Annotated in this window: 81 protein-coding genes and 2 tRNA genes; 43 read left to right on the top strand and 40 right to left on the bottom strand. The window is 41.2% G+C overall.

Going from position 1 to position 86,111, the window contains the following annotated elements; translation table 11 throughout:
* Positions 1-378 precede the first annotated feature (378 nt).
* The gene (locus FKV42_RS04075; RefSeq protein ID WP_154808966.1) at positions 379-1,812 is read left to right on the top strand and encodes a dihydrolipoyl dehydrogenase; all 1,434 of its coding nucleotides are present in this window, start codon (positions 379-381) and stop codon (positions 1,810-1,812) included.
* 29 nt (positions 1,813-1,841) lie between these two features.
* On the opposite strand, the gene FKV42_RS04070 is transcribed toward FKV42_RS04075, so the two are convergent.
* From FKV42_RS04070 to FKV42_RS04020, 11 genes are all read right to left on the bottom strand, one after another.
* A complete protein-coding gene (locus FKV42_RS04070) occupies positions 1,842-2,450 on the bottom strand; it encodes a hypothetical protein (protein ID WP_154808965.1) in 609 nt (202 codons plus the stop codon).
* Positions 2,451-2,927: 477 nt separating this feature from the next.
* Positions 2,928-3,710 carry a coenzyme F420-0:L-glutamate ligase gene (cofE, locus tag FKV42_RS04065; RefSeq protein WP_154808964.1) on the bottom strand — a complete coding sequence of 261 codons (783 nt, stop codon included), beginning with the start codon at positions 3,708-3,710 and terminating at the stop codon, positions 2,928-2,930.
* A complete protein-coding gene (gene thiC / locus FKV42_RS04060) occupies positions 3,710-4,957 on the bottom strand; it encodes a phosphomethylpyrimidine synthase ThiC (protein ID WP_154808963.1) in 1,248 nt (415 codons plus the stop codon). The genes cofE and thiC overlap by 1 nt, the downstream gene beginning before the upstream one ends.
* Positions 4,957-5,838: a methylenetetrahydrofolate reductase gene (locus FKV42_RS04055; protein WP_154808962.1), complete on the bottom strand. Its 882-nt coding sequence runs from the start codon at positions 5,836-5,838 to the stop codon at positions 4,957-4,959. Before FKV42_RS04055 ends, thiC begins: the two co-directional genes overlap by 1 nt.
* 32 nt (positions 5,839-5,870) lie before the next feature.
* A complete protein-coding gene (locus tag FKV42_RS04050; RefSeq protein WP_154808961.1) occupies positions 5,871-6,476 on the bottom strand; it encodes a hypothetical protein in 606 nt (201 codons plus the stop codon).
* 1 nt (position 6,477) lies between these two features.
* Positions 6,478-7,071, bottom strand: a complete 594-nt coding sequence (locus FKV42_RS04045; RefSeq protein ID WP_154808960.1) for a hypothetical protein — start codon at positions 7,069-7,071, stop codon at positions 6,478-6,480.
* A gap of 1 nt (position 7,072) precedes the next feature.
* Positions 7,073-7,702, bottom strand: a complete 630-nt coding sequence (locus FKV42_RS04040; protein WP_154808959.1) for a hypothetical protein — start codon at positions 7,700-7,702, stop codon at positions 7,073-7,075.
* A gap of 441 nt (positions 7,703-8,143) precedes the next feature.
* Entirely contained in the window at positions 8,144-8,503 is a 360-nt protein-coding gene (locus FKV42_RS04035; protein ID WP_154808958.1) for a hypothetical protein, read from the bottom strand.
* Between the two features lie 15 nt (positions 8,504-8,518).
* Positions 8,519-9,160: a hypothetical protein gene (locus tag FKV42_RS04030; protein ID WP_154808957.1), complete on the bottom strand. Its 642-nt coding sequence runs from the start codon at positions 9,158-9,160 to the stop codon at positions 8,519-8,521.
* A 94-nt stretch (positions 9,161-9,254) separates the two neighbouring features.
* Positions 9,255-9,731 (bottom strand): hypothetical protein, encoded by a 477-nt coding sequence (locus FKV42_RS04025; RefSeq protein ID WP_154808956.1) that lies wholly within the window; start codon positions 9,729-9,731, stop codon positions 9,255-9,257.
* A gap of 433 nt (positions 9,732-10,164) precedes the next feature.
* Positions 10,165-10,554, bottom strand: coding sequence for a hypothetical protein (locus FKV42_RS04020; RefSeq protein ID WP_154808955.1), 390 nt, complete (start codon positions 10,552-10,554; stop codon positions 10,165-10,167).
* A gap of 486 nt (positions 10,555-11,040) precedes the next feature.
* On the opposite strand from FKV42_RS04020, the gene FKV42_RS04015 reads away from it, so the two are divergent.
* Complete coding sequence (locus FKV42_RS04015) at positions 11,041-11,715, top strand: winged helix-turn-helix transcriptional regulator (RefSeq protein ID WP_154808954.1); 675 nt, start codon at positions 11,041-11,043, stop codon at positions 11,713-11,715.
* Here the strand turns inward: FKV42_RS04015 and FKV42_RS04010 are convergent.
* The 6 genes from FKV42_RS04010 to FKV42_RS03985 form a co-directional block, all read right to left on the bottom strand.
* Entirely contained in the window at positions 11,707-12,327 is a 621-nt protein-coding gene (locus tag FKV42_RS04010; protein ID WP_154808953.1) for a methylenetetrahydrofolate reductase C-terminal domain-containing protein, read from the bottom strand. The two genes, FKV42_RS04015 and FKV42_RS04010, sit on opposite strands and share 9 nt — an antisense overlap.
* The gene (gene folP, locus FKV42_RS04005) at positions 12,324-13,559 is read right to left on the bottom strand and encodes a dihydropteroate synthase (protein WP_154808952.1); all 1,236 of its coding nucleotides are present in this window, start codon (positions 13,557-13,559) and stop codon (positions 12,324-12,326) included. The genes FKV42_RS04010 and folP overlap by 4 nt, the downstream gene beginning before the upstream one ends.
* Positions 13,560-13,647: 88 nt before the next feature.
* Positions 13,648-14,508, bottom strand: coding sequence for a bifunctional methylenetetrahydrofolate dehydrogenase/methenyltetrahydrofolate cyclohydrolase FolD (gene folD, locus FKV42_RS04000; protein WP_154808951.1), 861 nt, complete (start codon positions 14,506-14,508; stop codon positions 13,648-13,650).
* A 44-nt stretch (positions 14,509-14,552) separates the two neighbouring features.
* The gene (glyA, locus tag FKV42_RS03995) at positions 14,553-15,788 is read right to left on the bottom strand and encodes a serine hydroxymethyltransferase (RefSeq protein ID WP_154808950.1); all 1,236 of its coding nucleotides are present in this window, start codon (positions 15,786-15,788) and stop codon (positions 14,553-14,555) included.
* 76 nt (positions 15,789-15,864) lie between these two features.
* Positions 15,865-16,473, bottom strand: a complete 609-nt coding sequence (purN, locus tag FKV42_RS03990) for a phosphoribosylglycinamide formyltransferase (RefSeq protein WP_154808949.1) — start codon at positions 16,471-16,473, stop codon at positions 15,865-15,867.
* A gap of 103 nt (positions 16,474-16,576) precedes the next feature.
* Positions 16,577-17,554, bottom strand: a complete 978-nt coding sequence (locus FKV42_RS03985; RefSeq protein WP_154808948.1) for a transcriptional regulator — start codon at positions 17,552-17,554, stop codon at positions 16,577-16,579.
* Positions 17,555-17,714: 160 nt separating this feature from the next.
* Here FKV42_RS03985 and FKV42_RS03980 point away from each other — a divergent pair, with 160 nt between their 5' ends.
* Entirely contained in the window at positions 17,715-19,019 is a 1,305-nt protein-coding gene (locus tag FKV42_RS03980) for a tRNA(Ile)(2)-agmatinylcytidine synthase (protein ID WP_230375488.1), read from the top strand.
* A gap of 4 nt (positions 19,020-19,023) precedes the next feature.
* Here FKV42_RS03980 and FKV42_RS03975 read toward each other — a convergent pair whose 3' ends face one another.
* A complete protein-coding gene (locus FKV42_RS03975) occupies positions 19,024-19,803 on the bottom strand; it encodes an NAD+ synthase (protein ID WP_154808947.1) in 780 nt (259 codons plus the stop codon).
* Positions 19,804-19,843: 40 nt separating this feature from the next.
* Complete coding sequence (locus FKV42_RS03970) at positions 19,844-20,569, bottom strand: RAD55 family ATPase (protein ID WP_154808946.1); 726 nt, start codon at positions 20,567-20,569, stop codon at positions 19,844-19,846.
* A gap of 300 nt (positions 20,570-20,869) precedes the next feature.
* On the opposite strand from FKV42_RS03970, the gene FKV42_RS03965 reads away from it, so the two are divergent.
* Positions 20,870-21,349 (top strand): NOB1 family endonuclease, encoded by a 480-nt coding sequence (locus FKV42_RS03965; protein WP_154808945.1) that lies wholly within the window; start codon positions 20,870-20,872, stop codon positions 21,347-21,349.
* Between the two features lie 52 nt (positions 21,350-21,401).
* Positions 21,402-22,013 (top strand): orotate phosphoribosyltransferase-like protein, encoded by a 612-nt coding sequence (locus FKV42_RS03960; protein WP_154808944.1) that lies wholly within the window; start codon positions 21,402-21,404, stop codon positions 22,011-22,013.
* A gap of 46 nt (positions 22,014-22,059) precedes the next feature.
* On the opposite strand, the gene FKV42_RS03955 is transcribed toward FKV42_RS03960, so the two are convergent.
* Entirely contained in the window at positions 22,060-24,183 is a 2,124-nt protein-coding gene (locus tag FKV42_RS03955; protein ID WP_154808943.1) for a DHH family phosphoesterase, read from the bottom strand.
* A gap of 411 nt (positions 24,184-24,594) precedes the next feature.
* Between FKV42_RS03955 and FKV42_RS03950 the strand changes: the two genes are divergently transcribed.
* On the top strand, positions 24,595-25,359 hold the full coding sequence (locus tag FKV42_RS03950) for a slipin family protein (RefSeq protein ID WP_023845080.1): 765 nt from the start codon (positions 24,595-24,597) through the stop codon (positions 25,357-25,359).
* A 10-nt stretch (positions 25,360-25,369) separates the two neighbouring features.
* On the top strand, positions 25,370-26,713 hold the full coding sequence (locus FKV42_RS03945) for an NfeD family protein (RefSeq protein WP_154808942.1): 1,344 nt from the start codon (positions 25,370-25,372) through the stop codon (positions 26,711-26,713).
* 52 nt (positions 26,714-26,765) lie between these two features.
* Here FKV42_RS03945 and FKV42_RS03940 read toward each other — a convergent pair whose 3' ends face one another.
* Both FKV42_RS03940 and hisH read right to left on the bottom strand, forming a co-directional pair.
* Entirely contained in the window at positions 26,766-28,085 is a 1,320-nt protein-coding gene (locus FKV42_RS03940; protein WP_154808941.1) for an AIR synthase-related protein, read from the bottom strand.
* A 12-nt stretch (positions 28,086-28,097) separates the two neighbouring features.
* Positions 28,098-28,706, bottom strand: coding sequence for an imidazole glycerol phosphate synthase subunit HisH (gene hisH, locus FKV42_RS03935; protein WP_154808975.1), 609 nt, complete (start codon positions 28,704-28,706; stop codon positions 28,098-28,100).
* A 162-nt stretch (positions 28,707-28,868) separates the two neighbouring features.
* Here hisH and FKV42_RS03930 point away from each other — a divergent pair, with 162 nt between their 5' ends.
* Both FKV42_RS03930 and FKV42_RS03925 read left to right on the top strand, forming a co-directional pair.
* On the top strand, positions 28,869-29,360 hold the full coding sequence (locus tag FKV42_RS03930) for a peptidase associated/transthyretin-like domain-containing protein (protein ID WP_154808940.1): 492 nt from the start codon (positions 28,869-28,871) through the stop codon (positions 29,358-29,360).
* Positions 29,361-29,390: 30 nt separating this feature from the next.
* Entirely contained in the window at positions 29,391-29,822 is a 432-nt protein-coding gene (locus FKV42_RS03925; RefSeq protein WP_154808939.1) for a hypothetical protein, read from the top strand.
* 340 nt (positions 29,823-30,162) lie between these two features.
* Here the strand turns inward: FKV42_RS03925 and FKV42_RS03920 are convergent, their stop codons facing one another.
* Both FKV42_RS03920 and FKV42_RS03915 read right to left on the bottom strand, forming a co-directional pair.
* On the bottom strand, positions 30,163-30,843 hold the full coding sequence (locus FKV42_RS03920; RefSeq protein WP_154808938.1) for a hypothetical protein: 681 nt from the start codon (positions 30,841-30,843) through the stop codon (positions 30,163-30,165).
* 180 nt (positions 30,844-31,023) lie between these two features.
* Complete coding sequence (locus FKV42_RS03915; RefSeq protein WP_154808937.1) at positions 31,024-32,319, bottom strand: UDP-glucose dehydrogenase family protein; 1,296 nt, start codon at positions 32,317-32,319, stop codon at positions 31,024-31,026.
* A 147-nt stretch (positions 32,320-32,466) separates the two neighbouring features.
* Here FKV42_RS03915 and FKV42_RS03910 point away from each other — a divergent pair, with 147 nt between their 5' ends.
* The 3 genes from FKV42_RS03910 (at position 32,467) to mntA (ending at position 37,001) form a co-directional block, all read left to right on the top strand.
* The gene (locus FKV42_RS03910; RefSeq protein ID WP_154808936.1) at positions 32,467-35,586 is read left to right on the top strand and encodes a DEAD/DEAH box helicase; all 3,120 of its coding nucleotides are present in this window, start codon (positions 32,467-32,469) and stop codon (positions 35,584-35,586) included.
* An 81-nt stretch (positions 35,587-35,667) separates the two neighbouring features.
* Positions 35,668-36,225, top strand: coding sequence for a class I SAM-dependent methyltransferase (locus FKV42_RS03905; RefSeq protein WP_154808935.1), 558 nt, complete (start codon positions 35,668-35,670; stop codon positions 36,223-36,225).
* Positions 36,226-36,554: 329 nt separating this feature from the next.
* Positions 36,555-37,001 (top strand): type VII toxin-antitoxin system MntA family adenylyltransferase antitoxin, encoded by a 447-nt coding sequence (gene mntA, locus FKV42_RS03900; protein ID WP_154808934.1) that lies wholly within the window; start codon positions 36,555-36,557, stop codon positions 36,999-37,001.
* 36 nt (positions 37,002-37,037) lie between these two features.
* Here mntA and FKV42_RS03895 read toward each other — a convergent pair whose 3' ends face one another.
* The 3 genes from FKV42_RS03895 to hisI form a co-directional block, all read right to left on the bottom strand.
* On the bottom strand, positions 37,038-38,624 hold the full coding sequence (locus FKV42_RS03895; protein WP_154808933.1) for a hypothetical protein: 1,587 nt from the start codon (positions 38,622-38,624) through the stop codon (positions 37,038-37,040).
* A 126-nt stretch (positions 38,625-38,750) separates the two neighbouring features.
* Entirely contained in the window at positions 38,751-40,592 is a 1,842-nt protein-coding gene (locus tag FKV42_RS03890; protein ID WP_154808932.1) for a PINc/VapC family ATPase, read from the bottom strand.
* 106 nt (positions 40,593-40,698) lie between these two features.
* Entirely contained in the window at positions 40,699-41,061 is a 363-nt protein-coding gene (gene hisI / locus FKV42_RS03885) for a phosphoribosyl-AMP cyclohydrolase (protein ID WP_154808931.1), read from the bottom strand.
* A gap of 104 nt (positions 41,062-41,165) precedes the next feature.
* Between hisI and FKV42_RS03880 the strand changes: the two genes are divergently transcribed.
* From FKV42_RS03880 to FKV42_RS03835, 10 genes are all read left to right on the top strand, one after another.
* Positions 41,166-41,930: an RAD55 family ATPase gene (locus FKV42_RS03880; RefSeq protein WP_154808930.1), complete on the top strand. Its 765-nt coding sequence runs from the start codon at positions 41,166-41,168 to the stop codon at positions 41,928-41,930.
* A 145-nt stretch (positions 41,931-42,075) separates the two neighbouring features.
* The gene (locus FKV42_RS03875) at positions 42,076-43,254 is read left to right on the top strand and encodes a hypothetical protein (protein ID WP_196214044.1); all 1,179 of its coding nucleotides are present in this window, start codon (positions 42,076-42,078) and stop codon (positions 43,252-43,254) included.
* Between the two features lie 140 nt (positions 43,255-43,394).
* Positions 43,395-43,724: a HesB/IscA family protein gene (locus tag FKV42_RS03870; protein WP_154808928.1), complete on the top strand. Its 330-nt coding sequence runs from the start codon at positions 43,395-43,397 to the stop codon at positions 43,722-43,724.
* A 45-nt stretch (positions 43,725-43,769) separates the two neighbouring features.
* A complete protein-coding gene (locus tag FKV42_RS03865) occupies positions 43,770-44,120 on the top strand; it encodes a nascent polypeptide-associated complex protein (protein WP_154808927.1) in 351 nt (116 codons plus the stop codon).
* Positions 44,121-44,514: 394 nt separating this feature from the next.
* On the top strand, positions 44,515-46,404 hold the full coding sequence (gene acs / locus FKV42_RS03860) for an acetate--CoA ligase (RefSeq protein ID WP_154808926.1): 1,890 nt from the start codon (positions 44,515-44,517) through the stop codon (positions 46,402-46,404).
* A gap of 84 nt (positions 46,405-46,488) precedes the next feature.
* A complete protein-coding gene (locus FKV42_RS03855) occupies positions 46,489-47,286 on the top strand; it encodes a beta/alpha barrel domain-containing protein (protein WP_154808925.1) in 798 nt (265 codons plus the stop codon).
* A 193-nt stretch (positions 47,287-47,479) separates the two neighbouring features.
* Positions 47,480-47,749 (top strand): thioredoxin family protein, encoded by a 270-nt coding sequence (locus FKV42_RS03850; RefSeq protein WP_154808924.1) that lies wholly within the window; start codon positions 47,480-47,482, stop codon positions 47,747-47,749.
* Positions 47,750-47,866: 117 nt separating this feature from the next.
* Positions 47,867-48,880 (top strand): MBL fold metallo-hydrolase, encoded by a 1,014-nt coding sequence (locus FKV42_RS03845; protein ID WP_394348040.1) that lies wholly within the window; start codon positions 47,867-47,869, stop codon positions 48,878-48,880.
* A gap of 88 nt (positions 48,881-48,968) precedes the next feature.
* Positions 48,969-49,385: an EMC6-like membrane protein gene (locus FKV42_RS03840; protein ID WP_154808923.1), complete on the top strand. Its 417-nt coding sequence runs from the start codon at positions 48,969-48,971 to the stop codon at positions 49,383-49,385.
* Positions 49,386-49,435: 50 nt separating this feature from the next.
* Positions 49,436-51,208, top strand: a complete 1,773-nt coding sequence (locus FKV42_RS03835) for a ribosome biogenesis/translation initiation ATPase RLI (RefSeq protein WP_154808922.1) — start codon at positions 49,436-49,438, stop codon at positions 51,206-51,208.
* A gap of 352 nt (positions 51,209-51,560) precedes the next feature.
* Here FKV42_RS03835 and FKV42_RS03830 read toward each other — a convergent pair whose 3' ends face one another.
* A complete protein-coding gene (locus tag FKV42_RS03830) occupies positions 51,561-52,355 on the bottom strand; it encodes an alpha/beta fold hydrolase (protein WP_154808921.1) in 795 nt (264 codons plus the stop codon).
* A gap of 261 nt (positions 52,356-52,616) precedes the next feature.
* On the opposite strand from FKV42_RS03830, the gene FKV42_RS03825 reads away from it, so the two are divergent.
* Positions 52,617-53,300 carry an AIM24 family protein gene (locus tag FKV42_RS03825; RefSeq protein ID WP_230375487.1) on the top strand — a complete coding sequence of 228 codons (684 nt, stop codon included), beginning with the start codon at positions 52,617-52,619 and terminating at the stop codon, positions 53,298-53,300.
* A gap of 53 nt (positions 53,301-53,353) precedes the next feature.
* Here the strand turns inward: FKV42_RS03825 and FKV42_RS03820 are convergent, their stop codons facing one another.
* From FKV42_RS03820 to FKV42_RS03800, 5 genes are read right to left on the bottom strand one after another with little or no spacing between them, the layout of a single operon-like run.
* Positions 53,354-53,668, bottom strand: a complete 315-nt coding sequence (locus FKV42_RS03820) for a hypothetical protein (protein WP_230375485.1) — start codon at positions 53,666-53,668, stop codon at positions 53,354-53,356.
* 56 nt (positions 53,669-53,724) lie between these two features.
* Positions 53,725-54,138, bottom strand: coding sequence for a hypothetical protein (locus tag FKV42_RS03815; RefSeq protein WP_196214043.1), 414 nt, complete (start codon positions 54,136-54,138; stop codon positions 53,725-53,727).
* Between the two features lie 28 nt (positions 54,139-54,166).
* Positions 54,167-55,987: a COG1361 family protein gene (locus FKV42_RS03810; RefSeq protein WP_154808919.1), complete on the bottom strand. Its 1,821-nt coding sequence runs from the start codon at positions 55,985-55,987 to the stop codon at positions 54,167-54,169.
* Positions 55,988-56,011: 24 nt separating this feature from the next.
* Entirely contained in the window at positions 56,012-57,082 is a 1,071-nt protein-coding gene (locus FKV42_RS03805; RefSeq protein ID WP_154808918.1) for an ABC transporter permease, read from the bottom strand.
* A 26-nt stretch (positions 57,083-57,108) separates the two neighbouring features.
* Positions 57,109-58,881, bottom strand: coding sequence for an ABC transporter permease family protein (locus FKV42_RS03800; RefSeq protein ID WP_230375483.1), 1,773 nt, complete (start codon positions 58,879-58,881; stop codon positions 57,109-57,111).
* A 171-nt stretch (positions 58,882-59,052) separates the two neighbouring features.
* Here FKV42_RS03800 and FKV42_RS03795 point away from each other — a divergent pair, with 171 nt between their 5' ends.
* The 10 genes from FKV42_RS03795 to FKV42_RS03750 all read left to right on the top strand — a co-directional run bounded on the left by FKV42_RS03795 (position 59,053) and on the right by FKV42_RS03750 (position 70,290).
* On the top strand, positions 59,053-59,862 hold the full coding sequence (locus FKV42_RS03795) for a mechanosensitive ion channel family protein (RefSeq protein WP_154808916.1): 810 nt from the start codon (positions 59,053-59,055) through the stop codon (positions 59,860-59,862).
* A gap of 84 nt (positions 59,863-59,946) precedes the next feature.
* Positions 59,947-60,864, top strand: a complete 918-nt coding sequence (locus FKV42_RS03790; protein ID WP_230375480.1) for an ABC transporter ATP-binding protein — start codon at positions 59,947-59,949, stop codon at positions 60,862-60,864.
* A 101-nt stretch (positions 60,865-60,965) separates the two neighbouring features.
* Complete coding sequence (locus FKV42_RS03785; protein ID WP_196214042.1) at positions 60,966-61,469, top strand: MarR family winged helix-turn-helix transcriptional regulator; 504 nt, start codon at positions 60,966-60,968, stop codon at positions 61,467-61,469.
* A complete protein-coding gene (locus FKV42_RS03780; RefSeq protein WP_154808914.1) occupies positions 61,462-62,916 on the top strand; it encodes an MATE family efflux transporter in 1,455 nt (484 codons plus the stop codon). Before FKV42_RS03785 ends, FKV42_RS03780 begins: the two co-directional genes overlap by 8 nt.
* A gap of 214 nt (positions 62,917-63,130) precedes the next feature.
* The gene (locus FKV42_RS03775) at positions 63,131-64,330 is read left to right on the top strand and encodes an adenosylcobinamide amidohydrolase (protein ID WP_230375477.1); all 1,200 of its coding nucleotides are present in this window, start codon (positions 63,131-63,133) and stop codon (positions 64,328-64,330) included.
* Positions 64,306-65,325, top strand: a complete 1,020-nt coding sequence (locus FKV42_RS03770) for an apurinic/apyrimidinic endonuclease family protein (protein ID WP_230375476.1) — start codon at positions 64,306-64,308, stop codon at positions 65,323-65,325. The genes FKV42_RS03775 and FKV42_RS03770 overlap by 25 nt, the downstream gene beginning before the upstream one ends.
* Positions 65,326-65,459: 134 nt before the next feature.
* On the top strand, positions 65,460-66,014 hold the full coding sequence (locus tag FKV42_RS03765; protein ID WP_154808913.1) for a helix-turn-helix domain-containing protein: 555 nt from the start codon (positions 65,460-65,462) through the stop codon (positions 66,012-66,014).
* Between the two features lie 171 nt (positions 66,015-66,185).
* Complete coding sequence (locus FKV42_RS03760; protein ID WP_230375475.1) at positions 66,186-67,328, top strand: helix-hairpin-helix domain-containing protein; 1,143 nt, start codon at positions 66,186-66,188, stop codon at positions 67,326-67,328.
* Complete coding sequence (locus tag FKV42_RS03755) at positions 67,325-68,170, top strand: DUF4130 domain-containing protein (RefSeq protein ID WP_230375474.1); 846 nt, start codon at positions 67,325-67,327, stop codon at positions 68,168-68,170. Before FKV42_RS03760 ends, FKV42_RS03755 begins: the two co-directional genes overlap by 4 nt.
* A gap of 5 nt (positions 68,171-68,175) precedes the next feature.
* Positions 68,176-70,290, top strand: a complete 2,115-nt coding sequence (locus tag FKV42_RS03750) for a MutS-related protein (protein WP_154808967.1) — start codon at positions 68,176-68,178, stop codon at positions 70,288-70,290.
* Positions 70,291-70,340: 50 nt separating this feature from the next.
* Here FKV42_RS03750 and hisB read toward each other — a convergent pair whose 3' ends face one another.
* The 3 genes from hisB to hisG are packed head-to-tail and all read right to left on the bottom strand — an operon-like array spanning position 70,341 to position 72,561.
* Positions 70,341-70,916 carry an imidazoleglycerol-phosphate dehydratase HisB gene (gene hisB / locus FKV42_RS03745; RefSeq protein ID WP_154808912.1) on the bottom strand — a complete coding sequence of 192 codons (576 nt, stop codon included), beginning with the start codon at positions 70,914-70,916 and terminating at the stop codon, positions 70,341-70,343.
* A gap of 39 nt (positions 70,917-70,955) precedes the next feature.
* Complete coding sequence (hisA, locus tag FKV42_RS03740) at positions 70,956-71,696, bottom strand: 1-(5-phosphoribosyl)-5-[(5-phosphoribosylamino)methylideneamino]imidazole-4-carboxamide isomerase (RefSeq protein WP_154808911.1); 741 nt, start codon at positions 71,694-71,696, stop codon at positions 70,956-70,958.
* 10 nt (positions 71,697-71,706) lie between these two features.
* Positions 71,707-72,561 (bottom strand): ATP phosphoribosyltransferase, encoded by an 855-nt coding sequence (hisG, locus tag FKV42_RS03735; RefSeq protein WP_154808910.1) that lies wholly within the window; start codon positions 72,559-72,561, stop codon positions 71,707-71,709.
* A 250-nt stretch (positions 72,562-72,811) separates the two neighbouring features.
* Between hisG and FKV42_RS03730 the strand changes: the two genes are divergently transcribed.
* The 3 genes from FKV42_RS03730 to FKV42_RS03720 all read left to right on the top strand — a co-directional run bounded on the left by FKV42_RS03730 (position 72,812) and on the right by FKV42_RS03720 (position 74,498).
* Positions 72,812-74,008 (top strand): methionine adenosyltransferase, encoded by a 1,197-nt coding sequence (locus FKV42_RS03730; RefSeq protein WP_154808909.1) that lies wholly within the window; start codon positions 72,812-72,814, stop codon positions 74,006-74,008.
* 224 nt (positions 74,009-74,232) lie between these two features.
* A tRNA-Tyr gene (locus FKV42_RS03725) sits at positions 74,233-74,340 on the top strand.
* 85 nt (positions 74,341-74,425) lie between these two features.
* Positions 74,426-74,498: transfer RNA gene (locus tag FKV42_RS03720), tRNA-Asp, on the top strand.
* 1,269 nt (positions 74,499-75,767) lie between these two features.
* Here the strand turns inward: FKV42_RS03720 and FKV42_RS03715 are convergent.
* Positions 75,768-76,157, bottom strand: coding sequence for a hypothetical protein (locus FKV42_RS03715; protein WP_154808908.1), 390 nt, complete (start codon positions 76,155-76,157; stop codon positions 75,768-75,770).
* Between the two features lie 213 nt (positions 76,158-76,370).
* On the opposite strand from FKV42_RS03715, the gene FKV42_RS03710 reads away from it, so the two are divergent.
* The 5 genes from FKV42_RS03710 (at position 76,371) to FKV42_RS03690 (ending at position 80,729) form a co-directional block, all read left to right on the top strand.
* A complete protein-coding gene (locus FKV42_RS03710; protein ID WP_154808907.1) occupies positions 76,371-77,546 on the top strand; it encodes a M24 family metallopeptidase in 1,176 nt (391 codons plus the stop codon).
* Between the two features lie 31 nt (positions 77,547-77,577).
* Positions 77,578-78,474 carry a type II methionyl aminopeptidase gene (gene map, locus FKV42_RS03705; RefSeq protein WP_154808906.1) on the top strand — a complete coding sequence of 299 codons (897 nt, stop codon included), beginning with the start codon at positions 77,578-77,580 and terminating at the stop codon, positions 78,472-78,474.
* A gap of 20 nt (positions 78,475-78,494) precedes the next feature.
* On the top strand, positions 78,495-79,295 hold the full coding sequence (locus FKV42_RS03700; protein ID WP_154808905.1) for a hypothetical protein: 801 nt from the start codon (positions 78,495-78,497) through the stop codon (positions 79,293-79,295).
* Between the two features lie 19 nt (positions 79,296-79,314).
* Positions 79,315-79,602: a YunC family protein gene (locus tag FKV42_RS03695; protein WP_154808904.1), complete on the top strand. Its 288-nt coding sequence runs from the start codon at positions 79,315-79,317 to the stop codon at positions 79,600-79,602.
* 95 nt (positions 79,603-79,697) lie between these two features.
* Entirely contained in the window at positions 79,698-80,729 is a 1,032-nt protein-coding gene (locus FKV42_RS03690) for a TRM11 family SAM-dependent methyltransferase (protein ID WP_154808903.1), read from the top strand.
* On the opposite strand, the gene FKV42_RS03685 is transcribed toward FKV42_RS03690, so the two are convergent.
* From FKV42_RS03685 to FKV42_RS03675, 3 genes are read right to left on the bottom strand one after another with little or no spacing between them, the layout of a single operon-like run.
* The gene (locus FKV42_RS03685) at positions 80,726-81,295 is read right to left on the bottom strand and encodes a M48 family metallopeptidase (protein ID WP_154808902.1); all 570 of its coding nucleotides are present in this window, start codon (positions 81,293-81,295) and stop codon (positions 80,726-80,728) included. The two genes, FKV42_RS03690 and FKV42_RS03685, sit on opposite strands and share 4 nt — an antisense overlap.
* A gap of 27 nt (positions 81,296-81,322) precedes the next feature.
* The gene (gene truA / locus FKV42_RS03680) at positions 81,323-82,132 is read right to left on the bottom strand and encodes a tRNA pseudouridine(38-40) synthase TruA (RefSeq protein ID WP_154808901.1); all 810 of its coding nucleotides are present in this window, start codon (positions 82,130-82,132) and stop codon (positions 81,323-81,325) included.
* A 16-nt stretch (positions 82,133-82,148) separates the two neighbouring features.
* Entirely contained in the window at positions 82,149-83,171 is a 1,023-nt protein-coding gene (locus FKV42_RS03675; protein WP_154808900.1) for an ArsR/SmtB family transcription factor, read from the bottom strand.
* Positions 83,172-83,311: 140 nt separating this feature from the next.
* Here FKV42_RS03675 and FKV42_RS03670 point away from each other — a divergent pair, with 140 nt between their 5' ends.
* Together FKV42_RS03670 and FKV42_RS03665 are read left to right on the top strand one after the other, a co-directional pair.
* Complete coding sequence (locus FKV42_RS03670) at positions 83,312-84,379, top strand: formate--phosphoribosylaminoimidazolecarboxamide ligase (protein WP_154808899.1); 1,068 nt, start codon at positions 83,312-83,314, stop codon at positions 84,377-84,379.
* Positions 84,380-84,411: 32 nt separating this feature from the next.
* The gene (locus FKV42_RS03665) at positions 84,412-85,851 is read left to right on the top strand and encodes an NAD(P)/FAD-dependent oxidoreductase (protein ID WP_154808898.1); all 1,440 of its coding nucleotides are present in this window, start codon (positions 84,412-84,414) and stop codon (positions 85,849-85,851) included.
* Positions 85,852-86,111 lie beyond the last annotated feature (260 nt).

Below are 86,111 nucleotides of genomic sequence, written 5' to 3'. Positions count from 1 at the left end.
AATTCAATTCTTTTTGCAAACAGTGATTTCTTTGGATTTTTATTTCTTCTCTTGAAAATTTGATAAGATTCTTCTTATTATTGAATTGATATACAATTGGCATCGTACATGCCAAATCTCTGTTACTTTTAAATATTGAATATAAAATGCTACGATTGTATTTTATTCGGACCCATTATATTATATGGACTAATATACTCAAAAGCACCTTTATAGCATAAAGTCCGTAAAATGATTGTTTCTCTCTTGTTCAAAAAATGAGGCTCAATAGTCCTCATTTTCTTTTTTGGGAAACTGTGCCTATCTGAGCAGATTCATCCAGAAATAATTATACGTGTAAAGGCTAATATTTAAAGAATATCGCATGTGGGGAATCTGATGAAAGAATATGATCTGATAGTAATAGGCTCCGGCTCTGGTATGAATTACGTAAATGCAATGCTTGATGCAAATCCTGAAATGAAAGTTGCTCTTATTGATAAAGATGAGCCAGGAGGAATTTGTCTCACAAGAGGATGCATTCCTTCAAAGATGCTCCTATATCCTGCAGAACTTGTAAGGAATATAGAAAAAGCAGGAAATTTTGGAATCAAAGTTTCAATTGAGAATATCGATTTTAAAGCTGTAATGGACAGAATGCGTTCTACAATATCAGCAGATATTGATGGCATAAAACAAGGTTACACATATATGCCGCGTCTGGATTTCTATAACGAGGCTGCAGAGTTCATTTCCCCCTACACTATGAAGGTGGGTGAAGAAACCATCACTACACAAATGATATTCCTGTGTACCGGTTCAAAACCAGCAATTCCTCCGGTAAAAGGTCTTGATAATATAGAATATCTCACCAGTGATGATGTACTGAAACTAACAGAGCTCCCGGAAAGTCTTGCCATAATCGGAGGTGGATATATTGCAGCAGAATACGGTCATTTCTTTTCATCAATGGGTTCAAAGGTCACCATAATAGGCAGAAATGCCCGCATAATCCCGGAAGAGGAACCCGAAATATCAATTCTGGCAAAGAAAATGATGTCAGGATATATGGATATTCTAACCAACTGCGAGGTTGTTGAAGTTAAGAATTCATCTGAAGGAAAGGTTGTAGTTGCAAAAGACCGCGGAACCGGTGAAGAAAAAGAGGTTGTTGCTTCTGCAATACTTGTTGCAACAGGCAGGAGTCCCAATACAGATATCCTTAAGCCTGAACTTGGAGGCATCGAGACAGACAAACGTGGGTGGATAAAGGTAAATGAACATCTGGAAACCACGCAGCAAAATGTCTGGGCTTTTGGAGATGCAAACGGAAAGTATCTCTTCAAGCACGTTGCAAACCATGAATCCAGTGTTGTTTACTACAATGCGGTTTTGAAAAAGAAAATAAAGGCAGATTACCACGCAGTTCCATATGCAGTTTTTTCATATCCTGAGATTGCCGGAGTTGGAATGACAGAAAGGCAGGCAGTTGAGGAGTATGGGGAAGACAATATCATGATTGGTTTTTATCGTTTCCAGGAAACTGCGAAAGGTATTGCCATGTCCCTTGGGGATGAGTTTGTGAAAGTTATTTTTGAAGGACAGACTCAGAAAATTCTTGGTGCTCATATAATAGGTCCGGAAGCTTCGGTGCTTATCCACCAGATAATTCCACTTATGTACACTGAAGGTCAGGATGCCAGTCCGATAATGTATGCAATGGATATTCATCCTTCACTGAGCGAGGTTGTAAAAAGAGCTTTCTATTCAAGGATTCCTCCTCTTGAGTATCACATGATTATGCAGGCTTACGGACTGGAAGAGGCGAAATAAAATATGATTTCTTTTAATCAGATGATAGTTCACTTTCGAAATTGAGTCAATATCAATATACATAATACAAGCATGCCTGAGGTAAAACCGGATGTGGTTTGTGCGATGCCATTTTCATCGTGTGCATTTTTATTATCAACGCTTTCGATATATTCATTATTATCAATATAATCTTCATCTTCATGAACCTCTGCTTGTGCCCTTTCACCCCACATGAAAACGACGGGAATGTCACTTACCCCTTCTTCTTCAGCTGCTTCATCTATTGTTTGATATATCTCATTGATAACCGAATCATTTACTTTTTCCAGACTGGCTGAATCAAGCTCTACAGACAAATAACCATAGATGTTTGTTCCAAAACTAAGTACCGGGCCACCAGATGCTCCATAATAATTGATAATTTTATCATTTGCACGAATACATTGGACTAGCAAATCCAGCCATTCTGTTTTCTCGCTTTCATCTGTAATTACAGGCATAGTGCCTTTAACAACTACAAATCCTGAAAGGTTTGCAGCTTTTTCAAAAGTCTCCGGGCCATAATCTGGCAACGAAAAGTTTTCTGCATGCTCTTCAGATACATTGGTTTCAGCGTTTGCATAGATGGAAAACAATAAACTAACTAAGAATATCAATCCGGTGAATTTCCATATTATGTTCTTTTTAATTATTTTATCACAAACCCTTTGAAGTGCTGATATTTTCACATCTGATCTGATACATAGTATCCAATTCACTTATATATAATTCGCTTAAAGTCGCATATGGTTGTAAAATTTCCAGCAGGGAATAAGAATCTAAAACAAGGTTGAAATAACTTCAGCGTCAAAGCCTGTGACGTTATAAAAATATATGTGGATTATTTTGACAAAACGTAAAACAAGGTTTTAATTGTAAATATAGGGAAATATAAGGAAAAAGAGAAAACTAAGTTTTCTCCTATCTATTCGTTTATTTTGGCAGAAAACGCTCTAATTGGATGTTTTTCTTTATTGATACAATAAGCAAGCAAGGCACATCTAAACTATTTTTTAGTTTAAATCGTTTTTTATAAAAAATAGATTGCGATGTGGGATTAAGACCAAAATAAAATAAAAAAATAATGTGAAAAGCTAAGCTTTTCTTATATTGCTATAATACATGCATTCATCCCTGCTGAAAAGTGGCATGTCGATATCATCATCAACTACCTGTGCAGGTGAGCCTCTTACAAGCACAGCAGGTACACTTTCCCCTGCTTCTCCCATAAGAAGCTGTGCAGCAGAAACAAGATTATCAGCAACTGCTTTGCGTGTGATCATCATCTCTTTTCCAAAAAGATCACGGCTTCCTCTGGCATCTTCAACAGGAATCATTCCGGAAGTTCCAAGTGCAATTCCAACACATCCAAGTCTAAGTGGTTGTGTACGGCTGTCACCTACAATAACTCCTATATTGCATTTGCAATGTTCTTTGATTTCTTTCCTTATCCTGCAAGCACTTTTCTGCGCATTTTCAGGGAGAAGTACAACATATCCTTCTGGTGCGTTGGAAGCATCAATACCAGCATTCGGAGCAAGTGTCCCTTTGGTGATGGTAAGTGCAGCTCCCGGAACACCTCCGAATATCTCATCGCATTCCTGAACAATGAGTTCCATTTCCCTTACGTCAATATTGTATTTTTCAGCAAGTTCTTTTGCTTTCTCGCTGGGTGTAATATCATCAAGACGTACAAGGCGTCCTTCAGATGTTGCAAGCGGTGATTCGGCAATAATCAGAATGTCATTATCCTGGAATTTAAGTCCTTGTTTTTCAAGTGAATTAATGATTACATCTGCAATGCTGTCTCCAGGTCTGAGAAGTGGAGTTTTAATCCCAAACATCTGGAGGGATGGGAAAGATGGCTCTTGCGGCATTAGTTCTCTCCTGTTAGATAACTTTTCATTATTTTAATGGCACAGTAATCGCCACACATTGAGCATGGTCCATCATCAGGACACATCTGTGCAGGTCTGTCAGGATCAATAGCAAGTTCTGCCTGTCCTCTCCAGTCAAAGTTTGCTCTTTTTTCAGCAAGCATAAGATCTGCATCATTTAATCCATACTTCATGGAATCTCCAATGTGAGCTGCAATCCTGAATGCAATAAGTCCTTCTTTAACCTGTTGCGGGTTTGGAAGCGAAAGGTGTTCTGCCGGTGTGATATAGCAAAGATAATCTGCTCCGGCACCACTGGCCATGCTTGCACCCACTGCACCTGCAATGTGGTCATAACCAACTGCAATATCAGTTGGAAGCGGCCCTGCAACAAAGAGTGGAAAATCAGCTTTATCCTTGTATAATTTCACAGAATCCGGTATGTCTGATGCCTGTATGTGTCCTCCCATACCATTGATTATAACCTGCACGCCTTTTTCATTTGCTCTTTTTGCAAGTGCTGCATTCGTTTCAATTTCCATTAACTGGGCACTGTCTTTCAGGTCATGGATGCATCCACTTCTCATGGTGTTTCCAAGGGATAGCACAACATCATTTTCTCTTAGAATCTTCATTATCTCATCAAAATGCTCTATGAAAGGATTCTCACAGTCATTAAGAAGCATGAAACTGCTGGTAAAGGAACCACCTTTTGAGACCATTCCCATTACCCTGCCTGTACCTTTAAGCTGTTCAAGCATCTCTTTTTTCACGCAATGAAGCAGCACTGAACTTACCCCCTCATCAACATGTTTTTTCAGGTAGGAAAGGATGCCATTGATAGTTACATTCTCCATTCCACATTCAACGATTGTCTGGTAAATAGGAACTGTTGTAACAGGAAGGTCTGTGTTCTCAAACACCATTTCCCTGATGGCAGAGATGTCTCCTCCCATTGAAAGATCAGTTATCGTAGCTGCTCCGTATTCCTGTGCTACCTTTACTTTTTCGATTTCTGCTTCCGGGTCAATTGCAGCAGATGATGTTCCAAGATTTACATTAATCTTGGTGCTGGCACCTTTTCCGATAGCAACAGGCGGACACCCTTTACGTGTCATTATAACAAGGCTGCCATTTGCAACCCTTTCAAGAATAAGTTCTTCTTCAATTCTCTCTGTTTTTGCAACTTCCAGCATCTCAGGTGTGAGGATGCCTTCTTTTGCATGGTCGATCTGCGTTTTTGTCATTATTGTTTCTTCCTTATATCGGCCATTTCAAGTATAGTTGGTGTATTGTTATGTTTGCCAATTGGCATCAGATGGATTCCACGACAGAGCTTTTTCAGTTCTTTTATAGTCTCTGCACAAATATCCATGCCTTCATCCTTTGGTTTTTCAGCGGATTCCATTCTCTCTATTATCTCATCAGGCACGTTTATTCCAGGGATATTCCCATTCATAAATCTGGCCATGTTTGCAGACCTGAGTGGAATTACTCCGGCAATAATCGGAACTTCAATGTCTCCGATGGATTCCATAAATGATTCAAACATGGAAATGTCGTAAACAGCCTGAGTCTGCATAAAATTAATTCCTGTTTTTACCTTCTTTCGCAGTTTCATCATCTGTGCCTTTTTGGAAGGATCGGTATTTGTCACAGCACCCACAACAAACTGAGGTGGATTCTCGATGACATTGCCTGCAAGGTCAAAACCTTCCTGCATTTTCCTGACAATTTTGAGGAGCTGCACAGAGTCCAGATCATAAACAGGTCTTGCTTTAGGATGATCTCCTTTCGTTGTGTGGTCGCCTGTCATTATACAGATGTTCCTGATGCCCATGGAGTATGCTCCAAGAAGGTCGGATTGCAGTGCAAGCCTGTTCCTGTCCCTGCATGTAAGCTGCATGATAACTTCGTGACCGCTGTCAAGTAGAGATTTACTCACTGCCAGTGGGCTCATACGCATGATTGCTTTCTGGTTGTCAGTTACATTGAGAGCGTCAACCCATCCTCTTATGAGTTCCGCATCAGAAAGCACATCGATAAGGTCTGTTCCCTTTGGAGGGCTGACCTCTGCTGTTATAAGAAAATCGTTTGATGAGAGTTTATCTTTGAAGGTCCGGGACATCGGGGAATTATATGTATGTCAGGGTTTTAAAATCATCGCAGGAGGGAATCGAGTTTATCCTTCAGGAGTAGGTATTTCTCCTCGTTTTCCGGGTAAAGGTCAATAAACCCGGGATCCGCCTTTACTTTGATTGCTTTTGGATAATGCGACATCCGATATGAGGCATAAAGTATGATAAGAAACATTAGGGGAATAAAGAATACTGCTGGGACATTTGTGGCTTCGTAAAACCCGTATTTTTCGATTGATTCTAAACCATCCCTCACGTTCATAACTGCAACTATCAATACCATAAGTCCTAAAATTAAAAAGTATGGTTTTCGGTATTTGTGCAAGGTATTGTTAAAATCGGAAATCCCCTCTATTTTATCTACAGGTATTTTCAGGTCTTTGAATAATGCTTTTTTCACAATTATTTCGTTGTTGTTGATTATAATCTCATAATATGAGCGAAGGTGAACAACTATCAGGATCATAGACATTATTAAAACAACACTAAGGTAAGTCCAGATACTTCGGTATAAATGGTCAATCAAAGTTAAGGGTATGAATGCTAATAAACCCAGGGCAATTACCACTGGTATGTATTCATAATCAGGAATATGCAACGGGACTTTCATTTTGATTTCATCATTCATTTTATTCATTTAGTATCAAATCTCTGAATTCTATAGGTTTGTGCGTGTAAAACCTGAATTTGTCTTTATTGGTTATTACTTCTAGAAATGCAGGATACCTGATTCTTTTTTCTGCATTGAAGTAAATGATTAAGTAAAATATTATAAGCATTGAGCTGGAAAGAAGTGAGAGTATCCCTTCTTCTAACGATATGTTTCCAGTGAACATTCTTTGCATGTTGCTGTATACAAAATATGATGTGCTTGCTATCAAAACCAGCATAATGAATGTAAATAAAATATGGTATTTCCGAGATATATTGTTTCTACCTTTTATTGTTTTGATATCATCCATGTTTATTGTAGTCGGACCCAAAATAAATCTGTGAACAATTATTTTGTTGCTTTCTATTTCAACAGTAGTGATGTCCTGCAATACAATTATTGCGAGGCACAGATGCCATATTAAAAAATAAACAATATTAAAGACAGGGGTATCCAGTCCCATTATCATTATTAGAAGCAAAAGTACCATTGGAAAGGTTAGAATAATAGGCAATCTGAAATCACCTATTTTATCCACGCTCATTTTCTCTTTAAAACCAACCGGAGTCATATCAAGTTTCCTGTGTTTCGATTATCCTTTTCAGTTCTTCAGGTTGCTTGGAATAGAATATGAAATTAGATTTTTCTGTATTCACTATTACTAAATTCTGATATGGAATTCTTTTACTTATATTCAGAATGATAATTATTAACATGAATATTATCCATGATTCATGCAGAATGAGTATTAAGCTACTTGCCATTGTTACTGTTAATTTTATTCCATTTAACAAGTCATAGAATGAATTGTAGGCCAGAGCTACTATCAATGCTATCAGGAAAATAAATTGTATCCTGTGGAAAGAAAAATTTGTGTTTTTGTTGATTTGAATTTTAGTTATATCTTTCTTATTTATTATGATAGGATTAAAGATCGGTCTATGAATAATTATCATATGAGAATCGATTTCCACTTGTGTACGGTCTTTGATGTATAGTATTGTGAATCCCAGATAAAGGATAAGATAGAATAATATCTTACATTCTGGAGTTTGAAGGCACAGAGTATAGATTATCAAGATTGCTGCCACCATAAAAGCAAGAACTTTTAACATACTTTTGTCAAAAGTCATGTCCAGGTGCATCTTTTGTTTAAATTGACCGTAGGTATTCATCTTGGCAATCTCTTCTCTGCTTAACATCTGGTATTTCCATAGATAATTTGTATCATCTAAAAGTTGGGGGAGCAAGGTCACATGTACGTGAGTCTAATCCGATAACATTGTGACCTTGCAGTTGGTACATTGGGTTCCCACGGACTTTCTGTATTTGTGGGGGCAATACTAAAAAAACATTAATTTATTTAGATGTTATGGCCAAAGATTCAAACTGTAGATAACTCTGATCTTAAAAAAGTTCGAAGACTTATTTAATGGATTTTTTATCTTCTTATGATGCCTGGTATACAGAAGGCTCATAACAGGAATCAATATGAAGATTCCTATTTTGTTTATGTCCGAGACTATCTCTAACAAGGAAAAAGGAGTGACAGGAATGTCGTTGTCAATGTACTGGCCAGCACAGATCCTAAACTCATAGCACTTTTATCCGTGTATTACCATAAACTAGTGGTTCTGAAAGGTTTATTGGGGCTGAACATTTTTTCTAGTTCTCGTAATCAAAGAGCCTATGGTTGCGTATAAAAGAGCTACTATAAACACAGTTCCACTGAAAATAGTCACCATGCCCATTCCATATTCCAGGACAATTCTTCCATCATGCGTGAATATTAATATTAGTATCCATCCAAGCATGTTGTAGATCATAATCGATGTGAATACATATCTTTTCAAGTGATTTTCTATCCTTTTACTCAGCCATCTGCCTATAATGAAAGCAGTGATGACTTCAGCGGTAAAATGACTCATGCTACTATGTTCAAAAAGTGACAATAAAATAACTCCGATTGATATTGAAATAATCAAATCCTTTTTATGTATCATATTTTGTTCCTCCATTCAATCTCTTGCATAAGCAAACAATAACATTTCACCTGAATGGGCATCTATCCACGCTTCTGCAGGATAATCATCATATGCAAATGTGGAGTCTCTGAATTTTATACCCCATGCAAGATGAACAGTTTCATTATTATCTTCTTTCCAGTAGAGTTCGGAAGAAATGATTTTCACGGTGTCTGCCTTATCTTTTCCAATTGTAGGTTCATTGGTCATGTAATCCGTAATTATCTTTGCAGCTTCACTGGAAGATATGGAAGGTTTAGTGTCAATAAGGGCTATTTCATCTTCATCTATTGACCAACTTTTACGATAAGTGGACACATCTCCTGTATCAGCATCAACTCGCAGTTGTACCCCGTTCAGGGATTGTATTCCCCTGATCATTCTTTTGTAATTGATTTTGTATACTTTAGGCAGCCCCTGATCGGAGCGATCATAGTAATATATCTCTTCAAATTCCAGTGCTTTGATCTCATCAGGAGATAGCCTGGACTGCACGTATTGGTCTGCGATTTCCATAGCCATTTTTTCACTGATGTTATTTCTGCTGAGGATTGTTCCATGGGAAAAACTGAGCATAGCTGCAACAATTAAAAATAGCAATATACCAGCAACAATCATTACTTTGTTTCTATTCATCTTCCTTTTTCCCTCAAATACCCTTTAAGTTGCATCTACGTTGCATCTACGTTGATATTTATCAAACAATTAGAATGGAAACCAGAATCACATGTCAGGCCAACAGTTCCCATATATTTTGCTGAAACACCAGCCTGTTAGCTTCCTGTACTGGTAAAAGATAACCATCAACTGAATCAAGTTTTGGATTTTCCGGGTCAACTCCGTATTTTTCAATATAGTCTGATTTTGCATTTTCGATGATGTCAAACATTTCCTTCTCACTGATGATTATATCATAGTCTACTCCCTGTATCATATTTTCATCAGGAATTCCATCTTCGTTTGCTACTACTATTTTTGAACTGTTATAGAGGATTGTTCCCTCCAGATAGTTTGGCAGCTCCCCTTTTGCAAATTTAATGTCATTTTCCGTAATATTATATTTTTCATAAAGGGTTTGGAGTTCTTTGTCTGTATAGTACAGTTCATCATTTCCTGTTTTGCAATTGATTGCAGCAATAAAAGCAATTGATATTATCAATATTATAATTGCAGTTGTAATGACAATGTGTTTGCTTTTTGCTTTCATTTACTCACCACAGCAGCAGAGGATATTTAGAAGGCATTCATTTCCATAGGGCTGCACCAGAGAATTGTTATTCTTATTGGCATCCTCTGTACTTGAAGTTGTTACAAAAGAAAGACTTAGCAGTAAGATACATACAGGTAAAACATTTGTTTTAAATCCACAACTAAGTGTCAAATGATCAGGCCTCTAAAACATTATTCCTATGGAAAAGCAAGGTCATGTAAGAGTTTAATACAGAACTCAATCGGCTGGATAATGACCTTGCTTCCAGGTATTTTTGTCTGAATGACTGGATAATAACAGACAAATACCTTTGATTTATGCTGAAGTAATATTTTATATTACGGGCAATTTATTAAGATATTATGGCCAAAGATTCCAACTGTTTGGCATACGTCAGTTGTAAAAATAACATGTCATCTCTGATTAATTATTATTCTGCAGTTTCAACCATAAAAGGCTCATCAGAAACGCCTGTAATGTGTATGTAATCATGATACTCTGAATAAAGGTCTCCAATGTATGTTTTATTAGTATTATCCAAAGCCACTTCAATTCTATATGCACCCTCTTCCTTTTTGAGTGGATTAGGATATATTTCATCTCCAGGAGCCACTATATATGTTTCTTTGAATACGGACGTGTTGGTTGAATCAAAGATTTCTACTAACACCTCATGGTCGATCTCGTCGTCGTTATGTAAAGAAAAACTGATAAGATTTTCTAATTTATGTTCATGATCGGAGGAAATAGCATAAATGATTGTTCCCGCCACAATCAGCAGGATAAATCCAATTAGAAGTTTTTTATTACCAGATTTCATGCTTTTCTCCATTGCTGGCTTGAAAAGAAAGCGAAGTTATTTTGGGGTTCAAGTTGACTATGTAAGTTTAGTTTATATTACACACTACATTATTCCAATGTGTCATTGCATAATTATTTATGGTTTTATTTATCTATTATGGCCAACATCAAACTGAGTATGCAGAAAAGATAATTTATAATTATAAATTTAATATTTGCATCGATTATTTTTTCATAATTCAGCTAGCATCTTGCGTTTTCTACTTGGTATCATCTACGTAAAATAATAATACGTGTTTGGAATCGTAGTATTTTGAAATTAGTTGGAATGATTGGCCATAATCTATATATCACATATTTGTTAACTTCAAACCGAAGTTTGTTCAAACGTATGACGTATCTACAAATGATGTAATGGCGAGGGATACATTACTTGTTATTTCAGTTAAGAAAATATTTGAAAATACTATGTATCGTTTTTTTAATCGCATGTAGTTGCTTTATTGTGAGTGCTGAGTGTACTGTGGTTCCTTATAATGAGCGCTCGGATGATATTCCACCTGAGCTGGTTGTTTCAACAGGTTGTGATGGTAATCTTACTTTCTGGGATCTTCCTCTTAAACTCAAATTCATTTGGATTGGCTGTACCATCTGGTTCATCATTGTTTCAATTGGAAAATTCATTCCTTTACTGCTGGGAAAAGTAGCATGCAAAAAAGGTGATAAGAATAGGACAAAGATACTTTCGTATGTGTCTGAAAATCCGGGATGCTCGGAAAGTGATATTCTTTCCGACCTGAAGATGAAAAGAGGAACATTCAGGTATCATGCTGATAAGCTTCAGTTTTCAAATCTCCTTGTAGCTCTCAGGCAGGGTCGATTTATTAATTATTTCCGCAAGGATAATTCAAGTAAAAAATCTCTGCAAGCTGCTGGTTCTAATATACAAAGCGATACTCGAAAATGTGTTCTGGATTCGATTTGTGAAGAACCTGGTGTTACTGGTAAGCAATTATCAGAAAAGCTTGGGGTTGACAAAAGTACGATTCACTGGCACATTACCCGACTAAAAAATCAGAACGTAATTCGGGATGAAAAAGATGGCAGGTACAGAAAATATTATCCTGCAAATAACTTTTCAGCTATTCAGGACAACAAGTTGCCAGTAATGTCAGACTGAGTCTTCTGTAGTTTCTTCAGCATCCCATGTAATGTCAAGAAGATCAAGTCTACCTATTTTTTCAAGCCTGTTACAGATGAGTTCCCATGCACAGTCTTTTTCAGGGTCAATTTCGCATTTTCCATTAACAGAACCTCCACAGGGTCCGTTCAATAAATGCTTGGGACATAAACTCTTCGGGCAAACGCTGCCAAAATAATGGATCTTACATTCGCCACACATGGCGCAGAGTTCAGGGACAACTTCTCCCTGAGTTCTTCCACCAAGGGACACAGTGTCGTTTGAAGGATAAACCGGTACATCCACAACACCTGCTACAATGGAAACTCCGCTTCCGCAGGCCATTACAAGAATAGTTTTAGCATCTTTAATAGCAGGATTCTTTTCAACAAGTGAATCAAATGAAGCCACACTACACGCTGCACTGGGGATTACCCAGCCAACAACATGTTTTCCTGCATCTTCAAGACGCTTGCACATCTCCAGAACTTCAGGCTCACCGCCAACGTGTATCTTTGCTGCACATGCATTGCAGCCAACAACGAAGATATCATCCTCGTTTTTTAGCATTTCAAGTATCTCTTCAAAGGGCTTTGCAGATGAGATTATCATATTTCCCTCAGGTAACCATGCTCTACATCCATGTCGTTTTCAAGTACTTCCGCAATCATCTCTGCGATCAGAGGAAGGTTGCGTGCCTGGAATGAGAGCTTATGGACCAGTTTCTCAAATTGTAATATGGTTCCTATTATGAGCACATCTGTTTTTTCAGTTTCGTGTGATACTGCATTGCGTTCAAGGGCAGCATCTCCACCTCTTGCAAGGATCTCCTGCTTGATTATCAGTGCCTCAGTGGTTGTGATGTTATTCACGCGAACCACCTTGCTTACGGTCTTGTTCTTCATGACCTTTGCACCGGAACCTGTGACCTTCATACTTCTCATGAGATATTCCGCATCATCCGGGTGAGTTATATCTGAAATAGTAACTTCAAAATCGCCTTCTTTCACAAACGGCTGTCTTTTTCTCATTGCAGCCGCCACTTCAACTACATCCTTAGTTTCAGCAACATCGTGGGTTCTTACAATGTGAGCACCCTTGTGAATAACAATTGCAGTTGCAGCAAGGCTTCCATAAAGCCTTTCGTTTGCTGGTTTGTGTAACACCGCATCGATGCAGGATTTTCTGGATACTGCTGCAAGCAGCGGTCTGCCAAATACCCTGAGACTCTCGAACTGGTCTATGGTTTCAAAATCAAATATCGGGTCTTTTTCAGGTATCCATTTACCTACAGCAGGGTCAAGAATAAGCTTGCTGGTGTCAATTCCCTTTGCATCTGCTTTGCTGATTATGTCAGCAAGTGACTGCATGATTGCATCCATTCCAATCGGGTCACCGGGAACCTTTTCAGATGCCATAACAACAGCAGGACAATCGTACTCAGCAACAACATCCATCATCTCAGGATTTGTTGTGAATCCGGAAACGTCATTGATTATGTCTGCACCATGTTTCAGGGATTCTTTTGCAACGCTTGCATAAACAGTATCAACAGAAATGATTGCATCCACATTATCGTTCAGTAGATCCAGTGCAGGAATCATGCGATTGAGTTCTTCTTCCTCGCTGATTACCGGATTTGCCATGGGCCATGTAGAACGGGCACCAATATCAAGTATAGTCGCACCGTCATCAATCATTTTTTGTGCAACATCAAGAAGAGAATCGTTACTAACAACAGAACCCTTGTAAAAGGATTCCTTGCTCAGGTTGATGATACCCATAAGTCTTACAGGATGCTCATCACCAACTTTCAAGCCGCATATATCTACATCAACAACCATTATTCAACCTGGTAGTTTTAATCAAAGGTAAATGGGCAAAACAGTTTTGCCAAAATAGTATTCAATTAATAAAATATAAGTGTGCTTATCAGCAGTTTGAAGCTGCCATAAGCACGTGTTCCATGAGGATTGCAATGGTCATCGGACCAACACCACCCGGAACAGGGGTTATCAGTGAAGCTTTCTTCACGACATTATCGAAATCAACATCACCGTAAACCTTGCCTTCTTTCTCGGTGATTCCAACGTCAAATATTACTGCACCTTCTTTCACCATATCCGCTTTAATGAGGTGCATCACACCGGTTCCGACTACAAGGATGTCTGCATCAAGAGTAAATTTCTTGAGATTATCGGTGAAAACGTGACATACAGAAACGGTTGCATTTCTGTTTATGAGCATTGCAGCCATGGGTTTTCCAACAACATTGCTGTGTCCCACAATTACTGCATGTTTTCCCTGTATAGCTACATCATACTCCTCAAGTGCTCTGATAACACCTTTTGGAGTGCATGGTACAAGTCCCTCATCACCAATGAGAAGTTTACCCATATTGTATGGGTGGAATCCGTCGGCATCCTTTGCAGGGTCGATTGCAAGCATTGCGGATTTGTCATCAAGGTGTTTTGGAAGAGGTAACTGGAGGAGAATTCCGTGGATATCCTCTCTGTCATTCAATTCCTGGATTTTTTGCATGAGTTCCTCCTGTGTGGTGGACTCAGGCATATTCTGGTCCTCTGCGTGTATGCCGACCCTTTCACATGCCTTGTGTTTAAGACGGACATACATCTTGGATGCAGGATCATCGCCAACAAGTATGGTTGCAAGTCCGGGTGTAACTCCCTTCTCCGCTTTGAGCTTGTCAACTCCCTGCTTTACCTGTTCTTCCACTTTCTTTGAAAGGCTCCTGCCATCTATCTTCCTGGAATCGTAGTTCTCTTCTGCCATTATGCAAACACCTGATGTAGTTTCTATACAGCCTGCGTTTTTATTTATTTGTATACCGGGAATCTGCTGCAAAGCTGCTCAACATCGGAGTTGACACCGTGGAGGACTGAATCATTATCGAGGTTGTTAATAACCTCTGCAATAAATCCTGCAATATCCTTCATCTGCTCTTCTTTCATTCCTCTTGTTGTTGCTGCAGGTGCACCGATTCTTATTCCGCTTGTGATGAACGGGCTTCTGGTTTCGAATGGGATTGTATTCTTGTTAAGGACAATTCCTGCCTTGCTCATTCCTGCTTCAGCATCCTTTCCTGTGATGTCGAACTTGTTGAGGTTAAGAAGCATTACATGGTTGTCAGTTCCACCGGAAACAATGTCGAATTCTCTTGCCTGAAGTTCCTTTGCAAGAGTATCTGCATTTTTCACTGTCTGGAACTGGTCTGCCTTGAATTTCTCTCCAAGTGCTTCTTTGAATGCAACAGCCTTAGCTGCGATGATGTGCATGAGAGGTCCACCCTGAATTCCAGGGAACACAGCCTTGTTCAGGTTCTTTGCGTACTCTTCCTTGCACATAACCATTCCACCTCTTGGACCTCTGAGGGTCTTGTGGGTTGTGGTTGTGACAAAGTCAGCGTAAGGTACAGGGCTTGGATGTGCACCAGCAGCTACAAGACCTGCAATGTGGGCGATATCTGCAAGGAGGTATGCTCCTACTTCATCAGCGATGTCCCTGAATGCCTTAAAGTCAAGGGTCCTTGAATATGCTGAAGCACCACATACGATCATCTGTGGCTTGTTCTCCTTTGCCATTGTCATGAGTGCATCGTAGTCAAGGGATTCAGTCTCCTTGTCAACACCGTATGGTACTATATTATAGAGCTGTCCTGCAAAGTTTACAGGGCTTCCGTGTGAAAGGTGTCCTCCGTGGGAGAGGTCCATTGACATAATGGTATCTCCTGGTTTGAGGACCGAGAAATAACATGCCATGTTAGAACCGGAACCTGAATGTGGCTGCACGTTTACGTGTTCAGCACCGAAGATCTCCTTTGCTCTCTCAATTGCAAGGTCTTCTGCAATATCTACAAATTCGCAACCGCCATAGTAGCGTTTTCCTGAGTATCCTTCTGCGTATTTGTTTGTCATGACAGAGCCCTGTGCTTCCATTACAGCACGGCTTGCATAGTTCTCTGATGCGATCAAGTTCAGCTTGTAATCCTGACGGTTTGCTTCAAGCCTTAAGGCTTCTGCAATATCCGGGTCAATTTCTGAGATGTAAGACATTGTTACCACGTTAAATATTGTATATGTTTTTGGAATCCTGGCTTGCCAGGACAGTATTTGGTTAATATGAGTTTATTTATGTGTGTACTACAATTCGACCTTCCACTTTAAGTTTACCCTCTACAAAGAGTTTCACAGCTTCCGGGAATATTTTGTGTTCCTGTTCAAGTATGCGGGCTGCAAGGTCATCGGCAGTATCTGTGTCAAGTACAGGAACGCATTTCTGTATAATTATAGGTCCAGTGTCCATTCCTTCATCAACAAAGTGAACAGTACATCCACTGACCTTCACACCATATTCAAAAGCCTGCTGTTGTGCATGAAGGCCTTTAAAAGAAGGAAGCAGGGCAGGATGGATATTTATCATTCTGTTATGGTATGCTGCTATCAGGTCTTTACCAACAAGACGCATGTATCCAGCAAGGAGCACCAGGCCGACATCATTGTCTTTCAGTACTTCCATTACTTCTTTTTCGTATTCCTGTTTTCCTGAATAATCTGAAGGGTCGACAAACACATCAGTAATTCCATGATTGCGTGCACGCTCAAGTGCATACGCGTCACCAACATCGCTTATAACAACGGATATCTTTGCATTCTTAATGTATCCGTTCTCGATATTATCTATAATAGACTGTAGATTCGATCCTCTTCCTGAAACAAGTACTGCAATGTTGGTAGTCATTGTTAGTTCTAAAAGGGATTTCTGTATATTAGGGTTTTGGATTTGGTAAAAAAATGGAAATATACAGGGGAATGTCTGGAATTTTTTAGTACTTTTAATGAGATCAGGAAATATCAATATTGATGTTATGCTTCTTTGTCCTTTCATCAATAAGTTCTGCGAGTTCCTCTGTGCCGGAGAGTTTATCAAGCTCAGTCTTTTCGATAAGCACTGTATTCTCCACAGTCTCTGATTTTATCTGTCCGTTTATGATAAAGACTGATTTTGTCATCGTAACACAGGAAATACTGCTCATAAGGTCTGCACGCTTTATCATTGCACTGCTGTAAGTGCTAACTCCCGTAAGCAGCGTGTCAGAAGTATCCTTTGATATCGCCTTAAAGGGTGCCTGGCTTGTGGACATAACCTGATATCCCAGGGCATTAAGCATACCGAGAATGCCATCGTCCGGTTGTGCTTCAGTGTTAGTTTCCTGTGGCTTTTCCAGACTGACACGTTTCTCAAAACATTGAAGTATATCTATGGATTTTGCAAGAGCCACGTCCAGCAACTCTTCAAGCTGAAGGACAATATCAATTGAGGCATCCATACCACCTTCTTCATATTTGCTTATGGTTCTCCTTGATACCCCGAGTTCAGTGGCAAGCGCTCCTAGCGACATTGCGGTTCTCTTACGTGCTTCTTTCAGCACATCCCCGTCAATTGACACATAGAGTCCTCCCGGAGCTGCCGATACAAGTGGTGGTACATCCTCCACAAAATAGTCATAAAGGGTCTGGACATTCACAGCAGGAATGTCGTAGCGCATATAGACCACGCTGTCTTCCAGCATCTGGTCTCTGGTCTTGGCACCTATGAGAACAGCAGTTCCTCCCAGATACCGTGCAAGGCTTTTCATTTCCCTTGCAGTTTCCTCATTCAAACCGTCTATATTATACAATACCTTACAAAAGATGAGAACATCGCCTTTTCTGGCTGCAAGGTCAAAGCTCCGTGGACGAATGTTGCATCGCTTTGAGACCATAAAGCCGGCTTGTTGTAATACATCAATAATCTGATGTATGAGAATCTCTTTTGTCATAGGTAAATAGCCATTGTTTGCACATCTATATATAGTTGTCTGGGTTTTGTCTTTAAAAGTACCCAGTCCTGATCTTCAAAGGAAATCCATAATAACGTTTGTTCGTATTTTATCCAGAGGAATCATTTAACACTAATCAATTATATCTGCAACTGGTCAAATGAGCAGTGAAAACACTAAAATGATCATTGGGATCGATGATACCGATTCCAGGAAAGGCATGTGCACCACATATCTGTGCGCTTTATTGAGGGAGGAGCTTTCTTCATTTGCAAAGCTCATATCTGAACCAATACTGGTGCGCCTTAATCCTACAATTCCCTACAAGACTCGTGGAAATGCGTCTGTGGCACTGCTTATTGAATGTGACGATAAAGAAAGAGTTTTCAGGCACGTAACTGAAAAAATAAGCTCCATGGCATGTCTGGACAATGAGAATACAAATCCTGGAGTTGTTTTTGTTTTAGAGGATCAGTTCGATTCTGTCAGGGATAAACTAAGTTCCTTTTTCAAATGTGCTGTCAAAGATGTGATTACAATTGATGAAGCAAAGGAACTTGCTTCTGAATTAAATCTTGAGTATAAGGCTTTTAAGAATGGTCGCGGTCTTATTGGTGCTCTTTCTGCATGTGGGGCCATGCTTGACCTCGAATGGGACTATACTTATGAGTATCTTGCTTACAGGGAAAAAGAAGTATGGGGTACCAGACGCACAGTTGATGAAAAATCTCTTTTTGAAGCCGACAGGGTTACATATCCTGATACATGGGATACAGTGGATCTAGTAAACAATATGGTGGTGTGTGTTCCACATTCCGGTGATCCGGTTCTTTATGGAATAAGAGGAAAGGATGCTTCTTCTGTGAAAAAAGCGGCTTCCTTTGTAGTTTCAGAACCTGTTGAAAGAGTCTGTATCTACCGCACCAATCAGGGAACCGATATGCATCTGATGCATGTTTCATTAATTAGTGAAATTGAGGAAATGCATTCTTATATTCTTGAAGGCGAAGTGAGTTCAGAACCAATAACCATCAGGGGCGGACACACCATATTCACTCTGAAGGATGAAGCAGGTGATGTTATCGATTGTGCTGCTTTTGAACCTACAAAGAACTTCAGGGAATTGGTACGCAAATTGATTCCAGGTGACAGAGTGGTTGTTTATGGCAGTGTTACTGAGAATACTTTCAACATTGAAAAGATAAAGATTACCGAGCTGGCAACATCTTATGAAATTCATAACCCTCAATGTCCTTCCTGTGGAAAAAGAATGAAATCTGCAGGTTCGGGTCAGGGATACAGATGTAAGAAATGTGGTACCAGTTCAGATATTTCTGATAAAAAGGAAATAGAAAGAGATGTCATGCCAGGGTTCTATGAAGTTCCGCCATGCGCAAGACGTCATCTCGCCAAACAGCTTCTGCGGTTTGAAAATGAGGTTCTGCCAGTTTTTCCTGGCAGATAATGTATTATCTTAGTGATTTTAGCTCTGCTATTGGAGCAGCTTTCTGTTTGTGCAGGTTCGTATTAATCCTTTTCAGGACAGAATCTCTTTGATTTACGCTCATCCCAAGAGTATTCTGGGCTACCTGAGGTGTTTCACCTTCAAGTAAAAGTGCAAGGAACCTGTCAACCAGTTCATAAGTTATTCCAAGCTCGTCCTCATCTGTCTGGTCAGCCCAGAGTCTTGCAGACGGTGCTTTGGTGATTATCTCTTCAGGAACTCCCATGAGTTTTGACATTTCCCTTACCTCTGTTTTGTAAAGGTCGCCTATGGGTTCAAGGTCAACTCCGCCGTCACCATATTTAGTGAAATATCCTAGAAGAATCTCAGTCTTGTTTCCGGTTCCCATAACCATTCTGGACATAATATTAGCATAATAATAAAGAACTGACATTCGTATCCTGGCTTTGAGATTACCGTTTGCCTGAGAGTTAGATTCAGAACCTTCAGGAATTGAGTTAAGGTATCCTGCAAGTATTCCTGATATGTCAACGGTCTTGAATTCGATTCCAAGCCTCTCTGCAACTTCAGTGGCATCCAGAACATCCTCGGCAGGTGTTAGAGTGAGTTCAGGCATGTGTATGCCAAGAACATTTTCCTTTCCAAGGGCTTCAACTGTCAGGTATGCAGTAAGTGCAGAATCAATCCCTCCGCTAAGACCTACAACAGCACCTTTAACGCCTGCTTCAGTTGTTTTTTCCTTGATAAACTCAACTATGATGTCTTTAGCTTTTGAAATGTCCATTATATCAATCCTGCTTCTTTTTAATGGAGAATGTTCCCAATTATATTAATCTATTTGTCTTTGAAGCAGCCTTCGAAGCAGACAGCTTGATTCCCTGTCCTGTTATGTTATAGTTCATGATTTCAAGTGATATATCCGTGTCTCTCATTTTAGGAATGTAAATGAACCGTTCCATTTTACCTGTATATGGATTTTCCTTTGTCATCAAACGGATGGTTCCACTACTTGAATATTCAGCTATCCTGTGAGTGAGCTCATGTGCGGTTGCATCCATTATTATAAGAGAGGTCCATTTTGATTCCGCGAACAGGTAAATAAGAGTATCAAGTTTATCCCTGAATACGTTTAATTCCTCTCCTATTGAAAAAGTACCCATATTATCAATGACAACTACTTCCACGTCTTCAGGAATGATGTATTTGATATTGCGTGGATCAGTTGTATTTGTGATAATGTTCGCGTATTTGTCTTCAAGGCCCTCTATTCTCTTTTCAAGCACGCGTATCATTGTAAGTTGTTTGTTTTCTACAAAGGGCTCAATGTCTAAACCAATACTTTTCCCATGTCGTATTATCTTTTCCGGAGTCTCTTCAGTTGCCAGTATTGCACATTTTTTACCTTCCATGCATGCATTGTAGGTCAGGTGCAATCCAAATATTGTTTTACCTGTTCCAGGTTCCCCTGTTACTAAATAAGCTTCCCCCGCAGGAAAACCTCCCTGTATCTTTTTATCGATTTCAGGGATTCCGGTAGATATTCTTTCCATAATTTACACCATACTTTCTTTGTATACGCCTGATACTAATAACATAATTGTAGTTTCATTAGCACAGAACTTTCCTTATTTGTTAGTATTCGGAGAGAATACCCTGATTCCTTCTTCTGTAATATTGTATCCAATAAGTTCCATGATTCAGGTTGATAATCTATCCATAGTTTATCTTCTCATTTTCGTATATACATATTAGTATCATGTTCATCTTATTATATATTAATATCGAATATATCTCATGTACACTTTTAGTAACAAAGAATTAATCTATATTCAGAAAGTATCTGGCATTATATGGAATACTACATCGCAGATTCTGCGGTCTTCATCATGGGCAGTGGAATAGAGCCTTATCGTATCATAACCATCCCTTCGGTAGTAAATGAACTGAAAAGCAGTGAAGCAGCAATGCGCTTTGACCTCGCCCGGGAAAGTGGTGCCAGGGTAGAGGTGCCGGAAGATGCTTTCCGTGAAAAGGTCATGGAGATTGCCAACAAGACAAAAGACTGCGAGGAATTATCCTCAACTGACATTGATATTCTGGCCAAGGCACTTGAATACAAAGGAAATTCAGTACTTCTGACCGATGACTATGCAGTCCAGAATGTCGCAAAGGTGTTGGGACTTGAAGTAAAGCCTGTAGCACAGAAACATATAAAGGATGTTCTTGTATGGCAAAAACAGTGTACCGGATGTCGGAGAAAATTTGATAGCGGTGATGTATGTCCTGTTTGTGGTTCTCCCTTGAAGAAAAGGCGTAAAAGAAAAATATAACATCTCGATTGATATATTACATATAAGTTAAAGATGAAAATACGGGGTACATATGAAGAATATTGATAAATTAATCCAAAAAGCCCTTGAATTACAGGCAAATGGTCTTGTTACAAGGCAAATTGCAGATGAGCTTAACGTTTCCCGGGAAACAGTCACATGGCTTCTGACACGCGCAAAGAAGGAAGAAGTTTCCTCTGCACCAAAAGACATATCGGTTAACTGGAGCAGTATAGGAATGAGTGCATTCAGGATGCGCCATGTAGGAATTGCCATGTGTGACATGGTCCTTGACACTGTAGAAGCAACAGGCAATGAAATCGATCTGGTGGTAGGAATTGGTCTGAGCGGAGTTCCTCTTGCAAGCCTTATGGCAGAAGAGCTCAGTACAGAACTTTCAGTTTACCACTCTTACAATGAGCAGGGTGATGACACAAAACTCAATGGTGCCTTCAGCAGGAATTTTGCAGGTATCAAAGGAAAGAAATGCATCATAGTGGATGATGTTATTACAACAGGTAACACAATGGCAGATGTTGTAACCCATCTGCGCAGTTCCGGTGCAAAACCTGTGGCAATTGCCGTACTTGTGGACAAGAGCGGTTCAGAAACCCTTTCTGAAGTTCCTGTACATTCACTTGTACGCATCACACGTGTAGACTGATCAAATCAAAAAAGAAATGATTATTTTTTTTGTTTTTCAGTAGGAGTTATTCAACTCCTACGGAACCTATTTTCTCTACAAGTTTGGAAAGCACTTCTGTACGCATACCCTGTACGAATTTGATACTTCCAACGACAAGGTGTCCTCCGCCGTTAACTCCGCCACCTTGTACTTCTTCGTAGAGTTCTCTTACCATCTGTGGTATGTTCATAAGAACTCCCTTTGAGCGGATTACAGCGAAGTCCGGTCCATATCCTATGGTTACTACAGGTTTGCCTTCGTATTTCTTGCACAATTTGTCGTGGACTTCACCTGATGTCTTTCCGGGTGGTGGGAATGTGAATGTGTGGGCATGATTCTCCACATCAAGAACATTGAGGATCGCACCATTTGGCAGGTCCTGAGATTTCACGTGGGCCATACAGACATCCATCTGTTCGGCTATCATCCCATTAGCCTGTTCACAAAGCACAGTGACAAGGTTCTTGTGTATAGTATGGTCACCGAAATCCAGGATATCGTCAAGCATGCCTTTTCCGGTGTTGAACTTAAGCCAGTATGCTGCAAAGTCAAGGGCAAGTGCCATGTCCCTCAAGTTTTGCTCGGTATACCTGTCAGATACCAGTTCTATGTATCTCCTTGCTTCTTCGGCTTCTGAGCGGTCACCAAGGGCAGCTACTGCAGGGAGGTGTTTTATTTCGTTTTCAACGTTGACATTTATCATACGTGCGACCTCGGTACAGAGCATACCTGCTGTCATACCGAAATCACCTCCGACATGTGCCGGGTTAACATGAGTTAACAGGAATTCATCGACCACATCGTCAGGCTGGTGGTGGTCCATGACTATCATCTGGATGCCGTACACCTGTGCCTGCTTCATTGCAGCCACGTTCTCGTTGGATGATCCGTTGTCCACACTTATAATTAGTGGCATCTTTTGTCCATGTCTGACTACATCTTCCAGTGCAAAGTTAATGTCACGGACAACATCGGTCACTTCATAGAACGGTGCCTTTGAAGGTGCACGCTTGTAGAAGTAATATTCTCCGTCTGCCCCGTTTACTTCTTTTATGAGCGGAATGATTGCCTTCTCAATAGCCAGTGCTGCAGTCATACCATCAGCATCGGCATGGTGGCGCAATAGAATAGGTGTGGATTTGATGATTGCCTTTCTAATTTCCTTTGCAGCCTTCTTCATGATAGGTCTGAGATTTTCAAGAACCTCACTCTCAACCATATATTCGATCTCATAAGGCTCCGCTCGTTTATCAATAGCGGCTTCTATGCGGTTAAGGATCTCAGCTTCCTGTGATCCGCTCAGTCTTTTAAGACTCTGTATCTCAAGCTGGAAACTGCCAGCACGGGCAGTAATCTCACCGGTAGCTGCAACAATCATATCTGCTTCAATTTCCGGATATGCTCTCTCACCTGCGCTCTCAAAGGCGGCACCGGAAACCTGTCCGGTTTCATCTGCAATTGTAAATATCGTAGGTCCTGCTGTCTGCTTGACCTGAATGACCTCACCCTGCACTTTTACCTTCTTGCCTACCATTTGTGGCATTTCGCTGGCAAGTATGATCGGGAGCTTCTTTTCAAGTTCAATGGTCTGGTATTCTTTCAACTTCCGTGGAACCAGATCCATTTTTCCTCTTGGTTTTATCTCCTTTAAGCTGACAATGACAGCTTCACCAACTTCCAGGGTTCCATTCATGTTGCTGGAATGAATAAGGCCTCTAAGATTAGAATTAAGATCAACGAATACCCCGAAATCAGCAATGTTCCTTACTGTTGAATGGTACATCTTACCGACTTCAAGTTCATCAAGGGTGCATGAGTTGTCAAGTTTGTAGACGATTTGCTTCTTTGCGCATGACTGGCATACCTCATCTCCATTATAAAGACGGTCCATTTCTGTTCCACAGACCTTGCACTTATAAAATACACCTTTGCCGGAGCATGCCACGCATTTCTCCCTCTCTTCAATTTCCCCTGTCCCGCTACAGTTGCTACAGGAAGAACCATTTTTCAGGAAATTTGCCATATCCTTTTCAGAAAGCTTCATAAAGTCTACTGACTTTGATTTTCCCGTTCCTTTGCACTCGGGGCATTTGGAAGTGCCTGTAACACTATAGCCTTTCCCGTTGCATTCTTTACATTTCTCGCTCATTGTATCTAGTCTTAGATAGTATATATTGGATTTATGTGTTTGCTTGTTATCCAGAGTGATTGAAAAAAGCGACATATTTATAATAGGTATTTATATGATCTTTGCAGCATTGCGTTTTTGACAAAGTTGTTTGAAATTATTAACGTCAAAATCAATCACATTAATAAACAATAAATGAGTTCTATTATTTGTTGGGTCTGAAATGTTATTTCAATAATAACAATGCTTTCATGCTTTCGTGTACATCCCCTCAAACAAGTACTCAGACCCAGCCTTCTATATCTTTTCTATTGTTTTTAATGTCCTGGAGAGATGGGCTTTTATTAGTTTCCACCGGTATATTTTTAAAAAGTAGGCTCCTTATATCTATTTAACAAGTTCTCTATTTCTTCTTCAGGAGAGTGGCAAAATATGGTTTTGACTGATATTCTTTTTCCGTTAGCTATAGTGGCAGTTATCATATTGTCCAAAGCTATTAAGATCGTTAATGAATATGAACGTGTAGTTATCTTCCGTCTGGGAAGGTTAAGTGGAGTTAAAGGTCCGGGTCTGTTTCTTATCATCCCGATAATCGATACGGTTGTAAAGATAGACCTTCGTGTGGTCGCAATTGACGTTCCAAAACAGGCAGTAATCACAAAAGACAATGTAACTGTAGCTGTGGATGCTGTCGTTTATTATCAGGTTATTGATCCTACAAAGGCAGTTAATGAGGTTGAGAATTTCAAGTATGCAACTGCAATGCTTTCTCAAACAACACTCAGGGATGTTATCGGCCAGCTTGAACTTGATGACGTGCTTTCAAACAGGGAAGATGTCAACAGGAACATCCAGGAGCAGCTTGATATTTCCACTGATCCATGGGGTATCAAGGTTACCGGTGTAACTCTGCGAGATGTAAGCATTGATGACACGATGCTGCGTGCGATCGCAAAACAGGCAGAGGCAGAACGTGAGAAGCGTTCACGTATCATACTTGCAGACGGTGAGTTCATTGCTGCTACAAAGATGAAAGATGCTGCACGCCTTTATGAGGAAGTACCTGTTTCAATCAAACTCAGGGAATTGCAGACATATGCCGAAATAGCAAGGGAAAAGAACATGATTGTTGTGGCTAATTCCACAGATGTTGCGGAAGTTGCAGCCTTTTCAAAGGCATTTACCAAAAAAGAGTGATGGAGGAATTATGCTACATAAGTGCCGGTCATACCTGAGCACTTTTCTTTTTTTTATATTGCTCTTTTCACTGCTTTCAGGTAATGCATGTGCTGCAGGACAACAGAAGGTTCTGGTTGTTGATATCTCGGATTCGATCACCCCTGTTACTGATGATATTGTAGCTGATGCTATAGCCTTTGCAGAAAGCGATGACTACGAAGCTCTTGTTATCACTCTTAACACACCTGGCGGCAATCTTGATGAAACACTTTCAATTATGGAGCAGATTGCTTCAACTGATGTTCCGGTAATAGGATATGTCTACCCGGAAGGAACAAAAGCATGGTCCGCTGGTACTTTAATTCTTATCAGTACTGACGTTGCTGCAATGGCACCTTATACTATAATTGGTTCCGCGCAGCCAGTCACAGTGACTGCCACCGGAAGCGAGCCTGTAGAAGAGGACAAGATAATCAATGCCATTGTCAAGAGAGCTACCGAGAATGCAAAAATGCACAGTCGTAACGAGACAGCAGCAGAACAGTTCATTACAGAAAACCTGAACCTTGATGCTGAAACAGCTCTTGAGTATGGGGTTATTGAGTATGTTGCATCTGATATCGATGACCTGCTCTCCCAGGTAGATGGTACCGAAGTAAAGGACAAGGTTCTTGAAACGGATGGTGCGGATATCACTTACTATGAGCCTTCTCTCAGGCTGGCTTTCATGGGCATAATCTCCAATCCACTGGTTTCCTCGATGCTTCTGCTTCTTGGTGTTTATGCCATTATACTTGGAATTTCACATCCGGGTTTTGGTGCTGAACTCTTTGGTGTGATCGCTATTGCACTCGGGCTTATAGGAACTGGCTTTGATGTGAATATCGGTGCATTGTTCCTGGTTGTTGCCGGTGTAGCGTTGCTGGTACTTGAATTCCAGGCTCCGGGATTCGGGGTTTTCGGGATTGCGGGTCTGGTATGCATAATTGCAGGCAGTATATTGCTGGTTCCAACTGATTTCCCAAATAACTATACTCCGGCAGAATTCCAGCGTACGCTGATAGTATCTGTGGCGACGCCAACAATATTGATCGGACTTTTCTTTGTGTTCATCATTTACAAGGTATTTGAGGTCAGGAGAAAGAAACCGCTCTTTGGTGAACTAATCGGTGACATGGCTGTTGCACTTGAACCTATTGGAAACGGAGAAACAGGATATGTTCTTCACAGGGGGCAACACTGGAAGGCACGTTCATCTGACATGATCGAGAAAGATGACAAGGTAAGTATTCTTGAAAAAGACGGTGTTGTGCTTGTGGTTGAGAAACTGAAAAGCGAATCAGAGTCTGAAAACAAGACTAATAATACGTAAGATTAAAAATTGAATGTGGAATTTTAAGTTTTAGGTAGAAAGGATGTCCTTTCTACTTTCTCCTGACCATTTCCACAACGCGGCGTTTCTTTTCAATAGCATTTAACGCTGCCCTGTCAATGGCTTTTTTCATTTCTTCAAAGTCACGCGGATTCTCGTCACCTATCATCTTCTTGATAGGTGTGTATGCTGATTCCCTGAAGCGTGGTGTGAAGTCTCTTGCTTCTCCGTCAATTATGACTTCTGCTCCGGTTCCTTCTACGACTTTTCCAATAACAGAAATATCCACATCTGCGCTTCTGACTGTTTTCATGATGTCTTCCGCATACTCTTCAGGTGCGATGATAAGCAGAGCATCAAGGGATACTCCAAGATAGTCGATCTCAAGTGATTCAAGCATCTCAAGGACTCTTGGGTTGACAAGTTTTCTCATTTCCTTTTCTTCAAAAATGAGCTTGACACCTGCTGTTCTGGATATTTCTTTAGCATCTCCGCGAATGCCACCGTTTGTGACATCTGTCATTGCGTGGATGTATTTCACAAGACCGGAATCCAGAAGTTTCTCGCATGCTTCGAGGAATTTGATATTGATGGTCTCGTCAACGATATCATGCATCTCATAGTAGAGAGCGGTTGTAGATATTGTTCCGCCGCCTGCTCCTTCTGTCATGAGGATGACATCTCCTACCTGTGTCTGCTCACGTGATGTCAGGTCGGTTGATACTCCAACAGCACCGACTCCTCCGGTCATGCGTTCACCGATTACCATGTCACCGCCGATTCTGAGGGTGCTTCCGGTTATGAGTGGGATGCCTGAAAGATCTGCCACTGCTGTGATACCTGCAATGTGATCAAAGACCTTGCCGACATCTCCGTCATCTGCTACGTGTATGTCAGAAAGCATTGCTACAGGTCTTGCACCCATAACATATACATCACGAAGTGCCGCCCTTGCAACGTGGAATCCTGCAAGGAATGAATAATCGCTAAGTCTGGAGTGCATGCCGTCGACGGTGAGAATGACATATTCTCCTCCATCGGATTTTACAACTCCTGAGTCATCAAGGTGTGTTGTGTCTACTACCGCTTTTGTCTTGCCGATGACTTCTGCGATCTTCTCATGTGTGTAGAAATCTCCAAGACCTCTGGAACCGACGCCGAATTCTCCCATTGTAACACCGGATACGGTGGGTTCGAGCACGTCACCTTTCAGAACAAGGGTTGCCTTTGCTTCGGTAATGGTTGCCTGTGCAAGCTTGCGTGCATGTTCGGGATTTGTGTTCTTGACTTCAAGAATTCTGGCGGTAAGTTTGTCTTCGAGGTCGGAATCGTTTTTCCTGATCCCTCGTTTTGCGTAGCCTTCAATATCCATATTTTCATTCCTTCAGCACATAGCAACAAAGTTCTTCAGTATTTTAAGGCCGGTATCACCGCTTTTTTCAGGGTGGAACTGAGTTCCGACCACATTGCCTGCATCATTGACAATGGCGGCTGCAAATTCTGTTCCGTATTCGCATGAAATCAGCGTGTTCTTATCTGTAGTGTCCACATAGTATGAGTGTACAAAATAGACAAATGAACCATCATTTATTCCATTAAATATTGGATGTTGCTGTGTAATTTTGATTGAGTTCCATCCCATGTGAGGGACTTTGAGATCGGAGTGTGGGAATCTGAGTACCTGTCCTTTTACAAGGTTAAGTCCTTCAGTGAGTCCTCCTTCTTCTGATGTGCTTAGCATCATCTGCTGGCCAAGGCATATCCCAAGCATTGGCTTTCCTGATGCCACATACTCATCGATGGTACTTCTGAGAGATTCCACGTTCTTCATTGCATCCCTGAAAGCACCGACTCCCGGAAGGATAACTCCATCTGCACTTTTTATCTCTTCAGGGTCACTTGAAATGATTACGTTGGCACCTGCGTGTTCCAGCCCCTTGCGAACACTTCTGAGGTTACCAAGTCCGTAATCGATGATAACGATCTTCTTCATGTGAGAATTAAAGAATGGTTTTGGTACATGAATGTAACGATGTGGGATTTTGTTTGGGTATTTCATTAATTATGACATTAATTATTCTGCACACTATATAAAAATCAGGAGCAAATCAATAAATTTATATTCAATGTTTATTTGTTAGCATTCGGTGATTTTTTGCAAAAGACTGAAAAACTATTTGATGATGATAGGGCCATTGAGCTTCCTATCAATATAGTCGTCATGTTGGTGGTTGGTATGGTTGCCCTTGCGGCACTTGTAGCTATTATCCCTCCCCCAACTAAGAATATGTCTGTTAATATAGTAGAGTCAGGTGAACAAAGTGCAGGCCCTACTGCCGGAAACACTGTCATTGTAGATTCAACAACAGCAAACTCCCCATTCACAGTAGATGTTTTGGTTTCAGTGGTTGATCCTGATGGTTATCCCGTGCGGGCTGCCAATGTAGTACTCAGGGGCCTTGGTGGTGTGGCAACAGGTACAACCGATGATTACGGAAATTGTACTCTTACCACAGCTTCCCCGGCTGGTTCCCAGGTAAGCCTTGGTCCTAACCAGAACGAAGGAAGCATGGACCTTACCATATCTGCAGATGGATTCTACGACTTTGAAAAAGCAGGCGCTGTAATGATAGTCAGGACTTCATGATCCTGCTATCTTTTTATTTTTTTGATTTTTATGTTTAATAATGAATCTGCATCCGTGGGCCTTCCCATAAGAATCGTTATTCTCACTATCATCGGAATGATAGGTATCTATACTATTCTCTCGGCTGTTACAAGTACGCCGTTTGTTCCTGATACTATGTTTGCATCTTCCAATTGCAGCAGTTTCAATCTTACAAACGGGACGGGAGATTCCCCGTATCTCACGGTAAACGTTTTTGATAATGACGGAAGGCTGATAGGTGATGCAAATATCATTGTATGGGGACCTTCAAGAGAAAAAGTTGCAGGCGGGATTACAGATGCTGACGGTGAGTTTCAGTACAGGTTGCTGAACATCTCTCTCCCGCAGGGTAAGACCGAAGGATACCTTTCTGTCAAGGTTATGCAGGAAGGCTATCTTGATTATAGTAACGATTATTTCCTGAAAGTAAAGAAAGTGTGAGAAAATCTATCTGGTTTTCTCAGTCTTCTTTCTAATTTTGTAACCATTTAGTCATTCTTCTATTATACAAAAATTGGTTATGTCGATATGAGTGATACAAACATTGCTCTTTTTCATTTACCCAAAAACAACCGGCAAGCTAAAAACAAAGTAACCATCCGCCGAAGGCGGCATATTCCTATGCTTCTGTACAGAAGATTGTTCCAATGATTATTTTATTTATAATGACAATTCTACAGAAGTCCTGCGAAGAAAGTATTTCTGGGCATTGTTAAGACCTTTTTGTTTCGTCTTGTGGGAAAACGCCGGCTTCGCCGTACCCTTCGAGATAATTCAAGTTTCATGTTGTCCTTCTGTTGACCAGATAGAACTTCATGAGCACTGCAACAGCAAACACAAGGGCAATGCCGAATGAGAAATAAGCTGACTTTATGACATTCCATTGTCCATTCATGATGAGGAATCCGGTAAGTGCCAGGATGACAGCTCCCACGATGCCTGAGAGTTCCACAGGTACTTTTACAGAACCGATATTGATACGGTTGTGATTTTCGGCTTTTTCCAGGCGCATGTTCAGTTTTGATATCTCATTCCTGATTTCTACAGAGAGATTCTGCATTTCTTCTGTTTCCGAGTAGTCTTTTATCATGAACTGCTCTGTTAGTTTGCTATTCTCTTCCCGCAGTTCCATGATCTGTGAATTAAGGTTACTTATCTCAGAGTTGAGTTCCTGAAGTCTGGTTTCATATTCGTGGTTATGGGAACTGTTTAGTATCAGGTTGTTCATCTCGGTACGTATTGAGACAATTTCAGTCATTGTGCTCTCAAGTGCTTCCTCAAAATTTATCTCGTACTCCGGGATGGTATCTTCCACGGGCACGTCAACAGATAGCCTGCGTTCCACTGCACGCAGTCGTTTTTCCACACTTCTTACGGTCTGGTCAAGAGAGTGTAACCTGCCGTTGATATCGTCTTTTACCTGTTTGTCGTTTTTCATGGTCTGCACCAACAGACCTGTCATTTTTACTCAGAGTATTAAAAATCTTCGATTTTAGTCGGATAATTGAAGAGTTATATTTTCAGAATTAACATCAACGACATAGTATTTTTGTTTGTTCAGGGTGATAGGTGCGATTTTTTAGGGAAATAAAGGTTCAGTGCATGTCCCTGATAACCTTTTGAAAAAAGAGATAATATCTGCTTACCAGCAGATGCCCACGTAGTCGATCTCGGTGCTAAGTTTATCCGGATTGATAAGCTTCCTGCCGTCGATGACAACACGGTTTCCCATGAGGTCGAATTCTTTGTCAAGGTTCCTGAATTCGTTCCATTCGGTCATGATGAGACAACCATCAGCTTCTGTCAGGGCTTCGGATGCGCTCTTACAATATGCAACATCGTGGAAGAGTTTTTTCATGCCCTCTTCAGCCATCGGGTCGTATGCAGCGATATCAGCCCCAAGTTCCAGCAGTTTATCGATAACCGGAATAGATCTGGATTCCCTTATATCATCGGTGTCGTTCTTGAAGGCCAGACCAAGTACGGCTATTCTCTTGTTCTTGAGCTCACCGATCTTTTCCTGAAGCAGTTCGATCATCTTCAGGGGCTGTCTGTTATTTACATCAACAACGGACTGGAGAAGATCCGGGGCGTATCCGATCTGGTTCGCTTTGCCGATGAGTGCCTTTACGTCCTTAGGGAAGCATGAGCCGCCGAATCCCGCTCCGCAGTTAAGGAACTGGCGCTCAATCCTGAAGTCTGTTCCCACGGCATCCATGACCTCGTATGTATCGATTCCAAGCTGCTTGCAGATGTTCCCTACCTCGTTGGCAAAGGATATCTTGGTTGCCAAAAAGGAGTTGTTGACGTATTTGATCATTTCTGCTGTCCTTGGATTGGTGTGAGTGATCTCACATTCCAGCTTGCGATAGAGTTCTGATACAACAAAATAGGACCTCTCATCGATAGCACCAACCACGATCTTGTCAGGGTGCATGAAGTCATAGACAGCCTTGCCTTCCCTGAGGAACTCCGGGTTCATCACAACGCCAAAGTCCTTTCCTGCTTTTTTGCCGGAGTATTCTTCTACTATCGGAAGTACGACCTTCTCGGTTGTTTCAGGCACGACCGTGCTCTTTACAACCACTACATGATAGTGATCTTTCTTTGCAATAGCTTTCCCAAGGCTGGCACTTGCAGCTTTGACTATTGAGAGGTCAATGCTTCCATCTTCCCCTGATGGAGTTCCCACGCAGATAAATGATGCATCGGAGTTCTCAACAGCATAATCATAATCCGATGTGGCAATGAGTGTCTTCTGGCTGTACTTTGCCAGCAGTTCATCCAATCCCTCTTCCCAGATAGGTGCGGTTCCAGCATTGATTTGTTTTACTTTTTCCTCATCAATGTCGATGCAGATAACTTCATGCCCGAGTTCTGCAAAACAAGCGGCTGAGACGGAACCCACGTAGCCTGAACCAATAATGGATACTTTCATGATAAGATTCTCCTGAGGTGTAAATTGTTTGGGAGTGTATATTAGGATTTGGGATATGATTTTTGTAAACTTATCTTTCAAAAGCAATTTATTAATATATTCTTAACATAAGTCTCTTAACAAATATTGATTGTGAATGTGGATGCTATGAAATCAGGATTGTATGAACATATTGTAAATGAATTTCTTTCTGAAAACTTGTTCAACATTGATGACAAACATAAACATTTATCACGGCTAAATGATGCTGACAGCAACGATTATTTAGCACAATATCTGTATCGAGTCCTTTCTCATGCTTTATCTGAGATTAAAGGCGATAAGGATGGAAAATCAAAAATCGATAAACAGATAGAACTATGCAATGAAATAGTAGATATTTTAAATCGGTATGGTATCGAAACTCAAGGTTTAGATGTCTCTGAAACTGCTGAAAAACTCATGGCAGTTTTAGATGAAAACCTGAGTGTTGATTTCTCACGTCCCGATACTCCACTTTCTTTAGGTGCATTACTCACAGGCACAAGGCAGGATCCTTCGTTAGTTTCTCAACTTAAAAAAGAGATTTTGTCGTCTGATCGAGTGGATATCCTCTGTTCATTCATTAAATGGAGTGGCATCAGAATACTCCAAGAAGAGCTAAAGGAGTTCACTTCAAGAAAAGGAAGTGAATTAAGAGTTATAACAACCAGTTATATGGGTGCAACGGATTCAAAGGCAATTGAATTTTTAGAAAATTTGCCAAATACAACTTTAAAAGTAAGTTATGATACTAGAAGGACAAGATTACACGCAAAAGCCTATCTGTTTGAAAGGCAAACTGGTTTTTCTTCTGCATATATTGGTTCTTCTAACATCTCTAATGCAGCACTTACTGATGGATTGGAATGGAACATCAAAATTAGTCAGTATGAGCAGCCTTTTCAGTGGGTTAAAATAAAAGCTACTTTTGATACTTATTGGAATGATAGGGAATTTGAAACCTATAATAAAGATGACAAGTCTAGATTGATAAAGGCGTTACAAGCAGAAAAATACGATAGCAACACTGAATTTGTGATGCCAAATTTTGATTTAACGCCATATCCATTCCAAAAAGAAATTCTTGAATCAATATGGGCAGAACGTCAGCTACATAGAAACAAACACTTAATTGTAGCTGCAACAGGCACTGGAAAAACTATGATTGCAGCTTTTGATTTCAAGAAATTCAGGAAGGAGTTTTTTGAAACCCACAAAAGAGAGCCACGCTTATTGTTCATAGCACATAGAGAAGAGATATTAAAGCAATCTCTGTACACATTTAGAATGGTTCTAAGAGATCACAATTTTGGGGATATGATGGTTGGTGGAAATATTCCCGCAAATACGGAACAGATATTTTCATCAATTCAAACATATAACTCAAAAGAAATTCATGATCTTTTAGATTCAGAATATTTTGATTATATTATAGTAGATGAGTTCCATCATGCAGCAGCGCCGAGTTATAAATCCCTTTTAGATCATGTAAATCCAAGCTGTCTGTTAGGTTTAACTGCAACTCCAGAACGTGCTGATAATTTAGATGTTAAAACGTTTTTTGATAACCACATAACTGCAGAAATTCGTTTACCAGATGCGATAGATAGGAAGTTGTTGTGTCCTTTCCAATATTTTGGTATTACTGATAGTGTTGATTATTCCAAGTTGAAGTGGCAACGTGGTGGTTATGTTCAAAGTGAACTCAGCAAACTTTACACTGCAGATAATCATCGTGCAGAAATGATTTGTGAGAAAACTGTACAGACGGTATTGGATATCAGAAACACTAAAGGTTTAGGTTTCTGTGTTTCAAAAGCACATGCAGAATACATGTCTGGAATCTTCAATAAATATGGTATTCCAAGCGAGCATCTAACTTCTGATTCTACCAAAGATGTAAGAAGCTCTGTTCAAAAGAAGCTGTTAAACAAAGAGATTAACTTTATTTTTGTTGTAGATTTGTACAATGAAGGAGTTGACATTCCAGAAATCGACACCGTTCTCTTTTTACGTCCCACTGAAAGTTTAACAATATTCTTGCAACAATTAGGACGTGGACTTAGATTAAGCGATGACAAAGACTGCTTAACAGTACTAGATTTTGTGGGTCAAGCGAACAAAAACTATAGATTTGATTTGAAGTTCAAAACATTGATTGAAAATATAGGTCAAGACATTGCTTTAGAAATCGAGCAAGGATTCCCACATTTACCTGCTGGTTGTAGTATCGAATTAGAAAGGAAATCTAAGGAATACATATTAGATAACATTAGTCAAGCTCTTAATCTAAGGCGACAAACAATTGTGAATAGAATTTCTAGTTTTGTTGCTGACACGGGAATGGAATTATCTTTTGAGAATTTCATAAATTACTATAATTTAGACCTTGATGACATCTACAAAAAGATGTGCTGGTCAAGAGCACTAGCAGAAGCTCAAATCATAGATGATTTCAATGAACCCGATGAAGATAAATTAACTAGTGGCTTGAGAAGAATTCAACATATAGATGATATCTCTTACATCGATTGTGTTCTTAGGTATCTATCTGGCAAAAATATAGATGAAGCAGCTGTCTCTGAAAAAGAAAGATACTATTTGACAATGTTTGTTCTAACGATCTGGAACAAGGAAAAGTTTGCTTTATTAAAAGATGCGTTTTCTAAGTTGCTAGATAATTCTACAATCTATGATGAAATTATCATGCTGTTAGAATTCAAAAAGAGTATCATAAGAAATGTTTCTCCTGAAATAACATTGCCATATGTTTCATCTCTAAGTTTGCATTCTAAATACACACAAGCAGAAGCTCTTGCTGGACTTGGGTATTTTGATTTGCAAAATAATCATACCGTACAGGCTGGTGTACTGCCAATCAAAGATAAAAAGACAGATGTGTTTTTCATCACATTAAACAAGAATGAAAAGGATTATTCTCCAACTACGATGTACAATGATTATGCAATTAATGAAAATCTCTTCCATTGGCAAAGTCAAGCATCAACTAAGGTTGATTCTAAAACTGGACAGAGATATATTAATCACAAAGATATGGGTCAAACAATTCTTCTTTTTGTGAGAGTAAACAAAAGTATCAATTCTTTATCTCAACCTTATTATTTCTTGGGGCCGGTGGAATACGTAAGTCATGAAGGTGAAAAACCTATCAATTTTGTATGGTCGCTAAAGTATCCAATGCCTGCACACTTATTAAGAGAAACAGCAAGGCTCATAGTTGGATGATATTTTTTATTTCTCTATAGAAAGCTTATTTATCCCCACAAACCCAACTTCCTAATAATCCCTCCAAAAGAGCACCCTCACATGTCCCACGACAAAACCAACGTATGCCCTGTAGAAAAGTCCGGCAGCCTCGATAACAGGATTCGCAGATGGCTGCAGAATCCGCAGAAGATACTCGGTCCCTATGTCAGGGAAGGGATGGAAGTTCTGGAAATTGGCTGCGGTCCGGGATTTTTCACAATGGACATGGGTCGGATGGTCGGAAAAAGCGGTCGTGTGGTGGCAGTTGATCTTCAGGAAGGCATGCTTCAGAAGGTAAAAGAGAAGATCAAGCTGTCTGGGGAAGAACTGAATATAGAGCTTCACAAATGCGAAAGTGACAGAATAGGAGTATCCGGGGAGTTTGACTTTGTTTTTCTTTTCTACGTTGTTCACGAACTGCCGGATAAGGAGAGTTTCTTCAGGGAACTGTCTTCCTTGATTAGAAAAGATGGCAGTATTCTCATAGTTGAGCCACCGATGCATGTTTCAAAACAGGCATTTGGTGAGATGCTTGATATTGCCGGTAAGGTCGGGTTTGTGGTAGTGGACAGGCCGAAGATGTTTCCTAATAAGGTTGTGTTGTTGGGAAAAGCTTGAGTTATGATGCTGGAATATTTTGATTGAAAGTTCCCACAAAGTTTACGATTCTTCTTCATAAGGTGAGTTATCGTTAACTTTACGATTTAACGATAGCAAAATTCAGGACAAAAATACTTGTCAATAGGCCTAATTCACGGCAAATTCTATCGTTAACCCCAGTTAACGATTTTGCTTAACGATAAACCCTGAAAATGCTCTATTGTAAACTTATACGCAGGTGACTACAAAACCCCACATAAAATGTGGTCACCCATAAACTCAACATCACTCAATCTTTATTACTTAAAAACACATAGAAAAATTTAGAAATCCTTGTCGTTTTTATCATGATAGAAAGAGCTCCGTGTCTTAACAAAGAAGAACTTCTTCCTCTTCTGAGAGAATTCTTTCGTAAAGAAGAATCTGTTGAGCTTGCCTACCTTTTTGGTTCGGTTGCAGAGGACACGGCAGGTCCGTTGAGTGATGTGGACATCGGTGTTTATCTTTCTGAGACACTAACGGAAAAAGAAAGGATCTACAAACGGATTGACCTGATAAATGAGCTTTCCGACCTGCTGAAAAGTGATAAACTGGACCTTATCGTGATCAATGACACAGGTTATGTTCTAAATTTTGAGATAATAAGGCCAAATGTCCTGATATTTTCACGGCATGAAGGTATGCGTGTGGATGTAGAGTGCTACATCATGTCAATGTATCTTGACTGGAAATACTATGAGGACAGGTATAACAAGCATTTTCTTGAAAGAATTACAGAAAAGGGAACAATTTGATGCGTTTTGATATGATTGCAATTAAAAGATAATCATTCATTCTTGCTCATCTTCACCAGTTTCATTTTCACCTGCACCAGTTCCATAAGGCTGGTCGAATGCTATTCCTGTAATAACCCAGCTCGAATCGCTTTTTTGCAACTGGAAATATACGGAAATGACAATCGGATCATTCTCATTTCCCACGGTGTCAAAGGTGACTGCGGTACAATTACTTTCAATAAACGCAAGGTCATCTGCAACAGTTGTTGACACTATATTGAACTCTTTGATTCCACCTGCTTCTATTCCATTGTTGGCTAAAATCATCTTGATACTTGCAGGCACAAGGAAATCCTGTCCCTCGCATAGATTGAAAGCAGTGGTAAAATCACCTTCATTTGTAGCATTGAAAAAGGTTATAACAACATTCTCCGCAGAAGCGGATGACGATGAAGCGTATTCTCCTGCGATTCTTTCTTTTAATCCTGTATTTTGTATCAGAAGCACAGCACTTAACAAAACAAAAGCAATGACCAATGCCTGTCTTAGCATTTTTTTCTTTGATCTTTCAGGTCTCTTTTCAGTCGCTTTTTCTTTTCTGGTAGGGCTGGTGCTGCGGACGTTTCTTAGCTCTCTTTCAGAAGTAAAAAGTTCCTGGGGATATGAAGAATCTGAAATGTCTGAATCCGTGCTGGCAGCTATTTTGGTATCAGGCTTATTTTTAACCTCTTTCAAATAAGAATCATACATTCTGGCAACATCGACATCTTCAGGTTTCAGGTAATTTTGCTTATCCCCTTTAAGGTCATTTGACCTGCTTTTTTGCATTAGATCTCTTTTAGTATTTACCGAAAATCCATTGTTTCCAGTCGATAAATTGCTTCTCGGAACTACTGTATCTATAATATTGGTTATCAGCTTTTTTTTGATGAACCCTATATCATTTGCAGAATTGACTGTACTGACAAGATTTTTGAGCCCGGACACGATCTCATTGAGAAAACCATCTAACCCTGACTTCCTGTCAGAAGCTGCCCTGAACATAATCTGGGTCAGTCCTGCATTTTCTTTTATCAGGGATGTCAGCAGGTAATGAGTATTACTGTCTGTTGCTTCACTTGAAAAATGGAGTACGCTACCTTCTTTGATTGCATATCCATCTACAGCATAGAGATTTCTTGCACAGGTCTGCATCAGGAAAGATATTATCTGTTCTGCACTAATATCTTCAAAATTAATTCCAAGGTCAACAGTGTTCCATGTGCCGGATAATTGAAGAAAGTCCTCTCTTGTAAATGGCTTTGCGTTCAGGAAAGGGACAATACAATGAACTTCTTTTGCCTGCATGGCAACCATATGCTTTTCGCGGTTAGTATCACGATATATTATACTCGCTTCTATCTTTTCGTTATGGATACATGTCGTGGGCTTCAGGACAAATTTTGCAGTTTTTGCAATGGTTGGCGGGATGTTTCCCAGTTTCAGTATTCTATCTTCCTGTAACTCGAAAACAGATTCATTATAATCAAGAATAACCTGCACATCAGAAATAGCAATATCTGTATTATTGGTAATCCTGATCCCGAAGATTATAGTGTTGTTCGGGAGGATCTCATAGCCACGTTTTATATCAACATCCATTCTAATTAAAAATTAATTATTTTTGCATATAAATAGGTTTTGAACTCTTCAATGGCTGTTTGTAAAATTCGTTAATGTATGATAAAAAGTCTGTAAAAATAGAAAAGATGCATGATGACGGCGTCATCAGATCTCTTTAACCCAGATAACTTCTCCTTCCTGCAAGGCATACATAATATCGTGTGCAACCTCTGAATCAGATCGCACCTTGATATCTCCATGTCTGCCAACAGTTGCTGAGAACAGGAATCCTTCACCTGCATAGACTTCAACATCTCTTGCTGCAGCCTCAGGGACATTGAGTATAACATGCTTTTTGCTGCGTTCAATGATAGGGTGATATTCCTTCTTTTCACGGGGCCTGCGCTCTTCCCCCTCCTCAAACTTGCGCACATCTATATGAATTCCCAGTGACCTTTCAATCTCATCAATGGTCTTTCCACCCTTACCGATCACTCTTGGAAGTTCTTTATCTCCTACACGTACAAAAGCACGGTTATCTGAGACCATTTCCACTTCTATCGGACCGCTGGCATAGTTACTGATATAATCCTTTAGTTCCCCTTCTGCAAGTTTCCATGAAGGGCTTCTCTGTTGTTCACCACCAAGTGGCATTACAACAACCTGCTCACCGTAGGTGTATATCTCAAACTCGTTCTTTCCAGTCTCAAGATCAGAAACAAGAATCACCGGTCTTGCAAGGTCAGCCTCCATCATTCCGGCAGGCACCTTCACCGTGAACTCAAGTACCTGTACCTTTGCGATCTCTCCCTTGTCGATGAAAATAACCGTATCAACAACCTGGGGAATAACACCAAGTTCCACCCTTCCGATAAGTCTCTGGATTGCGTCTACTGCGCGGTTTGCATGGACCACTCCTATCATACCCACACCGGCAAGTCTCATGTCTCCAAAAGTCTCAAAGTCTCTGGTTTTGCGCACCTCGTCATATATAGTATAATCAGGACGCACAAGCAGCAGCACATCGGCTGTATTCTCCAGACTTCCGTCAAGAGGTGCGTACTGGGTGATCTCTCCCGGAACCTGCAGGTCACGAGGAGATTCCATGGTCTTGACAACGAATCCCCTGTCTTTCAGGTAGATTGCAACTCCTGCTGCAAAAGTGGATTTACCTGCACCAGGAGGTCCTGCGAAGAGGATTCCTCTCTGGGTCATTATTCTTTCCTTAAGCACATCGCTAAGACGATACTCTTCAAGTGAAACAGATGCAATAGGCCTTACAATTGTAATTTCAACATCATCAGAGAACGGTGGTGTGGAAATAGCTATCCTCATGTTCCTTATCTGGAGTACCGTTGCACCACTGAATGACATTTCTGTGAATGATTCCTGATCAGAGCGTGCCCTGTCAAGTAACTCCCGTGAAATCATTTTCAGTTCATAGTACGTGCAGGGCTCATCCCTGATCTTCATGTACTGCACATTTCCTATGGAACCTCTCTTTGCCATAGGGCAGACCTTGTGTTTCAGGTGCACTGACATTGTGTCTGGTGTGAAAAACTCATCAATGAGAAGCGGTCCGAATTCCTCTATTGGAGGCTTAACAAAATCCACATCAAGTCCCTTTGCTTTTGCAACAAGTGACTGGACTTTGTCTCCTGTGACAAATTTAGCTTTAAGCTCAACTGCTGTCTCTCTAATAAGGGCATCTATCTCCCCGCCCTTTGCAAGTTTAACCTGGTCAGAATTAGGTCTGATACCTGTGAAAAATAATCTGATATCGCCGCTTTCAGCGAACTTCTGGAGTTCCTGAACCTCTTCAAGACCCTTGTATCCGATCTCAAGCCCGCGGTTTGCCTGGGCTTCCAGTTCAGCCATAACTGCTTCAGGTACATATATATCTACATCCCTGAGTCCCTCATCGCGTATCCTTCCTGAAAGGATACCGTCTATTACCGCACTGGTATCAGGAACTATTATTTGCCTGTTTTGTGAACTCTCTTCCATAATTACGAATAAGCTGTTGATTCTATAATATTATATTGCCACCCTGCTTCAGGCAGCGCAAAAAAAGTAACTGCTGTTTGTGTTAGCAGTCAATTACGTATGTTTTTCAGTAAACATCTTCCGGGTTGAAAACTTTCTCTCCGACTTCTTTTCCGTCTATTGTTCTGTAAAAACATGAACGGAATCCTGTATGACATGCTCCTCCTGTTTGCTCGACCAGCATAAGTATGGCATCCATGTCACAATCAACGCGTATTTCAACGATTTTCTGGGTATGACCTGAACTTTCTCCTTTCTTCCAGAGATTTTGCCTGCTGCGGCTCCAGTAGTGAGCAATACCGGTCTCAATTGTTTTCTCAAGTGCTTCCCTGTTCATGAAGGCGCACATAAGCACTTCTTTGGTATTACTGTCCTGTGCAATGGCTTGGATAAGACCATTGTCATATTTGAGGTCATCGAGATTTATCATGTGCACCACTAATTGCTATATACTATAAAATACTATTATCTATCTGTATTAATATAATTAATCGCAAATTATATCTAAATATTTTTATTATCAGGGGTCAAACTATGGATTACAGTTTTGATGGTACAGGTGGATTCAAAATCCCTACAGGTATAGGCGGACTTGATGTACAGCTTGGAGGAGGGGTTCCTCCGGGAACAACTATTCTTATTCTTGCAGAACCGGGAGCAAACTCTGAGATGTTTGCCCAGCAGTTTGTTTACGGTGGTCTTCTGAACAATGAAGATGTCTTTTATTTCACATCAGAGCATCCGGCTCAGGAGATAGTCCATGAGATGGAGGATATGAAATGGGATGTAGAGAAATTTATGGAGGATGGGCAGCTACAATTTGTGGACGCATATCTCCCAAGATTCTACAGTGTTCTCCCTAAAGAGTTCACCAGCGATATCTCGGCTAAGGATTTCCTTAAAAAGGGAATAGATTCTATGGGTCTTCTTAAAGCAACAGTGAAACAGCCGAGGACTGAAAAATATCGTGGTGTTATAGATTCAATATCATATTTCCTGCGTGCTTATAACCTGGCTAGTGTGGTTGATGCTATTGAAATGATCTCTTCGATTGGAAAAGCCACAGGAGCAATTCACTTAATACTGATGACAAGCGGCATGCATGATTCTATTACCGAGAACACCTTACGCCACATATGTGACGGGGTTGTCGAATTCAGGATAAAAGAACGTGGAAGTGAGATAGAGAGAACGATCATGATACGGAAGATGCGTGGAATGCTGGTTCCTAACAGGACAATTTCTTACATGGTTACACATAAAGGAATTGAGCTTGAAACAACTACTCGTGTCCTCTGATACGGCCCATTTCAGGGTCATTTTTACCTTTACTTTTTTATTCACAGAAAGCTATTTTAATTAACCGGCAAAATGGATAATGATCATAATGAAACAGGAACTAGTGCGAATTTTGAGGGATATTTTCATATCAGCGGGCTATGACATGTCCGAATCATTCAGGTTTGATCTGATAGCCGAAAAGGACGGCTTAAAGACATTTATCAGACTTTCATACAATCCTGACCTTGAGGATATAAGGGACTTTAAAAGTCAGGTTACAGAAGGACAAGGTCTTTACATACTGGCAAGTGACGTAAGCGAGTCATTCTTACTAAATGCACATGACGTCGGCCTGACTGTGTGGACACGTGACGATATGGCTGTAAGGATTGGAAGGGCAATACTTGCAGATATGGAAGGAAGTACCAAAGACCTTCAACTTCTTGATGTGCTGAGTACTAAGAAACCTGCTTCCAGCAGTGTTGATGAAGTCGCAAAAGAAGCTATCAATGCGATATTTGGTACCGGTTCTTCCTCACATGTGGAAGAAAAAGTTCTTGAAGCATCTCTGGCATCACGTCCGCCAAGAGCTCCGGTGATTCCTGACAATAAACCCATGGAGGTTCAGTATTATCGCCCTCGTGGCGCTGCCCCGTCTGTAGAGCCTGCTCCCGAGGAATCTTATGTACCCGAAACATTCGAGGAGCCGGAAACAATTTCAGAGGAAGAATCATTTGTGGAAGCTCCTTCAGCTCCGGTAAACCTTGCATCTGAAGAACCAATTGTTATGAGCCTTCACTCCCCACCTGTAAATGTATCCGAGGACCGTGCATATTCAATAGCGGCTCCTCATATCCGTGGAGCTAATGCGGCTGTTCTGAAATTCGTTCCTTTCTGGAGGTACAATTACTCCCTGAATGTGGAGCATCACTATCGTTCTAAGATAATAGATATCTCCGGTGATGGTTCCGGTTATGTTAATGCCCTGAATGGGAATCCTGAAGAAGTGAACCTTCAGAATGTACAGAATACAGTTTCTGTTCCAAATGTGGAATATGATGTCAAAATGCCTGCGACATCTGAGCAAGAGGCCACAACGAAATTGCTTGATGATATTATTGATGAATATACCCGTGATCTGCGTTTTGATGCTACACAGGGAGAAACAATAATTTCCGAACACAAAAAGTTTAAGCCAGATGCATCAGACATCAATCTTGATGTAGAACTTGTCTATGTGCCTGTATGGGAAGTCAAAGGTCAGAGAAATTCAGTAGAAATCAATGCTTCAAGCGGTGAAGTTCTGCGAAATCCAGTTGATAATGACGTAGAATTTGTCTGAACTTTGCCTGAACTTTTATATTTAACAGCTGCACGAAAAGTTCGTATCAATGCGAATAAACTTATATATCAAAAACACATATAAGGGATTACCCGGTAGTCACCTTGTATCAATTTTAAACAAATAATGAGGAATCAACAATGGTAGAAGTAACTGACAATGCAGCAGTCGAATTAAAAGCACTGCTTGAGGAACAGGATAAACAGGGTCTCGCTCTTAGGGTTTTCGTTGCAGGCATGAGCTGCTGCGGTGTGCAGTATGGAATGTCACTTGAGGACGAGATCAGCGAAGAACATGACCTCGTAGTTGAGGACAAAGGACTTAAGATCGTCATGAACAAGGATGATGCAGATGGTCTTTTAGAAGCAAAGATCGATTATGTAGATGGTCCTTCCGGCAAGGGCTTTGTAATCGACAACAAGAACGGCGGTGGCTGCAACAGCTCATCCTGTGGTGGCGGTTGCTGTTAAGTAACATTTATCTGGATAATTAACAATTTCATATAAGGTGATTACATGTTTCCGGGAATAGGTGGCAGGGGAATGAACCCTGCAAAAGTAAAACAGATGATGAAACAGATGGGTATAAACATCACTGAGATCGACGACGTTGAACAGGTTATTATTAGGACGCCTGCAAAGGATATCGTTTTTAATGATGCCAATGTCTCCATTATGAATGCTCAGGGTGTGGATACTTATCAGATAGTCGGTACTCCGGAAGAGGTCGCCAGGGAAGTCCAGATACCTGATGATGATGTGAGGCTCGTTGCAGAGCAGACCGGAGTTTCTGAGGATCAGGCACGTGAAGCATTGAAAGGTGCTAACGGTGACCTGGCAGAAGCGATTCTGGCACTTTCATCATAATCCTTTTTCCATTTTTTAGATATTGGTTTTATCCGGAGACGGATCTCTCTGGATTCTATTTTTCAGATTCGATTGTATATGTATTTTGTAGGATAAATACTTCAGATTTCCTTATTAATTCATACTTTTGTTTATTATTTTATGATATGGTATCTTTATGGAGACCAAAATAGGTATATAGTAATATCATGATTATACATGATGGTTGAGGTGTGACCACCCAAGGTCACTCTTTCAATGCGGTCCCTTTCATGTCCCGGGGTTCCACATGGAATCTTTGTTTGTTCTTCAAAATGACATGAGACGGTTGCTCTGCAGATATTGGTTTAAGACCTTGAGATAGTTCAGGGTCACTAAAGAAACATAATGATTATTACTTATATATGGAGTGAACATGTCTGAAAATTTTGATGTCAAATTGGATGGGAAAAGCTATCTTCCTGATCCTTCCGTAAAAGAAAATTCATGGATCGGCGATTACGAAACTGCTTACAATGAATTCCTCAAAGACCCTGAAAAACACTGGGAAAACGTTGCTGAAGAACTTGAGTGGTTTGAGAAGTGGGATAAGGTAAGAGAATGGAACCACCCATACGTAAAGTGGTTTACCAATGCTAAAATGAATATCACTCACAATTGTCTTGACAGGCATGTGATGAACGGTAAGAGGAACAAGGTAGCTATCATCTGGGTAGGAGACGATGGTGAGGAAGTTGTTCTCACATATCGTCAGCTTTACCGTGAGGTTATGAGATTTGCCAATGGTCTGAAGTCTCTTGGAGTTGAGAAAGGCGATCGTGTCTGTATTTACATGCCTTTTGTCCCTGAGCAGATCATAGCAATGCTTGCATGTGCACGTATAGGTGCTGTACACAGTGTTGTTTTTGGTGGATTCGGTGCTATTGCACTTCACTCAAGAATCAAGGATGCACAGGCAAAGGTAGTCATTACTGCTGATGCAAGTCTGCGACGTGGAAAGAGGATCGACCTTAAGACTCTTGTAGATGAGGCTGTAGTTAACGCTTCCAGTGTAGAGAAAATCGTTGTTCTCAGGAGAATGACGCCGCAGATGGAGCTTTTCTCTGAGATAGAGGTTGATTTCTACGAGATCATGGAAGATGTTGACAAGGAATGTGAACCAGAGGTAATGGATTCCGAGGATCCGCTGTTCATTCTTTACACCAGTGGTACAACAGGCCCCGCAAAGGGAATTGTACATGCCTGTGGCGGTTACATGGTCGGTACATATTACACTACAAAGAACATGTTCGACCTTCAGGAGAGCGATGTTATGTGGTGTACGGCAGATCCCGGATGGATCACTGGTCACAGTTACATTGTTTATGGTCCGCTTTCCATGGGTGCAACTATCCTGATATCCGAGACAACTCCTGATTATCCTGACCCCGGTGTCTGGTGGAGTATGATAGAGGAGTTCGACGTCACAATATTCTACACAGCACCTACAGCTATCAGAATGTTCATGAGAATGGGCGAGGAGTGGCCTGAAAAGTACAACCTCAGTTCATTGAGAATACTGGGTTCTGTCGGTGAACCTCTAAATCCAGAGGCGTTCGAATGGTACTATCGTGTAATTGGTAAGGAGAAGTGTCCGATCCTTGATACATGGTGGCAGACTGAAACCGGAATGCACATGCTCACAACTGCTGTTGGTGAGCCGATGAAGCCAGGTTTTGCCGGTCGTCCGGTTCCGGGCATCGTTGCAGATGTAGTTGATGAGAATGGAGAACCGGTTCCTGCCGGTACAGGTGGTATCCTTGTTATTAAGGAACCATGGCCTTCTATGATGAGAACGGTTTACAACAACGATGAGAGGTATCGCCAGTACTGGAGCACCGTCGGGAACTACTATGCAGCAGGTGACCTTGCTGTAAAGGATGAGGATGGATACATCATGATCCTTGGACGTTCTGATGATGTACTGATCGTTGCCGGTCACAACATCGGCAGTGCAGAAGTTGAAAGTGCTCTTGTTTCCCACGAAGCTGTTGCAGAAGCAGCAGTAATCGGAAAACCAGATCCACTCAAGGGAGATTCAATCAAGGCTTTCATCATACTGCGTATGGGTTACACAGCCAGTGATAAACTTAAACTGGAGCTTGTCTATCACGTAAGAATGAACCTCGGTCCGATAGCCATTCCTTCTGAAATCGAATTCGTTGAATCCCTGCCAAAGACCCGAAGCGGAAAAATAATGAGACGTCTTCTCAAGGCACAGGAACTTGGCCAGGACCCCGGAGACATTTCTTCACTGGAGGACTAATTCCTCCTTTTATTTTCTTTTTTATTCCTTTAAAATAGCAATAGTTATGAATAATCGGCTACAATTAGTCACGCAGGTGACAAAATGATAGACTTTTTTGACCTTTACCTTACAGAAGATTGCCCATACGGAGATGAGACTACTGAGTTTCTTGAGATAGAAGGCAATGGCCGGATTCGTATAAAATCAAGGGAACATGGGGTTGCTGCTTGCATGGATGATCTTGCAGCTTTCTACAGGAAAAATGGTCTTGAAGTCGTGAACATGGTTCCAAATGGGGATGAGTTCAATTCCAACGATGTTATTTTTGAAGCTCAGGGTGATCTACCTACTATTTTCAAGCTCTGGAGAATATCACAGACATTCCTTTCAATGGTCTGTGCCATTGCATCAAAAACACGTTTTACTGTTGAACTTGCAAGAAAATTAAATCCTGACATAATGGTGGCAACAAGCCGCAAGACCCATCCGGGATTCAGGAAATATGAGCTCAAGGCGGTAAAGATCGGTGGAGGAGACCATCATCGCAACTCTCTCAGTGATTCCATTCTTGTCACACAGAATCATCTTGATGTCATGGAAAAGCGTGTAAAGCTCAGAGCCATGCGCAAGATTGAGATTGAACCAAGAACCAGGGAAGAAGCTCTGGAAGCTGCTCCGGTTGCAGATGTTCTTTTGCTTGATCATTACAGTCCGCAGGAGCTTGAAACATTTATACCTGAACTGAAAGCTTTGAATCCACATCTTGAGATTGCAGTCGGTGGAATTGATCTTAACATGGTTTCTGATTATGCAAAACATGTGGACTTTATTGTGACTACTGCTCCTTATTATGCCAAACCGTTGGATCTGACTTCCAGGATTAGAAGGATTTCTATATAATTCCGAAGCGAAACGCTTATATATGAGTGACAACATGGTTGTGTATATGTCTTGCATTACCGATGCATGACGACTTCTATGTTTTGGATTTTTTAACAACAAGAAGGCATTTTCCGCTTAATTGTGATGGATGCAAATAAATATCATTGTTCCTTCATATTAAGCAATATTACAAATTATTAGAGGTATTCATATGAGCAAAGTAGAACTTTTGGATTTCAGTGCAACATGGTGCGGACCTTGTAAGATGCAGAAGCCTCATCTTGAAAAGGTTGAAGCTGAACTTGCAGGTCAGATCGATGTAAAGGTTGTTGATGTAGACCAGAACCAGAGCCTTGCAGCGCAATATGGTATTCAGGCAGTGCCAACACTTATCATTCTCAAGGACGGGGAAATGGTAAAGCGCTTCACAGGTCTTACTACTTCAGGCATACTCCTTGAAGAGCTTAAAAAGGTGCTTTAAGCACCTGATTCATGTTTTTTATTCTTGTTTTTAGTCCATTCATAACATTCTGTTTTTACCTTTTTTCAAAAAAGCGTAAATACCTTAAGGTCATTCCAGTTTCGAGGGTTACAGGAATTGAAAGAACTGGTTGATCTTGGTGTAATGGTTTTCAGGGAAAAGAATTCCCGCGGTTCGTTCAAACCGCATCTTTCCATAAAATTCAGATCAACCGAAGGAAAACTTGTAACTTTTTCTATCGATACAACACGTACTCCTGCAAAATACCAGCAACCTGATGCTTATCTTATCACCCACGCTCATTCAGATCATAACGGCAAATCTGCAATGCTTTCAGATCGTTCAGTCTGTTCTGAAAAGACTGCTATTGCACTTGAGATACGTCATGACCGCAAATATGCAGGCAGGACGTTCAAGGTAGGAGAAACCATTGATGTCAGTGGCGTAAAAGTTCACACATTCCCGAATTTCCATACTGTAGGTTCAACATCCTTTCTATGGGAGAATGAAGTAGGAACACGCATACTTGTCACAGGTGATGTGAAAGATGCTTCCATGCTTCCGAAATGTGATCTGTTGATAACCGAAGCCAACTATGGTGACCCCGGTGATACAACCTGCTTCTTTGATGATGATCTGGAAGGCTTTGAGAATGCTGTCAGGGATAATCCTTCAATTGCTTTTGGAGCCTATGCATTCGGCAAAGCACAAAGAGCCGTGGAACTTTTAAGGGGTTTTGGCTATGATGGCGTCATCGAAATGGATGAGAAATCACTTTCCCTTACGCGTACTCTTCTTGAGGATGCCGGGGAACTGGAATATCTCGGAAATTGCTGCGGTGACAGTATATGTATAGTACCTCCCTGGGATCTGGACAAACTACCGTCCAATATTTCTAAATTCGTAATGACAGGACGCAGCGATTATCGCTACCCTGCAATCCAGATAAGTGACCATCTTGACGCACGCGGGCTTGTTGATATGGTAAAGAACATCGATCCAGAGTTCACGGTTGTCTATCATCCCAACGGTCATCGTCCCGGAAGATTTGCAAAACACCTCGATTCTATTGGTTTTAATTCACTTTCCATTGATCAGATAGAAAATGTCCTGAGCAATGAATTTGTATGAAGTTTATTCTGGCAGGATAAACATTTATATAAGTACTTGATTTTATAGTACCCACACTATCCAAGTTGTACCAGGAGATCAGATCAATTTGTCAAAATCATCCAAGAAAAAGCCGTCAGTGGCCAAAAACGAAGTAAAACCCGCTGATGAGGCGCAACCAGCTCCTACTCAATCCCATGGTAGATCACAGTTTAAGATGAAAAGCCCGGAGGAAAAGAAGGAGGCTCATAAGGAGGGAATCATCAAAACGGCAGTTGCTGCTATTATAGGAATGGTAGCAGGCATAATTGCTTATATGCAGCTTGGTGAAGGTATTCCCGGTGAAACTGGTTATGAGTGGTATGTTATACTAATGTTCATAGTCGGTATCTCCTTCTATGTCATGAAATTCTCATTCCCGATATTCAAGATAAAGCCCAAAGAGTTTGGTTTCAAGGACTGGTTCTACGTTGAGTTCATAGTTGTTGACTTCTGTCTTGTAACATGGACATTGCTTCTGAATTGATCTTCTATTTTTATCCTTTATTCACTTTATTTTATTGACAGGGATCTTACATGCGAATTGCCATATTGAACAAAGACAGGTGTCAACCAAGACGCTGCAGTCATGAATGTGAAAAATATTGTCCCCGTGTGAGAACGGGTGACGAGACCATCATCTTTGGAGAGGACGGAAAGCCAATAATCTCCGAAGAGATGTGCGTAGGTTGTGGTATATGTGTCCACAAATGTCCTTTTGAAGCTATAATGATCATCGGTCTTCCTGAGGCACTTACCGAACCAACCCACAGGTATGGTCCCAATGGCTTTGCACTGTATGGCCTGCCGGTTCCACAGGTTGGGAAAGTAACCGGTATCCTGGGTCCTAATGGTATTGGTAAAAGTACCGCAGTACAGATCCTGTCAGGAACTCTTGTTCCTAACTTCTCAGAGGATAACAGCAACTGGGAAAAGGTTCTTGAACACTATGCAGGTACAGCTCTTTATGATTATTTCAGTGACGTAGTTGACGGTGACATAAAAGTCTCACAGAAGCCCCAGTATGTGGATATGATCCCCAAGGCTTTCAAGGGCAAGACCAGTGAACTCCTTGACAAGACCGACGAAAGAGGCGTGCTCCCAGAGCTTGTTGAACGTCTCAACCTTTCACATGTAATGGATCGCAAGATAACAGAGCTTAGTGGTGGTGAACTCCAGAGAGTTGCCATTGCAGCCTGTGCAGCCAAAGATGCAGATTTCTACTTCTTTGATGAAATAAGTCCATATCTTGATATTTACCAGCGTATCAACTCCGCACAACTCATTCAGGAGATTGCCGAGGACAAGGCGGTTCTTGTTGTAGAACACGACCTTGCGATACTTGACATGCTTGCTGATGCAGTGCATGTGGCATACGGTGAGCCAGGTGGATACGGTGTGATCACACATCCAAAGGGTGTGCGTGTTGCCATTAACCAGTATCTTAAAGGATTCCTGCCTGAAGAGAACGTGCGTATAAGACCTGAAGCTATCAAGTTCGAGGTTCACCCTCCAAGAGTTGAAACAGATATCAACACACTTCTTGACTATGATGCTTTCTCCAAGAAATATGGTGAAGGCTTCTCACTTTCAACCGATGGCGGTTCACTGAAAGAGGGTGAGGTTCTGGGAATTGTCGGTCCTAACGGTATCGGTAAGTCCACATTTGTCAAGATACTCGCAGGCGAGATAGAGCCTGATGAAGGAAAACTTGACCACGATATCAAGATCGCATACAAGCCACAGTACATCAAAGCTGACAGTCCGATGCAGGTTCGCTATTTCCTGGGCGGTCTTTCCAACAAGTTCAATAGCAGTTATTTCCAGACTGAGATTGCAAAGCCACTGAACATTGAGAGGCTCTATGACCGCATGCTCACAGAGCTCAGTGGTGGTGAACTCCAGAGAGTTGCTATTGCCGCATGTCTCTGCCAGGATGCTGATATGTATATTCTTGACGAACCAAGCGCCCACCTTGACGTAGAACAGCGTTCAATGGCAACAAAGGTCATCAAAAGATTCGCCGAGAACAACAGTAAGACTGCAATGGTGGTTGATCACGATATTTACATGATAGACATGCTCAGTGAGCGTCTCATAGTCTTTGAAGGTGAGCCGGCAGTCTATGGTAAAGCACATGAGCCTTCCAGTATGCAGGATGGTATGAACAAGTTCCTTGCAAATCTGGATATCACATTCAGGCGTGATGAAGATACTTCCCGTCCAAGGGTCAACAAAAAAGATTCAAGACTTGACAGGGAACAGAAATCCAAGGGCGAATATTACTACCACGACATTGCTGATGAATGATTATTCATCAGTCTTTTTTTCTAATTTTGGCTCTGTAGAATTCCTGTTTAAATGAGTGACACAAACTTTGTTTTTTTCATATCACAAAAACAATCTGCAAGCTAAAAACAAAGTAACCATCCGCCGAAGGCGGCACATTTCGATGTTGCTATACAGAAGATAATCCCTAAGATTATGCAGTCGTACTGATTATTTTGTTTCTTCTTGTGGGAAAACGCCAGTTTCACCGGGCCTTCCAGACTATTGACCTGCAAAAACCGATTTACTTATCTTAAAGTTTAAATGGCAGGATTTCCACAGAGTCCTAATTCTACTTATTCTTAGTTTCCAGGGTATTCTCTTTCTTTTTAAATCATTCAAGCTCTTTTTCAAGTACCTGATAGAACTCTCTGGATGCATGCCTTTCAAGCCACGGATAATGCCCGCAGTTCTCAAGCAGGATTGACCTGAAGTTATCCAGTATTTGTGAGAGGGGTTCCTTCACTCCTTCGTATGGATGCGGGTCATAATTTCCATGTATGGCAACCACAGGACAATGGATATCTTTTCCCATGTTCAGGAGTTTTTTTGACCTTCTGAGGTAATCAGCTTCTTCCCATACTCTTTTATTGAGGTCATAGCAATCATGACCGAATACCGGATTAATCTCCCACATTGATTCAAGTTCAAAGGAATCCGCATCGGAAATAAGCTTTCCAAATTTTGCAAAAGCAGCGTTCTTATTGCGTACAGCAGGATTATTCATGCTTGTACTCAGGTGCAGGTATTCCTGCCTTCCGTCTTCTCCGAGTCTTTCAAGTCTGGTGGCCATGATAGATCTGGCATAGTTCTCCTCAAATGGTCCGCTGGACACAAGAATCAGCTTACTGACATATGCCGGATAACGCGCAGTGAACATAAAAGCCAGCCATGCACCCCAGGAATGACCTATCAGTGTCACTGGTAGTTTTGCATGCTTTTTTAACATAGCCCTGAGTTCACGGATCTGCCCGTCAACACTCATAGCAGTCTGTAAAGGTTCCAGAACACTGAATTTGTCTGAAAGTTGTTCGGCCATGTCAGTTACAGTTCCGGGTGCACCGGGACCACCGTGTATGACTGCAATCTGGTAAGGTTCATGTCCGTGTTTTATCGGGTTTGAGTACATTTTGTCATCCGACAGTTTAGGTATATTTATATGTCAATATTAGTATATTATTCAATTGCAAAAAGCAAAGTTAATCTACCTTAATGTGATTTTTCACCTGGATGTGGTATCATAGCGGAAAGTAAATTCTATAACAACATTAACGTTCTTGACAGTGTCGATAAAGGAAATTTCAAAGCAGAGATCATAGAGTACAAATCTCTAACAGGAAGCAAGAATCCTTCCCTTGCAAGGCACCTGTACTATATACAGCAGGCAGGTATGACCTTAAAGCAGGTAAAGGTCACATTGAACAATAGCGGTGTAATCGTAGAACCTGGAGCTCTTTATTTCCAGAAAGGTAACATCACATGTGATGCAAACATAGGCGGTGTCGGTGGTCTTGCAAAGAAGATGATCAAGAACAAGCTCACAAATGAATCTACTTTCAATCCACTTTACAAAGGCTCCGGTGAGATATTCCTTGAACCAAGTTTCAGTCATTTCATCGTTGTAAGCCTTGACAATGGTTCTATAATCGTGGACAAGGGTATTTTCTACTGCGCAGAATCAAGCCTTGAAGTTGGAGTCGCCTCCCAGAAGAACATCTCTGCAGGTCTTTTTGGTGGAGAAGGATGGTTCCAGACAAAGATAAGCGGAACAGGTACATGCATACTTGAAAGCCCGGTACCCATGTCTGAAATTCTGAAATATAACCTTGACAACGAACGTCTTCAGGTCGATGGTAACTTTGCTCTTCTAAGATCCGATTCCGTGAAATTCAGTGTCGAAAGATCTGGAAAAGGAATTGCAGGAAAGCTTACATCAGGAGAAGGCCTTCTTCAGACATTTGAGGGAACAGGTGCTGTATGGCTTGCACCAACACAGCCGGTTTACGGTTCTATCGGAGCAAGCGGTGTTTCATCACTTGCAGCAGCACCATATAACAGGAATAATCCTGCATAAGAGGAGTGATTTACTCCCCTCTTTTTTTCAGATAATTTTAAGCATATTACATTTCAGTCTTCACATTCCTGCTCATTGTTGTTGAAATCTTTTCCGAAATTTCTGGCGTAGCTGTAAGCCTGGTATATGTTATACATCCAGAATACAATGAAAATGAAGAACGGTACTACGAGATAAAATGTGATTATCAGTATGAAAGCCAGTACAAAATAAAAAGACCCTCTGCCAAAGTCTCCATTATACATCTGGCCAAGTCCTGGAAATATTGCAGAATATAGTCCGGCTCTCCATGCCTGTGGTTTGAATTCATGGACGGCGGTTGCTATCTCATCATTGCTTTCTATTATCTCTTCGGTGTTCAGACACACACCCCTTATTAGTCTATGTTAAAAGATGTGCTGTATGCATAACACCTTTACGCCAATCATTTTTTGCGATTAAGGAGATCCCTGGCTTTTCCTATCGCATCGTACACACTCTTATCCAGGGTTGCAGAAACTCCGACTTTCATTGTACCATCCGGATTATTCTTCATTCTCTTACCCTTTCCAAGATACCAGGTAAGGAATTCCGTATACAGGATAACACCTATGAGTGTGGACCAGATCATAAGCAATATATGGAAATTATTCACCGGTACAAGTCCGTTTGCCAGTGACATCTGCTCAATGGAAAGAAAAGCTATTGAGATATCCGGGATTACTAAAATAAATGCAATAGGGATTACCAGCAAAATAATAAGTGCAAGCCTTGATGACATATTGATCAGGACAAAGAGCACTACAATAGCAAACAAGGCAAAAAGCATTGAAGATCCGATAAACGCTGCAAAATTCATACTCTGGTCCCATCTTAATTTTTTAACATTACTTATATACTCTGGATATAAATAAATATGCAAAGGTTGGTACGATTGCTATTATTACGAAAAGGCTTGCAAAGGATGAAACCATGAATCCAATTGCCTCTGTTCTTGTAATATCAGGGTCTGCAACGGATGTATCACCAGAGTACGTTGCTGAGGCATCAATCTGGTTGTAAGTATCTTCGTAGTTTTCTTCTATCTCTGTAGCTTCATCGTCAATGTAAAGGAAAAGCTCATCCGAAACCACATTATCCTTTCTACCATCCTCATCGGTAAGACTTAGTTCTGTTTCAGGCAGGTAATATTCTCCTGCTCTTTCAGCCTTCACCGTATATGTGAATTCTTTTGTTGTTCCTGCTTTCAGGGTCCCTTTCCATTCACTATCTCCGCTTACATAACTGAGCTCATCAGAGATGTCTTCTCTGAAAGAGATATCAATATCCCTATCTCCGTCATTTGTAACTTTGAGTATTACGTCAATAGTTTCACCGACAACCATGTAGCTGGAACTTATTTCTTTCTGGAGTATAACCCTGGAACCGCTTACGTGGAATATTCCTTCTATCTGGTTGGATTGCATTGTGTAAGTTTCACCGCTATCTTTCCATACTACAGTGGCAGGCTCAAAAGTGAAATCTCCCGGTTCAGTTGAGGATGCAAAATAATTGATGGTCTTTGTTTCTCCTGCTGCGAGTGCCATTGTCCACTCAGTACTATCAATGTCGTCTGGTATGAATTCTGGAGGCAGGACATCGGTGACTGTAACTACTGTCTGGAAATCTGCTTTATTTCCAACTGTAATGCTAATCTGGAAATACTGCTCGGTTCCAAATTCTGGGTCTGAAGATGCCTTTTCTCTGGATATAACATTCTTTTCAATGGAAATATATGAATTGATAGTTGCTTCGGTGTCTTTCTCATTATTGTATTCATTTCCTCTGTAATCGTAACCTTCTACGCTTGCAGTGATCGTAATATCCCTTGTAACAGGTTCAGCATCAGGTTTTACCTGTATCTGGAACTTTTTCTTCTTTCCCGGTTCCAGTATGGAATGCTGCTGTGTTACAAGTTCCGCTTCTCCCTCGTCACATTCAGTTGTAAGTATGATGCCATGCAATGGTATTGACCCATTATTAGTTACCACGAGTTCATATTCCACATACTCATTTTGCTCATAGCTTTCCTGAAGACTGCCAATATCTATCTGGATCTGAGGTTCACCAGGTTTAAGTGTTTCAATGAAAACTTCCTGCGTGTTCTTATTGATATATACAATATTGATCATGAAATCCTCTGTGAATTTTTCATAATCTCCGCTATTGTATGTTCTTTCGTATTCTTCTCCGTCCAGTTCGACAACTACATTTGCTACTCTTTCATCAATCCCTTTCAGGGTAATGCGGTAATCATTTCCGCTCAGGGAATCTCCTGTTTTAAATGCTGTTTTTGGGATATCAGTGACCCATACAAGTTCGGATTTATGTTTGTATATCTCCATGGAAATTTTACTGTTCTCTATAGATTCAACACAAATCTTCAACTCACCATCATAGATATATTCGTTGTTGACTCCGGAGTCGACTTCAAAAGACTTCATAAATACTGAATTAGTATATATCAGCAGGGTTGCAGTTGGTACGTTTGCGTTGTCGATCTCATCCACTTTGACCGTGTAACCTTCAAGGTAGGCTCTTTCTCCTGTCCCAAGTTCAAAAGAACCCTGGTATATCCATATGTCCTCATCTTTTACCGCAGTAGAATTTACAGGATTTATGAATACAGTTATGATTATGGTCAGTAAAAGCAGCTTGATCAGTCGCATTATTCTCATCCGTTTATTTTTCTGTTAAATGTTATGTGGGTCTTTTTTGATCACAAGCATTGTTGCCATATAAAGGAAAAGTGCCAGAAACAGGTAAATACCGGTCCATGTCCAGCTTTCAACAGCAGTGATACTATTGATGGAAAGTCTTGTTACAAGGTTAAGCGGGGAGTTCGTAAAGAGGTATGATGACATGAAAAGGAAGATCAGTACAAGCGAGTACAGTAGCTGTGCTACGCCCCTGTCTTTGAAAAACACTGCTATAATGGTACTTGAAAAAACCAGCACACCAGCTATCAGTGTGACTATAAGCAATATCTGAAGTGAATGACTTATGGATATCCGGTTCATTGACAAAAGCAGCATCCATACAAACGATTGCAGAGGTACTATCAGGATGGCAAGTATGGCTTTACCACTTATGATCTCAAGCAGGGATGCCGGAGATGCCAGAAGCAGGTCCATTGTCTTGCGTTCATATTCTTCAGTTATGAAATCTATGACAAGACCGCCTGAAATGAAAGCAGGTGTGAATACAAGTAATGGCAGAAGTGCCACATAAACGAATTCAAAGAATGTAGAGGACGCTCGAACTCCTCTCTCAATGATATTGAAATCTATAGGTGAATAACCGGGAAGTCTTTGTGTTCTGACATCCCTGACACGCTGTTCATATTCTTCCAGTGACTCCTTCAGCTGGAGCGATATGACAGTTGCCTTTATCTCCGATTTTGGCAGGTATATGTCAACGTTGAGCAGGTCTGTGCCTTCGGCTGTTCCAAGTGGCGTAACTATGATGGCATCTATCTTTCTGTCATAAAAATCTCCATAAGCCGGAATGAAGTCATCGTAAAGATACGTATGCACGTTGTTTTCAATAAGTATCTGATATAGCTCATCGTTCTCAGTTCCGACAACTCCGATATTTATGCCTTCGAAGTCAACATCTCCAAGTGCAGTAGGGTCATAGAAAGATGTCAGCCCTATTACAAGGAAGGTTGAGAATGATGCTATGAAAAGCTGGATTATAATGGCAAGTATGAAAGTTTTTTCTGTAAGGAGGTCTTTGAACTCCTTTTTTGCAACAGTTTTCATTTTCCTGCATGAAATTCCCTTACTGCTCAGAATAACAGCCCCCTGAGAATTGTCATGTTATACAGGCTGTGGAAGATAGTTGCCAGTATCACTGCATATTTGTAAGCATCAGGTCCTTTCCAGTACATCACCAGTGAACTGATTGCTACGGTTGTTACATGCAGTAGCAGTGGTATCAGCAGCATTGCACCCATGGTCATTACCGTTCCAAAGGCTGAACTTGCAATAGGTGCAAGTGTAAGGACTGCAACAGCTTTTTCTCCAACAAAGAATCCTGCACCGGATAGTATTGACAGTCTGACGGCATTTTTGAATGTTATTTCTTTTAGCTTTCTCTTGAAAAGTGTATAAATGCCAATGGATTTGACTATCTCTTCAGCCAGTGCCGACAGTACGATCATTGCAAGTATTGAATATGGCACCGGGAGGTTGAAAAGCATGACAATGAGCATAAGCTGTGTCATATATACTACCGGGATGAAGATGATGCTCAGGAAAAAGACTGATCCGTAGCGGTATGAAAGGAACATCTCAAAGCAATCTATTATCTTTGAGCCGATTGATTTCTGAGTGAACAGATCCTCTTCCCTGAAAATGGAAGTTCCAAATACATACACTGCACCTGCTACAAGATAGAACGGCAGTGTGGAGAACAGGTATGTGCTCATTGGTACGGATTCTCCCTCTATGAGCCTGACTATAAGTGTAATTGGGGAAATGGAACTTATGGCATGGATGTTTGCAAACATTGCCGGGAAGAACAGGTATCCTGATATCACTACTGAAAGGAAGACACTTGCAAACGTGAGTTCCTTGAAACTTCTTGAAAGAATAGCGCTGTAAAATGAAAGTGCAAAGAAGAGTAGTATTACCGGAAATATAGCAGCCAGAACCAGGATTATTCTTTCCACATCAGCAAGTGTAGATGGCATCTTGAGTATGTACAGGGTTATAGCTGCCTGTATTGCCATTGTTATAACAAGGTATGGTACAGTCTTGCCAATCACAACGTCTCTGCTTCTCAGTGGAGCTATAAGTATGAGTTCTCCTTTCCTGTTAGTTCGTTCATCCATGAGGCTGGTGGAGTAGAACTGAGATACGAAATATATAGGGAATATGAACAGGAATGCGTAAAGTATTGCTGTAAAAGGAACAGGTGGGTTGAAGTTCGATGGGGTTGAAAGGGTCTGCTTTTCAAAGAATGTCTTTCCTTCTATGGCATCAAGAGCCTCAATATCTTCGGGAGATATTGTTGATGAACCGGTTCTAACACTGCCGTCACCGCTTGCTCCTTCGCTTCCCCCGGGTACACTCTCAAGTGCTGCTGTACTGTTGTATCCTCTGCTGATCTCATCTATTGTGCTTTCGGTTCCTGCAAGCTGGAAGTCCTGGGGTCTTTCAAGGTCATGAACAGTGACCCATACAGGGTGACTGTTGTTCACGTCATTGTAAGACGTGAGTACGATCTCCCTGTATTCTATGAATGTGTTCTCCAGTGCATCGGCTGCAGAGGCAGCTTTTCTTGTATCACTCAGGTAGACATTGTTGCCGATAATAGCCATGTCAGCGCCATATTCATAGTACACAGTAGTCTTGTATCTGTCTACCAGCATGTAGTCAAAGCGCTGGTCAGTCTGGATAATTGGTTGCACGTCTGGCTGGGAAAAAGCTACCATGTATATCTTCTGGTTCATGCTCATTCCTGTTTGTGATGCTGCGTAGGATGCCGCTATTACCAGTATTAGCGATATTATGAGCATGATTATTGAGCGTGCGTCAAATTTGAGTTTTGATCGCATTAGTTCCCATTTAGCGATAGTTAACCAGCCAGGCATATACATTTTATTAGGGATCTATTATATTAATATCTATTTCATAAAAATACAGTGTATATTAATTGAAAAGAGTTATATGCATCAAAGTACCCACTACTTAATGGTACATCTCTACTATTTTCTGGAGTGATTCAAATGGCAGATATTTTATCTCAGGCTATTCCTTACACAGATATCACAGTGGCAAATATTTTATTTGCTTTGGTGGTTCTTGTTGCCGGAATTATTATTGCGGGAATACTTTCCGGTATGTTCCGCAACGGATTGAAAAAGACAAAACTTCCTGCGTTAGTTATTGAATTCCTTGTGCGTTTCCTGCGCGCCTTATTATACGTGGCTGTACTTCTGGCAGTTGTCAGTGCACTTGGAATTGACATCAGTTCCGTGGTTGTAGGACTTTCTGCAGTGATAGGTTTGGTTCTTGGATTCGGTATGCAGGATTCCCTGAACAATCTGGCTGCAGGTGTGTGGATAGCATCCCTCAGGCCACTTGACAAAGGAGAATTTGTAACAGTCAATGGAATGTCAGGTAATGTACATGCAGTGGGTATTATGGCTACGGAACTTCTCACACCTGACAACCAGTTCATAACCATTCCAAACAAACTTGTGTGGGGCAGTCCAATTATCAATGTGACCCGCATGCCAACCAGAAGAGTTGCTGTTGACGTAGGTGTAAGTTATTCTACTGATATTCCTAAAGCTGTGGCAATTGCAATGGATGTGATCAAAAAGGATTCACGTGTGCTTGCTGATCCGGCACCTGCAGTTGTAACAACAGAACTTGCAGACTCCTCTGTAAATCTGCAGCTTCGTGCATGGGTGAATACCGGAGATTTCTGGGCTGTTAAGAACGATCTTACAATAGCTATTCATGCAGAATTCGGTGCACAGGATATTGAGATTCCATTCCCACAGATGGACGTGCACATGTACAAGAACTAAAGTCTTGCTGGCATAGTTGTATTCAACTATGCTCTGTTTTATTTTATAATTGAATTTATATATAGTCAGGTTCATAGTCTATGTGTGGAACCCGGCATAATTGAAGTAAAAGGACTTCGCAAGGAATATGGCGACTTTGTAGCCGTTGACAACCTTTCATTCTCTGTAGAAAAGGGACAGATATTTGGTATAGTTGGGCCAAACGGTGCAGGTAAAACCACCACCTTAAAAATGCTCAGCAGTCTGATCAGGCCAACAGCCGGTTCGATTCACATGCAAGGTCTGGATATAGCCACCGACGCAGTTGAAATTAAGTCATTTCTTGGTTTTCTTCCTGAAGAGTCCCCACTTTATGAGGGCATGGAAGTAGACGATTACCTTCTGTACTTTGCTGAGTTATACAGTGTTCCTAAAGACCGGGCAAAGAAAAGGATACGTGAGCTTCTTTTTGATCTTGCGCTCAACCCTGACGGCAAGAAGATAGGTGACCTTTCAAAAGGTATGAAGCGTAAGGTCGCTATTGCTCGTTCACTTATCAATGACCCTGATATTCTTATCTACGATGAACCTGCATCGGGTCTGGACCCTATGACTTCCAGGTACATTACGGATTATGTGCGCTCCCTGAAGCAATCCGGTAAAACCATCATCTTCAGTGCCCACAACCTGTACCAGGTGGAAAGTCTTTGTGACAGGATACTTATCTTAAAAGGCGGAAAAGTTGTGACACTTGGCACGGCCGAAGAGATCAGGAAAGAGTATGGTAAGATTCAGTATCGCCTTGAGTTCAAGGTTGATGACATTACAGGCTATACTATCTCTGAAGTGGTCAGGGAAGTTGATGAGAGTTTTGTTGTCATTACAAATGATATTGATGTGGTTAACCAGACAACTAAATGGGTAGCTTCCAAAGGCGGGGACATTGTTGAAATGCGTACCATAGTCCCGTCACTTGAAGAGATTTTCCTTGAGCTTATGGGCGTTGAACTTTTTGTTGATTGATCTTCTTTCTCTTTTTCATACAGCATACGCTTTTATAGATTACTTGCATACGCAACAATTGTCTATGCAATAATTGCAATCACAACATTATGGTGACCTTAATGAATCCTGATCTCAAATCCGCTGCTCCTGATGATAATTCCTGCAAATGTATTGGAAAAAACGAATGTATAGGTCGGGATATATCGCATCTTTTCAGGTCTATCAATATCTATCTTTCAAATGAGCTGGAAGCATACGGTCTGGGAAGTGGCCAGTTCCCATTTTTCATGCGCCTGCTTCATCAGGACGGTGTCAGTCAGGAATCACTTGCGAATATGCTGAGATACGACAGGGCAACTATTACCCGTTCGCTGAACAAGCTTGAGGATCAGGGTTACGTGATCAGGAAACGCGACCCTAAAGACAAACGTGCCTATTGCGTCTACCTTACTGAAGAAGGGCAGAAGATGGGTCCCATTCTGATGGAAATAGGTGCAAATCTCAACAATGTACTGCTTCAGGGTTTTAGTGATGAGGATAAGGTTATGTTCATCTCTCTTGTGGAAAAGGCTGCAATGAACATTGCTACTGAAAACGAAATAAAGAAGGCTTCAAATGACTGATAATAACTTTGACGATAGCAGCGAGCCAAAAGCAGGTCTTGGCAAAACGACTTCCGGCATGAAGGCCATGCTTGGCGATCCTAAAAAGGCAATGCTCAAACTGGCTTTGCCAATGATGCTTGGGATGTCTATCCAGACACTTTACAATCTGGTAGATACCTTCTGGGTTTCCGGCTTGGGTGCAGATGCTCTTGCAGCCGTGGGTTTTGTGTTCCCGTTCTTCTTTATGATAATTGCATTGTCCAACGGTCTTGGTGTAGGTGCAGGTTCTGCAATATCCCGCAGACTTGGGTCAAGGGACAAAAAAGGAGCGGATAACGTTGCAGTTCATACTATTATATTAATGCTGATTCTTTCAGCTCTTTTTACGATCCCTCTATACATTTTTGCTGAACCAATATTTGTTCTCATAGGTGCAGGAAAAACGGCTGCAATGGCAAGTGCATATGGAAAGATTATCTTTGGCGGAAGTATTCTTCTATTCTTCACCAACGTTGCAAACGCTATCCTGCGCAGCGAGGGTGACACTAAAAGAGCTATGGAAGCCATGATATTCGGTTCAGTGCTGAACATTATTCTTGACCCGATATTCATCTATAAACTGGATTTCGGCGTTTCCGGTGCTGCCTGGGCAACTGTAATTTCAATGGGAGTTACTGCAGTTATGATGGTTAACTGGCTGTTCTTCAGGAAAGATACCTACATTACATTTGTTTTCAGGGGTTTCCATTTTGAAAAAGAAATTCTCAGGGATATTTTCCGTGTTGGAGTTCCTGCATCAGTACAGCAGTCGTCAATGGCCCTTATGATGCTTATAATGAATGTCATTATAATCGCTGTCAGCAATACTGATGGTGTTGCTGTTTACACTGTAGGGTGGCGTGTTGTTACTATTGCCATTGCTCCCCTGATAGGAATTGCCACAGCAGTCGTCACACTTGCCGGTTTTTCATATGGTGAAGGTTCTTATGATAAAGTGTCTTTCACACACATATATGCCATGAAAGTAGGTCTGGTAGTGGAAGCATTGATAGCCATTTTCACTTTTGTTCTGGCACCTCAGATTGCATGGATATTCACACAATCAGAAAGCGCGTCACACATCACAAATGATCTTACTGTATTCCTGAGGATTATCTGCATATTCTATCCGACAGTATCCCTCGGTTTGCTTTCTTCCTCTCTGTTCCAGGGAGTTGGTAAAGGTATGAATGCGCTTTTTGCAAGCATATTGCGTGCTTTGATATTCGTTCCGCTGTTTGCTGTGATCTTTGCCTTCAACCTGAATATGGGGCTCATAGGAGTATGGTGGGGAATGGTAACAGGAAATATACTGGGTTCCTTGTTTATCTTCGGATGGGCAAGGTTTTATGTTTCAAGGCTCCTGAAGTATGGAAACCGAAACAGGACTTCTGCTCCACACGAGCACGAGGAATTCAGGGCATGATTTTCCTTGTTTTGTTGTATTTGAAAAGGTATTTAAAACACTCAGTGATATATTCATTAATGTCCTGTGCAACCAAATCCTCCGTGTAATCGGATTTAGTCGCAGGACAGATCATGTGTATCACATATACTGACACGGCACTCTGCAATCGTTGTTTGCTGCGTGTCATGTGTTTCATTTATTGTTGATTCTATACTATCCCGGGGAATATTCCATGACTTCCAGAAACACAAACGGGGCTGATATGGATGCCGATCCTGCAAAGGCTGGCAGCGGTGCAGATAGGAAAAGCACCCTCCTTTTTGAGACCACAGGCAAGGAGAAGGTTTACCGATTCAGCGATTCTATTCTTGTTAGTTTGCCGCAGGGACGCAAAACCCTCACAACTTCATGGTTAAACGGTGGATACCGTGAAGATATCAGGGCAGTTTTCAATCATATGATCCCTAAAGGCAAACATGCACCAAAAGAACTTGAAGGTGGCAGTGTTCCTGCTTATCTTCGCATAATTGCAGAAAGAATTGGAGCAGACCCTGATACTTCTTCCGGGCTTATAACAGCTGCCAACATGGACAACGTTGCTATAGTTACGAAATCTTTCCGCGGGGTTGAGGTTACTGCTATCATGACCGCTGGTATAGAAGTTAATGGAGGACGAGCCGGTGATCCTGCCTCATATTATCAGGAGGATGGTTCTTCCCAGTTCATCCAGGGTACTATAAATATGATTCTTGTTATTGGTGCTGATCTTCCAGAATATGCAATGGCAAAAGCAATTATAACTGCAAGCGAGGCGAAGACTGCTGCTTTACAACAACTGATGGCACCGAGTCGCTATTCATATGGAATTGCCACCGGGTCTGGAACTGATATGATCGCAGTGGCCTGTGATGGGACAAGCTCTCTTTTTTTAACTGATGCGGGACAGCATTCCAAGCTGGGAGAACTTATTGGCAATGCTGTTATTGAGTGTACTCAGAAAGCACTTGAGCTGCAATCCGATCTTACTGCTTTTTCACAGCGGGATATGCTTGTAAGACTTGAGCGTTTCGGGATATCCGAAGCAGATTACTGGAAGGTTGCCTCAGGACTTAATGGAGCTAATCGTAAAGCAGCTTTCCTGAAAGTCTTAAGAGAAATGTCCAAGAATCCTGTACTTGTGGGCGCAACAGCCACGGTATTACATATCGTTGATGAGATCTCATGGGGTCTTATTCCTGAAACCGCAGGGAGGAAAGTTGCGGTTTCTGTGATGAAAGGTCTTCCTGCTATGCTTGGAATGGATGATTTCTTACCGTTTGATGAACTGACGGATGAAAAGGACCTGATTGTGGATAACTGGGTCCGTGTTACTGCATGGATGGCAAAAAACTGTGACCATAAGGGTTTATGTTCTCAACTACCTCAGGAGTAGAAGGTGAAGCTATGAAAGAGATGGTGAACCTCTCTTTGTATGAAGATGATATGAAGCTTTTCGACTCCGACTGGGGAATGATAAGAAATTTCCTTGTGCGTCATGACCTTGATGGGCTGGAGCTTTTTGTAGATTCCTCTCCTCTCCCGGATGATGTTCCAAAGGACCTGATTGTAGGGGTTCATTTGCCTTACTGGATGGGAAGGCACAGGGCATGGGTTGATCCATCTGTATTCACACAGGACATGGAGGAGTTTGAAAGGATCTATGTTTTTGGTGGTGGAAGCCGGGATGAGGTAATCGGGACTTTCAGAAAGGCTCTGGATAATGCTCATACTCTGGAGGCTGAATATGCGGTTTTCCATGTGTCCTATGCCGAACTTGAACAGGTTTACACTCGCTGTTTTGATTGCACGGATTATGATGTGCTTGAAACGACTGCAGATTTTTTGAACGAAGCAGTTTCTGTTTATCCCGGTGGTGAGCCTCCGGTTCGTTTGTTCTTTGAGAACCTGTGGTGGCCGGGACTTACGTTTCTTGATCCTATGAATGTCGAATATTTTGCTTCACTGCTTGATTTTGAAAACTGGGCTTTTGTTCTTGATACAGGTCACCTGATGAACGCCACCATGAAGTGCGAGGATGAAAATTGTTCTATCAATGTGGTGCTTGATGTGCTTTCAAGGCATTCTGAGGATTTTATTAAAAGAATTGAAGGTATGCATTTTCATTGCAGTCTGTCAGGGGAGTTCATGCGCAGATCAATGGATCTGCAAACTCCGGAAGGTTTTGATGATCTGTCTTTTCACGAGCGTCTGATGTCTGTAATGGGAATACTGAACCAGATGGATCAGCATATGCCATTTTCCAGCGAGAGTTGTTCTCATATTGTCGATATTGTGTCACCTAAGTATCTGACGCACGAGTTTGTTGCAACTGACTTGCGCTCTCTTGACGAGAAATTGTGTCTGCAGACACGTGCATTACGCAGATAAGTTGTATTTTTTATTACTTTTTTTATAATTATTGATATTTTTAGTTTTGTTTTTTTATTTTTACGATTTATGGACTGTTTAATGAGCCATTATTGCAGAAAACTATATATGGTACTCTGGTTCTACTTCTAATTATGAGCACTCTCGATAACAACGATCCCGAGAATCCAGAGAACATTGACCGTCTGAAACTGTTTAGCGCTCTTGGAAGTGAAACCCGACTCAGGATGCTTCAAAGGCTGACTGAGGGTGAAATGCACATATCAGAACTTGCAAGGGAACTCAGCATCTCTGTACCGGTTGCTGCAAAGCATGCAAACATACTGGAAGACGCAGAACTTATACACCGCAAGGTTTATGGAAAGACCCATGTCCTGCAGCTTAACAATAAGAATATTTTCAATGCACTCGACATATTTGCACCTTCCAGGACCGTTGAGGTTGAAAAGGGGGCTACATTGCTGCAAGCACTTAAGAAGGCAGCAGTTGTTGAAGTAAAGGATGTCCACGGCCAGGACAATATTGTTTCTACTAACGGTGAGGAAGGTTTCTTTGTCTACGAAGTTGATGGCGTCTTCTCTGATAAGAATGTCAACGAATTCGTTTTTGACAAGAGTTCCACAGTTATGTGGAAAAAGCTTGAACCTATCAGCATTTTGAAAGTTAAGGTAAAGGTCCAGGAAGAATAATCTTATCCCCGAAGAACGATAAATTGTTCTTCTCTCTTGTATTTTATTTTTGTTTCCTCTCCTCTTTCGCTTCTGTTTTTAAGTTTTTATTCAAGCATGTCAGCTTATTTATATAATACTTTCACCTTGCTTGCCGGCAGCTTATATTCATAACTGTCGTATCCTTCACTGATGACCCACAGAAGTCCTGCTAATGAGCACCATATGACGCTTATGGAAAGGATGAGAGTATTGTCCGAAGGCACGAAATATGATAGTTGCAACCAGAGCGCAGTCTGTCATGCTTTCGGACCGGACGGCCGTTGCATACAGCTCTACAAAACTCTGATGACAAATGCCTGCTCCGGGGAGTGCACATATTGTCCGAACAGGTGCGGCAGGGATTCTGTGAAGGCATCATTAAGTCCGGAAGAGATTACGAAAATCACGTGGTCATTCTATCGCAGAAATGCTATAGAGGGATTGTTCCTGTCATCAGGTGTTATGGGTGATGCTGAAAGGACTGCTGAGAAGCAACTGGAGGTAGCAAGACTTCTGAGAAGTCAGGGATTCACAGGCTACATACACATTCGTGTGATGCCGGGAACACCTAAGTATCTGCTGGAGGAGATTGCTGAATGTGCAAACAAGTTCGGAGTAAATGCAGAGACTACAAGTACAATTAATTACTCGGAGATCTGCCCGAATTTTGATTATAAGAACGACGTACTTCAGCGGTTGCAATGGACCCGCGATCTCATCAACAACAAAAGAAAAAAAGAAGGGTTTAGAGGCCGTATTATCGGTGCAAACGATACGCAATTCGTGGTGGGTGCAGTTCAGGAATCAGACCGAGAGATAATCGGGACCGTTGAGAAATTCATGAACCGATATGAGCTAAGAAGACCATATTTCATGAGTTTTGATCCGGTTCCATTTACCCCTCTTGAAAATAATGATCCTTCCCCGATGTGGAGGGAGATAAGACTGTACCAGACTTCTTATCTGCTGAAGGATTATAGCATGACTGCCAATGATCTGGATTCTGTTCTTGATGACAATGGTTTTCTTCTGGATATGGATCCGAAGATGCTTCTTGCATCCTGCAATCCTGATATGTTCCCGATCAATGTGAACACAGCAAGCAGGGAAGACCTGCTCAAAGTGCCGGGAATCGGACCGGTGGGTGCAAACAGGATCATTCAGTCAAGGCCAGTAAGTTCTGAAAAGGAACTTTCACGTATGGGTGTGGTTATCAGCCGCGCCAGGCCTTTTATTGAGCTTAATGGAAAAAGACAGACAAACCTTTTCTCTTTTACAGGTGTGGGAGCATGATACTAGCATTCAGGGAAAATGTGGAAGGTGTTCTGCTTGCATGTGCAGAACTTATGCAGAATAAAGACTGCGAACTTGTCAGTGCAAAGGACAGGGATGCGCTGAAGAAGAAAATGGATTTTACAGGTATCAGTGATGTTAAGCAACTGGGTTTCAGGGCTACGGTTGATACTTCAAAGCTGGTTCGTCATATATTTGGCTCACAGCGTCCCCGAATGTTCCAGCGGGATCCTGATGTAGAGGGTTATATCTCGCTGGTTCTAAGACATCACAGTTGCAGACCAATTGAACTTGTTCATTTTATGGCTTCATGTGAAGGAAATGTTGGGTTGCTATATTCCGGTAAGACCAGAATCGGAAAGAAATACTATAACTACATGCGTGATGTGAGCCGTTCATATCATCGTTTGTGCATGTTTGCACGTCCATATTCTGTAAATGGGGTGCTTTCTGTAAAAGTTGATTCTCCGCACCATATTGGAGATATGTTCTGTCGCTGGCTTGCCAGAAAGAATCCTGATCTTCCGGTTGCAGTGATCGAAAGGGATGTTGCATGGATAGGCAATGGAAGATATGTGGGACTGGAGCATTATACAAATGTTCCTGCTTCACTTGCAGGGAGCCTGAAATTCACATCCGCAACGGATGAGATCGATGACCTGTGGGATATGTATTATGATTCACAGGCAATCCACAAGAGGAGAAACAAGATTCATGCAAAGCAATTACAACCAAAGGCATCAGCTTCAATGAGCAAAATGTCTGAAAGGGACAGGTACAAAGTTGAAAGGGGAATCGCAAATTGTACTCTTGACAATTTTGCACCCGGGTCGGAGGTATGACTCTAATGCTGGCAGAAGTAAGAACATTACAGGACATTCCCGGTATAGGGGATAAGATGTCAAAACGTTTTGTGGAACATTTTGGTAGTGAGGTTCAGGCGCTTGATGCAATACTGGCAGGAGATATTGCCAGCATTTCAGAAGTTGAAGGAATAGGGCAACGTTATGCCATATCATTGATCCAGGATGTTGCATCCAGGGTAGAAGGTGTCACTGTAGATGATTTTCTGAGAACAAGGGAAGCAATGGATGTCTACGAGAAATTGCTTGACCTTGTGTGTGAGTTTGCACATACCCGGTATTCCAGGGATAAATTACACGTGTTTTTTCCTTACCCTTCCACAAAAGCAGAAAAGATCATGCAGGTGAGAGACTCTGTTTCATATTATATGCATACTGCAAGTCTGCTGGAGGACGATGAAAGCATTGCTGATCTTCTGTCAACAGTCTCCCAGCTCAACTTCAGGCACCAATGTCCAAAAATACGAGACCGTGTGATTATCACGTCCGATCAGGAATGCTATGAATCAGCAAGAAAACGCTTTTCCAGATTAGTTGATGTTCATTTTGCCAGGTCTCTTTCAGAGGTAATAGATATTTCCAGGGGTTTTTCTCAGGTAATAGTAGTGGGTGACAAATTCCTGGCTTTTGACTTTCCCGAAGATGTTGAGCCGGAATTTGTATCTGATCTCGATGATCTCGGTGATGATAAGATCATACCGGAAAAAGAGATATTCTTATTTTCCCGTAATCTCAGATCCCTTGAATCCTCTGTTAATTTTGTGAGGTTGCTGCGCTCAAAAGGAGTGAGCTTTTTTGAGAAAATTGATGATGATGCCATTGAAATGTTGTCATCAACCCTGGCACTCATAGATGAGGATGGCGACATTGTTCATGGAATGGATTCTGAACTTGACAGGATATCCGATGCAATTTCCAGTCTCAACTCTGTTGTTGCTGAAACAGTCAGTTCTGTAAACAAAGAACTGAATTCATCCCTTGAAAATAGCCAGATGACATTGAGTGGCCAGGATATGCTCAAGGTCATGAATGGTTCAATGGAATTGAAAGAGATACTGGGCAAGAAACTGCACAAGAATTACAGTTCAATTGTGAAAGATGCTATTGAAAGGATATGCAATGAACTTCACCTGGAGAAAAAGGAAAGGTTACTTGTGGATTCTCTTTTCCCGGAGGAAATAGTTCATCCAATTGAAGCTGATGTTGATAGTCTTAATAACCTCAGGCAGCACCTGGATAAAAAGTCACAGAAAAGAAAGTTCAATCATAAACGTGAAGTTTCCCGTATATTATCTGCTTACAGGGAACTCTCCCGGGAAATGGTGCGCTCGGTTCTAGATTTCGATGTAGGTTTTGCTATTGGCCTGTTCTCAAGATCATATGGTCTTACAATGCCTGATATCATAGATGATGCAGGTATTGGCTTTGAAGGTGGAAGGAACCTTTTCCTTGTTTCAAGGCATGGGGATGTAATTCCAGTGGATTATTCTATAGGTACAAATTCATTCGGGCCTGAAAATGATGATAATCGCGTTGTACTTTTAAGTGGAGTAAATTCAGGAGGTAAGACCTCTTTGCTTGAATTGCTGGCACAAAGTATTATTCTTGCTCACATGGGCTTCCCAGTTCCTGCAGAAAATATGGAAATCTCTCTCACAGAATCCATGTATTACTTTGCCAAATCAAAAGGTACATTGGATGCAGGTGCTTTTGAAACTACTCTTACAGAGTTCTCAGTGGTGGCAGATGAATCTGCTAAGTTCGTTCTGGCTGACGAGTTGGAATCTATCACAGAACCGGGTGCATCAGCAAAGATCATGGCAGGGATACTTGAAGTGCTAATGGAGAATGATAATACAATGTCAATATTCGTTTCACATCTTTCCGAGCAGATATTGGAAAATACTGTATGCAATATCCGGGTTGATGGAATTGAAGCCAGTGGCCTGGATTCAGAATTGAATCTTGTGGTTGACAGAACTCCCCGGTATAATTATGTTGCAAAAAGCACTCCTGAATTGATAGTAGAGAGACTTTCAAAGAAAACTTGTGGTAAAGAACAGGACTTTTACGAAAAATTGAGGAATAAATTCCAATAATATGAAATTGGAATTGCAAAACAGATTAGGTTCTGAGTCTTAGTAAAGGATCAAAGCACTCCTTTGGTGCTTTTGATCTCATTTCCTTCGACGACCACTGCTCTTCTGAGAGCATAGGCGAAGGCTTTGAAGAGTGCTTCTATCTTGTGGTGGTCGTTGTCACCATAAACATGAGCGTGCATGTTCATTTTTGCATTCTGGGCAACAGCTTCAAAGAAATGATCTACCATCTGGGTGCTGAACTCACCAACTTTAGGAGCTTTGAACTCTGCATCTATTACAAGATAACTGCGTCCTCCAAGGTCCAGTGCAACGGTTGCAAGTGCTTCATCCATGGGGATGCGTGCTTCTCCAAATCTTGCAATGCCTGCCTTGTTTCCAAGCGCTTCAGCCAGAACCTGTCCAAGTACTATGCCAGTATCTTCAACCAGGTGATGGTCATCTACAATGAGATCTCCGCTAGCTTTTACAGTGAGGTCGAAGTTCCCATGTTTTGTAAAAGCAGTCAGCATATGGTCAAAAAACCCTACTCCAGTACTTATGTCTGCAACACCTTTTCCGTCAAGGTTAAGCTCAATGGAGATGTCAGTTTCGCTGGTTTTCCGTGAAATTTCTGCTTTTCTCATGGGTGCACCTGTTGATTATCTTCTCTATAATTGACTGCTTTATAAATCTTCATTGATAATATTTATTGCTTCTGGAAGTGTGAATTTTCCTGTGTATAATGCACTTCCAACAACTACTGCCTTTGCTCCGGTATTCTTCAGTGCAATAAGGTCTTCAAGTTTGGTTACTCCACCTGATGCAATTACAGGAATATTTACGGATTTGACCAGATCTTCGGTAGGAGCAGTATTCACTCCCTGAAGCAGTCCTTCGGTGTCTATGTTAGTAAATAGTATACTTCCTGCGCCAAGTTCCTCAAATTTGATTCCCATTTCAACGGCTGTAAATTCGGATTCTTTTTTCCATCCATCAATGGCCACTTTGCCATTCTTGGAATCCAGAGCCACGTTAATGTGTTCACTTCCAAACTCATCAGCAAGCTCTTTTACAAGCTGTGGGTTGTTGATGGCAGCAGTACTAAGTATTACTCTATCAACACCAATATTCAGAAGTTCAGCAGCATTTTCAAAAGAACGGATTCCGCCACCTACCTGGATTTTCATTCCAAGGGGTTTGCATTCCTTCACGATGTTCTCGATAATTGGCGCATTCTTGCGTTTTCCGTCAATAGCACCATCAAGGTCAATGAGGTGAAGGGTCTTTGCACCCTGGGAAACCCAGTCCTTTGCTACAGCAACCGGATCGTCGATGGAAACCATTTCACTTCCGGGGACACCCTGTACGAGTTGTACGCATTTGCCGTTTCTCATATCAACAGCAGGAATCACTTCGAATGACATATTACCTCAGTTATGGCATCATTCTTTCAATTGGCACTACAAGAATATCTTTTGCGCCTGCTTTTTTAAGCTCGCCAACGGTTGCAAAAATACTGGATGCATCGACAACAGCATGTACTGCAAGTATGGAATCATCAGACTCAACTTTCATTACAGTTGGTCCTGCCATTCCAGGAAGTACCTTCTTTACAGTTTCAAGCTCGGTTTCAGGAACGTTCATCATAAGGTAACGTTTGCCCTTTGCCCTGAGTACACTTTCAACAGCTGTCTGAATCTGTTCGATCTTCTCATTATCAGCTTTTGTCTTTTTGTTTGCGATGAGGTAAACTGATGAAGTGAATACTTTCTCTATCATTTTGAGATGATTGGTCACAAGAGTTGTCCCTGAACTTGAAATATCGACGATTGCATCGGCAATTCCTACGTGTGGTGTCATCTCGCATGCACCGCTGACTTTTATTACTTCGATATCAACACCAAGGTTTTTAAAATATTTTGCAGTGATATTTGGGAATTCTGTTGCAACACGCATTCCCTGAAGTTCTGCTGAGGAGCTGATTTTGGAATCTTCAGGCACTGCAAGTACCAGACTTGCACCACCGAATTTAAGGTCAAGCAAAACCTCTACATCAGATTCGGTTTCATTGATGAGGTCAAGGCCGGTGATACCTACATCTGCAGCGCCGTCCTGTACATACTCCGGAATATCTGCTGCTCTTGCAAAAAGGTATGTAATTTCAGGGTCTGTTGTTTTGGCAAAAAGTTTTCTTGTCCCTCCTTCAAGTACAGGAAGACCTGCCTCTTTGAGGAGGTTAACGGTAGGGTCATGTAAGCGCCCTTTATTGGGTATTGCAATACGTATCATGAGGATCCTTCTGTGAAATTATAATCAGTATCAATTGAACGTTCTTTGAAAGACTTTTATAGCATATAGAGTTCACGCTGAGCTTAGATTATTCATAATTAATTTAAAAAACTGCAAATTATTACTTCTAGTCATATTTGCAGATGGTAAATATTATATACTTATTACGTTCTTGATATAGCGAAGAATACATAATCAATTTGATTTATCTTCTTTTATTTGTCTTTTAATTAATTTCTAGAGGATTAATATGATGCGAAACATCAAAGTTGAACACCTGATCGAAACGCCGGTGGAAAAACAGCAGATCGAGCTTGTAGAGAGGAAGGGAGTAGGTCACCCTGACAGTATCTCAGACGGTCTGGCAGAGGCAATGAGCCGTGCACTATGCAAGGAATATATCGAAAAATGCGGTGCAGTTCTTCACCACAATACCGATGAGACTCAGATTGTGGCAGGAAGGTCAAACCCTCAGTTTGGAGGTGGAGAGGTAATTCAGCCAATTTATACTCTGCTTGTAGGAAGGGCAACCAAGGAATTCAATGGTGTTGAGATTCCTGCAGAGGCTGTTGCATTGAAGGCAGCTAAGAACTATCTCAGGAACACTATTGTTGACCTTGACCTTGAAGGCGACATAATTCTTGACTGCAAGCTTGGTACAGGTTCATCAGACCTGAGAGATGTTTTCCAGAGAGACAGGGTTCCTGTGGCAAACGATACTTCCTTTGGTGTAGGTCATGCTCCCTTCTCAGAACTTGAACAGATAGTTTATGATTCAGAGAGGATGCTGATCACCGATCTCAAGAAGAAGATTCCTGGAATTGGTACGGATATCAAGGTAATGGGTCTGAGAGACAATGATGATATTCAGCTTACCATCTGTTGTGGAATGGTTGGAAGCTACGTTGATGATATGGACCACTACCTGAATATCAAGGAAGAGATGGTTGATTATGTTACAGATCTTGCTCTTAAGCGTACAGACCGCAAAGTAACAACATACATCAATGCAGCAGATAACATTGAGGCAAACTCTGTGTTCCTTACAGTTACCGGTACTTCTGCAGAAATGGGTGATGATGGTTCAGTAGGCCGTGGAAACCGTTGTAACGGACTTATCACTCCTAACAGGCCAATGAGTATGGAAGCAACCAGTGGTAAGAACCCGATTAACCATATCGGTAAGATATACAACCTGCTGTCAACCCAGATGGCAAAGGATATTGTGAAGGCTGTTCCTGATGTAGAGGACGTTTACATTAAGCTTCTTTCCCAGATTGGCCAGCCAATAGACCAGCCGTTTGTAGCCAGTGCACAGATTATCCCTGGCGATGGTGCGAATTTCAACTCTATTAAGTCAGAAGTAGAGGTCATTATGGATGACTGGCTCGCCGATATTACAAAGATCACAAAGATGGTCGTCAACGGCGAACTGGATACTTTCTAATCCTGAAGTGTGCCTGTCAGTTACTGATAGGCACTTCTTTTTTGTTTTTCAGATTATTACGATTTTATTCAAATTTCCAGATTTTTACTCTGCCAGATTTAGATGCTTCTCTTTATATACTCTGTATGTGCAAACGTATTTTACGGCGAAAGAGCTAAGTATGATTGTGCGTATTGGAGTGTTGCATCGCACGGCACTGTCGTGCTGAAGCATGATTTGTAAGACCCGCTTTAACTCAGTTGGTAGAGTGCGCGGCTGTAGTTTGATTCATGTGCATGGTCACATTACGCGCAGGCACCGCGATGTCCCCGGTTCGAGTCTGGGAGGCGGGACTTTCAAAATCATGAATAAATCACAAAAAGCTTTATATACAAGAGCCTCCTTTTAGGGGTGCTCACAAGCGAAATCAACTTGAATGTCCGAATAGTGTAGAGGCCTATCATGGAGCCCTGTCGAGGCTCCGACCCGGGTTCGAATCCCGGTTCGGGCGTTAAATAACAAATCCCGGAATTTCCGGGTAACTTTTCTCATTTGTTTTGATTTATTACTTATCTGCGACTTTATCAAATGTCATTTATTATACAGTTTTAATAAATTTCATATTTTAACTACATATAAATAGCTGTACATTTAATGCTAGAATGTGGTACATATGAATAATTCCGGCAATATAATTGCTGCTAAAGCACTGGTGCTTGCAATCCTGTATATCGCTCTTCTTTTTGGAATTGTGATTTTTGCAGGCGTTACAAGCATATGATTTGTATTATCTCAAAAATGCTCTTTTTGTGTAACAATGTTGTTCACGTATTATTGAGTAGCAACACTAAACCTAAATCCAAATGCCAGGTCTATCCAGATTCACTTCCGAGTCCGCATGAATACCGTATGGCAAGTCTAAAGACCGTTTACCGTGTTTAGCTTAATTTGCCAATTACTTTTATGCTTTTCAAACCACATCGTTTTAAAATTCAATACAAATTCGTAAATGTAGGTTTTTTACTTTTATGTTGGTATAGTATCCGGGATTGTTTAGTAATAATTATGACAAATTATGCAAAACGCATACAAAATATTACTATTTTTTATATTCGTAACATTGATATATAATAGACTCTATCTAGGGGTCAGACAGGTCGGATGGACGCCTTCGATTATTCTAGTGTTCTCCAAATGCTACTTCAAAAACGACTTCCTGTAATTATAAGTGTTCACTGGCGCCTCTGTCCTGTCCTGCTTTCTTTTTATCGTATGTAATTTACATATTCTTTAAAAATAGGAAGTTTGATCTAATCAGGAATCTATTTATATCATATCTGTCTTTTTATTGACTGTTATGTTTTCCAAGGCCAGCAAATCCACTGCAACAAGGTTAATTCTACTGGCATCCCTTTATTTTCTTCTGATGTTATCAGTGGGTGTTTTCTCGGCTATAATCCACTAGTTTCATCAATTTTCAGGTAACAACAATCTTTCACCATTGTTATCAGCTAAATTTTAAAGACCTGGATAAACGTCAGTAAAAGTATACGGTACGAATGAACTCAATAGACGTTCTTTTCACTATCTAAATGCCATATAGATGTTGCCTTTTAATCGTGCTATCTATTGGTCTGCTGGCAGGATTATGCCAACATAAAAACATAATAATAAATCCGGTTTCAGAAAAGTAATAAAATTGGTGGCTCCCCGTTTTTAATCGTTTTTGGAACGTTTTTCCGTTTTGCGTCGTTTTTGGGACGTTTTCCCGTTTTTACCATCATAATGCCACAGTATGGAGTATCTGCACAAGGCTGCATTCCATGAATATGACCATCAGGTTGTTCACCACCAGAAACAGACCTACGAATGCAATAACTTTCCTTGACAATCCCCACAAAAGATCTGTCCACTTTGAATCTGCCTCTTTGAGCATACTGTAATTCCAGTACACGATTCCAATGAACAGGACTTTAAGTATAAGGAGAGAGCCCACACCATAGTTCTGCATAACTGCCGCCAGGAAGTTATTCTCTTCGAATCCATAGTTAAGCGCATGAGCTGTTGTCAGGAAATCCCCGAGTACGTAAAACAGTATTATATATTTGCTATCCCTGAGGAAATCAGAGACATTTGTGGACTGTGAAACGTACTGGTTTGCGTTGTGCATAATACTTGCTATTCATGGAGCTGTATATAACCAGAATGTAGATATATCAGTATTCTATGTTCATAGAACTCTGAATCATGTATGGCAAAATAGCAAATTATGCACTCGGAGCAATGGTCAAAAAATAACAATTTCTGTCAGGATATAATGCTATCAGCTTCCAATCAGACATTTGATAACAATTTTGTACTAGTAGCTACTAGATATAATATTATGACCTCAACAACCGTTCCTATTGATATTTCCACTACACTGGAAAGCCACAAGTCTGATGCATATCTGATGGTAGGAAACTCGAACAATGCCGATATCTATTATGCAACCCGTTTTTCCGCATCAGACGAATTTACATACATTCAGATAAAGAACGGAAAAGAAATCCTTCTGATATCTGACATGGAAAAAGGCAGAGCTGAGCTGGAATCCAGGATTTCTGACATTCGTACATTGCAGGGATGTGATTACAGGTCAAAGGTAAAGACAAGACAGGATCCCGGTCTTGCTTATTGTGACTGTATTGCTGAAATATTGCAAAAAGAAGGAGCAAGGCACATTGCCGTACCCAGAGATTTCCCATACCATATTGCCCAGACCCTTAAGGAAGAGGGCTTTAGTATACAGGCTCTTAAAAGTCCGTTTTTGCAGCTTCGGGCAAAGAAAGACGAATCAGAGATAGAAATAGTTCGAAAGGTACAGGATGCATGCAACACTGCAATGAAAGCAGCTGCGGAAATGATAAGAAAATCTGAAAATGTGGAAGGCATACTCAATTACTGCGGGTTTGCCCTGACATCAGAAATGATCCGCAAGGAAATCGATATCACTCTTCTGGAACATGGTTGCGAGGCGGACAGCACCATCGTTGCAGGCGGCAAAGGTTCAGCTAATCCTCACTGGGAAGGTGAAGGCCCGATTAAGGCAGACGAGCCAGTGGTCATAGATATTTTCCCTCGCAGTAAAAGGGAAAGATACTATGCTGACATGACCCGCACTGTTCTCAACGGGAATCCGTCTGATAAGCTCAAGGACATGTACGATGCAGTGCTTGAAGCTCAGAAAGCTGGAATTGAAATGGTCAAACCAAGTGTTAAATGCAGCGACATACACAACAAGGTATGTGATGTTTTCAAGGAAAGAGGTTATGACACAGTAAGGGAAGGCTCAACAGTTGGTTTTATTCATTCAACTGGGCATGGAGTCGGTCTTGAGATCCATGAACTTCCCTTTGTTGGCAACAGTGATGTGGAACTGGAGGAAGGAAATATCATCACCATTGAGCCAGGACTCTATTATCCGGATGTAGGCGGCATTCGTCTTGAAGACCTTATCCTTGTAACTGCAGATGGGCATGAGAACCTGACTGAAATGGAAAAGAAATTTGTATATTAGTGCCAACTAATGTGCTAAAAGGAGAATTTACATGGCTGACAAAGAAAAGGAGATCGAAGAGATCATTGACAAATATCTCAAAGCAGGAAAGATACTCTCACAGGTAAGAAGTGAGGCAAAGGACAGGATCAAAGTAGGTGTCAGCCTGCTGGAGATTGCTGAGTTTGTGGAGAACCGTGCAGTAGAACTCGGTGCGGATGGCTCGGCATTCCCATGTAATATTTCCCGCAACGATGAAGCGGCACATGCGACACCACGCGCAGGTGAGGAAACCGTCTTTGGTGAAGACGTTATCAAACTTGACCTCGGTGTTCATGTTGATGGTTACATTGCGGATTCTGCAATTACAATTGACCTTTCCGGAAAATACACTGAACTTGTAAATGCTTCCAGTGATGCGCTTGATGCTGCAATTGATACTGTGAAAAATGGTGTGACTACTGCGGATATCGCTGCAGCCATTGAAGATGCAATTCTTGCACATGACCTGAAACCTGTAGGTAATCTCACAGGACACGGGCTTGCACAATACATTCCACACGCTCCTCCAAGTGTACCTAACAGGAGAGTTAGCAGTGGAGTTGTACTCCATACCGGAGATATTATTGCAATAGAACCTTTTGCAACAGACGGTGCAGGAAAAGTTGTTGACGGAACACTAACTGAGATATTCCAGGTAGTAAACAAAAAACCTGTACGTTTACCAGCCGCAAGGGCTCTTCTTAAGGAACTTGCTCCACACAGGACTCTTCCGTTTGCAAAGAGATGGCTGAAGACCCCGCAACTTGACTTTGCTCTCATGCAGCTTGAAAAAGCAGGAATCATTCATTCATACCCGGTTCTTAAAGAAGTTGCAGGTGGAATGGTTTCACAGAAAGAGCATACGGTTATAGTAACAGAAGACGGATGCCAGGTTACAACTAAATAACGTGCCAGGAAGAGATTTGAGTGAGAATCGGGAGTTTCTTATCTTTAACCTTTATTCTTTTTTCATTCCTGGTTATTCCGGCAAGTGCGGCTTATGACTGGGATAACAGTATAACTTTACAGAAAGACAGTATGACCTGGGGTTACACGGAGGAGTACTCTGGTGACAGGTCTATTATTTTCAAAAAATACGTTGACATGGAATTCGGCAACGATGACGGTTTTGTAAGTGCCTGGGAATTGCTGAAAGCTGATGTGGCACTGAGTAAATCATTCAAACAGTCTATTGAAGATAATATGGACGTGAAAATTGATAAATCCTCTAAAAATGTCATTTTAGTGGATGTTGAAACAGACATGTCCTCAGAACTCCTTGGTCTCACCGACGAAGAGAGTGATATTGTCAACGAATATGAGGTATCATACGATTTCAAGGTTCCACTAGATGAATCTGGTTCTGTGCTGTGGTTCCAGGGTGAACCGGAAACCGATGTTACGATAAAATTGCCCGAAGAGATGGAGCTTACATCTGTCGATGGTATTGATGACAAGTCTGTAAAAGAAACATCAAAAGGAACTGTAATTGATGGCAAATTTGGTTTCACAGGTGAAGTGGTCATTGAATATTCTATTGCCGAGGAAAAAACCGTAATTGAAGAAAATAAGGCGACAAATGTAACTGCCAATACCACAAAAACTTCTTCTGAATCTTCGAAGAAGACACGTTTAGAGACTTTTCTTGACAGGCTGTTTTCTGGCAACATGGATGATATACTTGATAAATTGAAATTAGATGGTATTAACAATCCTGACAAATACTGAAAAAGATCGAGGTGATATTATGCTGATAGAAAATATCGAACTTGAAAACGGAACATGCATGGGTTTGAGTTTTGCTATGCAGAATGCATCATTACTCGTAATTCGTGCAGATAGGGGTTTTGTGATGTGCGGTTATCTTGACATGGAAACCGCATCTGCTCTTGGGGACGTGGCTGTAAAGGTCAAAGGTGTTAACAGCTTTGAAGATGTGCTTGTAGCACCTGTTGTTGGAGCAACCCAGAAAGCCATTAACCTTGGAATTAAAGTAGGAATGACGGGAAAAGAAGCATTAGAACTGATGTTCTGATATTTTCTTTTTTACCAAATATTCAATTCGCTTTTTGTTTTAAAATCTTCACTGAAACGCTTTAAATACTACTTCTATTCTCTATTGCAGTTATTATGCTGTATGCTTTTGAGTTATCCGGTGAGCACGCTGTCCTGCCAGTAAAAGAAGTCTATGCATGCCTTTCAATGGAAGGGCTGACATACAGGGAACATGCATTCTATGACCAGTGCCTGATAGTTGATATTGAAGGCGAGGAAGTAGATACAAAACTTCGTTTCATTTCAGGCAGATTGGCAATGTCCCATTACATACTGAAAGTAGTAGGGATATGTGATGTTGAAACTGACCGGATAATAGAAATGTGTGATACTTCCGATCTTTCAGCACACCTGTCAGAAGGTCAGACCTATGTTGTCCGTGCAAAGAGGGCAAAACACCATGGGGATGTCAAAAGGGAGTTCATAGAAGGGAGACTTGGTGGCAGCATATATCGCAAAGGCTTCAGGGCAAATATGAAAGAGCCTGATGTAACTTTCCGCTTAATAATGACTAACAAGGCAGTGCTGGGTTCAGTTGTGGCAACTGTTGACAGGGGTGATTATGAGCACCGTGCGCCACATAAGAAACCATTTTTCTACCCCGGTGTGCTCATGCCAAGGGTTGCAAGAGCACTGGTGAACATATCTCAAGTCCGTTCAGATGAGGTACTTTTTGATCCATTCAGCGGTACGGCAGGTATTCTGGTTGAGGGAGGTCTTATAGGTGCTCACGTTATCGGTATTGAAGTTCGTCGCAAGATCTCCCACGGTGCAAAGATGAACTTAGATGAATACGATACTGATTATTCATTACTTGTAGGGGATGCGTGTCGTGTTTCCCTAAAAGATTCATGTGTGGATGCAATCGTAACTGACCCTCCTTATGGCAGGTCTGCAGCTATCAGGGCGGAATCTCTTCATCACCTGTATACGGATTCATTTGTAGAGATGTATCGAGTTCTTAAAACCGGAAAACTTGCAGTTGTGGTTTCCGAAATGAAAGTTGTTGAGTTTGCAGAAAAAGCTGGCTTTACAGTTATAGATGTGTTCACACAAAAAGTACACAAGAGTCTTACAAGGACATTTACTGTTCTTCGCAAGGACTAATATTGATGATATTTTTGCTGTATCAGGGACCAGTAGGCTGCAAGCTTTGTCTCTGATTCTTTATAATCCGGATATCGTTTTTTGACATGGTTCCAGAACTTAGGACTATGGTTTAGTTCGATGAGGTGAACTAATTCATGATGCACAACATATTCTACCATTTCATCGGGCAGGTATTGCAAAAAAGTGTTGAAATTGAGGTTACCTTTAGAACTGCAGCTTCCCCATTTTGTTTTCATTTTCCGAAACCTTACATTTTCAGGTTTAACGCCTAGTTCCTTTCCAATAATTGTCACACATTCATTGACAAGACTTTTCAGTTCATCCACTGATCTGCCGCTTACAAGTTTAATTTCATGTGATAATTCCTGGATTTTCTGTACTTTAGAATAATGGTTATATATCCATCTCTGGTGCTTACGGATTAGTGTCTCATGTTCCATGAACGATTTTGGAACAATGAGATATAGTTCTCCTCCGTGAAACTCCAGCCTTGGATTCTTCACATCTCTTCGGATCAGTTCATAGTCTATTACTATATCCCGGATGCTTGCAGTACAACGCATTTTCTTAAAAAATGATAAAGATTAAGATTATTCGTTTGGAACCAGGTGATCCATTACTTCAGCCATGACCCTGTGTCGCACCAGATAGTCGTGTACATTATCGGTGGCTCTTCTGATAGCGTAAGCATCCTCGCACCAGTTAATAGGTTCGGGATATTCCACTTCCATAAGTGTAAGTCCGTATGCAGCCGATGACTCCAGTCCTTCTTCGTATGATTCCGGATCAAGCATTTGCAGAAGCCATTCTTCGTCACGTACTCCGCTTCCAACCATTGTAAGTGCTGTGACTATTTTCCTTACCATGTTCCAGAGGAAACTGTTTGCCTGGATGTCTATTTTGGTTAAGGTTCCACTGACGCGCACATCTATTTTTTCCACATTGCGGACGGTACTTTTGTCTCCTTCCTTTGTGCAGAAATTGGCAAAATCATGTTCTCCAACAAGCATTTTTGAAGCAGTCCTGATCTTTGCAATATCATACTGCTCCCCACTCATAATGTACCTGTATTTACGGCTGATTGCCCATCGTCTGGGGTCAAAATCGTCAGGAACTTCAGCATGGGCCCATGCCCATATTGAATTTGGTAATTTGGAATTAATGACCCTTGGGATTGCAAGGTTGGGCTTGTCGGTATCAAAAGCAACAATCTGTTCTCTTGCATGAACTCCTGCATCTGTCCTTCCGGAACTTGAAAAACGTGCGGTTTTTGGGTCTTCGATTATCTCAAGCTGTGTGAGTGCATTGAACAGCTCGCCTTCTATTGTAGCTACATCCGGCTGTACCTGAGAACCATGATAGCCAGTGCCTACATATGCAATTTTCAGAGCAACTCTCATACAATTCACTCTGGCTTCATATGTTCTTTTTTCTATTATACATTTCTCTTACAAATAGAAGTGTAATTACAAAAATACAGCCGAAAAAGAACCATACGCTCACATGGGACAGGATGCTATCCTGAAATATGCCACCAACAGGCTCAGACATAGCAGACATGTTATCGGTAAAGGTTTGTGTAATTTCAGTAGGTTGGGTCTGGTTACCGAAACCTGTATTCATTCCTTCTCTTGCCATATCTGCTGCTTCAGTTCCGTTTGAAGTGGATGAAGCAAGCATTTCAGGGCTGACATCATCAACGCCGGGAAGACCATCTGAAACTGCCGAATCGTCTGGCATTTCATAATCTATGGAAGCATCATCCACAGCAGCTTCTTCCATGGGTGCCTCTTCCATAACCGCTTCCTCCACGACTTCCTCGCCAGTTGTAACTTCAGTTACACCCATTTCTTCAGTCTCTATTTCAGGCATTTCTTCCGCTGCTTCAGTAGTTTCTTCCATTACATCTGCAGTTATGTTTTCCATGTTTGCTTCTTTGCTCATGGCATCGGTTGCCTCATCTTCAGCAAACAGGGGTGCAGTTCCTGCTTCCTGCGAATACATGGATTTCGTACCAAAGGTTCTTGTTATTGCTTCAAGTCCTGTTGCAGCAAACACAGCTCCGGCAACAAGTCCAAGATACTTTTTGAGCATATTGAGTATTGAAGATCTGTCCTTTTTCATGCTTCCAGGAGCGACAACTATCAGTTTCTGGACCGGTTCGTATATCTTGACTTCCCTGCCTTTGCGGCTCCATTTTGTTTCCTTGACTTTGATAAGGTCAGCTTCAATGAGTCCGTCCAGATTATATTTTACAGTTGTAAGTGGAAGGTCAAGCTTTTCGGCAACATCGCTGGCTGACATTGGTTTATCTGCAAGTATCTCCAGCATTTTCATTGCTTTTTCATTTGAAAGCAATTGTGTGATCTTTTTAGAATCCTCGCTAAGAGGTAGAATAAGCACTTTTTCCGAACCTGTACCTTCTTCGTTCTCTCCCATAAGTTTCAGTATATTAACGTTGGCTTAAATCATTTCCTTTAAGTTCAATTTCATTCGAACTTATAACTATTTCAAATGTAACTCGAAAAGTTAAAGAATAGCAAGAACAATAAGAAGTAAATTCTAGGGGCTATTACACTATGATAACTAAAGAAGAAATAATGGAAATCGTTGAGAATTATGATCTGGACAATCTGAGCATTGCCACCGTTTGTTCTCACTCCAGTCTTCAAATATTCTATGGTGCAAGGCAGGAAGGTTTCAGGACCATAGGCATCTGTGTAAAAGAGCCACCAAGATTCTATGATGCTTTTCCTCTTGCAAAACCGGATGAGTTCATTGTAGTTGACAGCTACAAGGAGATTCCGAATATCGTTGATGAGCTTCGCGCGAAAAATGCTATTATAATCCCACACGGTTCATTTGTAGAGTACATGGGTGGGAAGGCTTTTGCCGAACTCGGAGTCCCAACTTTTGGAAACCGTGCGGTTCTTGAGTGGGAATCTGACAGGGAAATGGAACGCGAATGGCTTGAAGGTGCTGGTATTGAAATGCCAAGGCTTGTTAAGCCTCAGGATATAGATGGCCCTGTAATGGTGAAATACCATGGTGCAAAGGGTGGTCGTGGTTTCTTTATTGCCAAGAACTATGAGGAATTCCAGGAACACGTAGATCCAAATGAAAAATTCACAATTCAGGAATTCATTGTGGGAACAAGATATTACCTTCACTTCTTCTATTCACCACTCAGGGAAGATGGTTACAAACTGAGCAATGGTATCCTTGAGATGCTCAGCATGGACCGCAGGGTCGAGTCAAATGCAGATGAGATCTTCAGGCTTGGATCACCAAAAGAACTCCAGGAAGCTGACATTATCCCTTCATACGTGGTTACAGGAAATGTTCCACTTGTTGCCAGAGAATCACTTCTTCCAAAGATATTCAATCTGGGAGAAAGGGTTGTTGAGCAATCACTTGAACTGTTTGGCGGTATGATCGGTCCGTTCTGTCTTGAGACCGTGGTCACGGACAAACTTGAGATCAAGGTATTTGAAATATCTGCACGTATTGTTGCAGGTACGAACATATACCTTTCAGGTTCTCCATATTCCGATCTGATCGAACCGGACCTTTCAACAGGTAAGAGAATCGCCCAGGAAATTAAGATTGCAAGTTCCATGGGTCAACTCGATAAAATATTGTCATAATATTTTTATCTTCGTAACTGTAATAATATTCTGTGGTTCTTTTACAGGGACCACGGAGTGATACTATTTCTGACGCAAGCTATGATTATAATGTTATCATCGTAGGTGCCGGACCGGCAGGTTTGTTCGCAGCCTATGAACTCGCCGGAAAAGGGTTAGAAGTTCTTGTTGTAGATGCCGGTAAAGATATCAATGAAAGGCATTGCAGTGTATCGTCAAGTTCCCCATGCGGACATTGTTCTCCGTGCTCTATTTTATGCGGTGTTGGAGGAGCAGGTGCTTACTCGGATGGAACTCTTAATCTCAGACCTGATGTAGGTGGTAACCTTGCAGAGCAGACCGGGGACGCAGGTTCTGCGTGGGAACTTGTGGATTATGTGGATGAGATATACCTTAAATACGGGGCACCCACCAAAACATATTCCGCAACAGGGGAGGATGCTGAAATGCTAAAACGCAGGGCAGCTTCTGTTGGGGCGAGGTTCATAGACATCAAGCAGCGCCACATTGGTTCTGACAATTCAGTTGAGCTTATAGGACGCATGAAAAAATATCTGGAATCCAAAGGAATCTCCTTCCTGCTGGAATCCAAAGTAAAAGACATAATTGTTGAAAACAGCAAGTGCAAAGGGATAGTTCTGGAAAACAGCCAGATACGCTCAAAATACACATTGCTTGCACCAGGGAGGGTTGGCTACGAATGGGTCAACGATCTTGTGGAACATCATTCAATTAAATTCTCTTATAGTGGTGTTGATATTGGTGTCCGTGTTGAAGTTCCTTCAATAATCATGGACCCTGTAACAAAGATAAATCATGACCCTAAATTTCATATCTATACCAGAGGTCACGATGATTTTGTCAGGACCTTTTGTACCAATGAACATGGATTTGTTGTGAAGGAAGAGTATGAAGGGTTCGTTGCTACTAACGGTCATTCAATGCATAGTAAAGAATCCGAGAATACCAATTTCGCTTTTCTGGTGCATGTGGAACTGACAAGACCGATGGAAAACACCATAAAATATGCAAGGTCAGTGGCTAAGCTTGCAACAACAATTGGCGGTGGAAAGCCTGTCCTTCAAAGGATTGGTGATCTCAGGAAAGGTCGCAGGTCAACAACTGAAAGTATCTATAGAAATGCTGTTGTGAACACTCTTGCCGATGTCACTCCCGGAGATATATCCATGGCAATGCCTCACAGGATAGTAATGGATATCATGGAAGGTCTTGAAGTTCTAAATGAGATAATTCCTGGTGTATATTCGGATTGTACTCTTCTGTACGCTCCTGAAGTTAAGTTCTATTCCCTGAAAATTGATGTGGACAAAACCATGCAGACCAACATTGAAAGTTTGTTCGTTGCAGGCGACGGTGCAGGTTTATCACGTGACTTAATTAATTCATCAGCTACAGGAATTCTAGCAGCAAGAGGCATACTCACTCATACAGGGAAGAATTGTGAAAAGTGAAAAGAAACGAGGAACCTCACATAATGATGGTTTGGGTGAAGTTTGGGGTATGATACATTAAAAGAATCAATGCATCAGAGGGGAATGATGTGATGACGGAGATTCCTCGTCACCTACATATTGATGTCCCTATAAATACTTTATTAATTAAAATATTGTCACTCTTTTAATTTGGAATGTCTCTCGATATCCATTTTAATCTTTTGAGAACATCAATTTTACATTTTCGGATAAAATCAAAAATACTATAGAGAACTTCG

The sequence above is a fragment of the Methanolobus vulcani genome (assembly GCF_006546655.1).
Classification (GTDB): domain Archaea; phylum Halobacteriota; class Methanosarcinia; order Methanosarcinales; family Methanosarcinaceae; genus Methanolobus; species Methanolobus vulcani_A.
This window is presented reverse-complemented; position numbering and strand designations above follow the sequence as displayed.

Coding starts and splice junctions, on each gene's coding strand:
- FKV42_RS04075 (WP_154808966.1), top strand. CDS start 379: ATGAAAGAATATGATCTGATAGTAATAGGCTCCGGCTCTGGTATGAAT.
- cofE (WP_154808964.1), bottom strand. CDS start 3,710: ATGCCGCAAGAGCCATCTTTCCCATCCCTCCAGATGTTTGGGATTAAA.
- thiC (WP_154808963.1), bottom strand. CDS start 4,957: ATGACAAAAACGCAGATCGACCATGCAAAAGAAGGCATCCTCACACCT.
- FKV42_RS04055 (WP_154808962.1), bottom strand. CDS start 5,838: ATGTCCCGGACCTTCAAAGATAAACTCTCATCAAACGATTTTCTTATA.
- FKV42_RS04050 (WP_154808961.1), bottom strand. CDS start 6,476: ATGAATGATGAAATCAAAATGAAAGTCCCGTTGCATATTCCTGATTAT.
- FKV42_RS04045 (WP_154808960.1), bottom strand. CDS start 7,071: ATGACTCCGGTTGGTTTTAAAGAGAAAATGAGCGTGGATAAAATAGGT.
- FKV42_RS04040 (WP_154808959.1), bottom strand. CDS start 7,702: ATGTTAAGCAGAGAAGAGATTGCCAAGATGAATACCTACGGTCAATTT.
- FKV42_RS04035 (WP_154808958.1), bottom strand. CDS start 8,503: ATGATACATAAAAAGGATTTGATTATTTCAATATCAATCGGAGTTATT.
- FKV42_RS04030 (WP_154808957.1), bottom strand. CDS start 9,160: ATGAATAGAAACAAAGTAATGATTGTTGCTGGTATATTGCTATTTTTA.
- FKV42_RS04025 (WP_154808956.1), bottom strand. CDS start 9,731: ATGAAAGCAAAAAGCAAACACATTGTCATTACAACTGCAATTATAATA.
- FKV42_RS04020 (WP_154808955.1), bottom strand. CDS start 10,554: ATGAAATCTGGTAATAAAAAACTTCTAATTGGATTTATCCTGCTGATT.
- FKV42_RS04010 (WP_154808953.1), bottom strand. CDS start 12,327: ATGATAATCTCATCTGCAAAGCCCTTTGAAGAGATACTTGAAATGCTA.
- folP (WP_154808952.1), bottom strand. CDS start 13,559: ATGGTTGTTGATGTAGATATATGCGGCTTGAAAGTTGGTGATGAGCAT.
- folD (WP_154808951.1), bottom strand. CDS start 14,508: ATGGCAGAAGAGAACTACGATTCCAGGAAGATAGATGGCAGGAGCCTT.
- glyA (WP_154808950.1), bottom strand. CDS start 15,788: ATGTCTTACATCTCAGAAATTGACCCGGATATTGCAGAAGCCTTAAGG.
- purN (WP_154808949.1), bottom strand. CDS start 16,473: ATGACTACCAACATTGCAGTACTTGTTTCAGGAAGAGGATCGAATCTA.
- FKV42_RS03985 (WP_154808948.1), bottom strand. CDS start 17,554: ATGACAAAAGAGATTCTCATACATCAGATTATTGATGTATTACAACAA.
- FKV42_RS03980 (WP_230375488.1), top strand. CDS start 17,715: ATGAGCAGTGAAAACACTAAAATGATCATTGGGATCGATGATACCGAT.
- FKV42_RS03975 (WP_154808947.1), bottom strand. CDS start 19,803: ATGGACATTTCAAAAGCTAAAGACATCATAGTTGAGTTTATCAAGGAA.
- FKV42_RS03970 (WP_154808946.1), bottom strand. CDS start 20,569: ATGGAAAGAATATCTACCGGAATCCCTGAAATCGATAAAAAGATACAG.
- FKV42_RS03965 (WP_154808945.1), top strand. CDS start 20,870: ATGGAATACTACATCGCAGATTCTGCGGTCTTCATCATGGGCAGTGGA.
- FKV42_RS03960 (WP_154808944.1), top strand. CDS start 21,402: ATGAAGAATATTGATAAATTAATCCAAAAAGCCCTTGAATTACAGGCA.
- FKV42_RS03955 (WP_154808943.1), bottom strand. CDS start 24,183: ATGAGCGAGAAATGTAAAGAATGCAACGGGAAAGGCTATAGTGTTACA.
- FKV42_RS03950 (WP_023845080.1), top strand. CDS start 24,595: ATGGTTTTGACTGATATTCTTTTTCCGTTAGCTATAGTGGCAGTTATC.
- FKV42_RS03945 (WP_154808942.1), top strand. CDS start 25,370: ATGCTACATAAGTGCCGGTCATACCTGAGCACTTTTCTTTTTTTTATA.
- FKV42_RS03940 (WP_154808941.1), bottom strand. CDS start 28,085: ATGGATATTGAAGGCTACGCAAAACGAGGGATCAGGAAAAACGATTCC.
- hisH (WP_154808975.1), bottom strand. CDS start 28,706: ATGAAGAAGATCGTTATCATCGATTACGGACTTGGTAACCTCAGAAGT.
- FKV42_RS03925 (WP_154808939.1), top strand. CDS start 29,391: ATGTTTAATAATGAATCTGCATCCGTGGGCCTTCCCATAAGAATCGTT.
- FKV42_RS03920 (WP_154808938.1), bottom strand. CDS start 30,843: ATGACAGGTCTGTTGGTGCAGACCATGAAAAACGACAAACAGGTAAAA.
- FKV42_RS03915 (WP_154808937.1), bottom strand. CDS start 32,319: ATGAAAGTATCCATTATTGGTTCAGGCTACGTGGGTTCCGTCTCAGCC.
- FKV42_RS03910 (WP_154808936.1), top strand. CDS start 32,467: ATGAAATCAGGATTGTATGAACATATTGTAAATGAATTTCTTTCTGAA.
- FKV42_RS03905 (WP_154808935.1), top strand. CDS start 35,668: ATGTCCCACGACAAAACCAACGTATGCCCTGTAGAAAAGTCCGGCAGC.
- mntA (WP_154808934.1), top strand. CDS start 36,555: ATGATAGAAAGAGCTCCGTGTCTTAACAAAGAAGAACTTCTTCCTCTT.
- FKV42_RS03895 (WP_154808933.1), bottom strand. CDS start 38,624: ATGGATGTTGATATAAAACGTGGCTATGAGATCCTCCCGAACAACACT.
- FKV42_RS03890 (WP_154808932.1), bottom strand. CDS start 40,592: ATGGAAGAGAGTTCACAAAACAGGCAAATAATAGTTCCTGATACCAGT.
- hisI (WP_154808931.1), bottom strand. CDS start 41,061: ATGATAAATCTCGATGACCTCAAATATGACAATGGTCTTATCCAAGCC.
- FKV42_RS03880 (WP_154808930.1), top strand. CDS start 41,166: ATGGATTACAGTTTTGATGGTACAGGTGGATTCAAAATCCCTACAGGT.
- FKV42_RS03875 (WP_196214044.1), top strand. CDS start 42,076: ATGTCCGAATCATTCAGGTTTGATCTGATAGCCGAAAAGGACGGCTTA.
- FKV42_RS03870 (WP_154808928.1), top strand. CDS start 43,395: ATGGTAGAAGTAACTGACAATGCAGCAGTCGAATTAAAAGCACTGCTT.
- FKV42_RS03865 (WP_154808927.1), top strand. CDS start 43,770: ATGTTTCCGGGAATAGGTGGCAGGGGAATGAACCCTGCAAAAGTAAAA.
- acs (WP_154808926.1), top strand. CDS start 44,515: ATGTCTGAAAATTTTGATGTCAAATTGGATGGGAAAAGCTATCTTCCT.
- FKV42_RS03855 (WP_154808925.1), top strand. CDS start 46,489: ATGATAGACTTTTTTGACCTTTACCTTACAGAAGATTGCCCATACGGA.
- FKV42_RS03850 (WP_154808924.1), top strand. CDS start 47,480: ATGAGCAAAGTAGAACTTTTGGATTTCAGTGCAACATGGTGCGGACCT.
- FKV42_RS03835 (WP_154808922.1), top strand. CDS start 49,436: ATGCGAATTGCCATATTGAACAAAGACAGGTGTCAACCAAGACGCTGC.
- FKV42_RS03830 (WP_154808921.1), bottom strand. CDS start 52,355: ATGTACTCAAACCCGATAAAACACGGACATGAACCTTACCAGATTGCA.
- FKV42_RS03825 (WP_230375487.1), top strand. CDS start 52,617: ATGACCTTAAAGCAGGTAAAGGTCACATTGAACAATAGCGGTGTAATC.
- FKV42_RS03815 (WP_196214043.1), bottom strand. CDS start 54,138: ATGAATTTTGCAGCGTTTATCGGATCTTCAATGCTTTTTGCCTTGTTT.
- FKV42_RS03810 (WP_154808919.1), bottom strand. CDS start 55,987: ATGCGACTGATCAAGCTGCTTTTACTGACCATAATCATAACTGTATTC.
- FKV42_RS03805 (WP_154808918.1), bottom strand. CDS start 57,082: ATGAAAACTGTTGCAAAAAAGGAGTTCAAAGACCTCCTTACAGAAAAA.
- FKV42_RS03800 (WP_230375483.1), bottom strand. CDS start 58,881: ATGCGATCAAAACTCAAATTTGACGCACGCTCAATAATCATGCTCATA.
- FKV42_RS03795 (WP_154808916.1), top strand. CDS start 59,053: ATGGCAGATATTTTATCTCAGGCTATTCCTTACACAGATATCACAGTG.
- FKV42_RS03785 (WP_196214042.1), top strand. CDS start 60,966: ATGAATCCTGATCTCAAATCCGCTGCTCCTGATGATAATTCCTGCAAA.
- FKV42_RS03780 (WP_154808914.1), top strand. CDS start 61,462: ATGACTGATAATAACTTTGACGATAGCAGCGAGCCAAAAGCAGGTCTT.
- FKV42_RS03775 (WP_230375477.1), top strand. CDS start 63,131: ATGACTTCCAGAAACACAAACGGGGCTGATATGGATGCCGATCCTGCA.
- FKV42_RS03770 (WP_230375476.1), top strand. CDS start 64,306: ATGTTCTCAACTACCTCAGGAGTAGAAGGTGAAGCTATGAAAGAGATG.
- FKV42_RS03765 (WP_154808913.1), top strand. CDS start 65,460: ATGAGCACTCTCGATAACAACGATCCCGAGAATCCAGAGAACATTGAC.
- FKV42_RS03760 (WP_230375475.1), top strand. CDS start 66,186: ATGACCCACAGAAGTCCTGCTAATGAGCACCATATGACGCTTATGGAA.
- FKV42_RS03755 (WP_230375474.1), top strand. CDS start 67,325: ATGATACTAGCATTCAGGGAAAATGTGGAAGGTGTTCTGCTTGCATGT.
- FKV42_RS03750 (WP_154808967.1), top strand. CDS start 68,176: ATGCTGGCAGAAGTAAGAACATTACAGGACATTCCCGGTATAGGGGAT.
- hisB (WP_154808912.1), bottom strand. CDS start 70,916: ATGAGAAAAGCAGAAATTTCACGGAAAACCAGCGAAACTGACATCTCC.
- hisA (WP_154808911.1), bottom strand. CDS start 71,696: ATGTCATTCGAAGTGATTCCTGCTGTTGATATGAGAAACGGCAAATGC.
- hisG (WP_154808910.1), bottom strand. CDS start 72,561: ATGATACGTATTGCAATACCCAATAAAGGGCGCTTACATGACCCTACC.
- FKV42_RS03730 (WP_154808909.1), top strand. CDS start 72,812: ATGATGCGAAACATCAAAGTTGAACACCTGATCGAAACGCCGGTGGAA.
- FKV42_RS03715 (WP_154808908.1), bottom strand. CDS start 76,157: ATGCACAACGCAAACCAGTACGTTTCACAGTCCACAAATGTCTCTGAT.
- FKV42_RS03710 (WP_154808907.1), top strand. CDS start 76,371: ATGACCTCAACAACCGTTCCTATTGATATTTCCACTACACTGGAAAGC.
- map (WP_154808906.1), top strand. CDS start 77,578: ATGGCTGACAAAGAAAAGGAGATCGAAGAGATCATTGACAAATATCTC.
- FKV42_RS03695 (WP_154808904.1), top strand. CDS start 79,315: ATGCTGATAGAAAATATCGAACTTGAAAACGGAACATGCATGGGTTTG.
- FKV42_RS03690 (WP_154808903.1), top strand. CDS start 79,698: ATGCTGTATGCTTTTGAGTTATCCGGTGAGCACGCTGTCCTGCCAGTA.
- FKV42_RS03685 (WP_154808902.1), bottom strand. CDS start 81,295: ATGCGTTGTACTGCAAGCATCCGGGATATAGTAATAGACTATGAACTG.
- truA (WP_154808901.1), bottom strand. CDS start 82,132: ATGAGAGTTGCTCTGAAAATTGCATATGTAGGCACTGGCTATCATGGT.
- FKV42_RS03675 (WP_154808900.1), bottom strand. CDS start 83,171: ATGGGAGAGAACGAAGAAGGTACAGGTTCGGAAAAAGTGCTTATTCTA.
- FKV42_RS03670 (WP_154808899.1), top strand. CDS start 83,312: ATGATAACTAAAGAAGAAATAATGGAAATCGTTGAGAATTATGATCTG.